This window comes from Pseudomonas sp. AF32 (genome assembly GCF_022342325.2).
GTDB lineage: Bacteria > Pseudomonadota > Gammaproteobacteria > Pseudomonadales > Pseudomonadaceae > Aquipseudomonas > Aquipseudomonas uvaldensis.
Window position 1 is genome coordinate 1 of sequence record NZ_RQJK02000024.1, and the last position, 100,731, is coordinate 100,731.

81 protein-coding genes are annotated in these 100,731 nt (G+C 62.2%); 37 read left to right on the plus strand and 44 right to left on the minus strand.

All coding sequences use genetic code 11. The features are described from left to right. Positions 1-299: 299 nt before the first annotated feature. On the plus strand, positions 300-1,397 hold the full coding sequence (gene nspC, locus EGM97_RS20865) for a carboxynorspermidine decarboxylase (RefSeq protein ID WP_238963054.1): 1,098 nt from the start codon (positions 300-302) through the stop codon (positions 1,395-1,397). A gap of 25 nt (positions 1,398-1,422) precedes the next feature. Continuing rightward, positions 1,423-2,658 carry a saccharopine dehydrogenase family protein gene (locus tag EGM97_RS20870; RefSeq protein WP_053153919.1) on the plus strand — a complete coding sequence of 412 codons (1,236 nt, stop codon included), beginning with the start codon at positions 1,423-1,425 and terminating at the stop codon, positions 2,656-2,658. A gap of 104 nt (positions 2,659-2,762) precedes the next feature. On the opposite strand, the gene EGM97_RS20875 is transcribed toward EGM97_RS20870, so the two are convergent. Continuing rightward, on the minus strand, positions 2,763-3,665 hold the full coding sequence (locus tag EGM97_RS20875) for a LysR substrate-binding domain-containing protein (RefSeq protein WP_238963055.1): 903 nt from the start codon (positions 3,663-3,665) through the stop codon (positions 2,763-2,765). A gap of 157 nt (positions 3,666-3,822) precedes the next feature. Between EGM97_RS20875 and ydiJ the strand changes: the two genes are divergently transcribed. The 3 genes from ydiJ (at position 3,823) to EGM97_RS20890 (ending at position 8,729) form a co-directional block, all read left to right on the plus strand. Then, on the plus strand, positions 3,823-6,876 hold the full coding sequence (ydiJ, locus tag EGM97_RS20880; protein WP_238963056.1) for a D-2-hydroxyglutarate dehydrogenase YdiJ: 3,054 nt from the start codon (positions 3,823-3,825) through the stop codon (positions 6,874-6,876). 261 nt (positions 6,877-7,137) lie between these two features. Beyond that, positions 7,138-8,208 carry an alpha/beta fold hydrolase gene (locus tag EGM97_RS20885; protein WP_238963057.1) on the plus strand — a complete coding sequence of 357 codons (1,071 nt, stop codon included), beginning with the start codon at positions 7,138-7,140 and terminating at the stop codon, positions 8,206-8,208. A gap of 23 nt (positions 8,209-8,231) precedes the next feature. After that, entirely contained in the window at positions 8,232-8,729 is a 498-nt protein-coding gene (locus EGM97_RS20890; protein WP_238963058.1) for a cytochrome P460 family protein, read from the plus strand. A 16-nt stretch (positions 8,730-8,745) separates the two neighbouring features. Here EGM97_RS20890 and EGM97_RS20895 read toward each other — a convergent pair whose 3' ends face one another. The 20 genes from EGM97_RS20895 to gloB all read right to left on the minus strand — a co-directional run bounded on the left by EGM97_RS20895 (position 8,746) and on the right by gloB (position 35,651). Continuing rightward, positions 8,746-9,795 carry a hypothetical protein gene (locus EGM97_RS20895; protein ID WP_238963059.1) on the minus strand — a complete coding sequence of 350 codons (1,050 nt, stop codon included), beginning with the start codon at positions 9,793-9,795 and terminating at the stop codon, positions 8,746-8,748. Positions 9,796-9,829: 34 nt separating this feature from the next. Further along, complete coding sequence (locus EGM97_RS20900) at positions 9,830-11,641, minus strand: hypothetical protein (RefSeq protein WP_238963060.1); 1,812 nt, start codon at positions 11,639-11,641, stop codon at positions 9,830-9,832. Positions 11,642-11,644: 3 nt separating this feature from the next. Next, a complete protein-coding gene (locus EGM97_RS20905; RefSeq protein ID WP_238963061.1) occupies positions 11,645-12,943 on the minus strand; it encodes a hypothetical protein in 1,299 nt (432 codons plus the stop codon). 19 nt (positions 12,944-12,962) lie between these two features. After that, positions 12,963-13,883: a hypothetical protein gene (locus tag EGM97_RS20910; RefSeq protein WP_238963062.1), complete on the minus strand. Its 921-nt coding sequence runs from the start codon at positions 13,881-13,883 to the stop codon at positions 12,963-12,965. 60 nt (positions 13,884-13,943) lie between these two features. Further along, entirely contained in the window at positions 13,944-16,322 is a 2,379-nt protein-coding gene (locus EGM97_RS20915) for a hypothetical protein (protein ID WP_238963063.1), read from the minus strand. 12 nt (positions 16,323-16,334) lie between these two features. Then, a complete protein-coding gene (locus EGM97_RS20920; RefSeq protein ID WP_238963064.1) occupies positions 16,335-17,471 on the minus strand; it encodes a hypothetical protein in 1,137 nt (378 codons plus the stop codon). Beyond that, entirely contained in the window at positions 17,450-18,895 is a 1,446-nt protein-coding gene (locus EGM97_RS20925) for an alkaline phosphatase family protein (protein WP_238963065.1), read from the minus strand. Before EGM97_RS20925 ends, EGM97_RS20920 begins: the two co-directional genes overlap by 22 nt. After that, complete coding sequence (gene eboE, locus EGM97_RS20930) at positions 18,885-20,114, minus strand: metabolite traffic protein EboE (protein ID WP_238963066.1); 1,230 nt, start codon at positions 20,112-20,114, stop codon at positions 18,885-18,887. The genes EGM97_RS20925 and eboE overlap by 11 nt, the downstream gene beginning before the upstream one ends. Further along, a complete protein-coding gene (locus EGM97_RS20935; protein ID WP_238963067.1) occupies positions 20,111-20,995 on the minus strand; it encodes a TatD family hydrolase in 885 nt (294 codons plus the stop codon). Before EGM97_RS20935 ends, eboE begins: the two co-directional genes overlap by 4 nt. A 39-nt stretch (positions 20,996-21,034) precedes the next feature. Then, positions 21,035-21,799, minus strand: coding sequence for an EboA domain-containing protein (locus EGM97_RS20940; RefSeq protein ID WP_238963068.1), 765 nt, complete (start codon positions 21,797-21,799; stop codon positions 21,035-21,037). Beyond that, positions 21,796-22,686 carry a UbiA family prenyltransferase gene (locus EGM97_RS20945; RefSeq protein ID WP_238963069.1) on the minus strand — a complete coding sequence of 297 codons (891 nt, stop codon included), beginning with the start codon at positions 22,684-22,686 and terminating at the stop codon, positions 21,796-21,798. The genes EGM97_RS20940 and EGM97_RS20945 overlap by 4 nt, the downstream gene beginning before the upstream one ends. Then, positions 22,683-24,557: a 3-dehydroquinate synthase gene (locus EGM97_RS20950; RefSeq protein WP_238963070.1), complete on the minus strand. Its 1,875-nt coding sequence runs from the start codon at positions 24,555-24,557 to the stop codon at positions 22,683-22,685. The genes EGM97_RS20945 and EGM97_RS20950 overlap by 4 nt, the downstream gene beginning before the upstream one ends. 300 nt (positions 24,558-24,857) lie before the next feature. Then, positions 24,858-25,652 (minus strand): enoyl-ACP reductase FabI, encoded by a 795-nt coding sequence (gene fabI / locus EGM97_RS20955; RefSeq protein WP_053153864.1) that lies wholly within the window; start codon positions 25,650-25,652, stop codon positions 24,858-24,860. A gap of 19 nt (positions 25,653-25,671) precedes the next feature. Next, complete coding sequence (locus EGM97_RS20960) at positions 25,672-27,282, minus strand: ABC transporter ATP-binding protein (RefSeq protein ID WP_238963071.1); 1,611 nt, start codon at positions 27,280-27,282, stop codon at positions 25,672-25,674. Between the two features lies 1 nt (position 27,283). Next, complete coding sequence (locus EGM97_RS20965; RefSeq protein ID WP_053153858.1) at positions 27,284-28,303, minus strand: ABC transporter permease; 1,020 nt, start codon at positions 28,301-28,303, stop codon at positions 27,284-27,286. 1 nt (position 28,304) lies between these two features. Beyond that, entirely contained in the window at positions 28,305-29,378 is a 1,074-nt protein-coding gene (locus EGM97_RS20970; protein ID WP_238963072.1) for a microcin C ABC transporter permease YejB, read from the minus strand. Positions 29,379-29,382: 4 nt separating this feature from the next. After that, positions 29,383-31,236, minus strand: a complete 1,854-nt coding sequence (locus EGM97_RS20975) for an extracellular solute-binding protein (RefSeq protein ID WP_238963073.1) — start codon at positions 31,234-31,236, stop codon at positions 29,383-29,385. Beyond that, complete coding sequence (locus EGM97_RS20980; protein WP_275300666.1) at positions 31,233-33,065, minus strand: extracellular solute-binding protein; 1,833 nt, start codon at positions 33,063-33,065, stop codon at positions 31,233-31,235. Before EGM97_RS20980 ends, EGM97_RS20975 begins: the two co-directional genes overlap by 4 nt. Before the next feature lie 258 nt (positions 33,066-33,323). Further along, positions 33,324-34,784 carry a transglycosylase SLT domain-containing protein gene (locus EGM97_RS20985; protein WP_238963074.1) on the minus strand — a complete coding sequence of 487 codons (1,461 nt, stop codon included), beginning with the start codon at positions 34,782-34,784 and terminating at the stop codon, positions 33,324-33,326. Positions 34,785-34,883: 99 nt separating this feature from the next. Continuing rightward, on the minus strand, positions 34,884-35,651 hold the full coding sequence (gene gloB, locus EGM97_RS20990; RefSeq protein ID WP_238963075.1) for a hydroxyacylglutathione hydrolase: 768 nt from the start codon (positions 35,649-35,651) through the stop codon (positions 34,884-34,886). Between the two features lie 66 nt (positions 35,652-35,717). Between gloB and EGM97_RS20995 the strand changes: the two genes are divergently transcribed. The 4 genes from EGM97_RS20995 (at position 35,718) to EGM97_RS21010 (ending at position 38,756) form a co-directional block, all read left to right on the plus strand. Then, the gene (locus EGM97_RS20995; RefSeq protein ID WP_238963076.1) at positions 35,718-36,476 is read left to right on the plus strand and encodes a class I SAM-dependent methyltransferase; all 759 of its coding nucleotides are present in this window, start codon (positions 35,718-35,720) and stop codon (positions 36,474-36,476) included. A gap of 64 nt (positions 36,477-36,540) precedes the next feature. Continuing rightward, positions 36,541-36,993 (plus strand): ribonuclease HI, encoded by a 453-nt coding sequence (rnhA, locus tag EGM97_RS21000; RefSeq protein WP_053153835.1) that lies wholly within the window; start codon positions 36,541-36,543, stop codon positions 36,991-36,993. 115 nt (positions 36,994-37,108) lie between these two features. After that, entirely contained in the window at positions 37,109-37,861 is a 753-nt protein-coding gene (gene dnaQ / locus EGM97_RS21005; RefSeq protein WP_238963077.1) for a DNA polymerase III subunit epsilon, read from the plus strand. A gap of 280 nt (positions 37,862-38,141) precedes the next feature. Further along, a complete protein-coding gene (locus EGM97_RS21010) occupies positions 38,142-38,756 on the plus strand; it encodes a GNAT family N-acetyltransferase (RefSeq protein WP_238963078.1) in 615 nt (204 codons plus the stop codon). Here EGM97_RS21010 and EGM97_RS21015 read toward each other — a convergent pair. Together EGM97_RS21015 and EGM97_RS21020 are read right to left on the minus strand one after the other, a co-directional pair. Beyond that, positions 38,722-39,615: a LysR family transcriptional regulator gene (locus tag EGM97_RS21015; RefSeq protein ID WP_238963079.1), complete on the minus strand. Its 894-nt coding sequence runs from the start codon at positions 39,613-39,615 to the stop codon at positions 38,722-38,724. The two genes, EGM97_RS21010 and EGM97_RS21015, sit on opposite strands and share 35 nt — an antisense overlap. Before the next feature lie 78 nt (positions 39,616-39,693). Beyond that, positions 39,694-39,927 (minus strand): hypothetical protein, encoded by a 234-nt coding sequence (locus EGM97_RS21020; RefSeq protein ID WP_238963080.1) that lies wholly within the window; start codon positions 39,925-39,927, stop codon positions 39,694-39,696. A 178-nt stretch (positions 39,928-40,105) separates the two neighbouring features. Here EGM97_RS21020 and EGM97_RS21025 point away from each other — a divergent pair, with 178 nt between their 5' ends. The 4 genes from EGM97_RS21025 to EGM97_RS21040 all read left to right on the plus strand — a co-directional run bounded on the left by EGM97_RS21025 (position 40,106) and on the right by EGM97_RS21040 (position 43,393). Next, positions 40,106-40,663, plus strand: a complete 558-nt coding sequence (locus tag EGM97_RS21025) for an NADPH-dependent FMN reductase (protein ID WP_238963081.1) — start codon at positions 40,106-40,108, stop codon at positions 40,661-40,663. 512 nt (positions 40,664-41,175) lie between these two features. Further along, complete coding sequence (locus EGM97_RS21030; RefSeq protein WP_238963082.1) at positions 41,176-41,505, plus strand: DUF6124 family protein; 330 nt, start codon at positions 41,176-41,178, stop codon at positions 41,503-41,505. Between the two features lie 223 nt (positions 41,506-41,728). Next, a complete protein-coding gene (locus EGM97_RS21035; protein ID WP_238963083.1) occupies positions 41,729-42,076 on the plus strand; it encodes a metalloregulator ArsR/SmtB family transcription factor in 348 nt (115 codons plus the stop codon). A 33-nt stretch (positions 42,077-42,109) separates the two neighbouring features. Further along, complete coding sequence (locus EGM97_RS21040; RefSeq protein ID WP_238963084.1) at positions 42,110-43,393, plus strand: arsenic transporter; 1,284 nt, start codon at positions 42,110-42,112, stop codon at positions 43,391-43,393. Between the two features lie 215 nt (positions 43,394-43,608). On the opposite strand, the gene EGM97_RS21045 is transcribed toward EGM97_RS21040, so the two are convergent. Beyond that, a complete protein-coding gene (locus EGM97_RS21045; protein ID WP_238963085.1) occupies positions 43,609-44,574 on the minus strand; it encodes a DUF1853 family protein in 966 nt (321 codons plus the stop codon). 103 nt (positions 44,575-44,677) lie between these two features. Here EGM97_RS21045 and EGM97_RS21050 point away from each other — a divergent pair, with 103 nt between their 5' ends. The 8 genes from EGM97_RS21050 (at position 44,678) to EGM97_RS21085 (ending at position 55,055) form a co-directional block, all read left to right on the plus strand. Beyond that, complete coding sequence (locus EGM97_RS21050) at positions 44,678-45,568, plus strand: NAD(+) kinase (protein ID WP_024776985.1); 891 nt, start codon at positions 44,678-44,680, stop codon at positions 45,566-45,568. Next, positions 45,565-46,539, plus strand: coding sequence for a metallophosphoesterase (locus tag EGM97_RS21055; RefSeq protein WP_477788844.1), 975 nt, complete (start codon positions 45,565-45,567; stop codon positions 46,537-46,539). Before EGM97_RS21050 ends, EGM97_RS21055 begins: the two co-directional genes overlap by 4 nt. Then, the gene (locus EGM97_RS21060; protein WP_238963087.1) at positions 46,536-47,408 is read left to right on the plus strand and encodes a rhomboid family intramembrane serine protease; all 873 of its coding nucleotides are present in this window, start codon (positions 46,536-46,538) and stop codon (positions 47,406-47,408) included. Before EGM97_RS21055 ends, EGM97_RS21060 begins: the two co-directional genes overlap by 4 nt. Positions 47,409-47,452: 44 nt before the next feature. Then, a complete protein-coding gene (locus tag EGM97_RS21065) occupies positions 47,453-47,713 on the plus strand; it encodes a YeaC family protein (protein ID WP_053153794.1) in 261 nt (86 codons plus the stop codon). Further along, positions 47,710-48,540 carry a DUF2797 domain-containing protein gene (locus EGM97_RS21070; protein WP_238963088.1) on the plus strand — a complete coding sequence of 277 codons (831 nt, stop codon included), beginning with the start codon at positions 47,710-47,712 and terminating at the stop codon, positions 48,538-48,540. Before EGM97_RS21065 ends, EGM97_RS21070 begins: the two co-directional genes overlap by 4 nt. A gap of 13 nt (positions 48,541-48,553) precedes the next feature. Beyond that, complete coding sequence (gene pepN, locus EGM97_RS21075; RefSeq protein ID WP_238963089.1) at positions 48,554-51,211, plus strand: aminopeptidase N; 2,658 nt, start codon at positions 48,554-48,556, stop codon at positions 51,209-51,211. Positions 51,212-51,583: 372 nt separating this feature from the next. Beyond that, entirely contained in the window at positions 51,584-52,636 is a 1,053-nt protein-coding gene (locus EGM97_RS21080; RefSeq protein ID WP_238963090.1) for a WD40/YVTN/BNR-like repeat-containing protein, read from the plus strand. Between the two features lie 43 nt (positions 52,637-52,679). Beyond that, the gene (locus EGM97_RS21085) at positions 52,680-55,055 is read left to right on the plus strand and encodes an efflux RND transporter permease subunit (protein ID WP_238963091.1); all 2,376 of its coding nucleotides are present in this window, start codon (positions 52,680-52,682) and stop codon (positions 55,053-55,055) included. Between the two features lie 180 nt (positions 55,056-55,235). Here the strand turns inward: EGM97_RS21085 and EGM97_RS21090 are convergent, their stop codons facing one another. The 3 genes from EGM97_RS21090 to EGM97_RS21100 all read right to left on the minus strand — a co-directional run bounded on the left by EGM97_RS21090 (position 55,236) and on the right by EGM97_RS21100 (position 62,783). Beyond that, positions 55,236-59,948 (minus strand): dermonecrotic toxin domain-containing protein, encoded by a 4,713-nt coding sequence (locus EGM97_RS21090; protein ID WP_238963092.1) that lies wholly within the window; start codon positions 59,946-59,948, stop codon positions 55,236-55,238. Between the two features lie 107 nt (positions 59,949-60,055). Then, a complete protein-coding gene (locus EGM97_RS21095; RefSeq protein ID WP_053153778.1) occupies positions 60,056-60,775 on the minus strand; it encodes a FadR/GntR family transcriptional regulator in 720 nt (239 codons plus the stop codon). Between the two features lie 271 nt (positions 60,776-61,046). Next, positions 61,047-62,783, minus strand: coding sequence for an IlvD/Edd family dehydratase (locus EGM97_RS21100; protein WP_238963093.1), 1,737 nt, complete (start codon positions 62,781-62,783; stop codon positions 61,047-61,049). A gap of 190 nt (positions 62,784-62,973) precedes the next feature. Here EGM97_RS21100 and EGM97_RS21105 point away from each other — a divergent pair, with 190 nt between their 5' ends. From EGM97_RS21105 to EGM97_RS21135, 7 genes are all read left to right on the plus strand, one after another. Next, positions 62,974-64,296 carry an MFS transporter gene (locus EGM97_RS21105; protein ID WP_238963094.1) on the plus strand — a complete coding sequence of 441 codons (1,323 nt, stop codon included), beginning with the start codon at positions 62,974-62,976 and terminating at the stop codon, positions 64,294-64,296. A 159-nt stretch (positions 64,297-64,455) separates the two neighbouring features. Beyond that, positions 64,456-65,448 carry an AraD1 family protein gene (gene araD1 / locus EGM97_RS21110; protein ID WP_238963095.1) on the plus strand — a complete coding sequence of 331 codons (993 nt, stop codon included), beginning with the start codon at positions 64,456-64,458 and terminating at the stop codon, positions 65,446-65,448. A 13-nt stretch (positions 65,449-65,461) separates the two neighbouring features. Further along, positions 65,462-67,042, plus strand: coding sequence for an aldehyde dehydrogenase (NADP(+)) (locus EGM97_RS21115; protein ID WP_238963096.1), 1,581 nt, complete (start codon positions 65,462-65,464; stop codon positions 67,040-67,042). A 236-nt stretch (positions 67,043-67,278) separates the two neighbouring features. After that, positions 67,279-67,575: a DUF5629 family protein gene (locus tag EGM97_RS21120; RefSeq protein ID WP_238963097.1), complete on the plus strand. Its 297-nt coding sequence runs from the start codon at positions 67,279-67,281 to the stop codon at positions 67,573-67,575. Beyond that, a complete protein-coding gene (locus EGM97_RS21125) occupies positions 67,562-68,737 on the plus strand; it encodes a lactonase family protein (RefSeq protein WP_238963098.1) in 1,176 nt (391 codons plus the stop codon). Before EGM97_RS21120 ends, EGM97_RS21125 begins: the two co-directional genes overlap by 14 nt. 155 nt (positions 68,738-68,892) lie before the next feature. After that, entirely contained in the window at positions 68,893-69,072 is a 180-nt protein-coding gene (locus EGM97_RS21130; protein WP_053153761.1) for a hypothetical protein, read from the plus strand. 178 nt (positions 69,073-69,250) lie between these two features. Continuing rightward, complete coding sequence (locus EGM97_RS21135) at positions 69,251-69,376, plus strand: hypothetical protein (protein WP_275300667.1); 126 nt, start codon at positions 69,251-69,253, stop codon at positions 69,374-69,376. Between the two features lie 154 nt (positions 69,377-69,530). On the opposite strand, the gene EGM97_RS21140 is transcribed toward EGM97_RS21135, so the two are convergent. The 9 genes from EGM97_RS21140 to EGM97_RS21180 all read right to left on the minus strand — a co-directional run bounded on the left by EGM97_RS21140 (position 69,531) and on the right by EGM97_RS21180 (position 81,996). Further along, positions 69,531-73,172, minus strand: coding sequence for an AAA family ATPase (locus EGM97_RS21140; protein ID WP_238963099.1), 3,642 nt, complete (start codon positions 73,170-73,172; stop codon positions 69,531-69,533). Beyond that, positions 73,169-74,413 carry an exonuclease SbcCD subunit D C-terminal domain-containing protein gene (locus tag EGM97_RS21145; protein WP_238963100.1) on the minus strand — a complete coding sequence of 415 codons (1,245 nt, stop codon included), beginning with the start codon at positions 74,411-74,413 and terminating at the stop codon, positions 73,169-73,171. The genes EGM97_RS21140 and EGM97_RS21145 overlap by 4 nt, the downstream gene beginning before the upstream one ends. A gap of 135 nt (positions 74,414-74,548) precedes the next feature. Continuing rightward, positions 74,549-76,186, minus strand: a complete 1,638-nt coding sequence (locus tag EGM97_RS21150; RefSeq protein ID WP_238963101.1) for a BatD family protein — start codon at positions 76,184-76,186, stop codon at positions 74,549-74,551. Continuing rightward, on the minus strand, positions 76,183-77,913 hold the full coding sequence (locus tag EGM97_RS21155; RefSeq protein WP_238963102.1) for a tetratricopeptide repeat protein: 1,731 nt from the start codon (positions 77,911-77,913) through the stop codon (positions 76,183-76,185). The genes EGM97_RS21150 and EGM97_RS21155 overlap by 4 nt, the downstream gene beginning before the upstream one ends. Continuing rightward, positions 77,910-78,989, minus strand: a complete 1,080-nt coding sequence (locus EGM97_RS21160) for a vWA domain-containing protein (RefSeq protein WP_238963103.1) — start codon at positions 78,987-78,989, stop codon at positions 77,910-77,912. Before EGM97_RS21160 ends, EGM97_RS21155 begins: the two co-directional genes overlap by 4 nt. Further along, positions 78,982-79,476: a DUF4381 domain-containing protein gene (locus EGM97_RS21165; protein ID WP_238963104.1), complete on the minus strand. Its 495-nt coding sequence runs from the start codon at positions 79,474-79,476 to the stop codon at positions 78,982-78,984. The genes EGM97_RS21160 and EGM97_RS21165 overlap by 8 nt, the downstream gene beginning before the upstream one ends. Then, positions 79,473-80,417, minus strand: a complete 945-nt coding sequence (locus EGM97_RS21170) for a DUF58 domain-containing protein (RefSeq protein ID WP_053153740.1) — start codon at positions 80,415-80,417, stop codon at positions 79,473-79,475. Before EGM97_RS21170 ends, EGM97_RS21165 begins: the two co-directional genes overlap by 4 nt. Positions 80,418-80,426: 9 nt before the next feature. Then, positions 80,427-81,386, minus strand: coding sequence for an AAA family ATPase (locus EGM97_RS21175; protein ID WP_238963105.1), 960 nt, complete (start codon positions 81,384-81,386; stop codon positions 80,427-80,429). Between the two features lie 256 nt (positions 81,387-81,642). Beyond that, the gene (locus EGM97_RS21180; RefSeq protein WP_238963106.1) at positions 81,643-81,996 is read right to left on the minus strand and encodes a hypothetical protein; all 354 of its coding nucleotides are present in this window, start codon (positions 81,994-81,996) and stop codon (positions 81,643-81,645) included. A 450-nt stretch (positions 81,997-82,446) separates the two neighbouring features. On the opposite strand from EGM97_RS21180, the gene EGM97_RS21185 reads away from it, so the two are divergent. Further along, positions 82,447-87,315, plus strand: coding sequence for an NAD-glutamate dehydrogenase (locus tag EGM97_RS21185; protein ID WP_238963107.1), 4,869 nt, complete (start codon positions 82,447-82,449; stop codon positions 87,313-87,315). Between the two features lie 194 nt (positions 87,316-87,509). Here EGM97_RS21185 and EGM97_RS21190 read toward each other — a convergent pair whose 3' ends face one another. The 3 genes from EGM97_RS21190 to pdxR form a co-directional block, all read right to left on the minus strand. Next, positions 87,510-87,911, minus strand: a complete 402-nt coding sequence (locus EGM97_RS21190) for a cupin domain-containing protein (protein ID WP_238963108.1) — start codon at positions 87,909-87,911, stop codon at positions 87,510-87,512. Between the two features lie 140 nt (positions 87,912-88,051). Continuing rightward, positions 88,052-88,345 carry a putative quinol monooxygenase gene (locus tag EGM97_RS21195; RefSeq protein ID WP_053153725.1) on the minus strand — a complete coding sequence of 98 codons (294 nt, stop codon included), beginning with the start codon at positions 88,343-88,345 and terminating at the stop codon, positions 88,052-88,054. Between the two features lie 123 nt (positions 88,346-88,468). After that, entirely contained in the window at positions 88,469-89,902 is a 1,434-nt protein-coding gene (gene pdxR, locus EGM97_RS21200) for a MocR-like pyridoxine biosynthesis transcription factor PdxR (protein ID WP_238963109.1), read from the minus strand. A gap of 166 nt (positions 89,903-90,068) precedes the next feature. Between pdxR and EGM97_RS21205 the strand changes: the two genes are divergently transcribed. Continuing rightward, positions 90,069-90,509 carry a carboxymuconolactone decarboxylase family protein gene (locus EGM97_RS21205; protein WP_238963110.1) on the plus strand — a complete coding sequence of 147 codons (441 nt, stop codon included), beginning with the start codon at positions 90,069-90,071 and terminating at the stop codon, positions 90,507-90,509. A 136-nt stretch (positions 90,510-90,645) separates the two neighbouring features. Here the strand turns inward: EGM97_RS21205 and EGM97_RS21210 are convergent, their stop codons facing one another. After that, positions 90,646-90,978 carry a hypothetical protein gene (locus tag EGM97_RS21210; protein ID WP_238963111.1) on the minus strand — a complete coding sequence of 111 codons (333 nt, stop codon included), beginning with the start codon at positions 90,976-90,978 and terminating at the stop codon, positions 90,646-90,648. A gap of 203 nt (positions 90,979-91,181) precedes the next feature. Between EGM97_RS21210 and EGM97_RS21215 the strand changes: the two genes are divergently transcribed. The 3 genes from EGM97_RS21215 to EGM97_RS21225 are packed head-to-tail and all read left to right on the plus strand — an operon-like array spanning position 91,182 to position 93,335. Further along, positions 91,182-91,814, plus strand: coding sequence for a secretin and TonB N-terminal domain-containing protein (locus EGM97_RS21215; protein WP_238963121.1), 633 nt, complete (start codon positions 91,182-91,184; stop codon positions 91,812-91,814). After that, positions 91,811-92,356 carry a sigma-70 family RNA polymerase sigma factor gene (locus tag EGM97_RS21220; RefSeq protein WP_238963112.1) on the plus strand — a complete coding sequence of 182 codons (546 nt, stop codon included), beginning with the start codon at positions 91,811-91,813 and terminating at the stop codon, positions 92,354-92,356. Before EGM97_RS21215 ends, EGM97_RS21220 begins: the two co-directional genes overlap by 4 nt. A 37-nt stretch (positions 92,357-92,393) precedes the next feature. Beyond that, entirely contained in the window at positions 92,394-93,335 is a 942-nt protein-coding gene (locus EGM97_RS21225; protein ID WP_238963122.1) for a FecR family protein, read from the plus strand. Positions 93,336-93,423: 88 nt separating this feature from the next. Here the strand turns inward: EGM97_RS21225 and EGM97_RS21230 are convergent, their stop codons facing one another. Next, positions 93,424-93,693 carry a phage infection protein gene (locus EGM97_RS21230; protein ID WP_238963113.1) on the minus strand — a complete coding sequence of 90 codons (270 nt, stop codon included), beginning with the start codon at positions 93,691-93,693 and terminating at the stop codon, positions 93,424-93,426. A gap of 502 nt (positions 93,694-94,195) precedes the next feature. Between EGM97_RS21230 and EGM97_RS21235 the strand changes: the two genes are divergently transcribed. The 3 genes from EGM97_RS21235 to EGM97_RS21245 are packed head-to-tail and all read left to right on the plus strand — an operon-like array spanning position 94,196 to position 97,096. Further along, positions 94,196-94,744: a TRAP transporter small permease gene (locus EGM97_RS21235; protein ID WP_238963114.1), complete on the plus strand. Its 549-nt coding sequence runs from the start codon at positions 94,196-94,198 to the stop codon at positions 94,742-94,744. Further along, the gene (locus EGM97_RS21240; protein ID WP_238963115.1) at positions 94,741-96,021 is read left to right on the plus strand and encodes a TRAP transporter large permease subunit; all 1,281 of its coding nucleotides are present in this window, start codon (positions 94,741-94,743) and stop codon (positions 96,019-96,021) included. Before EGM97_RS21235 ends, EGM97_RS21240 begins: the two co-directional genes overlap by 4 nt. Positions 96,022-96,076: 55 nt before the next feature. Continuing rightward, positions 96,077-97,096 carry a TRAP transporter substrate-binding protein gene (locus EGM97_RS21245; protein WP_238963116.1) on the plus strand — a complete coding sequence of 340 codons (1,020 nt, stop codon included), beginning with the start codon at positions 96,077-96,079 and terminating at the stop codon, positions 97,094-97,096. 158 nt (positions 97,097-97,254) lie between these two features. Here EGM97_RS21245 and EGM97_RS21250 read toward each other — a convergent pair whose 3' ends face one another. The 3 genes from EGM97_RS21250 to EGM97_RS21260 all read right to left on the minus strand — a co-directional run bounded on the left by EGM97_RS21250 (position 97,255) and on the right by EGM97_RS21260 (position 100,171). Continuing rightward, positions 97,255-98,046: a transporter substrate-binding domain-containing protein gene (locus EGM97_RS21250; RefSeq protein WP_238963117.1), complete on the minus strand. Its 792-nt coding sequence runs from the start codon at positions 98,044-98,046 to the stop codon at positions 97,255-97,257. Between the two features lie 105 nt (positions 98,047-98,151). Next, complete coding sequence (locus EGM97_RS21255; RefSeq protein ID WP_238963118.1) at positions 98,152-98,778, minus strand: response regulator; 627 nt, start codon at positions 98,776-98,778, stop codon at positions 98,152-98,154. Positions 98,779-98,809: 31 nt separating this feature from the next. After that, complete coding sequence (locus EGM97_RS21260; RefSeq protein ID WP_238963119.1) at positions 98,810-100,171, minus strand: cache domain-containing protein; 1,362 nt, start codon at positions 100,169-100,171, stop codon at positions 98,810-98,812. 355 nt (positions 100,172-100,526) lie between these two features. Between EGM97_RS21260 and EGM97_RS21265 the strand changes: the two genes are divergently transcribed. Then, positions 100,527-100,731, plus strand: a 205-nt coding sequence (locus EGM97_RS21265) for a carbon starvation CstA family protein (RefSeq protein WP_186651917.1), incomplete at its 3' end; no start/stop codon positions are given.

Sequence of the window (100,731 nt, forward strand, 5' to 3'; positions counted from 1 at the left end):
TGCTGTTCATAACAAAACGCCCCAGACCGGCGAGGCCCAGGGCGGTGAAGATGTCAAAAACCCGGTATCCCGTGGATCGCAATGCTGCTCCGCTTAAGTGAACAGCATTGCACTCGATGAGTGGCATTTTTTTTCGCCAAAACCGCCTGCAGGACGGCTGGACAGCGCTTTGGCGAACGAGGGTGCCAGGGGCGCCTGGCGGGTGTTTCGCATCGATCCGGCAAGCTGCACTTTCGATCTGTGGCCAGTGAAGGCACAATGCGCATCCTTTTTTGGCTGGCCTTGCCGGGGGCCTCGAAATGATCAAGACACCGTACTACCTCATCGACAAGCAAAAACTGCTGGCGAACATGCAGAAGATCGCCTACGTGCGCGAGCAGTCCGGGGCCAAGGCCTTGCTGGCGCTCAAATGTTTCGCCACCTGGTCGGTGTTCGACCTGATGCAGCAGTACATGGACGGCACCACGTCCTCGTCGCTGTACGAGCTCAAACTCGGTCGCCAGAAATTCGTTGGCGAGACCCATGCCTACAGCGTGGCCTGGGCCGACGATGAAATCGAGGAAATGATCGAAAACTGCGACAAGATCATTTTCAACTCCATCAGCCAGTTGCAGCGTCACGCGGATGCTTGCGCAGACAAAGTGCGCGGCCTGCGGGTCAACCCGCAAGTGAGCAGCTCCGATTACCTGCTGGCCGACCCGGCACGTCCTTTCAGTCGCCTGGGCGAGTGGGACCCGGTCAAGGTCGAGGCGGTGATCGAGCAAATCTCCGGCTTCATGTTCCACAACAACTGCGAGAACGGCGATTTCGGCCTGTTCGACCAGATGCTGGGCACTATCGAGGAACGCTTCGGTCATCTGTTGCATAAGGTCGAGTGGGTCAGCCTGGGCGGCGGCATCCATTTCACCGGCGAGGGTTATGCCCTGGACGCATTCTGCGCGCGCCTCAAGGCGTTCTCCGAAAAGTACGGCGTGCAGGTCTACCTGGAACCGGGCGAGGCGGCGATCACCCAGAGCGCTTCGCTGGAAGTCACCGTGCTCGATACCCTTTACAACGGCAAGCACCTGGCCGTCGTGGACAGCTCCATTGAGGCGCACATGCTCGATCTGCTGATCTACCGCCTGAACGCCAAGCTGGCGCCCAGCGAAGGCGAGCACACGTACATGGTTTGCGGCAAGTCGTGCCTGGCCGGAGACATTTTCGGCGAATACCAATTCGATCGTCCGCTGGCCATCGGCGATCGGCTGTCGTTCATTGACGCGGCGGGTTACACCATGGTCAAGAAAAACTGGTTCAACGGTTTGAAAATGCCATCCATCGTAGTGAAACAACTCGACGGTAGCGTCGAAGTGGTTCGTGAATTTGGGTTCGAAGATTATCTGTCCAGCCTCTCGTAACTGGCGCAAAGGAGAATTGAAAAAATTGAAGAAGAACGTCCTTATCATTGGTGCAGGAGGTGTCGCCAAGGTGGTGGCCCACAAGTGCGCGCAGCACAACGACGAACTCGGTCGTATTGCTATCGCGTCGCGCAACATCTCCAAATGCCAGGCCATCATCGACAGCGTCAAGGCCAAGGGTAGCCTCAAACAACCCGCTGAAATCAAGGCTTTCGCACTGAACGCCCTGGACATCGAGGCGACCAAGGCGCTGATCCGCGAGACCGAATCGCAGATCGTCATCAACGTCGGCTCCGCTTTTCTCAACATGTCGGTGCTGCGTGCCTGCATCGATACCGGCGCGGCCTATCTGGACACCGCCATTCACGAAGAACCGGGCAAGATCTGCGAGACGCCGCCCTGGTATGGCAACTACGAGTGGAAGCACCTCGAAGAATGCCAACAGAAGAACATTACGGCCATTCTCGGCGCGGGTTTCGATCCGGGTGTGGTCAACGCCTACGCGGCGCTGGCGCAACAACAGTATTTCGACCAGATCGATTCGATCGACATCCTGGACGTCAACGCCGGTTCCCATGGTAAGTATTTCGCCACCAATTTCGACCCGGAAATCAATTTCCGTGAGTTCACCGGACAAGTATGGAGCTGGCAGAACAGCCAGTGGACCAGCAATACGATGTTCGAGGTCAAGCGTACCGATGACCTGCCGGTCGTGGGATCGCAGAATCTCTACCTGACCGGCCACGATGAAGTGCACTCGCTGTCGAAGAACCTCGGCGTGCCCAACGTGCGTTTCTGGATGAGCTTCGGCGAGCACTACATCAATGTCTTCACCGTGCTCAAGAACCTCGGCCTGCTTTCCGAGCAGCCGGTCAAGACAGCCGAAGGGCTGGAAGTCGTACCGCTGAAAGTGGTCAAGGCCGTGCTGCCTGACCCAAGCTCTCTCGCCCCCGGCTATACCGGCAAGACCTGCATCGGTGATCTGGTCAAGGGCACCAAGGATGGCAAGCCGCGCGAAGTGTTCATCTACAACGTGGCCGACCACGAAGAAGCCTACGCGGAAACCGACAGTCAGGGCATTTCCTATACCGCAGGCGTACCGCCGGTGGCCGCCGCCTTGCTGGTTGCCCGTGGCGAGTGGGACGTGCAACGCATGGTCAACGTCGAGGAGCTGCCCGCCGAAGCTTTCCTCAAGGCGCTGGACGTCATGGGCCTGCCGACCCGCATCAAGGATGAGCACGGAGATCGCCCCTGGAACTGAGACGCTTGAGATTCCCTGACCAGGCGAATCTCGTTTCTCGTTCCTGGCCGTGAAAAAATGGACCTCTGAAAAGAGGTCCATTTTTTTTTGCGCGGCCGCAGGGGTCATTGATCCGGAAACGGCAGCGACAGCAGCCATTGACTGAAGGCTTTCAGTGAAGGCAGGTGCTGGTAGCGGGTCGGGTAGGCGAGGAAGTAGCTGCGTCCACTTTCCATCGGTTCGGACACCGTGACCAGCTCACCACTTTTCAATTCGTCCTGCACCAGAATGTGCGGGATCAGTCCGATGCCGATGCCCGCGGACACGGCCTGGATCAAGTGAGCCGTGAGCTCGAAGCCGGGACCGGATCTCATGTGCCGGTGGTCGAGGCCATGGGCCTCGAACCAGTCCGGCCAGACGCTGGGCCTTGAGACGACATTGAGCAGCACCTGCCCGGCAATATCCTCGGGTGACAGCGTGCGGTATCCGGGCAGCGCCGAGGGGCTGGCAATAACCACCAGTTTTTCCGTGAACAGCCTGTGCGAGATGTAGCCGGGCCATTCGCCGGAGCCTGCGCAGATAATCGCGTTCATGTCCTGGGTGGACGCCTGGACGTCTTCGCGGATGATTCTGGAATGGATGTGAACCAGCAGGCCGGGATGCCTGGCGTAGAACTCATGCATCCTGGGCAACAGCCATTTCGAACCCAGTGTCGGCAGCACTGCCAGGTTCAAGGGGCCCCCGTCGTTCCGGTATGAAATGGCTTGCAATGTTGCGCTTCGAATGCGCCCCAGCGCTGCCGTCAATTCGTGCTGATAGAGCGCCCCGGCCGCTGTCAGTTCGATCTTGCGGCCCTCACGCCTGAAGAGTTCGATGTCGAGCTGTGCCTCCAGGGTTTGAACCTGGCGGCTGACGGCGCTCTGGGTCAATGCCAGTTCTTCGGCGGCCTTGGTGAAACTGCCATGGCGAGCGGCGGCCTCAAAGGCAACCAACAGCGACATCGAAGGCGTCAATCTTCTTGGATTCATTCATAAAGCTCATGCAAAAACGGCAGGAATTACGTTTGTTCCAAGGACGTATAGACGCAAGAATTGGCAAAACCAAATGCGTCCGTTAAACGTACCGTGTCCCGAGCATGCGTAACGAGAATGCATAGATTAGCTTTTAGCCTGCAGGAATCCCATCATGATTGCCCGGTTAGCGCCTTCTTCCCCCCAGGAAGCGACCTATGACGCTTTTTTAAACGCCCTCGAAAAGGCGGGGTTCCGCGGCGAGATTGCCCGCCACCTTGGCGACCGGACGGTATTGGCAACCGACAACTCCATTTACCAGCGCCTGCCCCAGGCGGCGGTGTTTCCGCTCGATGTAGAAGACGTGCAGTGCCTGTCGCGCCTGGCTGATCAGCCCGAGTACCGCCAGGTGGTGCTCACGCCTCGAGGTGGCGGAACGGGCACCAACGGGCAGTCCCTCACCGACGGTGTGGTGGTCGACCTTTCCCGTCATTTGAACAACATTCTGGACATCAACGTCGAAGAGCGCTGGGTCAGGGTGCAGAGCGGCGTGGTCAAGGACCAATTGAACGCGGCGCTCAAACCCCATGGGCTGTTCTTCGCGCCAGAACTGTCGACGTCGAATCGCGCCACCATCGGCGGGATGATCAATACCGATGCCAGTGGTCAGGGAAGCTGTACCTACGGCAAGACGCGCGATCACGTCCTTGAGTTGTCGACGGTGCTGCTGGGCGGCGCCTGCTTCACCAGCTCGCCTGTCGATGCGCAGCAATTGTCCGAACTGGCCAGTCGCGGTGATCGGGTCGCGCAGGTCTACCAATGCGCTCTGGACATCGCCGACACCCAGGCTGAGCTGATCGAGAGCACCTTCCCGAAACTCAATCGCTGCCTGACGGGCTATGACCTGGCCCACCTGCGTGAACCGGACGGGCGCTTCAACCTCAATAGCGTGCTCTGCGGTTCCGAAGGGTCACTCGGCTTTATCGTCGAGGCAAAACTGAACGTCCTGCCCATCCCCAAATATTCCATCCTGGTGAACGTGCGCTACGCGGGGTTCATGGATGCCTTGCGAGACGCGAAGGCGCTGATGGAGATGAAGCCGCTGTCGATCGAGACCGTGGACTCCAAGGTACTGATGCTGGCGATGAACGATATCGTCTGGCATGGCGTCGCGGAGTACTTCCCTGAAGACCCCGCCAGGCCGACGCTGGGAATCAACCTCATTGAATTCAGCGCCGACGATGAAGAGATTCTCCAGCAGCGTGTCCATGAGTTCGTGCAACATTTGCAGCGCGATACCTCCGTGGTGCGCCTGGGCCACACGCTGGCCATCGGAGCCGATGCGCTGAAGCGCGTCTACGCGATGCGCAAGCGCGCAGTGGGCTTGTTGGGCAACGTCAAGGGAGAGGCCAGGCCACAGCCGTTCGTCGAAGACACCGCTGTACCTCCCGAAAACCTGGCGGATTTCATCCTTGAATTTCGAGCGCTCCTGGACAGCCATGGCTTGCAATACGGCATGTTCGGTCACGTCGACGCCGGTGTCTTGCACGTGCGCCCGATCCTGGACATGAAGGATCCTGCCCAGGCAGCACTGATTCAACCTGTTTCCGATGCGGTCGCGGCCCTGACTCAAAAATACGGTGGGCTGTTGTGGGGGGAACATGGCAAGGGCTTGCGGTCGCAGTATGTGCCGGACTATTTCGGCGACCTGTATCCGTCCTTGCAGACGTTGAAGGCGGCGTTCGACCCCGGCAATCAACTGAACCCGGGCAAGATCGCCACGCCCGCAACGGTCCCCGATGCTCGACTGACACGGGTCGACGAAGTGCAGCTGCGCGGCGACCTGGACCGTACGATCGACGAGCGCGTCTGGAAAAGCTATGACGCGGCAGTGCATTGCAACGGCAACGGCGCCTGCTACAACTTTGATCCCGATGACGCCATGTGCCCGTCATGGAAGGCCACGCGCAATCGGGTCCACTCGCCGAAAGGCCGGGCGTCGTTGATACGTGAATGGCTGAGGCGACAGGGGCTTGAGGGCGTCGATGTCCTCGCTGCGAGCGATCGGCTGCGGGCCGCCGCGCCCTGGAATATTGCCCGCCGCGCGATCAACAGCCTGTCGCATAAGTTGGGCCAGCAGGATTTCTCCCACGAAGTCTATGAGGCGATGGCGGGGTGCCTGGCCTGTAAATCCTGCGCGGGTCAATGCCCGGTCAAGGTGAACGTGCCGGAGTTTCGTTCGCGTTTCCTGGAGCTGTATCACAGCCGGTACCTGCGTCCCTTGAAGGACTACCTGATCGGCTCCCTGGAATATACGGTTCCCTACCTCGCCAGGACGCCGCGCCTCTACAATTTCGTCATGAGTGCGCGGCCGGTTCGCTGGTTGCTCGAACGGGCGGCTGGGATGGTCGACAGCCCGCTGCTCAGCCTGGTGGATTTCACGGCCGCTTGCCGGACATGGGGCGTGGAGGCCGCAACGCCTGAACGTCTGGCCGCGCTGTCAGACGAGCAGCGAGAGAAAAGCGTCATCCTCGTCCAGGATGCCTTCACGCGCTTCTTTGAAACCCCGTTGCTGGTTGACTGGCTGGAATTGATTGCTCGGCTTGGCTACAAGGTCTACCTGGCCCCGTACGCACCCAACGGCAAGCCGCTTCAGGTACAGGGTTTCCTCAAGGCGTTCGAAAAGGCCGCCCACTTCAACGGGCAGACGTTGTCGAGCCTGCAGCACTACCGGATTCCATTGGTGGGACTCGATCCGGCGATGACCCTGGTCTATCGACAGGAATACACCAAGGCCGCGGGTGACGTGGCGCCTCGGGTCCTGCTCGCGCAAGAGTGGCTGGCCAGTGCAATGCCGCACACGCAGGCCGCGCAGACGGATGAGCCTTACCAGTTCCTTCCCCATTGCACGGAAAAGACCAACGAGCCAGGCAGTGTCGCGTTGTGGCAGAAGATATTCGAGCGCATGGGACTGGCCCTTCAGGTCCCGGCCAGTGGCTGCTGCGGCATGTCGGGGACCTACGGTCACGAAGCACGCAATGCCACGACTTCGGACACGATCTACGGGCAGTCCTGGAAACCGCTCATCCAGCGGCTCAACCGGACGGGACGAGTCGTTGCCGATGGGTATTCCTGCCGTAGCCAGGTCAAGCGCCAGGAGGGCGCAACGGTGCTGCATCCCCTGCAGGTCGTGTTGGCACGTGTGAAGGCGCTGTCGGACCTCACCTGACAGGGCATCCGATCTCCCGGGGCTGCAATGGCCCCGGGAAACTCCTCGATCACTTTGTATCTCTGTGTATCAGAACCCCACGTCGATACGGACTGTTTCCAAAACAGGCCGCCGTGACACATCCGCGATACCTCCCCGGCATTAAATGACCCCATCGAGACAGCGCAGGGCCGTCTCGCCTCGGGCAAATCCGTTGGCAAACCGCTTCCAACCGATCTCACATTTCGAACCGCTACCTGCCGTACCCAAGGGAGATTCACCATGGCCACGACTCTGTTGAACCCAACCTCTTCACCGCGCCTTCGGCTGCTCGCGCCCTCTGTCCTGGCGGTTGCCTTGTTGCAACTGGGCGCCCTGGGGGCTGCTTCGTCGCAAGCAAACGCTGCTGAAGTGCCGGCAAGTGCCGTCGGCGCCATTACGCCGGGCAGTCACACTTCGTTCGGACCGTTGAAGCATGTCAAGGCGGGGCTGCTGGAGGTTTCCTATGCCGAGGTCGGCCCTGTCGACGGGCCGGTGGTGATCCTGCTGCACGGCTGGCCTTACGACATTCACAGTTACACCGACGTGGCGCCGGCACTGGCGGAAAAAGGCTACCGAGTGCTGATTCCGTACGCCCGCGGTTATGGCGATACGCGCTTTCTGTCGGCCAAGACCGTTCGCAACGGACAGCCCGCCGCGCTCGCCAAGGATCTGATCGACTTCATGGACGCGCTGAACATCAAACAGGCCGTGCTGGGCGGTTATGACTGGGGCGCGCGCACGGCCGACATTGTCGCCGCATTGTGGCCTGAGCGTGTGAAGGCGCTGGTTGCCGTCAGTGGTTATCTGATCGGCAGCCAGGAAGCGGGCAAGGCGCCTTTGCCACCGGCCGCCGAGCTGCAGTGGTGGTATCAGTTCTACTTCGCGACAGAGCGTGGCCGTCTGGGCTATGAGAAAAACACCCATGACTTCGCCAAGTTGATCTGGAAACTCGCCTCGCCCAAGTGGAACTTCGATGACGCCACTTACGACCGAAGCGCTGCCGCGTTGCAGAACCCCGATCACGCCGCCATCACCCTTTTCAACTATCGCTGGCGCCTGGACCTGGTCAAGGGGGAAGCCCGTTACGAGGCCCTGGAGAAAAAACTGGCGACATTCCCGTCCATCGGCGTGCCGACCATCACCCTTGAAGGCGATGCCAACGGGGCGCCGCACCCGCCTGCCGAGGCCTATGCCAAGCGCTTTACCGGCAAGTACGAGTATCGCCTGATCACCGGAGGCATCGGCCACAACCTGCCGCAGGAAGCCCCGCAGGCTTTCGCTCAGGCGGTGATCGACGCCGATCACCTGTGAGTGACCGTGAAGGGAGAGCAGCGATGAAAAACCGATACCTGACCTTGCTGGCCGCCACCCTGGCGGCCTTTGCCGGAGTTGCCCTGGGCGACTCGGGCGGCAACGATGCCTCACCGATCTATGGTGTGAAGCTGCCCGAAGGCTATCGCCAATGGGCGTTGATCGCACCGGCGCAGGAGGCGGCGCCCCTGAACGAGCTCCGGGCCGTGTTGGGCAATGATCGGGCGGTCAAGGCTTATCAGGCGTCTACGCAGCCGTTCCCGGAGGGCACGGTACTGGTAAAGCTGGCCTGGAAACATGTCCAGTCGCCGGAATTCGAGCCGGCCTCCATTCCCGGCGCGGCCACCACCGTCCAGGTGATGGTCAAGGATTCGAGCAAATACGCATCAACCGGTGGCTGGGGCTTCGGTCGCTTCATCGACGGCAAACCCGCCGACGAGGCCCAGCACCAGACCTGCTTTGCCTGCCATCAGGCACGCGTGCAGAACCACGATTATGTCTTCACGCGGTGGGCGCCATGATTCGATCGACTGTCGATCAGAGCGATACCCGGCGCAGCCTGCCGCTCAGTGGGACGATTTGATTGTCTGGCGTGGGCAACGGCCTTCCGGTCAGGCCCATGCCTTCGCTCACCAGCACGGCGCCCGGCACTACACACAGGTTGGACGGGGTATCGAGGTTCCGGGCGAGCACGTTGACTTGGGCTGTCTGCAGGTTGCAGCTCAGCAACCGGCCCGAGAACCGGGTGAAGCCGCCATGCCGGACCTCGCCGTTCCAGTCGGGCAGCAGGGGTTGTTGCAGGTGGTCGCAGAGTTCCAGCACCAGCACGTTTCCTGTCGGACAGAGCGCCACGCCCGTGGGCAGTTGCAAGCCGCTGATCAGCCGCTCGATCTGCCCAGTGTCGGGGTAGACCCGAATGACCTGGCCGGCCCGGTCGGCAAAGTCGATGCCCTTGCGGCTCGGGTCGCCGTGCAGTTCGCCGGAGAACAGGCTGATCAGTACCGCGTCTGTCGCCGGTTCGTACACCAGGGTCACGGGCACGGCTTCCTGACCCTGAGCCAATTCAGGCAACTGGGCCAACATGCGTTCGTCCTGGCCGGCAATGAACTCCACCAACTGGTTGGTATCGGGTTTGACGGCCAGCCAACTGCGGCGAGTGGGGTGATAACACAGCGCGTTCAGATTGCCCCGGCTGCGAAATACCGGCTCGGGGGGTGTGTATTGCAGGTCCAGCAATTTCGATCCCTCGACGTAGTCGGTCAGGCTGGCGAGGCAACGCCCGTCACCGCAGGCGATGTCCGACAGCCCCATGATTTCATCGCGCAGCATGCGAACTTGCATGTTCATGGCGCGAAAACCGTCTGCCAGGGTTTCGCGGGGCAGGTAGGTGCCGGGCTGGTGGGGGGCTGGACGCAGTCGACTGATGCGGCCGCTGAAGGTCTGTTCCGGCAGGCCGGTACCGGCTTCCGCCAGCAGCAGGCTGCCATCGGCCTGTACGCAGACACCGCGAGGGTTCAACAGGCCTTCGGCGATGATCGTGCTCGGGCGCAGGTTTTCGCTGGGCTGCGCAGGGATCTGGATGGGCATGAGGCTTCTCTCCGTCGTGAAAAAGGGCGCTCGATTACTGCGGCGGTTGCCACGGTTCACCGGTGAGATAGGCCCTCAGCAGCGCCCGCTGGCAAGGCGACATCGAGCGCACCACGGGCATGAACAGGGTGGTGCCTTTGTAGGCATCGGAGGTTCGGGCCAGGATGGGGTTCTTGGCGCCCATGATTGCGTCGGGCTGGTTCAGCGGGATATAGCGCGACATGGCGGGGAAGGCCAGGTAGTGAAAGCGCAGGACATTGGGGTACATCAGCGGCCAGGTGATGGTGGTGCCCTTGGGGATGCCGAAATCGGTCTGGGCGTACTTGCGAAAGTTGGTGAAGCAGGCACCGCTCGCAAGGCCGTTGGCCGTGCAGGTCAGGGCGACGAAACCGGCCTGGGCGGCGCTGCCCGGTTTCAGGGTGACGGGGAAGCTGACCGATAGCTGGCCGCTGTCGACCGTGAGCGAGTCGGGGAAGTCGAGGAAGTCCCAATATTGCGGATCCGTATACACCGCAGAGGGTGCCGCTTGCAGACCGATTTCGGTGGTGCTGGTCACGGGGCCGCCCAGGTAGCGGACCTGCAGGGTGATCGACAGGCCGTTGGGGTAGTCGTCCAGATAGACGTTGCGCTGGTCGGCATAGACCCGGTAGGTCGATTCGGTGGCTTGCAGCGTGGTCTTGGCAACCGTGTCGGGCGCGTTGATTGCCAGAGCGTTGGTGCGCACGGCCTGCTGCTGATTGGCGGTCATGGGCAGGTCGACGATGCCGCCGTACACGTAGTAGTTCAACAACGAACTGCTGGTCGGTGCCAGGGTCGCCAGGGTGGTGGTGCCGGCGCTGATGGTGACCGCGCCGTAATTCGCATTGGGCCCGATGGGGCTGGTGATGTCGTCCCGTACCGCCCTGAACGTCTCCTTCGGAATGACGTTGACCATGTCGATGCTCAGGTAGCCGTTGCTGCTGCCCAGTTCGGCATAGCCAGTACCGCCCGTGCTTTGGTTGACCAGTTGCCGGCCGGGCTGGCAGTTCAGCGGTTCGTCGGCGAACGCCGGGGCCAGTGTGCCGATGACCCGGCCGATACTCGGGTTGGGCGTGTACTTGCCGGCGGCATAGTCGGCGTCCAGTTGTTCGGTGGTCATCGTCGGGCACATCTCGAACATGACGAAACGCAGGACGATGCCCGTCGCCCCCGGTGCCTGGATGATCGCGCGCAGGCCCGCGCTGTTCTGGTTCCAGCTGACGATGCTGCTCAGGGGAAAGGTGAGCTGGAACGTGCCGCTGGCGTGGAACGAGCCTGGCGCATCCATTTTCGCCGGCAGCAGTACACGCCCGGCCACGTCGAAACTGCTGCACACGGTATTGCTGTGGATCAGCAACTGGATATCGCTGTTGCCGCCTATCTGCAGGCCGCCGACGAAGATCTGCGTGGTCGTCGTGCCGGTGGGGTCCAGGTCCACCATCATCGGGCCGGACACCGGCGCCTGGCCGGTGACCGGGTCCACCGAACCGAGCAGGTACACCGGCTGGCCCACCAGGTCGCCGGTGGTGCTGATGCTGCCCGGTATGCCCTGGGAACTGATCAGGGCGTTTTGCATGTCGACGACGTGTTGCCCGTAGTGATTCCAGCCGCCGGCAGTGTAGTAGTCACCGTTGGGAGCGTTGATCATGTCGTTCAACTGGTCGTCGGTGTAGGACTGGGCACCCGGCGCCAGGGTCGAGGTGGTCAGATCGAACAGCGGCCACTCGTCGTTGCCGTCGTAGGGAATGGTGGGGGAGTTGTTCGGCAGGCTGACGTCCGTGCGGATGCCACCCCAGAAATTCAGTCGGGGTCCGTTCAGGATGCTCATGATCTATTCCTCGTCCTTGATGGATTTGATGGCAGGCGAATTGGCGAATTTGAACAGATAGGAAAAGTCGGACTTGTAGGGACTCTTGACCGGTGTCGCCATGGAATGGCAATTCATGCAGCTGCTGTTGGGCTGGATATAGCTCTCCATGGTCACGTTGGCCGAGAGTGCCGGTGTCGGCTGGCCCAAGGGGTTGCTGGGGTTGTCGGGCATCAGCGGACGCTGGGTGGTGATGAGCTGGTAGTACTTGAGCACGCTTTTTTGCAGGCCAGGATCGGACTGGTAGTTGGCATTGACGCCGTTGGTCACGTCGGCAATCGGGGTGACCCGGTTCAACGGGTTCGGGGTCTGAAACGTGGTGCCGGCCTTGGGCACGCAGACCAGATGCGCCCCCTGGGTCTGCCAGTCGCAGGGAGACTGGTTGAGGCTGTCGGCGGGTGCGGTGGCATTGAAGTAGGAATAGGCCGTGCCCGAGGCCGGCTGATCGACCCACTTACCGCCCGACAGCGCCTTGGGCGGCACGTTGTCGACCTGCTCGAAGGTCGACCAGATCCACTGCGGGTACCCGTTGACCTTGGTGATGATGTGCAGCCCTACCAGGCCCAGGTACGCCTCGGTGACACCGTTGCGCTTGCCCTGGTCATCGAATGTTGCCACCTGGGCAATCTGGGTCAGGTAGTGGCTGGCGTTGTCGTTGGAGGTAAGGATGCGCCAGCTCGACTTGACCTCGATGACGCCGTTGGGAAAGTTGATGTTACTGGCCTTGGAGACCACATCGGCGTTGTAGTACTGGTTGTCGACGATGTAGTCGTAGGAGGTTTCGTTGGCCGAGATGTCGTAGTAGGTCGGGTTGCCCGCCTGGTCGATCAGCCAACCGCCGACGGCCTGGTCGACGGCGTTCACCTGGGTGCTGTTCTTCAGGGCGGCGATGTTGATGATGCCCAGACGCTTGGCTTTTTGCGGGCTATTCCAGGGGCCTGGATTGGCGCCCTGGGGCAGAAAGATTTCTTCCACGGTCTTGTAGGTCTGCCAGACCGTGTAACCGGGATCCCCGGGTTGCTTGTTGCAATCGGGGTCGCCGCGCTGGCCGTCCTGCGCCGGCCAGTTCAAGGCGATGAACATCTGCCAGCTGTATTGATCGAACAGGTCCTGGCTGGCATTGGCGGCAGGCGCCGTGGTGGGGGGCTGGCAATTGAGTGTCGTGGTCGTCTTCGGCATGGCCTGCTCAGACGGTGCCAGGGCGAACGCCGGCAGGCTGACGACACCGAGTAGCATCGCGGTGAAACCAAGAGAAGTGTTCATGATGAGGCTTCGTCCTTGATCAGGGTTTGCGCTGCATGAGCTTGTTCCATTGGGCTTTCTGGCCGTTGCTCTGGGACGCCGGTGGCTCGAACAACTGGCAGGGCGGCGGGTTCGCCGGGCACATGGCGGCCACCTGGGCCCAGGTCTGGGCCGGGTCCGGCCGGGCGATGCGGAAGTTGGTGTAGTTCTGGCTGACGATGGGCGCATTGGCGACGCTGGCATCACCGGAGAAATAGAACGATTGCGGATGCCGATAAGGCGGTTGCCCGGTCATTTTCTTGTAGAAGGCGTAGCCGAACAGGATCGGGCCTTGAGGGGAGTCAACGTCCAGGGCGTAGGCCTGCACGCTGCCATCGAGATGCTTGCTGCGCTCGGCGCTGTAGGGCAGGTGCTGGATGAAGTCTTGCCGGGGCGGGTGGTTCATCGGCGAAAACATGCAGCAGGCCGGCATGTCCTTGGGTCGGTCCTGCGGGTAGGTCAGGAAGTACGCCTTATTGCCCAACGACACGAACGAACAGGTGTAGTTGTTGTTCTTGATCGGGAAGATCGGCAGGCAGTACTTCTCGTAGTGTTCCATCATGGCGCCGAAGCCGTCGCCATCGGCCGGGATGTAAGTCGTGTCGTAGTAGCTGGTGCCGCGCGACACGGTGTAGTCCGCCGGGACGAGGGTACTGGGCGGATTGCTGTAGGGCGGCGGGTTCTTCTCGTAGTTGTGCATCACCCGGTACATGGTCCAGTCGCTGATCCAGAACGCGGGGAAGAATGGATCGGAAGGATCACCCGGTGCGCGCTTGGCGATGCAATTGCCGTTCTGTTCGTTACAACCCAGGGTGTTGTGTACCCCCATGGTGAAGTACACGGCGCCGCTGTCCTGTTGTGCGAACAGCGGCGGGCTCAGCAGCAGGATCAACAGCAACAGCCGGTTCAAGATGGTTTTCATAGGACACCTCCTGTGAAGTGCCGGGTGGCGGACGCGCCACCCGGAATCCTGCGTGAAACGTCAAAGGTTGTTGTAGTCGCTCATCGAGAGCGTCTTGGGCGGAAAGTTGAGCTTCACCAGACGCTTGGCCCACAGCTCCAGTATGGCGCGGCGGCTTTGCGACAGGTCACGGGTGATGGGCATTGCGAGGGTGCTTTCTTCCTGGTTCGGCTTGCTGATCAAGATGATCAACTGATCGACGGCGCCTTCCACGCGCGTGCGGGAGTCGAGCGGCATGTACTTGTTCATGATTGGGTAGAGGTAATAGAAGGTCTGCAGGACTTTCGGAAAGATGAACGTGCTCCATATCTTTTCCGGAGCGTCCGTGGCGGTGCACATGCCGTTCCAAGTGTTGATGAAATCCTGTTGCAACTGCATGTCCACGGGCAGCACCCGTATCGGCGCGAGGAAGTCCACAAAGGCCTGGGAGAGTGGGAAGCTGAAGGGAATGACCGGTTTTTTGTCATTCTCCTGCACGAAGAAGCGCAAGGTAGGGAAACCCGGCGCCACGGCCCGGCAGGTTATCTGGGCGATACCTTGGGCGTTGGTGGTGATGACGGCGTAGGAGTAATGGATGCTGGCCTTGTTGTCCTGCAGTGTACCGGTGCCATTGATGCCCTTGTCGAAGACCAGGCAGGGGCGCAGGTTGACGGCGATCGGCGTACCGGAGACTTTGAGAAAATCCTGATAACCGACCGGGTTGCCCACGGGTTGGGGCACGTCCTGGATGTCGGTCAGCCGGCGACCGCTGCCGGTGCTGCGATAGAGGGGAACCGCAGGCGCGTCGGTGAATTGCGGAAGCCAGGCCGTGTTCTGGTTGCGGTCCGGCGGGTTGTCGTAGAACAGCGTGAAGTCGGCGGCATTACTGAACGCCAGGTAATAATCGCTGCTGGTTACCATGTAGGGGTTGCCGTACTCCGCCACATACAACGTCGTGTTGGCGGCCGGCTGACCGTTTTTCTGCACCATGATGCTCAGCGTCTTGCGGTCACCGACGTCGATGAAACTGCCGCTCTCGATCACTTCGGCGGTCCACAATTGCTGTCCGGCGGCCATTATCGAAGGGGTCGGGGCCGGGTTGCGCTGCTGCAGGAGCAGAGGTCCGGACTGCAATATGTTCTTGGCTTCGGCGCTGAGCGTGAGGTCGAGGATGCCCGAACGTTTGTCGAAGGCCGATTGCTGGTATTGCTCGAAGCCGAAGCCGGCCGCCGCGACGAATTGCCCGTTCTTGCGGACCCCCAGCAAGTAGCCGCCGGAGTTGAATTTCTCGGGAACGAGAATGTCGGCCTGGTCATTCACCGGATAGCACGGAAACGTATTGCCCAGGTCCAGCGACAGGATGTTGCCGGTGAACTGCGCCGAGATCACGCCCAATTGCGCGCTTTGCGAATCCTGCCCTGGTTGAACCATCGATACGGGCTGGTTGGGCACCAGGCGCAGCCCGGCGGGGGCGGTGGGGTACTCGTTGGCGAACCACAGCCCCAGGACTGCCGAGGTGCGGCTGTAGGCGGGGTTGAAGAAAATCTGGTTGACGTTGTTCAGGCCCTCTCTGTAAAGCTTCCCTACCGCATCGATGTCCTGAACGTTATGGGAGCGGGTGTTGAGGCGTTGCGGGTAGTCGTTGAACACCCCGTTCCTGTCGTAGCAGGTCAGGTAGACGGAAAACCGGAACATCAGGCCCTGCGCCCCTTGTCTCTCCATCTGCTGCTTGAGGTTGGTCAGCAGGGCCGAGTTGCCGCTCGCCCATTCCAGGTTCTCCTTGGGAAAGCAGCTCTGCCAGGTGGTGCTGACATTCACCAGGCCACCCAGGGCTCCCCAACTGAAGTTCAGGAAGCGGTCCATCATCCGGTACTTGCGATTGAGGATCAGGCCACAGGATGAGTCGCCCAACACCAGTTTGTCGAAATACAACGCGGTGAACGTGTTCTGCCACGGGCTGATATCCACGAAGCGTGCCGCGGTCGGGGCGGAGCTCCCCAGGGGGCTGCCGAGCAACTGATAGTTCTTGCCGACCAGTGCATCGTGCTCGATGTAGGTATTGGCCTGCAATTCGCCGCCGATGACAGTCGAGCGGGTCTGGCCATAGTTCACCAGGCCGCAGCCATTGTCGCCGAACAGATCCCATTCGGCCGGCATGTAGGGGTAGTGTTTCTTGTTGGCATTGCCCGGTACCTGCAGCACGTAGCTGGGCAGGTCGGCCATGTGCACGGGCGAGATAGCCCACGGCATCAGTTTGTGCGGGGCGTTGTGGCGGGTGATGTCGAAGTGGCCGACAAACGGCCAATTGATGTCCATGTTGACCGCGTCGTACAGCGGGAACTGGTCGTTGTTATTGGCCGTCGGCGGGTTCCAGAACATCTCGCCGTTGAGGTAGATGCGAGGAAAATTCAATACGCTCATGTCGTGCTCTCCTTAGCGTTGCCACTGGGCGCGTTTGAGCGACCAGACAAAATCCAGTTTGTTGTAGCCGGCGAAGTCCTTCTCCGGCAGTGGCGTGGTGGGGTAGGTGAGACCGCCTTGGGTCGGGATGGCGAAATTGAAGTAACCGTCGTTCTTCGAATAGGCGGCGGTGCCGTGGCAGGCCAGGCAGGACGATGTGTCCTGGAATGCCGATTCCAACTGCGAGTTCGCCAGGACCTGGGTAATGGGTTGGAATTCCACGCCGATCAGTTCGTACTTCGACAGCGCCGGGTTATTGGTCTGGAACTGGGCGTTGACCGGTATGGCAGCCGATGTCGGCCCGGTGCTGTTTTTCATTGGCTTGGACGGCTGGCCTTTGGTCACGGTGTACTTGGGGTTGTTGACGTTTTCGAAGGTGGTCCAGACCCAGTTGGCGTTCAGCTTGTTGACCACGTGCAAGCCGCTCAACGCCGCGTAGCCGACCTTGTACCCGGTGCCCACCGGGTAGTAGGCCTGGGCGACGTAGTAGCCGTCGCTTTCCAGTCTCTTCTTGTAGTCCATGTCCGCGCCGATCCACAGCCAGGCGGCTTTCAGCTCCCAGGCGGTAGCCGGAAAGTTCAGGTTGCTCGACAGGGCGTCCTGGCCATTCATGTTGTAGACATTGTTCTTGACGATGTAGTCGTAGGTGTCCTGGCCCATCAGCAGTTGAAAGCGCACAACGTGGCCTTGTTGCGCCTCAGGTACGGCGCCGCCCATTTCCAGGCTCAGGCCGTCGACTTGCTGGGTGGCATTGAGGTTGTGCAGGAGACGGTTCGGGTCCAGTCCCAGGGCTTTGGCTTGCCTGAGCACCTCGCCCGGTGGCCTCATGCGGCTGTCATACGTACCGGGGTTGACGCCGTTGGCCAGATAGACCTGGTCGGAAGGCTTGAACAACTCCCACTGGCGGTTGTAGCCCCTGGTGCCGGCCTGGTTCAGGCAGACGAACCAGTTCCAGGCCATGGTCTCGGGGCTTTGGTTGAACGCTTTACGCGTCGCCTCAACGTCTGGCCCGAAGGTGAGGAAGTTGCTGCAATCAAAGCTATTGGTGTCCTGTGCCTGAGCCAAACCGGCCAGGGCACTGAGAACGGTTATGGAAATGGCTCGCCGCATGGAAGCTCCTTGGCATTGGCCGTGTCGGTAGGAGAGCGCCCCAGGAAGTGTTCCAGGAGCAGTTGCTTCACCGCCGTGGTCGCAAGTTGCTGGGGCAACGGCAGATCACAATTGGTAATGAGCAGCGGGCCGGTTTGCGCGCTGGTTGGCAGGCGGCCATGACTGCCGCGGATCAATCCGGTGTCCAGCGGAATCAGGTCCATGTAGTAGCGAAAGCCGAGTTTTTTCTGCAACAGGCGGCGCGCCACTTTCAGTTTCGGGAAGCGAATGGCGGGGTCGATGAACAGTTCCAGCGGGTCGTAGCCAGGCTTGCGATGGATGTCCACGGTGCGGGCGAAATCCGGCGCCTTGCGGTCGTCGAGCCAGTAGTAGTAATCGAACCAGTAGCCCGGCGCCGCGACAGCCACCAGTTCACCGCTGCGCGGGTGATCCAGTTGCCAGGCGCGCTGCTCGGTTTTATCGAGCACTTGCTCGACGCCGGGTTGTCGCTGTAACAGTGCCTTGACCTGCGCAATGTCCTGCGCCTGTCGCACGTAAACGTGGGCGATCTGGTGGTCGGCCACGGCAAAAGCCGCGCTGGCGCCTGGGTCCAGCAGTTCCCAGCTCAGGGATTGGCGAACCTGTAGCCAGCCCTCCGAGCGCAACAGGCGGTTGATGGACACCGACTGATGGACTGCTTCGATGCCGTATTCGGAGAGCAGCATCACCGCGGCGCCTTGTGCCTGGGCAAAGTCCAGCAGGCGACCCACTTCGCTGTCGATGGCCCGGACTTCATCGACGATGGACGGATCGTCGGGGCCGAGGCGTTGCAGGCTGTAGTCCAGGTGCGGCAGGTAGATCAATTGCAGGTCGGGTCGGTTGATCCCGAATTCGGCAATGGCGCAATCGACGATCCAGCGGCTCGAGGCGATGCCGGCCGCCGGGCCCCAGAAGCTCGGGAACGGGAATTCGCCGATCTGCTGCTCGATACGCTCGTGCAAGGTCGCCGGCGCCGAATACAGGCCGAACATTTTTCGACCATCGGCCGGGTAGTGCGGACGTGGGGTGATGGCGGCGTCCACGTCCGCGTACATGTTGTACCACCAGAACAATTGGCTGCAGCGAAACCCCGGAAGCTGGCGCTTGAGTGCATGCCAGACTTTTTCGCCTTGGATCAGGGTGTTGGGTTGCAGCCAGAAACGCACCTCGGCCTGGTCGCGAAAGTACCAGCCATTGCCGACGATGCCGTGCGCCGACGGTGCCAGGCCGGTGAGGATCGAGGCCTGCACCGTGGACGTGACGGCCGGGAATACCGGTTGCAGGTAGGCCATCCTGGCCGTCTGCAACAGGGCATTGATATGCGGCGTCGCCGCACCGAGCAGCGCCGGCGTCAGCCCCACCACATTGATCAGCAGCAGCGGTTGACGAGGGCGCTCAGCGTGCATTGGCGTACACCTCCCATGCCTGGGGATGCAGGAGTTGCCGGTGGCGCAATTGCTCTTCGACCCAGTGCAGTTCCCTGGCGATCCCCTGGAGCTGGGCCTGGACGGTGCCAGGGCGCAAGGAAGCAGGCAGCACGCCCCAACTGTAAGTCTCCACCTCAAGGACCGGGCGAAAATCCCCATGGTCGGCAATAAAGTCGAAGGTTCGTGACAGGGCGTCCTGGCTGCCGCTGAGCTCGGGCAGCAGCAAATGTTCGCTGAACAGCGGAATGTGGAAATGGATTCTCAGTTCGGCGTGTTGCTGCGGATGGTCTGCGTAATCGCCGAGGGCAATGGGCAGGTCGGCCCAGGCTCGTAAGCGCGCCTGCTCATCCTGGGCTTTCACTTGGTGCAGATAGGTGGTTTCAGCGAAGTCCGCCAGGGTGTCGAGCACCTGTTCGCGCCGGTCGAGGGCTTGGGGCAGGCGGCAGATCAGGGCGTTGGACAGTTGGATCTTGCCAACGGGCACCCCGGTCTGACGCAGCCGGTCCAATGACTGATAGCAATCCTCGAAGACCACGGCCTGGTGGCAGACGTCGAAACACAGCGCCAGATGGCCGTAGTGCGGGTCCCTGGCCTGCAGGCGATGGAAGAAGGCGATGGCCTGCTCGGTGTTTTCCAGCACACAGTCTGGTTCCATTTCCAGGCAGAACACGATTTTCTTGCCCGTCTCCAGGTGGAGTCGGGCGAGGGAGGCTGTGAGCTGGCGCAACTGATGCTCGGCACGCTGCTGCAAGTTGCCGTTCCAGTGGGCGGCATAGCCCAGGGGCACGGTGGAAATCACCCCTTGGGCACAATCCGATGGCAACGCCTGGGCGAGGATCCGGGCCAGATTCAAGCTGTACTCCAGTCGTCGCGGATCGGCCCAGTGGGGCAAATAGACCCCGGCTTTCACCGCGCCCTGATGAAACTGGCCGTAGGGAAAACCGTTAAGGGATGTCAGGCGCAACCCGTTGCATTGCAGCAGGTGGAGAAAGTCCGTACGCGCCGACGCCTGTTGCAGCTCCCGCGCCGCGAGGGCGCTGATCCACAGGCCGCTGTCCTGTTCGTCGAGCCCGCGCAGCTTGCGAACGGCCTGGAAATGCTCCGCGATGGACGCGCGTAGCGTGGCCAGGTCCGGTGTGGGGTGCACGTTGCTGCAATAACCGAGCTGTGCGGCGTGCCAACCGGTCGCGACCGTCATTTGATCACCGGTTCCTGGCCTCGCAGGGCTGAGTTGTCTTGCCACTGTTTGCGCTGATCGATGGGCAGCGGTGTACCGACCAGGGCCTTGTCCAGTTGGCCGCTCTGAGCAAAGAAATCCACCGGGTTATGGAACAGTACCTGTTCCACCTGGGCCTCGCTGAAGCCGGCCGCGCGCATGGCTTCGCCGGTCTTGGGCACCTTGAGCGGGTCGCTGATGCCCCAGTCGGCGGCGCTGTTGACCACCATCTTTTGCGTGCCGTATTGCTGGAGCAACGCAACCATGCGCTGCTCCGACATCTTGGTGTTGGGGTAGATGGAGTGGCCGCGCCAACAGTCGGTTTCCATCACCAGCGGCAAGGTCAGTTCGTTGAGATGATCGATGATCACCAAGTGTTCGGCGATGCCGACCTCGCGAATCACCGCCAGGGTGCGCCTGGTGCCGCCGATCTTGTCCCGGTGCGGCGTATGGACCAGTACCGGCAGGGCGAACTGCTTGGCCAGTTCCAACTGGGCGGCCAGGAAGCGATCTTCTTCCGGGGTAATGTCGTCATAACCGATCTCGCCCACCGCCACCACGCCGTCCTTCACGAGGTAGCGTGGCAGAATCTCCAGCACCTCATTGGCCACCGAGAGGTCGTTGGCCTCCTTGGGGTTCAGGCCGATGGTGCAGAAGTGGTGGATGCCGAACATGCTGGCGCGAAAGCGTTCCCAACCCAATAGCATGTCGAAATAGTCGATGAAGCTGCCGACGCTGGTCCTGGCCTGGCCTTGCCAGAACGCTGGCTCGATGACGCCGGTGATGCCGGCGGCCGCCATGTTCTGGTAGTCGTCCGTAGTGCGGCTGACCATATGGATATGCGGGTCGAAGTACTTGGGCATGATGCATCCTCGTCAGTGGAGCAGGGAATCGTCGGACGGCTAGAGGGCGGTCAAGTGTTCACGCCATTGCGGCGGCAAGCGCTGTTGTCGGCTCAGGCCAACCAGGCGCTGGCGCTGCGCCGGGCTGAGCAAGTCGAAGGCAATCGCCAGGGGCAGCCCGGCCGACACCGTTCGCCCGGCTGCGAGCTGTTCGGCCAGCAGGTCGAGGGCCAATTGGTTGAGGGCGACACTCTGGCGCTGCTCCAGGCCGAGCAGACGGCGTATATCGAGCCCCATGCCCAGCGCCTTGAGCACCAGTTGATGAAAGGCCCGGTCGTCGTAGTGGCGCGACGGGTAGAGAGTGTCCAGGGCAAGGGCGGCGAACACTTGGCTGTTGCTGGTGCGCCCGGCTTGCAGCGCTAGCTGCACGCACAGCCCCTGGCTGTCGAGCCAGTCGAGGGCTTTGAGCAGAGCGATCTTTTCCTGATCGTCGCCCCACAGAAACAACTGGCGCAGCAAGGGCACCTGGCCGGCGGCGGGTCGCCGCTCCAGCACCTCGGCCAGCAACAGCGCTCGCGCCAACTGCACATTGCTCCAGCCGGTTCCGTGGGGCCACAAGTCTTGCTTGAGGCCTCGCTTGCACTGGCTGCTCAACAGCGCCGCGCTCGTGGCGTCCGGGCGTTGGGCAAGCTGTTCCAGTGCCTGGCGCCACCACCGCAGGCCGGCCTCGTCGAGGTGCTGGAGGAAGGCCTGGCGCTGTTGCTCCAGGCAGTCCCGGCGCATTTCAAGAGCCGTCGATGACGACCCGGCAACGTCCTTGTTCATGTCGGTTTGATCCAGCGCTGGAAGTGGGGAAGCAGGAAAAACACCAGGACACATGACAGGCTGCCCAAGGGCTGGTCGGCTACCGCCAGCACCAGGGCATCGAACAGCGGCAGGGCCGCCAGGCCAGCGCCGATAAACGCGCGGACCTGCCGTTGCCGGGGGTTGGCCAGATGACGCCAGTAGTGCCAGCCAAGCCAGCCAAGCCAGAGCAGCAGCACTGGCCAGAACCAGGGGTTATCGTTATGAATTGCCAGGGTCATCGGGCTCAGCATCAGGACCAGCGGCAGGCGGTTGAGCAATTGATTGCGGTGTTCCTGGCGGGCCAGGTAAGTCAGGCCGCTGATATAGACCCCCAGCAGCATGGCGCAGAGCCAGATCGGTGCCGGTGGAACCGCCAGGCTGGTGGCTGCCGTGAGGTAGAGGGCCGAGCGACAGGCCCCCATCAGCCAGACACTGTGGACGTACTTCTTATGCAACAGGTTGTAGCCCAGGATGCAGGCCAATAGCAGGAGGGTGCTGCCCAGCAGCCAGTATGGCTGATCGATCAGCCGGCTCAGACCCACCACGGCAACAGCGGCCAGCCCCAGCAAGAGGGCGCAGGCGAGCCCGACCTGCTGTCGGCTGACCAGACCGAGGGTGATGGGACGGGGGTTGTGGTGTCGCTGGTCCCAGTCGGCGTCCAGCAGGTCATTCAGCAGCATCCCGGCCAGGTACAGCATCGACAAGGCCACCAGCAGCAGTATCCACACGGCCGAAGACGGTGGCGCCAGGGCCCCGGCACTGCTCGCCAGCAGGGCGGCGGCGAGGGTGTTGGTCCACACCGTGGGCAGATTGGAAACCCGGCCCAGGGTCATCCAGGTTTTCAGGTCCGGCGATGCCTGGCTCATTGCACACAACCCTCGCTCAACGCAGGGGCCGGTTCGGCGAGACCGGACAGCCGCCGTAGCGCCTGCTCCATCCGCGTGGCGTCGACCTCATGCACGTCCAGCGATTCGCCGATCCGGCTGAGCATGGGAATGGACAGCTCGCCGCCCAGGTGCTGACGGAACTCTTCCAGGCCCAGCAACAGCAGCGAGCGGCCTTGTGGATCCTTCAGGCTCAGTTCCGGTGGGTTCAGGCTGAAGCCGAGCCTGAGCAGCAGGCCCACGATACGCTCGGCGTCGGCATCGCTCAGCAGGCCCAGAATATTGGCGTAGAGACCATCCAGGGCGATGCCCACCGCCACGGCTTCACCATGGCGCAATCGGTGTTGGCTGAGATTTTCCAGCTTGTGGGCGGCCCAATGCCCATAGTCCAAGGGGCGGCCGTTACCGCGTTCGAAGGGATCGCCAGCACCGGTGATGTGGGCCAAGTGCAGCTCGGCACAGCGGCGGATGGCATGACGGCTGGCCTGGTGATCGAAGCGGGCCAGGGCGTCGGCCTGTTGCTCCATCCATTGGAAAAACGCCGCGTCTTTGATCAGCGCCACCTTGACCGCCTCGGCCAACCCGGCGATCTGGTCGCGTCGGCCCAGGCTGGTCAACAACTGAAAATCGTTGATGACGGCGGTGGCGGGGTAGAACGCCCCCAACAGGTTCTTCTGGCCGAAGGCATTGATGCCGTTTTTCACGCCGATGCCGGCGTCGTTCTGGGCGAGAACGGTGCTGGGGACGCGGATCAGGCGGATGCCCCGGTGGAAGGTCGCGCAGGCATAACCTACCGCATCCAGTACCGCCCCGCCTCCCAGTGCCAGCACATGGCAATGCCGATCCAGTCCGTGGTGCAGCATGTCGGCGTAGAGCCGCTGCAAGACGTGTGCATCCTTGCTCGACTCACCGGCTGGAACCGCAATGGGCGCTGCCCGCAGGCGCAGATCCGCTGGATGGCTTGCGAAGTAGGCATTGATCTGTTCCAGCAGTGGGGGATTGCTGCGCAGCAACTGTTCATCGGCGAATACCAGCACCGTCACCGGCTTATTTTGATGGACGGTGAGCTGGCGATGCAGGCAAGGATTGGACGGATCGAACACGTGATCGGTGAACACCACCGGATAGTCGTAGCTGACCTCGAAACGCCCGTGCAGGGGCTGCTGTGCGTCGCGCTTGCGAAAAGCCTTGAGCAGGCTGTAGCCGGCGATGAACAAGCCGGGCAGAACCATGCTGGCCAGGATCGTCACCAGCAGGACGTTCTGTTCGAGGAGTAACGTACCGATGGTGGCGTAGGCCAGGGCCAGGCCAGCGTTGGCCAGGACGATCACCGGTACGAAGGCGCGCAGCGGGTAGCGCTGCATGCCCGCTGCCACCACCGAGGTTTCCGCCAGCACCGGCACCCCCCGCAGGCAGACCAACGATAGTGTGCCCAACCGGTACCCCAGCTGTCCCGGCTGACGCTGGTGCAGGCCCAGTCGCCCGGATAGCAGCTGGAAATAGCCGGCTCCCAGGGCATATCCCAAGCCGGCCCCCAGGCACAAGCCGACGAAAATCACCAGGTACCCGCCAACGCTGCCCAGGGTCGCCACAGCCAGCAGCGCCACCAGGCTTGAAGGCACCGGCAGCACCACGTCCAGGGCCAGCAGGGCGATCAGCAACAGGGCCAGGTTGAGTTGTTGCGAGGGCGTCGAGGGCAGGTACAGGTGGAGATGGGTCAGGAATGCCTGAATCTGTTGTTCGAATAACAGGAAGCTGGCAATGACCAGGCCACAGAAGCAGAACAAGGAAAGCCAGAAAGGCTTGGCGGGTCCTTTTTGTGAGAGCGCACGATACCACCGGCTGTGCTTCATCAAGCATCCCTCTTGTTTGTTTTGACTCATTCCGTGTCAATGACTAAAAGCGATGTCGGCTGGTTTTCGGGTCGATAGGCGGTCTCGTTTTTGGTGGGACCCGCTGCGGCGGGTTGCGCTTGGGAAGACAATTCTGAATTTAGTCGGCCATTGTCGTTTTGCAAGGCCATCTGATGGCAATGTGATTTTTCAGTGGAAGAATGATGGCCATCGTGAGCCGGGCTCGCTCTTGCAGCGGGGGCCGGAACGAAAACGCCGCTCGCCCTTTGCAGGACGGGCGGCGTTTTTATGCGGTGAAGATTACTCTTCGATGTTGCCCATGGCGGTGGTGTTGAAGCCGCCGTCCACGTACATGATTTCACCGCTGATGCCCGACGCCAGGTCGGAGCAGAGGAAGGCGCCGGCGTTGCCGACTTCTTCGATGGTAACGTTGCGACGCAGCGGGGTCTGCGCTTCGTTGGCGGCCAGCATCTTGCGGAAGTTCTTGATGCCGGAGGCGGCGAGGGTGCGGATCGGGCCAGCCGATACGGCGTTGACACGGGTGCCTTCCGGGCCCAGGGAGCCGGCCAGGTAGCGAACGCCGGCTTCCAGGGAGGCCTTGGCCATGCCCATGACGTTGTAGTTCGGCATGGTGCGCTCGGCGCCCAGGTACGACAGGGTCAGCAGGCTGCCGTTGCGGCCTTTCATCATCTCGCGGCCAGCCTTGGCCAGGGCCACGAAGCTGTAGGCGCTGATGTCGTGGGCGATGCGGAAACCTTCGCGGGTGGTGGCTTCGGTGAAGTCGCCGTCCAGTTGGTCGCCCGGGGCGAAGCCCACGGAGTGCACGATGCAGTCCAGGCCGTCCCACTTCTTGCTCAGTTCTTCGAAGACCTTGGCGATTTCTTCATCGCTGGCCACGTCGCAGGGGAAGCACAGTTCAGGGCTCGAACCCCAGCCTTGCGCGAACTCTTCGACACGACCCTTGAGTTTGTCGTTCTGATAAGTGAAGGCAAGCTCAGCGCCCTCGCGATGCATGGCGGCGGCGATGCCGGATGCGATGGACAGCTTGCTGGCGACACCGACGATCAGTACGCGCTTACCGGCGAGAAAACCCATGTGTTGCTCCTCTTTCAGGTTATTCGGCAGCTGTTGGGGCCAGGAAGGCGGCCTCCAGCAACTGCTGTGTATAGGGGTGTTGCGGCGCGGCGAATATGCTGCGGGCATCACCTTGTTCGACCACTTGGCCATGCTTGACCACCATCAATTGGTGGCTCAGCGCTTTGACGACAGCCAGGTCATGGCTGATAAACAGATACGTCAGGTTGTACTTGCTTTGCAGCGACCGCAACAGCTCCACCACCTGGCGTTGCACGGTACGGTCCAGGGCCGACGTCGGTTCGTCCAGCAGAATCAACGCCGGCTTGAGCACCAGGGCCCGGGCAATGGCGATACGCTGCCGTTGCCCTCCGGAAAACTCATGGGGGTAGCGGTTCCGGGTTTCCGGGTCCAGGCCTACCTCCTTCAGTGCCGCGATTATCGCCTGTTCCTGCTCCGCTTCGGTACCCATCTTGTGGATCCGCAGGCCTTCGCCGACGATCTGGCCCACACACATCCGCGGGCTCAGGCTGCCGAACGGGTCCTGGAACACCACCTGCATCTCCCGTCGCAGCGGCCGGACCTGTTGCTGGGACAAGCTGTCGAGCTGCTTGCCTTCGAACCGAATCCCGCCCTGGCTGCCGATCAGCCGCAGGATCGCCAGCCCCAGGGTGGATTTGCCGGAACCGCTTTCGCCCACGATGCCCAGGGTCTGACCCTGGGGCAGGCTGAAGCGGATCCCGTCCACCGCCTTGATGTAATCCACGGTACGTTTGAACAGGCCTTTCTTGATCGGGAACCAGACTCTCAGGTCCTCGACCTCCAGCAGCGGCGGGCCGACAACGTTGGCCGCCGGGTTGCCGCTGGGCTCGGCGGCCAACAGTTCCCGGGTGTACGGATGCTGTGGCGCGCGGAACAATTGCTCGCACGATGCCTGTTCGACGATGCAACCGCGCTGCATGACACATACGCGATGCGCAATTCTTCGCACCAGGTTCAAATCGTGGCTGATGAGCAGCAGCGACATGCCCAATCGGGCCTGCAATTGCTTGAGCAGATCGAGGATTTTCAGCTGGACCGTGACGTCCAGGGCGGTGGTCGGTTCGTCGGCGATCAACAGTTCCGGCTCGTTGGCCAGGGCCATGGCGATCATCACCCGCTGGCGCTGCCCGCCGGACAGTTCATGGGGCAGGGCCTTGAGGCGCTTGTGGGGCTCGGGGATGCCCACCAGCTCCAGCAGCTCCAGGGTCCGGCGGGTCGCGACCTTGCCGACCAGGCCCTTGTGGATGCCAAGCACCTCGTTGATCTGCTTGCCGATGGAGTGCAGCGGATTGAGGGAGGTCATCGGCTCCTGGAATATCATCGCGATCCGGTTGCCACGGATGTGGCGGATGGTCTTTTCCTTCAGGCTCAGCAGATCCTGGCCGGCATATTGGATGACGCCGGTGGGATGGTGAGCCAGCGGGTAGGGCAGCAGCCGCAGGATCGAGTGGGCGGTCACCGACTTGCCCGAGCCGCTTTCACCCACCAGGGCCAGGGTTTCGCCACGCTTGATGTCGAAACTGACGCCCTCGACCACCCGCTGGTGGCGTTGGCCGGCGATGAATTCCACCGACAGGTCGCGTACTTCGATCAGATTGTCCTGGTTCATGTCACTTCCTCGGATCGAAGGCATCGCGAGCGGACTCGCCGATGAACACCAGCAGGCTCAGCATGATCGCCAGCACGGCGAACGCGCTGATGCCCAGCCAGGGTGCCTGGAGGTTGGATTTGCCCTGGGCCACCAGTTCGCCCAGGGACGGTGCGCCGGCCGGCAGGCCGAAGCCGAGGAAATCCAGGGCGGTGAGGGTGCCGATGGCGCCCGTGAGGATGAACGGCATGAAGGTCATGGTCGAGACCATGGCGTTGGGCAGGATGTGGCGGAACATGATCGCGCCGTTCTGCATGCCCAAGGCTCGGGCGGCGCGCACGTATTCCAGGTTGCGCCCGCGCAGGAACTCGGCGCGCACCACGTCCACCAGGCTCATCCAGGAAAACAGCAGCATGATCCCCAGCAACCACCAGAAATTGGGTTGCACGAAGCTGGCCAGGATGATCAGCAGATAAAGCACCGGCAGCCCCGACCAGATCTCCAGGAACCGCTGGCCGGCCAAGTCGACCCAACCACCGTAGAACCCCTGCAGGGCCCCGGCGATCACGCCGACGATGGAACTGAGCAGGGTCAAGGTCAGGGCGAACAGCACCGAAATGCGGAACCCATAGATGACCCGCGCCAAGACATCGCGGCCCTGGTCGTCGGTGCCCAGCCAGTTCACCGAGGAGGGCGGCGCAGGGGCTGGCACCTTCAAGTCGTAGTTGATGCTCTGATAGCTGAACGGAATCGGCGCCCATACCACCCAGGCATTCTTGGTCGCCAGCAGTTCACGGATGTACGGGCTCTTGTAGTTGGCTTCCAGCGGGAACTCGCCGCCGAAAGTCGTCTCCGGGTAGCGCTTGAGGGCCGGGAAATACCAGCCGCCGTCGTAATGCACCACCAGGGGCTTGTCATTGGCGATCAGTTCGGCGCCCAGGCTCAGTACGAACAGGATCAGGAACAGCCACAGCGACCACCAGCCGCGCTTGTTGGCCTTGAACAACTCGAAGCGACGGCGATTGAGGGGGGACAGGTTCATCTCAATGCTCCCGGCTTTCGAAGTCGATGCGCGGATCGACGAAGGTGTAGGTCAGGTCACCGATCAGTTTCACCACCAGACCCAGCAGGGTGAAAATGAACAAGGTGCCGAACACCACCGGGTAGTCACGGTTGATCGCCGCTTCGAAACTCATCAGCCCCAGGCCATCGAGGGAAAAGATCACTTCCACCAGCAAGGAGCCGGTGAAGAAGATGCCGATGAACGCCGAAGGGAAGCCGGCAATCACCAACAGCATCGCGTTACGGAATACGTGGCCGTAAAGCACGCGATTGCGGGTCAGGCCCTTGGCTTTGGCGGTGACCACGTATTGTTTGTTGATCTCGTCCAGAAAGCTGTTTTTGGTCAGCAGGGTCATGGTGGCGAAGTTACCGATCACCAGCGCCGTTACCGGTAACGCCAGGTGCCAGAAGTAGTCGAGGATCTTGCCGCCCAGGGTCAGTTCATCGAAGTTGTTGGAGGTCAGTCCCCGCAACGGGAACCAGTCGAAATAACTGCCGCCGGCGAACACCACGATCAGCAGGATGGCAAACAGAAACGAGGGGATTGCATAACCGATGATGATCGCCGAACTGGTCCACACGTCGAAGTGACTGCCGTGGCGCGTGGCCTTGGCGATCCCCAGGGGGATCGACACCAGGTACATGATCAGCGTGCTCCATAGCCCGAGGGAAATGGACACCGGCATCTTTTCCTTGATCAGGTCGATGACCTTGGCGTCGCGGAAGAAGCTGTCACCGAAATCCAGGTGGGCGTAGTTCTTGATCATGATCCACAGGCGTTCCGGCGCCGACTTGTCGAAGCCGTACATGCGCTCGATTTCCTTGACCAGTGCCGGGTCCAGGCCCTGGGCACCGCGATAGGCGGAACCGGCCACCGACACTTCCGCGCCGCCGCCGGCGATGCGGCTGGTGGCGCCTTCGAATCCTTCGAGCTTGGCGATCATCTGTTCCACCGGCCCGCCGGGCGCGGCCTGGATGATGACGAAGTTGATCAGCAGAATGCCGAACAGCGTCGGGACAATCAGTAGCAGCCGCCTGAAAATATAAGCCAGCATCGGGTTACTCCACGCTTTCCGGGGCAGCGTTGTTCTGTTGTTCGATCACTTGCTTGACTTCATCGGCAGGCTTGGCGTCTGGCTTGACCCACCAGGTGGTGGTACCGATGTCATACGTCGGCGTGACTTTGGGATGGCCGATGTGATTCCAGTAGGCTACGCGCCAGGTCTTGATGTGCCAGTTGGGAATTACGTAGTAGCCCCATTGCAGCACGCGGTCCAGCGCCCGGGCATGGGCCACCAGGCTCTTGCGCGAATCGGCGTTGATCAGTTGTTCCACCAACTGGTCGACGGCAGGATCCTTCAGGCCCATGGTGTTGCGGCTGCCGGGTCTGTCGGCGGCCGCCGACATCCAGAACTCGCGCTGTTCGTTACCCGGCGAGCTGGACTGTGGGAAGCTGCCCACCACCAGGTCGAAATCCCGGGAGCGCACGCGGTTGATGTACTGGGACACGTCCACCCGACGGATCACCAGTTCGATACCCAGGTCGCTAAGGTTGCGCTTGAATGGCAATAGCACCCGTTCGAATTCGGTCTGGGCCAGCAGAAATTCAAGCACCACCGGTTTGCTCTGGGCATCGACCATCTTGTCGTCGACGATGCGCCAGCCGGCCTCCTGCAGCAGTTGGTACGCCTTGCGCTGCTGGTCGCGGATCATGCCGCTGCCATCGCACAGCGATGGCTGGAAGGCTTCGGTGAAGACTTGCTCGGGAATCTTGCCACGCAGGGGCTCGAGGATCTTCAGTTCGTCTTCGCCGGGCAGACCGGTGGCGGCCATCTCCGAATTCTCGAAATAGCTGCGGGTGCGGGTATAGGCGCCGCTGAACAATTGCTTGTTGGTCCACTCGAAGTCCAGCAGCAGGCTCAGGGCTTTGCGTACTCGCACGTCCTGGAACACCGGGCGGCGCAGGTTGAAGACAAAGCCCTGCATGCCGGTGGGGTTGCCGTTGGGGATCTGTTCCTTGATCAGCCGCCCTTCGGTCACGGCGGGGATGTTGTAGGCGCTGGCCCAGTTCTTGGCACTCATCTCCAGCCAGTAATCGAACTGCCCGGCTTTCAGCGCTTCGACGGCGACGGTGTTGTCGCGGTAGTAATCGGTGGTCAGCACGTCGAAGTTGTAGAAGCCACGGTTGACCGGCAGGTCCTTGCCCCAGTAGTCCTTCACCCGCTCATAGCGGATCGAACGCCCGGCCTTCACCTCGGTGACGCGGTAGGGGCCGCTGCCCAGCGGGATTTCCAGGTTGCCCTTGTTGAAGTCCCGGTTGGCCCACCAATGCTTGGGCAGGACCGGCAACTGGCCGAGGATCAGCGGTAATTCCCGGTTATTCGTGTGCTTGAACTTGAACAGCACCTTGAGCGGGTCTTCGGCGATGACGTCGGCGACGTCGTTGTAATAACCCCGGTACAACGGCGCGCCATCCCTGGTCAGGGTCTGGAAGCTGAAGACCACGTCTTCGGCGCGCACCGGATGGCCGTCGTTGAAACGCGCTTCGGGGCGCAGGTAGAAGCGCACCCAGGCGTTGTCCGGGGCCTTCTCGATTTTTTCGGCGATCAGGCCGTATTCGGTAATGGGTTCGTCCAGGCCCTGCTTGGCCAGGGTGTCGTAGATCAGGCTGATGTCATCGGCCGGCACGCCCTTGCTGATGAATGGATTGAGGCTGTCGAAACCGCCAAACCCGCCCTGGCGAAAGATACCGCCCTTGGGCGCATCGGGGTTCACGTAGTCGAAATGCTTGAAATTGGCCGGATACTTTGGCGGCTCATTGTACAAGGTCACGGCGTGCTGCGGGGCGGCGCAGGCCAGCCCGGCGAACAGCAGGCCACCGGCCTGCACGAGCAGGGCACGAAAAGGCTTCATTGATCTTTCTCCGAAGATTTCAACCACCACGCGCTCAGACCCAGGGTGTAGGGCGGCGTAGTGACGAAGGCGAACCGATTGCGGTACGCCAGGCGATGATAGTTGAGATACCAGTTGGGAATGCAGTAGTGCTGCCACAACAGTACGCGGTCCAGGGCCTTGCCGGCCGCCACCTGTTCGTCGCGGGTCTGGGCGGCCAGGAGCTTTTCCAGCAGATGATCGATCACGGGATTGGCGATCCCGGCGTAGTTCTTGCTGCCCTTGACCCCGACCTGGCTGGAGTGGAAATACTGCCATTGCTCAAGACCCGGGCTGAGGGTCTGGCTCAGGGTCAGCAGGATCATGTCGAAATCGAACTGGTCCAGGCGCTGCTTGTATTGGGCACGATCTACCGTGCGCAGCCGGGCCTGGATCCCGATGCTGGCGAGGTTCTCGACATAGGGCTGGAGGATGCGTTCCAGGTTCGGGTTCACCAACAGGATCTCGAAGCGCAGGGGCTGGCTGTCGGCATTCACCAGGCGCTGGCCGTTGAGCGTCCAGCCGGCTTCCTTCAGAAGTCCCAGGGCTTTGCGCAGGGTTTCCCGCGGGATGCCACGACCATCGGTCTGGGGCAGGCTGAAGGGTTCGCTGAACAACCGCGCCGGCAATTGCTCGCGGTAAGGTTTGAGCAACAGCCATTCGTGGCCCACCGGCAGGCCGCTGGCAGAGAACTCGCTGTTGGGGTAGTAGCTGAGGGTGCGTTTGTAGGCGCTGCTGAACAGCGTGCGGTTGGTCCACTCGAAATCGAACATCAGCCCCAGCGCTTCACGTACTTTGACCTCGGCAAAGGTGCTGCGCCGGGTGTTCATGAACAAGCCCTGGGTCTGGGTCGGGATCTGGTGGGGAATCTGCGCCTTAATCACCTCGCCGCGGTCGACGGCCGGAAAATCATAGCCATTGGCCCAGTTCTTGGCCTGGTGCTCGATGTAGATATCGAACTCACCGGCCTTGAAGGCTTCGAACGCGACGTCGCTGTCGCGATAGAACTCTACCTCCATTCGGTCGAAGTTATATTTGCCCCGGTTGACCGGCAGGTCCTTGCCCCAGTAATCCTTGACTCTTTCGAACACCAGCTGGCGTCCAGGCTGCACCTTTGTGATGCGATAGGGGCCGCTGCCCAGGGGCGGTTCGAAGGTGGTGGCCTTGAAGTCGCGGTCTTTCCAGTAATGCTGGGGCAGCACCGGCAATTCGCCCAGGCGCAGGATCAGCAACGGATTGCCCGCACGCTTGAACACAAAGCGGATTTTCAGCGGATTGAGGATATCGACCCGCAGCACTTCCTGAAGGTTGGTGCGGTATTGCGGATGGCCGTCCTTGAGCAGCGTCCGGTAGGAAAACGCGACGTCATAGGCGGTGATCGGTACGCCATCGTGGAACCGCGCTTCGGGTCGCAGGTTGAACACCACCCAGCTGCGATCTTCGCTGTACTCCACCGACTGGGCGATCAGGCCATAGCTGGAGGTCGGTTCATCACCGGACGGCGCATACTGGCCGGTGCCGACCATCAGCGGTTCGTTCAGCTCGTTGATGCCGTATTGCAGGAAGTTCGCCGTGGAAACCGGGCTGCTGCCCTTGAACGTGTAGGGATTGAGCGTATCGAAGGTGCCAAATGCCATGACCCGCAAGGTACCGCCCTTGGGCGCTTGCGGGTTGACCCAGTCGAAGTGGGTAAATCTGGCCGGGTACTTGAGCGTGCCGAACTGCGCATAGCCATGGCTTTCGCTGATGGCTGCGCTGGCGGGAGAGCTCAAGGCCAGGCTGATCAGGAGCAGGAGGAGGGGACGTATCAAGTCTGAGATCCGATCCAGGCGGCTTGGGCTTTTATGGCCCGTACAGTAACAGCTTGTATCGGCAGGAAAAAGGCGGGCTAAGGGGAAGAACTGCCGGTTTAGCGGATACCTGCCAGGCAGGGCGCTCTTGTGGTGAGGGGATTTATCCCCGCTGGGCTGCGAAGCGGCCCCAACTGACGATTGTGGTGTCTCAAAAAGAGCGAGGGGGCCGCTTCGCGCCCCGGCGGGGATAAATCCCCTCGCCACAGGAGCCGGGTGTCAATGTGGAGAGTAGACCGTCAGCATCTGCCCAGGCTTGAGGGCTTTACCCATGCGCGGATTCCAGCGCTTGAGGTGTTGCATCTCGACGTTGAAGCGCTTGGCCACCACGTACAGCGAGTCCCCTTGCTGGACTTTGTACTGGGTCTGCTTCTTCTGGTTCTTGCTGTTGGCCGCGACCACGGTGTTGATCCGCTTGCCAGTGCTCTTGGTTGCCTTGGTGGCCTTGACGTCCTGCATCACCAGGGTCTGGCCGACCTTGAGCCTGTTGCCGCTGAGTTTGTTCCAGCGTTGCAGGTCTTTGGTCTGGACGTTGTTGGCCTTGGCGATCTGCGCCAGGTTGTCACCGCGCTTGACCCGGTAGGTGCGCCGGGCGCCTGCAACTTCCTCGCTGTCATCGGTGCTTTCAAAGACCGGTTTGAGGGAGCGTTGGCTGATCAGCTCTTCGGGGCGCATGGTCGACAGGCTGGCTGTCAGCAACTGGGCCTTGGAGGTGGGTACCAGCAGGTGTTGCGGGCCGTCGATGGTGGTGCGTTGCTTGAAGGCGGGGTTGAGCTGGAACAGCTCGTCTTCGTCGATGTTCGCCACTGCCGCGACCTTGGACAGGTCCATGCGCTGGTTGATCTCGACGACCTGGAAATAGGGCTCGTTGGCGATCGGGTTGAGGTTCACGCCATAGGCATCGGGGGACAGCACCACCTGCGATAGCGCCAGCAGCTTGGGCACGTAGGCCTGGGTTTCGGCCGGCAGCGGCAGGTTCCAGTAGTCGGTGGGCAGGCCCAGTTTTTCGTTACGCTCGATGGCGCGGCTGACGGTGCCTTCACCGGCGTTGTAGGCGGCCAGCGCCAGCAGCCAGTCGCCGTTGAACATGTCGTGCAGGCGCGTCAGGTAATCCATGGCGGCCGTGGTGGACGCCGTGATATCGCGTCGCCCGTCGTAAAAACGGGTCTGGCGCAGGTTGAAGTAGCGCCCGGTGGACGGGATGAACTGCCACAACCCGACGGCATTGGCCCGGGAATAGGCCATGGGGTTGTAGGCGCTTTCGATGACCGGCAGCAGCGCCAGTTCCAACGGCATGTTGCGTTCTTCGAGGCGCTCGACGATGTAGTGCATGTACAGGCTGCCACGTTCGCCGGCGCCTTCGAGAAAGGACGGGTTGCTGGCGAACCACAGGCGTTGCTGCTCGATACGCGGGTTCACGCCGGCGGTTTCCTGCAACTGGAAACCCTGGCGCATGCGCTCCCAGATATCCTGGGGCACCTGGGGGCTGGGCTTCTCGCTGAGCCATACAGGCTTCTGCTTGGCGCGGGCAGCCATGTTCTTCGGCGTGGCCGCGTCGGTCTGAGGCACCTGGCCCGTGCTCTGGCAGCCCGCCAGGGTGGCGGACACGGCCACCGCAATGGCTTGAGCCAAGCGGGTCAATGTGTCTGACTGAACGGACCTGCGTATGGATGACGACATTGGCTGGAAGTAAGTTCCGGGCAAAAATGTCGGCCGATTCTAGAAAGCGCACCCCAACAGGTCAACCATTCAGAATTTTTGTATCGCCGGGCGACGGGCTTAGAACTTATCTTTCCAAGCCCTCAAGGCCGCAAAAACCTCACTCGGCGTCCCGTTTCGCTGGCCGTTCCGTTCGTCTGCTTTTTGTTTAACTAATGTTTCAGCGGTTCGCAGGAAGGGGTTGGTGAGTTTTTCCAGGGCCAGGGTCGAGGGCAGGGTCATGACACCGTCGTTGCGCTGGCGGGCGACCTTTTCCAGACGGGCGGCAATGTCCGGATTGTCGGGTTCCACCGCGGCGGCGAACTTCAAGTTGCTCAGGGTATATTCATGGGTGCAGTACACCAGCGTATCCTCGGGCAGGGCGGCGAGTCGGCTGAGCGAGCGATGCATCTGGTCGGGCGTCCCCTCGAAGAGACGCCCGCAGCCGGCGGCGAACAGGGTGTCGCCACAGAACAACAGGCCATGATGGTAATAAGCGATATGGCCCAGTGTGTGGCCGGGCACGGCGAAGACATCGAAGTCCAGCCCGAGCACGTTGATGCGGTCGTCGTCCCCGAGCGCCACATCCCGCGCCGGGATGTTTTCGCTGGCCGGGCCATAGACCTTGGCCCCGGTGGTTTTTTTCAACGCCTCGACACCGCCGACATGGTCATGGTGGTGATGGGTGACCAATATGTCGTGCAGGGCCCAGCCTGGATGGGCTTCGAGCCAGGCTTGCACCGGCGCGGCGTCGCCCGGATCGACCACGGCGCAGCGCAGGGTGGCGTGATCCTGTAACAACCAGATGTAGTTATCGGTGAACGCGGGCAGTGCACTGATCTGTATCATCGCGGAATTCGCCAAGCGGAAAACAAAGGCGCATCTTAGAACTTCCTGGCGCGTTGGAGAATGTAAATGACCGATGAAGCGTTCGCTCAGGCCGATCCTGAGTGGCTGGCGCTGATCAGCGCGGCCCGTGAATGGCTGTCCGGCCCCGTCGGGCAATTGCTGCTGGAAGAAGAGCGGCGCATGCTCGAGGATGAGCTGGGCCGTTTCTTTGGCGGTTACCTGGTGCATTACGGTCCGTCGGCACAGACGCCACCGTCGGCGCCGCAGGTCCAGCGCAACGTTCGCCTGGGTGCGCCGTTGCCAGGGGTCGAGATCGTCTGTGAAGAACAGGCGTGGCCCTTGAGTGAGCACGCCGCCGACGTGGTGGTGATGCAGCATGGCCTGGATTTCTGCCTGTCGCCCCACGGCTTGTTGCGTGAGGCCGCCAGCAGCGTGCGTCCCGGCGGGCATCTGGTGATCATAGGCATCAACCCCTGGAGCAGTTGGGGTCTGCGCCATGTATTCGCCCACGACGGCTTGCGCCAGGCCCGTTGCATCTCGGCGTCGAGGGTGGGCGACTGGCTCAACCTGCTGGGCTTCGCGCTGGAGAAACGCCGCTTCGGGTGCTATCGTCCGCCGCTCGCGTCGCCCAAGTGGCAGGCGCGCCTGGCTGGCTGGGAACGCCGGGCCGGCGACTGGCAACTGTCCGGCGGCGGCTTCTATCTTCTGGTGGCGCGCAAGATCGCCGTCGGGCTGCGCCCGGTGCGCCAGGTGCGGCGCGAGCCGATGGGCAAGCTGATTCCCTTGCCGATGGCCAAGGTCAATCGTCGCCATATCGAACCATAACCTTTTTTCCATGGCCTGACCGGTATCATCGCCGGCGGGCCTGTGGTTTTTCTGGACAGACCGCATGAGCGATAGCGTAGAACTTTTCACTGACGGCGCCTGCAAGGGCAATCCCGGTCCGGGTGGCTGGGGGGCGCTGTTGATCTACAAGGGTGTTGAAAAGGAACTCTGGGGCGGCGAAGCCAACACCACCAACAATCGCATGGAGCTGATGGGCGCCATTCGTGGCCTCGAAGAACTCAAGCGGCCTTGTGACGTATTGCTGGTGACCGATTCGCAGTACGTGATGAAAGGCATCAATGAGTGGATGGCGAACTGGAAAAAGCGCGGCTGGAAGACGGCTGCGAAGGAACCGGTCAAGAACGCCGATCTGTGGATGCTGCTGGATGAGCAGGTCAACCGCCACAAGGTCACCTGGAAATGGGTGCGCGGCCACATCGGCCACCCCGGTAACGAACGGGCCGACCAGTTGGCCAATCGTGGGGTGGATGAGGTTCGGGGATACAAACAGGCTTGATATAGCCCTGTTCCGGCGGGGCATGCACCTCGCCACAAAAGCTGCGGCCAGCCATTTCCTTGAGCATGTTAACATTCCCGCTTTTGCAAGTTTGCCCGTTGAGAACTGAACACTGATGGCCAACAGATCTGTAGTACTGGATACCGAAACCACCGGCATGCCGGTGACCGATGGTCACCGGATTATCGAAATCGGTTGTGTCGAGCTGATCGGCCGGCGCCTGACCGGCCGCCATTTCCACGTGTACCTGCAACCGGACCGCGAAAGTGACGAGGGCGCCATCGGCGTTCACGGCATCACCAACGAATTCCTGGTGGGCAAGCCGCGTTTCGCCGAAGTGGCCGACGAGTTCTTCGAGTTCATCCAGGGCGCGCAGCTGATCATCCATAACGCGGCGTTCGACGTGGGCTTCATCAACAACGAATTCGCGTTGATGGGCCAGCACGACCGGGCCGACATCAGCCAGCATTGCACCATTCTCGACACCCTGGTCATGGCTCGCGAACGGCATCCGGGGCAGCGCAACAGCCTCGATGCGTTGTGCAAGCGCTATGGCGTCGACAACTCCGGCCGTGAACTGCACGGCGCGTTGCTCGACTCCGAGATCCTGGCCGACGTCTACCTGACCATGACCGGTGGCCAGACCAGCCTGTCCCTGGCGGGCAACGCCTCGGATGGCAATGGCAGCGGAGAAGGCTCGGGCAACAGGGCTTCGGAAATCCGTCGTTTGCCTGCTGATCGCCGGCCTGCCCGGATCATCCGCGCCAGTGAAAGCGACCTCGCCGAACATGCCGCGCGTCTGGAAGCCATCGCCAAGTCGGCCGGCGCTCCGGCACTGTGGACGCAGTTGGCCGAGGCCGGTCAGTGACAGCCAGTAATGGATTGATAAATTGAGCCCCTGTGGGAGCGAGCCTGCTCGCGATGACGGCGGCACATTCAACATCAATGCAAACTGACCCAACGCTATCGTGAGCAGGCTCGCTCCCACAAGGGTGACCCATCATTCATTCGCAACAATCGCCAGTACCTTCTACCCTGAGGTCATGAGCAGGCTACGGATTTCGCTTGATGTTCGACGTTTCGATAGGCGAGGGCAATGGATGGCGCCGTGCCGTTGATTGCCTCATGGAATGAGGAGCTTTCCCAGTATGCAACCGGTCGTGAATCCCAAACATCCCGGCCTGTCGGTACGGGTCGTCGATGACGGCTTCGCTGCCTATATCTGGGGCAGCGATTTCAGTTTTGAAGTCAGCGCCTACGGCACGGCACAGATCGGTCGTCCGGTGAGCCAATGGGCAATCACCCCCATCATCCCGTACAGCAAGTGTTATGGCATCGACCCTGAGGAGTTCAGCAGCTTCCACGGTGCCCCGGGCAGTGAAATTTTCATGGCCTACCTGGACGACCGGCCGGTGGGCCATTTAGTGATCAGCACCAACTGGAACGGTTTCGCCCACATCGACGAACTGGCGGTGCATGCCCCGGCCCGTCGCCATGGCGTGGCCAAGGCGTTGCTCGATGTGGCTCAGTTCTGGAGCCGCAAGAAAAAGCTCCCGGGAATCATGCTCGAAACCCAGAACAACAACCTGGGGGCCTGCCGGCTTTATGAGCGTTGTGGCTACGTGCTGGGCGGCATCGATCACCTGCGCTATCGCGGCATCGACCGGCATACCGCCGAGGTGGCGCTGTTCTGGTACCGGCTGTTCGATGACCCGCTGGGCATGTCGGTCAGTGGCTCAGCAACGCCTCGGCTTGTTCCCTGATCAGTTCCAGCAGCGACTGGAGGGTGGGCGAGGGCGCCGCACCGTTCAGATGCAGGGCATAGAGGCTGATGGGAACGGCGGGCGACACCGGGCACACATCCAGTCCGCCATCCTTGGCGCCCGAGGCCGTGAAGGGGTCGACGATGGCCAGCCCTTCGCCGGCCTCGACCATGGCACGCATCATCTGATGGGTTTGTACGCGAATCTGGACCAGCGGCGCCGGGCGCAACGCCCCCAGCTTGTTGTCGAACGCGGGGCTCAACGGATCGTGACCCTCCAACCCCACCAGCGACTGGCCCGCCAGATCCTGTAGGGAGATGTACTTCTGTCGCGGTTGCAACCAGCCATGGGGCGCCAGCAATTGCAGTTTGCCCTGGGCGATCACCTGGCAATGAATGTCCGGGTGTTCGGGATCGTGCAGGCTCAGACCCAGGTCGCTGTCGCGCAACAGCAGGCTGCGGACAATGTCGCGGGTCGGTTGGCTGAGCAGCGTGCAGGGGGCATCCGGATAACGACGACGCAGGGCGGCCATGCTGCGGGGCAACAACTGCTGGGCCAGCGGCGGGGTGCAGATGATCCGCAGCGGTGGCGCTTGATAGTGCTTCAGGCTGGCGGCCAGACGCTGCACCGGTTCGACGGCGTCATACACCCCCGTGATGCCTTCGCGCAACTCAAGGGCTTCCCGAGTGGCTTGCAGTCGCCCGCGTACACTGGCGAACAGCATGAAGCCCAACTGGGCCTCGGCGTCGCGCAGGATCGCCTCGACCTCCGCCGTCGGCAGTTGCAACCATTCGGCGGCCGTGCCGAGGTGGCCGGTCTGCAACAGCGCCTGGATCACTTCGATGTGGCGTAAACGCATGCAGCAAGTCCATGTTGGGCGGGTAGGCCGTTGAGTGGCTGAATCCTAACCCAAGTCCAGGTACGACTTCTGCTCAACTTATAACGCTATGGAGGTTTCGGGTTCGCGAATCAGCTCGATGCCCGACTGCACCAGCAGGAACCGGTCTTCGTCGAGTTTATTGACCCGATCCCCGATCGCCAGCTTATAGGTAGTGACAGGCTCCTTGCCATTGCCGTCCGGTGACGGTGTCGATTCCTGGAATTCATGCACTGAATAGACGCGACCTTCGGCGTCCCGCGCATGAAATTGTCCGACAAGTACTGCTGCCATGGCTTAGAACCTCTGGAAATAGATCACTCGATTTGCGGTTCTGTAGACCTTGCCCAAGCGCGGGAAGTTTTCCTACAAGAAAAAAATAGTCCAGACGGCAGGTTTTGGTTTTCCGCTGGTCCAATAGTCCGTCCGATCATCTATAAATAGGGCTCCCTAATCCCGAGTCGAGAAAACAATGAGTAATGTCTACACAGTGGCTGTTTTAGTGGGTAGCCTGCGCAAGGCGTCGATCAATCGCAAAGTGGCGCTGGCCCTGGCGGATCTCGCGCCGGCCAACCTGAAGCTGGAAATTGTCGAGATCGGCGAGCTGCCTCTTTATAACGAAGACCTTGATGTCACGCCGCCGGCGGCCTATAGCAACTTCCGCCAGAAGGTCGGTGCAGCGGACGCTTTATTGTTCGTTACGCCTGAATACAACCGCTCGGTGCCGGCACCGTTGAAAAACGCCATCGACGTCGGCTCCCGTCCTTACGGCCAGAGCTGCCTGAGCGGCAAGCCGGGGGCGGTGATCAGTGCGTCGCCGGGCGCCATTGGCGGCTTTGGCGCCAACCATCATTTGCGCCAGTCCCTGGTGTTCCTCGACGTGCCGTGCATGCAGCAGCCGGAAGCCTACCTGAGCGGCGCCGGCACGGCGTTCGACGAGGCGGGCAAGTTGTCGGAGTCGGTGAGGCCGTTCTTGCAAACGTTCATCAATGCCTATGGCAAGTGGGTGGAGCAGCATAAAAAGCTCTAGTCGATACAGGCCATAAATCTGTGGGAGCAAAGCTGGCTCGCGAAACAAGCGCCTCGGTATCGGGTAGATCGCATGGCCTTCATAGCGGGCAAGCCTGGCTCCCACAGGGACTTGCGGTGGGGCTGCACCTCGCGATCGCCTCGAAACGTCACCCAAGTGGCCCGGTATGTTTACTTCGCTGTAGGACACTGCAGGGGCGAGCTACACCGCCTTGCGCCATTGCCTACAACTGCGCCAGAATCCGCCGGCTTGTGCGCCTGGGGGGCGGGTTCTATCGTTTGCGGGTCGCTGACGAATCAGCGATCGGGTTTAGCAGCTCGCACCATCAAGGCACGCCAGTGTCGTCATTGACCAGTCGGCTCTTTTCGGCTGGTCAGCATCATGGCGGCTATGCGTGGGGCACTTCGGTGCGCCGGGTTCCTTGATGCCTGGTCTGCTAACCCGCGTACAGCCGCCACCTATATTCGTTTAGCAGCGATGGATGACGGCTCCACTCATCAAGGAGTTTCACCTTGGTCAAACCAACACCCAACCCACCAGACACCGACCCAACCCCAACCGTCCTCGACAAAGCCGCCAAACGCGCCCTCGATTTCTACCTCAAGCCCGACCCCGGAACCGAACCACCCCCAGGCCGGCTCTTCACCGTGGTGAACGGCGTCGACACCGAATGCCTGCTCGCCAACCTCAGCGAAACCCTGGCTTCGGCCGATGCCATGATCAGTGATCTGGCGTTCGAGCTGGAAGGCTCGCGCCGGCATGTGGCGTTGGGGATTCAGCAGTTGATCGAGCTGGGTGGATTGCTGGCGAATCGGGCGCTGGATAACGTCGATCCGCGCTAGCTGGCCCAACACAATCCTGTGGCGAGGGGATTTATCCCCGCTGGGCTGCGAAGCAGCCCCCGATTCTGTCTGGCATACCGAGTTGCCAGATTTTAGGGCCGCTTTGCGCCCCAGCGGGGATAAATCCCCTCGCCACAAGGGGACCTGTGACACCAATCCCCGCTTTACTGAATATTCGGATCTCCATATATTCGTCCTTCGCCCACTCAAGACTTTTTTTGTCATGCCCAATCTCGACAATCCCGTCGATGTCTTCAAGGCATTGGCCGACGACACCCGGACCCGCATTGCGCTGCTGGTGGCTCGGGAAGGCGAGTTGTGTGTCTGTGAGCTCACTGCTGCCCTGGACCTGAGCCAGCCGAAAATATCCCGGCACCTGGCGCAGTTGCGTCACGCTGGCCTGCTCAGTGATCGGCGGCAAGGGCAGTGGGTATATTACCGTTTGCACCCGCAATTGCCGTCCTGGGTCGGCACACTGGTGGAGCAGGCGTTGGCGGCCAGCGGGGAATGGCTGGCGGCGGATGTCCAGCGCTTGACTGCGATGGCCGACCGCCCGGTGCGTTGCTGCTGATCTTTTCTACATATTTGCTCAAGGCTGTCGTACATGCTTGTCGCGTCATTGATTTTCCTGCTGACCATTACCCTCGTGATCTGGCAACCCAAGGGGCTGGGCGTCGGGTGGAGCGCGACGCTCGGCGCGCTGCTGGCCCTGCTGAGCGGAGTGGTGTCGGTCGGTGACATTGCCCTGGTGTGGCACATCATCTGGAACGCCACCGGCACGTTCGTCGCGCTGATCATCATCAGCCTGTTGCTGGACGAGGCGGGGTTCTTCGCCTGGGCGGCGCTGCACGTGGCTCGCTGGGGGCGGGGCAACGGGCGCAAGCTGTTTGCCTTCATGGTGCTGCTCGGTGCGCTGGTGTCGGCGCTGTTTGCCAATGACGGCGCGGCGCTGATCCTCACGCCCATCGTGATTTCCATGCTGCTGGCCCTGCGCTTTTCGCCGGCGGCGACCCTGGCCTTCGTGATGGGCGCGGGCTTCATTGCCGACACGGCGAGCCTGCCGCTGGTGGTGTCGAACCTGGTCAACATCGTGTCGGCGGATTTCTTCGGCATCGGCTTCAACCGCTACGCCTCGGTGATGGTGCCGGTGAACCTGGTGGCGGTGGCGGCGAGCCTGGGGATTCTGCTGTGGTTCTTCCGGCGCGATATCCCCCGTGATTACGACCCGGATCAACTGGACGACCCGGCGAGTGCGATCCACGACACGGCCACGTTCTACGCCGGCTGGGTGGTGCTGGCGATCCTGTTGCTGGGCTGTTTCGCCCTGGAGCCGCTGGGCATTCCCATCAGCGCGATTTCGGCGGTCTGCGCCGCGTTGCTGCTGGCCGTTGCCGCTCACGGTCACAAGATCTCCACGCGTAAGGCGATGAAGGAAGCGCCGTGGCAGATCGTGATTTTTTCCCTGGGCATGTACCTGGTGGTCTATGGGCTGCGCAATGCCGGCCTGACCGATTACCTGGCTCGCTGGCTCGACGTGTTCGCCGGTTATGGGGTGTGGGGCGCGGCGATGGGCACGGGGGTGCTGACGGCGTTGCTTTCGTCGGTGATGAATAACCTGCCGACGGTGTTGGTCGGGGCCCTGTCCATCGACGCCAGCCACGCCACCGGGGTGGTGAAGGAGGCGATGGTCTATGCCAATGTGATCGGCAGCGACCTGGGGCCGAAGATCACCCCCATTGGCAGCCTCGCCACCTTGCTCTGGCTGCATGTGCTGGCGCGCAAGGACATCCGGATTGGCTGGGGGTATTACTTCAAGGTCGGGATAGTGTTGACGGTGCCGGTGTTGCTGGTGACGTTGGCGGCGTTGGCTTTGCGGTTGTCGTTTTAGACCGCGTTGGCTTCATCGCGAGCAGGCTCGCTCCCACAGGGTATTGTGGTTGTCGGCAGGATTGTGGCGCTGCGGTCATTGTGTAGACCGAGGGGGCCTCTTCGCGAGCAAGCCCGCTCCCACAGGGTTTGTGGTTGTCGGCGGGATTGCGGGCGCCGCGGTCATTGTGGGAGCGAGCCTGCTCGCGATGAGGCCGGTCCAGGCACAGCAGAAACTCAGCTATTGCCCGGCACATCCGGCCAAAGATCCGCCACCAGGAACACCCGCTCGGCTTCTTCCCAGTCGCCGCCGGCGTTTTCGGTCAGGCGCACCATCAACTGGGCCGGGGCCATAGGGTCAAGCGCCCCAAGCCACGTCCGCAGTTGGCCGGCGTTCCAGGTTTGCTCCGCTGGATAATGCGCTGGCGCCAGCCAGGCGGCGCGGGGCAGGGGTTGCCAGCGACCCGGTGGGCGTTGGGCGATGAAGGCCGGCCAGTCGCGCTGGTGCAGCCAGCTACCGCGTAAATGCCTGGGGTGGGCGCCGGCTGGCGGTTCGGCATGGCCGGGCCAGGGGTAGAGCAGGTAGCCGCCTAGCCAGAGTTCGGAGCGGAACGACTCGATGCCGGAAGGCTCGATGCCCAGCGCCGACAGGGCGTCGCGGCTTTCCGGGCGCGCCGAGATCGGCAACTGGTGTTCGCGCAGATGAGTCAGTTTGCGGTCGAGCCGGTCGTGACAGCCCGGACCGAGCCATTGCGCGCTGTCCTGCCCGTTGCCGTCCTGAGGGCCCAAGTACAACTTGATCGCCAGTTCCAGATGATGGACGCCATCGCCGTCGCGTAGCAGCAGGTCCAGTTCGCCCAGGGTCTGGCCTTGATGGCGGATCGGCAGGTTCGCGGCGATCAGCTTGATGCCCGGTGCGTGCTGCACGGCGAACTGCCACAACCTTTCGTAATACAGGCCCAGGCGCCGGGTCCGGGCCAGGGACAGGCAGTGCAGCAGGGGATAGCTGTCGCGGTCCAGTTGCCGCAGCCAATGCGCCAGGCGATCAGGCTCGCGCACCCAGTCACTGCCGGTCAGCGGATGGCGTTGGGGCCAGGGCGCGTCGATGAGCATCGGTGGGGCGAGGATCACCCACGCCAGATCGCGCACCTCGGGGTGGCGCAAGCGGCGGGGCAGGTCCAGCAGTTCGGGAAAGAGGATCATTTTGCGAGCATAGCCTGCCGCGAAGGCTTAAAGCATTTTGTCTATGGGCCGCTTTCGCCCATAATCGGGTTTTTCGCCCGTCGCAGACCCTCGCAGGAGCCCCATGGAGCAATTTCGCAATATCGGCATCATCGGTCGCCTGGGCAGTTCGCAGGTGCTGGACACCGTTCGCCGCCTCAAACGTTTCCTCCTGGAGCGGCACCTGCATGTGATCCTCGAAGACACCATCGCCGAAGTGCTGCCGGGCCACGGCTTGCAGACGTCGTCGCGCAAGATGCTGGGCGAAGTCTGCGACATGGTGATCGTGGTCGGCGGTGACGGCAGTCTGTTGGGCGCCGCACGAGCCCTGGCGCGGCACAATATTCCGGTGCTGGGGATCAACCGGGGCAGCCTGGGCTTCCTGACCGACATCCGCCCGGACGAGCTGGAAACCAAGGTCGCCGAGGTGCTGGACGGTCACTACCTGGTGGAAAACCGTTTCCTGCTGCAAGCCGAGGTGCGCCGTCACGCCGAGGCCATCGGCCAGGGCGATGCCCTCAACGACGTGGTGCTGCACCCCGGCAAATCCACGCGCATGATCGAATTCGAGCTGTACATCGACGGCCAGTTCGTCTGCAGCCAGAAGGCCGACGGCCTGATCGTCGCCACGCCCACCGGCTCCACGGCCTATGCGTTGTCCGCCGGCGGGCCGATCATGCACCCCAAGCTCGACGCTATTGTGATTGTGCCCATGTATCCCCATACCTTGTCTGGGCGACCCATCGTGGTCGATGGCAACAGTGAGCTGAAAATCGTCGTGTCCAAGGATATGCAGATCTACCCGCAAGTGTCCTGTGACGGCCAGAACCATTTCACCTGCGCGCCGGGTGACACCATCACCGTCAGCAAAAAGGCGCAGAAGCTGCGCCTGATTCATCCGCTTGACCACAATTACTACGAAGTCTGCCGGACCAAGCTCGGCTGGGGCAGTCGGTTGGGAGGAAGGGGCGACTGATGCTCGATCCTGCGCGAAGTTACGACCTGATCGGTGACGTGCACGGATGCGCCCTGACCCTGGAACACCTGCTGGACCGTCTCGGTTACCAGAAACAGGGCGGGGTCTGGCGGCATCGGTCGCGCATGGCCGTGTTCCTGGGCGACATCATCGACCGTGGCCCGCGGATCCGCGAGGCGCTGCACATCGTCCACGACATGGTGGTGGCCGGCCAGGCGCTGTGCATCATGGGCAACCATGAGTTCAACGCCCTGGGCTGGAGCACCCCGGCGTTGCCCGGCAGTGGCCAGCGCTACGTGCGCGAACACACGCCGCGCCATGCCCGACTGCTCAACGAAACCCTGACTCAGTTCGAACACCACCCCGGCGACTGGCACGATTTCCTTGCCTGGTTCTACGAACTGCCACTGTTCGTCGACGCCGGTCGGTTCCGAGTGGTGCATGCCTGTTGGGACGCAGGCCTGATCGAGCCACTGCGGGGCCTGTTCCCGGATGGCTGCGTCGACGAGCATTTTCTCCAGGCTTCGGCGCAATCGGGCAGCTTTGCCTGCACGGTGTTCGACCGCCTGCTGCGCGGCACCGACATGCGTCTGCCCCATGGCATGACCCTGACCGGCGGCGACGGCCTGACCCGCTCGTTCTTCCGCACCAAGTTCTGGGAAGAGGATCCGAAGACCTATGGCGACATCGTGTTCCAGCCCGATGCGCTGCCCGAACCGGTGGCGCGTACGCCGCTGACGCCGGATGAAAAGAACAACCTGCTGCGCTACGGCATCGATGAACCGATGCTGTTCGTCGGCCACTATTGGCGCAGCGGCAAACCCGCGCCGATCCGTCCGAACCTGGCGTGCCTGGACTACAGCGCCGTGCTTTACGGCAAGCTGGCCGCCTATCGCCTGGACCAGGAAACCCACCTGGACCCGCACAAGTTCTTCTGGGTCGATGTGGAACGACCGGAGGTGGTGAAGTGACCGCTGTCGCTGTGTTGCGTTTACCCCTGGCCCAGGACCTGAGCGGTTTCGTCAAGTTGCTGCAACGCATGCAGGTGCCTCACCGCGTCAGCGAAGAGGCGGGCGAGCAGGTGCTGTGGGTGCCTGACGAAATCAGCGAAGACGTGCGCTCCCTGTACGAACGCTTTCCGGCGGGCGACCCCGAGCAACAGTTGGAGCTGCCTGCCAGCGGCACCACCCCGCGGCGGGCGGGTTTCGTCGAGCAACTGACCCGCAGTCCGATCACCGCCCTGGTGTTGCTGCTGAGCCTGATCGTCGGGGCGCTGACCCTGCTGGGGGATAATCTCGAAACGCTGCGCTGGCTGACGTTCCTGGAGTTTCGCGTTGTCGGTGACTACATCCATTTCACCCCCCTGGCCGACAGCCTGGCGGCGGGGCAGTGGTGGCGCCTGGTGACGCCGATGCTGATCCACTTCGGTTTCCTGCACATCGCCATGAACGGCATGTGGTACTGGGAGCTCGGACGGCGGATTGAAGCGCGCCAGGGCGGCATCCATTTGTTGGGGCTGACGCTGTTGTTCAGCCTCGTGTCCAACTTCGCCCAGTATTACTTCAGTGGCCCGACCCTGTTCGGCGGCTTGTCCGGCGTGCTGTACGGCCTGCTGGGGCATTGCTGGATCTATCAACTGCTGGCGCCGAACCCGGCCTATCACTTGCCCCGTGGGGTGTTGGTGATGATGCTGGTGTGGTTGCTGCTGTGTCTGTCCGGGCTGGTCTCGCTGATCGGCTTCGGTGAAATCGCCAATGCGGCCCACGTCGGCGGGCTGCTCGTCGGCTGCTTCACAGGGCTGTTGGGTGGGCTGTTCGCTCGCCGTAAAATGGTCCCCTGACTGGCGTCTGTACCTCTAGATATGCGCGATTGCGCGGAGAACCCATGTCCTCGTTCAACGAAATGATCAAAAACATCACCCCCGACATCTATCGCAGCCTGAAACTGGCGGTGGAAATCGGCAAATGGGCCGATGGCAACAAGCTCACCGCCGAGCAGCGCGAGCTGTCGTTGCAGGCCATGATCGCCTGGGAAATCCAGAACCTGCCCGAGGAAGAGCGCACCGGCTACATGGGCCCGCAGGAGTGCCAGTCGAAGGCGCACGAAGTGCCGAACATCCTGTTCAAGTCGGATGCCATCCATTGATCGAGATTGGCCGCGGTGCAATCAGCAAGATGTCGGCGCGCCTCGATGGGCCGACCGTTCAATATGCCTTCCGCCTGGGCGATGTCGAGGTGCCGGTCAACCCGCTGATCGGCAGCACGCTGCGCCTGGAGTTTCTCGGTGCGATCCATTGCACCCACTGCGGGCGCAGGACCAAGACCAGTTTCAGTCAGGGTTATTGCTACCCGTGCATGACCAAGCTGGCGCAGTGCGATGTGTGCATCATGAGCCCCGAGCGTTGCCATTTCGAGGCGGGCACCTGCCGCGAACCGGCCTGGGGCGAGCAGTTCTGCATGACCGATCATGTGGTCTACCTGGCGAATTCGTCGGGCGTGAAGGTGGGCATCACCCGCGCCACGCAACTGCCGACCCGCTGGCTCGACCAGGGCGCCAGCCAGGCGCTGCCGATCCTGCGAGTCGCCACGCGCCAGCAGTCGGGGTTCGTCGAAGACCTGTTCCGCAGCCAGGTGGCGGACAAGACCAATTGGCGCGCCTTGCTCAAGGGCGACGCGGTGGCGGTGGATCTGCCGAAGATCCGTGATTCGCTGTTCCAAAGCTGTGCCGAGGGATTGCAGGGCTTGCAGGAACGATTCGGCCTGCAGGCGATCCAGACCATAGCGGACGTCGAACCGATCGAGATCCGTTATCCGGTGGAGCAGTACCCGGCCAAGATCGTCAGTTTCAACCTGGACAAGGACCCGATTGCCGAAGGCACGCTGTTGGGGATCAAGGGCCAGTACCTGATTTTCGACACCGGCGTGATCAACATTCGTAAGTACACGGCCTATCAGCTCGCCGTGCATCAGTAGAAGGATTCGACCCATGCGCACCGAACAACCGAAGATGATTTACCTGAAGGACTATCAGGCGCCCGAGTACCTGATCGACGAGACGCACCTGACCTTTGAGTTGTTCGAGGACCACAGCCTGGTCCATGCGCAACTGGTGATGCGCCGCAACCCCGAGCGCGGTGCCGGGCTGCCGCCGCTGGTGCTGGACGGCCAGCATTTGGAACTGCTGTCGGTCAAGCTGGACGATGACGATCTGAGCCCCAGTGATTACCACCTGGACGACAATCACCTGACCCTGCATCCAAAGACGCAGGCGTTCACGGTCGACACCAGCGTGCGGATCCACCCGGAAACCAACACCGCCCTGGAAGGCCTGTACAAATCCGGCAGCATGTTCTGCACCCAGTGCGAGGCCGAGGGTTTCCGCAAGATCACCTATTACCTCGACCGCCCGGATGTGATGAGCAAATTCACCACCACCGTGGTCGCCGAGCAGCACAGCTATCCGGTGCTGCTGTCCAACGGTAACCCGATTGCCAGCGGCCCCGGCGAAGACGGCCGGCACTGGGCGACCTGGGAAGATCCGTTCAAGAAGCCTGCCTACTTGTTCGCCCTGGTGGCCGGTGACCTGTGGTGCGTCGAAGACACCTTCACCACCATGACCGAACGCACGGTGGCGCTGCGCATCTACGTCGAGCCGGAAAACATCGACAAATGCCAGCACGCCATGACCAGCCTGAAGAAGTCCATGCGCTGGGACGAGGAGGTCTACGGGCGCGAGTATGACCTGGACATCTTCATGATCGTCGCGGTCAACGACTTCAACATGGGCGCCATGGAGAACAAGGGCCTCAACATTTTCAACTCCAGTGCCGTGCTGGCCCGCGCCGAGACCGCCACTGACGCCGCGCACCAGCGGGTCGAGGCCATCGTCGCTCACGAGTACTTCCATAACTGGTCGGGTAACCGCGTGACCTGCCGCGACTGGTTCCAGCTGTCGCTCAAGGAAGGCTTCACGGTGTTCCGCGACGCCGGCTTCTCGGCGGACATGAACTCGGCCACCGTCAAGCGCATCCAGGACGTGGCCTACCTGCGTACCCACCAGTTTGCAGAAGATGCCGGCCCCATGGCCCACCCGGTGCGCCCGGACAGCTTCATCGAGATTTCCAACTTCTACACCCTGACCGTGTACGAAAAGGGCTCGGAAGTGGTCGGCATGATCCACACCCTGTTGGGCCCGGAAGGTTTCCGCAAGGGCAGCGATCTGTACTTCCAGCGCCACGACGGCCAGGCCGTGACCTGCGACGATTTCGTCAAAGCCATGGAAGACGCCAACGGCGTCGATCTGAGCCAGTTCAAGCGCTGGTACAGCCAGGCCGGCACGCCACGGCTGGCGGTGAGCGAATCCTACGATGCGGCGGCGCAGACCTACAGCCTGACCTTCCGCCAGAGCTGCCCGCCGACGCCGGACAAGGCGGAGAAACTGCCGTTCGTGATTCCCGTGGAGCTGGGCTTGCTAGGCAGCGACGGTGCGGAAATTCCGCTGCGCCTGAGCGGTGAAGCCGCAGCGAACGGCACGTCCCGGGTGATCTCGGTGACCGAAGCCGAGCAGACCTTCACCTTTGTCGACATTGCCGAAAAACCGCTGCCTTCGTTGTTGCGCGGCTTCTCGGCACCGGTGAAGCTGAGCTTCCCGTACGACCGCGACCAGTTGATGTTCCTGATGCAGCATGACAGCGATGGTTTCAACCGCTGGGATGCCGGTCAGCAGTTGTCGGTGCAGGTGTTGCAGGAGCTGATCGCCCAGCATCAGAAGGGCGAGAGCCTGGTGCTGGATCCACGCCTGGTCACTGCGTTGCGCACCGTGCTGTCGGACGACTCCCTGGATCAGGCCATGGTTGCGGAAATGCTCTCGCTGCCAAGCGAAGCCTATCTGACGGAGATCAGCGAAGTCGCCGACGTGGAAGCGATTCACGCGGCTCGCGAATTCGCGCGCCAGCAATTGGCCGACAACCTGTTCGAAGCCCTGTGGCTGCGCTACGAGGCCAACCGCGACCTGTCGAAACGCACGCCGTACGTGGCCGAGGCCGAGCATTTCGCCCGGCGTGCCTTGCAGAACATTGCGCTGTCGTACCTGATGCTGACCGACAAGCCTGAAGTGCTGAGTGCGACCCTGGAGCAGTTCGACACCGCCGACAACATGACCGAACGCCTCACGGCGCTGGCAGTGTTGGTCAACTCGCCCTTCGAAACCGAGAAGGCCAGGGCGCTGGAAGTATTTGCGGAAAACTTCAAGGGCAACCCGTTGGTCATGGACCAGTGGTTCAGCGTCCAGGCCGGCAGCCCGCTGCCCGGTGGGCTGGCGCGGGTCAAGGCGTTGATGGAGCACCCGGCCTTCAACATCAAGAACCCGAACAAGGTGAGGGCGCTGATCGGTGCATTCGCCGGGCAGAACCTGATCAACTTCCACGCCGCCGACGGCTCGGGCTACCGCTTCCTGGCGGACCTGGTGATCCAGCTCAACGGCTTCAACCCGCAGATCGCCTCGCGGCAACTGGCGCCTTTGACCCGCTGGCGCAAGTACGACAGCGCCCGTCAGGCGCTGATGAAGGCCGAGCTGGAGCGCATCCTGGCCTCTGGCGGGCTGTCCAGCGATGTGTTCGAGGTGGTGAGCAAGAGTTTGGCTTGAGCTTGAAGGCACCGCGGTCTGCCTGGTGGACCGCGGTGTTCCCAATCGCGAGCAGGCTCGCTCCCACAAGGGGGCTTCAGTGAATAAATACTTTGTGTTCACCTGAACTCCCTGTGGGAGCGAGCTGCTCGCGATGACGTCAGACCAGCCATCCCCAGATCCAGCCATCACCCCACCGAATACCCCGCCATTCACCCCCTGCGCCAGCCCTTGCGGTTAACAAAAGATAACGTGCCGTCGATTGTCAGCTCTTCCGAAAGCCCGATAGGATAGGTCAGCTTCCGAAGGGGCTCTAGATTGCAGGTTTCAGGGCTATGCCCGGCGACCGGCGAAGAGAAGGGCCCGCTAACAATAATAATGGGGGAAAGGTCTATGAGTGAGCCTGTCATGGCTGTGGGCCGCTGCCGCCCGCCGGTACTGCGCCGCGTCGCGTTGCTGGCCTCGGCGCTCTCGCTGCTGGGCTCTGCGCTGTTGTCTGCGCCGGCGCTGGCCGTTGCGGCGTCGACAACCGATGTCATCTATTCCGTCGAATCGGCCAAGGCCAGCAAGACCCTGATGCTGGATGTGGTGCATGCCGGCCAACGCCTGGTGGCGGTCGGTGACCGTGGGCACATTGTCTATTCGGACGACCAGGGCACCTCGTGGACCCAGGCCAAGGTGCCGACCCGCCAATTGCTCACCGCTGTGTTTTTTGTCGACGACAAGCGCGGATGGGCCGTCGGCCATGACGCTCAGATCCTCGCCAGCGAAGATGGCGGCAGTACCTGGACCAAACAATACGAGGACCTCACCCGTGAGGCGCCGTTGCTGGACGTCTGGTTCAAGAACCCCGACAACGGCTTCGCCGTGGGTGCCTACGGCGCGCTGCTGGAAACCACCGATGGCGGCAAGCACTGGGAAGACGCCAGTGATCGCCTGGAGAACGAAGATCAGTTCCACCTCAATGCCATCGCCGCCGTGAAAGACGCCGGCCTGTTCATCGTTGGCGAGGCCGGCAGCATGTTCCGCTCCGCCGACTGGGGCCAGACCTGGGAAAAGGTCGAAGGCCCGTACGAAGGTTCGTTGTTCGGCGTCATCGGCACCGCCCAGCCTTCGACACTGTTGGCCTATGGCCTGCGCGGCAATCTCTTTCGCTCCACCGATTTCGGCGGCACCTGGGAGCAGGTCGAACTCAAGGCCGCCCGGGGGGCGTTGGAGTTCGGTCTGTCGGGCGCGACGCTGCTGCCGGATGGTTCCATCGTGATCGTTGGTAACGGCGGCAGCGTGGCGCGCAGCACCGACGATGGAGAAAGCTTCAGCGTGTTCAACCGTCCGGACCGTATTTCCGTAGCGGCCGTCACGGCGGCAGGCAACGGCAACCTGATCCTGGCAGGACAAGGGGGCGTGCGCATCACCACCCCTACCGGCGCTGAACTGAGCAAATGAGCCGCGCATATGAGTCGGGCACAATAACAACAAGGCGGACCCCATGAGCAGTCATCACCAAGACAAGGCGACATTCCTCGAGCGCCTGATTTTCAACAACCGCCCGGCAGTGATCGTCATTTGTCTGCTGGTCAGCCTTTTCCTGTTCTGGCAGGCCACGCTGATCCGGCCCTCCACCAGCTTCGAAAAAATGATCCCCCTTGAGCATCCCTTCATCGAGAAGATGCTCGAGCATCGCAATGACCTGGCGAACCTGGGCAACACGGTGCGGATCTCCGTGGAAGCCACCAATGGCGACATTTTCTCCAGGGACTACATGGAGACCCTGCGTCAGATCCACGACGAAGTCTTCTACATCTCCGGTGTCGACCGTTCCGGCCTCAAATCACTGTGGAGCCCGAGCGTGCGTTGGACCGAGGTGACGGAGGAGGGCTTCGCCGGTGGCGAGGTGATCCCCCAGAGTTACAACGGCTCGGCCGACAGCCTGGACCTGCTGCGCAACAACGTGCTCAAGTCCGGCCAGGTCGGGCGGCTGGTGGCCAACGATTTCAAGTCGAGCATCATCGACATCCCGTTGCTGGAGTCCTATCCGGACCCGCAGGACCAGGGCAAGCTGCTGGCGCTGGACTACCAGAAGTTCTCCCATGAGCTTGAAGACAAGATCCGCAACAAGTTCGAAGCCCAGAACCCCAACGTGCAGATCCACATCGTCGGCTTCGCCAAGAAGGTCGGTGACCTGATCGACGGCCTGATCATGGTGGTGATGTTCTTCGGCGTGGCCTTCGTCATTACGCTGATCCTGCTGTACTGGTTCACGAACTGCATGCGCAGCACCATTGCGGTGTTGAGTACCACTTTGGTAGCGGTGGTCTGGCAACTGGGGCTGATGCATGCGGCGGGCTTTGGCCTGGATCCGTACTCGATGCTGGTGCCATTCCTGATCTTCGCCATCGGCATTTCCCACGGCGTGCAGAAAATCAACGGCATCGCCTTGCAGTCCAGCGAGGCGGACAATGCCCTGACCGCGGCGCGGCGAACCTTCCGGCAACTGTTCCTGCCGGGGATGATCGCGATTCTGGCGGACGCCGTCGGCTTCATTACCTTGCTGATCATCGACATCGGCGTGATCCGCGAACTGGCCATCGGTGCCTCCATCGGCGTGGCGGTGATCGTGTTCACCAACCTGATCCTGCTGCCGGTGGCGATCTCCTACGTGGGCATCAGCAAGCGCGCCATCGAGCGCAGCAAGAAAGACGCGAACCGTGAGCATCCGTTCTGGCGTGCGCTGTCCAATTTCGCCAGCGCCAGGGTCGCGCCGGTTTCCATTGCCTTGGCCGTGTTGGCCTTTGGCGGCGGCCTCTGGTACAGCCAGAACCTGAAGATCGGCGACCTGGACCAGGGCGCGCCGGAATTGCGTCCGGATTCGCGGTACAACCAGGACAACAACTTCATCATCAGCAACTATTCCACCAGCTCCGATGTATTGGTGGTGATGGTCAAGACCAAGGCCGAAGGCTGCTCGCGCTACGAAGCCATGGCGCCCATCGATGAGCTGATGTGGAAGATGCAGAACACCGAGGGCGTGCAATCGGCGATTTCTCTGGTGACCGTGTCCAAGCAAATGATCAAGGGCATGAACGAGGGCAACCTGAAATGGGAAACCCTGTCGCGCAACCCTGACGTGCTCAACAACTCCATCGCCCGGGCTGACGGCCTGTACAACAACAACTGCTCCCTGGCCCCGGTGCTGATCTTCCTCAACGACCACAAGGCCGAGACCCTGGACCGTGCAGTGAAGGCCGTGCAGGCGTTTGCCCAGGAAAACAACCGGGATGGCCTGGAATTCATCCTCGCCGCCGGCAACGCCGGCATCGAAGCGGCGACCAACGAGGTGATCAAGTCGTCGGAGCTGACGATCCTGATCCTGGTGTACATCTGCGTCGCCACCATGTGCATGATCACCTTCCGCTCCTGGGCAGCGACCTTGTGCATTGTGCTGCCGCTGGTGCTGACGTCGGTGTTGGGCAACGCGCTGATGGCGTTCATGGGCATCGGCGTGAAAGTCGCGACCCTGCCGGTGGTAGCGCTGGGTGTGGGGATTGGCGTGGACTACGGCATCTACATCTACAGTCGCCTGGAGAGTTTCCTGCGGGCTGGATTGCCGCTGCAGGAGGCGTACTACCAGACGCTGAAATCCACCGGCAAGGCCGTACTGTTCACCGGCCTGTGCCTGGCGATCGGCGTCTGCACCTGGATCTTCTCGGCCATCAAGTTCCAGGCGGACATGGGGCTGATGCTGACGTTCATGCTGTTGTGGAACATGTTCGGCGCACTGTGGCTGTTGCCGGCGCTGGCGCGGTTCCTGATCAAGCCTGAGAAACTGGCGGGGCAGAAGGGCAATTCGTTGTTTGCCCACTGATCACCTGCCAAGGCACACACACACTTGTGGCGAGGGGGGTTATCCCCGCTGGGCTGCGTAGCAGCCCAAAAAGCCTGAAGACAACCAGCCAGATACACTGGTGATTGGTTGGGGCTGCTTTGCAGCCCAGCGGGGATAAATCCCCTCGCCACAATAATTCCCTCAGCCTTTGGTCGGCGATCACGGCGCCAACGGCAGGAACTTGCTCAGCGCCAGGGGCCTGCCGATCTGTCCGCGATACACATCCACGACCGCGTAAGGACTCCTGGCCTTGGCCAGCAGGGAGTAATAATGCTCCCGACGCTGCTCCTTGGTCTTGAGGTGCGCAACGCTGAAGTCGGCTTTCGGTGTGTCGGCCGTTTCGTAGTGAAAATGCGCATACCAAAGCGGCCAGCCGTCGCGGTCATTGACGGCGTATTCCTGGAGAAAATCCTTGCGCTCGCCTTTCAAAGCCTTGCGCTCGCCGAGCCGGGCGACCTGTATCAGGCCTTTGTCGAACAGGTAGCGCAGGTTGCTGTCGGTGGGCGGCAATTTGAAACTCAGTTCGGTGCGCAGAGCACTGCCCTGCTCGGCCAGGCGGGTGGCGGCGTCCGATAGCTGGGTCATCAAGGCCTGTTCGGCTGGCGTGGCCGGCTTCTGGGACGCACGCAACGCCCTGTCGAGTTCTTCGTCGAGTCGACGGAAGCGGTTCGCCTCGTTGTTCAGGATTTCCTCGATTTCCTGCGGAAAACGACACCGGGCCTTGTAGCCTTCGGCGCTGAGCAGACTGTGCTCCAGTTGCCCGAGCAACTTGCGCGCATCGCCCTTGATCGCCTTGAGCGAGCGGGTCCGGGGTTGCGGCGCCGGTCGTTGGACTTCCACCAGGTCCCAGATATCGTCGTGCTGGGAGTAGGTGGCGAGCAATTTGTCGTCGACTTCGGAGCGCAGCTCGACCACATCGATCGGCAGCGATGTGCCGGCCGGTTTCAGGTCGCCGATCAACACGCCGCTCTTGCGTGTCTTGATGACCTTTTTTTGTGGACGTCCAGCTGATGTTCTGCTGCGTTTTGGCGGGCGTCTGCGAGGTTGCGGCTCGGGCTTGATCTCGGCGGCCAGTTTTGCGGACGCGTCCTCATACAGACCTTCGACCAGCTTGTACAGCCTGCCGAAATAGGACGTGTCCATCTCGTCGGCATTGAGGGCTTTCATGCCCTGCATGGCATCGAGGGCCGCGCCGTAGTGTTCGGTCAGGCTTTGCAGCACGTCGAGCTGATCCGATGGTGTCAGGTCGTAGGTGCTCAGGTCGGATTGGGAGCGCGCTTGCTCCATCAACAGCCGGGTGATGTTGTGCAGGTTTTCGGGAAGGTCGGAGTCGGGATCCTTGAATATCAGCGCCGCCAGGGTCGGTAATTGCAAGGCCTTGGTGGACAAGGCCGTTCGCTCATCCAGTGGGCGGTCCCGGGTCAGCCGCTCGAATGCCTGCGCGCCGGCGGCATCGAGGTTCAATAGCGCATCCAGGTAGCGGTCCCGGAGTTCCAGCCAATGGATCGAGCGATCGTTGATATCGCTCAAGGCATCGAGGTAATTGAAATAGTCGAGCAGGTTGCCGGCAACATTCGTTTGCAGGGTCGAATAATTCTGCGTGAATTGGCCGTAGGCGGCATCGAGGGCGGTCAGATCGAACTCGGTGATCAGGAAGGCCTTGCGTGCGTTGTTGACCACATTCTCCATGAGGGCGCGGATGATATTGGGGGGAAGTTTCATGTCGAGGCTGGCGTATTCGGTGATGTTGTCCAGCAACTTCAAATAGCCGTCAGTCTGCGCCTGGAGCAGTTTATAGAAGCGAGCCCGCTTGTCCGCACGTTGGGCCTCGCTGAAATTGCCTTCCTGGGTTCGAGTCATGACTTCCTGGGCAGTGTCCAGGGCTCGCTGCTGGTCAGCTTCCCCTTTGTAGTAATTCGCAAGGTCCTCGCTCAATTCCCTGGCGCGTTGGGCCTTGATGCGACGCAGCTCGGCCAGCCGCTTGGGCGGCATTCCTCCGCGCAGGCGCAGACGCAGGTCGATGGACCAGTTGCCCCGGGCATCCGGTTGCAGCACCGGACCGTTCTGGGCCGGGTCCCGTGGGGCGTGGGGGTTGACGATGATCGCGCTGCCGTCCGATTCCGGGGTCACCTGATACATTTTTCCATCCACCAGGGCGTGCCAGGTGTTCCTGAACACGTACAGGCCCGTATAGGGGCCGTATTTAATCGGCTCGGGCAGGGGCGCCGGACGGCTCACCTGGAAGCGCTGCAGACGGGCGAGCTGCTCCGGTGTCAGGCGACGGCGCGCGCTGGCGAAACTGAGGTCAAGGTTCGTGCCGCTGTTCCCGAAGCGTTCCCCCGGCAAGGCCACGGGCCCTTCATGGATGCTCGGCGGCGCGGGCACGGGCCACTGCTCCGGGACGATGCGCGGCGCCGGAGGACGCATCGCCTGTTCCTTGAGCGCCTCGGGCAAGGGGGGCCGAGGGGGCGCGCTGATGGAGGGGAACTGGACCAGCAGCATGCCGAGGTTGAGCAGCAAGTCGACGGCGGCGAGTTCCCGTGTCACTGAATCTTCGCTGCCCAGCGCCGGAATGTCCTGATTGGCGCTGGCCATCAGATTCCACAGCCATGCGGTGGCCATGGCCGGACCACGCAACAGAGGCAACAGCAGCGTGTTGAACAGCAGGCTACCGCCATGCAGCAGGACGGCCCAGCGGCTTTCGCTGTTGGAGACCGAGCTCCGGTCTGCCTGGGTGACCAGGGCCCGCGCATTGCTTCCGTAGAGATACTGCATCAGCTCGCCGTTGCGCAGGAACTGCCGCAGCTCGTCGTTGACACCGTCGACCGCGAGGGTCGCCGGGGCGGGCTTTTCGGGAAGACTGAACTCATCGCCCTGGTAGAAGCGCACGACATGGGGTTCCTGGAAACCGCCGTTGGCGTAGATCAGGCGAGCGGCGTCGGACATCCAGGTCAGTACGCTCTGTTGCAGCTCCCCGGGGGCGACGATAGCTTGCAGCAAGGCCTGGCGCGTCGGGTATTGCTGCAGTGAAGGCGTATGGAGCGGGCGATACAGCACATGCGGGCCAACCGTCGCATCCTCCGGCTCGATGATAAACATGTTCGTCACGGTATCGGGATGGGCTTCAGGCTTGCGCAGGAAGGCCAGATGACGGATGACCACGGGAGTGCCCGCGACCCGTTGTTCATCGGTCGCGGGGTTGAGCAGGGCCTCGATCAGGGCCAGGCCTTGGCGGGTCATGCCGTTTTCGTGGTTGAGGATCTGCTTGAGGGCATCCAGGGGGAGTTGGGCGGGGATTTCCTCGGCGAACATCCGTTGGCGTTCGTGGGCTTGGGACCTATCGTCCAACAGCTTCTGTTGCAGGTAGCGCGGGTAGGTCGTGCCGATGTCCACCTGTTCGATCAGCCCGCCCTTGCGGGTGATGAAATCCGCCGTCAGCCATACCGGCAGCGTCAGGCCCTGGCGATGGCTGAGCACCGGGTCTACGCCGGGCCGGGCGACGAGATTGGCGATCGCCAGTTCGGTCAGGGTTATCGTTTTTTTTTCGACGATACCAATGGTGCCGGGATAGCCCGCCGCCGCGCTGAAAGTCAGTTGCACATCGTCGGGCTGATACTGACGGGGCTGGGCCTTGGCCTGACTGCCGTCGTTGACGTGTTGCAGCACCTTGAGCAAGGCGTCGGCGGCGAAAGCCTTGATGTCCTGGATGTCGCTGAGAAAGGTGCGCCCCTGGTTGCGTTTTTTGGCACTGGCCAAGGCCAGGCTGTATTGCTGGATTTTCGTCCTGTCGAGGATGGACGCCTGTATCAGCCAGTCGGGGAGCAGGGAGGTGATCCGTGCCGACGTTTCAGGCACTGGACGCGGAGCGTCGAGCAGGTAGCGGGCGGGGTCGCTCAGCTCGGCATAGAGTGCCGTGAGGTTGGGCAGGCCGATACGCGAGGGCAACTGCACCGCTTTAAGGTCAGCCAACTGTTGCTCCAGGATCATGGCCGCCTGGGTTTCGAAAACATTGCCAGCGATCTCGTTGCGCTGGCAGGTCACCGTGTCCACCACGTACCGGCTGGCAGTCACGGTGCCCCAATACTGGGTGAATGCCTCCAGGGAATCGAAGGCCCGGACAGCGCCGGCAGGCGTGCACAGCAGTAATACCGTGGTATTTTTCTGGCGGTGCATCAGCAGGATTTCGCTGCTGGTCAGCACGCTGCTGGATACGTTCCGAGTGAGTCGGGTGTCCAGGCTGTAGGCGTAAACGGAAGATTGCCCGTGGCGTCGCAAGCGTTGCTCGCGGTCGGGCCATTGGACTATCTGGTCGAGGGCTTCCCGGGCCTGTTCGGAAAGGTCCTGCTGCTGCAGGCCGCGGATATGCAAGAGGTTGCTCAGTACGTCGCTCAGCCATTGCCAGCGGCTGGTGCCGCCCTGCTTGTCGGCCTGCGGGCCGCTGTCGATATTGGCGTTCCAATAGCGGGTCAGTGCGTCCTCCAGCCCGAGCGGAACGGTCCAGGGCAGTTCGAGGAGCAGTTTTTCGACGACCTTCATATCCAGCGTGCCGTTATCGGGCGAAAGCAGCCGCGGAGGCCTGTCGGACAGGAAGCTCCGCCGCCCGTTGTGTTCGTTGAATGCCACGGGCGTGCCGCCTGCCAGGTAGTCGAGGACACGAAGCATGAAGGGTTCCATGAGATAGCCGCGAGAGGCCGTATCAGGCGTCGCCAAGCGGGTCCTGGACAGGTCGAAGACCAGCGTGGGGTATTTGTCCTTGATGGCTTGCTCGAGCATGCGTTGTGCGAACTGCTCGAATGTCGGGCGACTGGCAAATTGCAGACTGACGCTTTGCGCCGTTGTAGAAGGGCTGTCAATCGGGGAGGGCGAGGTCATATGAAATCCTTTCCATGGGGCGTCGAAAAATGACGCCTGGAAAAGTATCGACCTCTGGGTTCAGTGCGGGCGGTAGATAGATACCGCCACGCAGAATGAAGCGCGTGTCAGGCGGGATCGGTGCCCAGCACCACGTTCAGCGCGCTGCGGGCGTCGTCCAGTTGCACCAGCGTGGCATGACGGGCGCCGAGGGCGTCGCGGTTTTCGATGGCGGTGAGAATCGCCTTGTGCCGTGGCATCGCCAGTTCATGCAGGTTGGGGCGCTGGTTGGAATGTTTGAGCGCTTCGGCGATGGCGACCGACAACATGTTGCACAGGTTGGCGAGCAGGTCGTTGTGGGTGGCATCGGCGATGAGGCTGTGGAAGTCCAGGTCCGGTTGCAGCATGGCTTCCGGCGTCGGTGCCGCTTCCATGCGTTGGTACGCTTCACGGATGGCGGCGATGTCGGTCTCGGTGGCGAACTGCGCGGCGAGGGCGGCGGCGGCTGGCTCGATGATGCTGCGCACGCTGGTCAGCAGGTTGAAGAACTCGTTTTGCGGACTGCTTTTCATCAGCCAGTGCAGTACGTCGGGGTCAAGCATGTGCCATTCCCGGCGCGGCTTGACCACCGTGCCGACCCGCGGCCGCGAGTACACCAGGCCCTTGGCGACCAGCACTCGGGTGGCCTCGCGCAAGACTGGGCGGCTGACGGCATATTCTTCGCAAAGCAGGGCTTCGGCGGGCAGTTTGTCGTCGGGCTTGAAGCGCCCCGAGACGATCTGCATGCCCAGTTCCTGGACGATGCGGGCGTGCATGCTTTTGCGGTCGGAAGGTTTACGGTAATCCATGGGACGCGGCGCGTTCCTGTGCGAGGAGTTGCTGCGCATGATAGCAGGCGCGGCGAGGGCAGTGGGTCAGCTTGCATTGATGTCGAACTGGCGAATGCTATCGCGGGCAAGCCTTGCTCCCACAGAGTGCGCTGCGGGATACAAAATATTTGTGTCCGGCACCGTCCCCTGTGGGAGCGGGCTTGCTCGCGAAGGCGGACGGTCAGCGACATCTTCGTCAACTGACACACCGCCTTCGCGAGCAAGCCCGCTCCCACAAGGGATTGTGGTGTCAGTGGGAGTGTCGTGGCACCTCGGCGCCGCGGCAACCCACCAGGAAGTCGAAGTCGCAGCCCTGGTCCGCTTGCAGCACATGGTCGATGTACAGCTGGCGGTAGCCGCCGACGAGCAGTTGCTGCGGTGGTGCCAGGTCGGCCAGGCGGGCGGCGAGTTCGGCATCGGAAATGTCCAGGTGCAGACGCCCGTTGGCACAGTCCAGTTCGATCCAGTCACCTTCCTTCACCGCCGCCAAAGGGCCGCCGGCTGCCGCTTCCGGCGCCACGTGCAGCACCACGGTGCCGTAGGCCGTGCCGCTCATGCGTGCATCGGAAATGCGCACCATGTCGGTCACGCCCTGGGCCAGCAGCTTGGCCGGCAAGCCCATGTTGCCCACCTCGGCCATGCCCGGATAACCCTTGGGTCCGCAGTTCTTCATCACCAGGATCGAGTTGGCATCCACGTCCAGCTCCGGGTCATTGATCCGTGCCTTGTACTCGTCGAAGTTTTCGAACACCACCGCGCGACCGCGATGCTGCATCAGCTCAGGGGTGGCGGCGGACGGCTTGAGCACCGCACCCAGCGGCGCCAGGTTGCCGCGCAGCACGCAGATGCCGCCGTCGGCGCGGATCGGGTTGTCCAGCGTGCGGATGACTTCGTCCTGGCCGTAGATCGGTACGTCCCTGGTGTTCTCGCCGATGCTCTTGCCATTGACCGTCAGGGCATCGGGATTGGGGATCAGGTTCGCTTCACCCAAGCGACGCAGCACCGCCGGCAGGCCGCCGGCATAGTAGAACTCTTCCATCAGGAAGCGCCCGGACGGTTGCAGGTCGACGATGGTCGGCATGCCGCGACCGATGCGAGTCCAGTCGTCGAGGTCCAGTTGTACGCCGATGCGCCCGGCGATGGCCTTGAGGTGGATCACGGCGTTGGTCGAGCCGCCAATGGCAGCGTTGACGCGGATGGCGTTTTCGAAGGCTTCCTTGGTCAGGATCTTCGACAGCTTCAAGTCTTCACGCACCATTTCCACGGCGCGCATGCCGGACATGTGGGCCAGCACGTAGCGCCGTGCGTCCACCGCCGGAATGGCCGCGTTGTGCGGCAGGGAGGTGCCGAGGGCTTCGGCCATGCAGGCCATGGTCGATGCGGTGCCCATGGTGTTGCAGGTACCGGCCGAGCGGGACATGCCGCCCTCGGCCGCAAGGAAATCATCGATGGTGATGGTGCCGGCCTTGACCTGTTCGCTCAACTGCCAGACCACCGTGCCCGAGCCGATGTCCTGGCCCTTGTGCTTGCCGTTGAGCATCGGCCCGCCGGTGACGACGATGGCCGGTACGTCGCAACTGGCGGCGCCCATCAGCAGTGCAGGGGTGGTCTTGTCGCAACCGGTGAGCAACACCACGCCGTCAATCGGGTTGCCACGAATCGCCTCTTCCACGTCCATGCTCGCGAGGTTGCGGGTCAGCATGGCGGTGGGGCGCAGGTTCGATTCGCCATTGGAGAACACCGGGAATTCCACCGGAAAGCCCCCGGCCTCGATCACGCCGCGCTTGACGTGGTCGGCGATCTGCCTGAAATGCGCGTTGCACGGCGTCAGCTCCGACCAGGTATTGCAGATGCCGATGATCGGCTTGCCATGGAACTGATGGTCGGCAATGCCCTGATTTTTCATCCAGCTGCGGTACATGAAGCCGTTCTTGTCGGCGGTGCCAAACCATTGGGCCGAGCGCAGGGAGGGTTTCTTATCAGACATGATCGATTCTCTTATTGTATGACTATATTGTTCCAGCGTGAGCGTAACATAAGCGCAATTTGCACGGTTTGGAAGTGTTGTTGGTTAAATAGTATTACTATATAGTCGATTCAACGGAGGGGTTGTCCTGGCGTGCGTTCGCGAGAGAAATCCCCCGGTTCTATAACAACAACAATTGGAGACCGGACCCATGAGCCAGGAACTGCGGCTTATCCGTCGTATTACGCTGAAACTGATTCCCTTCCTGATCCTGCTGTACCTGATTGCCTACGTGGATCGCTCTGCGGTGGGCTTCGCCAAGTTGCACATGGGTGCCGACGTCGGCATTGGCGACGCGGCCTATGGCTTGGGGGCAGGGCTGTTTTTCATTGGCTATTTCCTGCTTGAGATCCCCAGCAACCTGATGCTCGAACGCTTCGGTGCCCGGCGCTGGTTCGCCCGGATCATGGTCACCTGGGGCGCAATCACCATCGGCATGGCGTTCATCCAGGGCCCCTACAGCTTCTATGTGATGCGCTTCTTGCTGGGTGCCGCCGAAGCCGGCTTCTTCCCGGGCGTGCTGTACTACATCACCCAATGGTTCCCGGTGCGCCATCGCGGCAAGATCCTGGGTTTGTTCATTTTGTCCCAGCCGATCGCGATGATGATCACCGGTCCGGTGTCCGGTGGCTTGCTGGGCATGGACGGCATCCTGGGCCTGCACGGCTGGCAATGGCTGTTCATCGTTATCGGTCTGCCAGCGGTGCTGCTGACCTGGCCAGTGCTGCGTTACCTGCCCGACGGTCCGCAGCAGGTGAAATGGATGGATCAAGCCGAGAAGGACTGGCTGACCGGCGAACTGAACAAAGACCTCCAGGCATACGGCCAGACCCGCCACGGTAACCCGCTGCATGCGTTGAAGGACAAGCGTGTCCTGCTGCTGGCGCTGTTCTACCTGCCGGTGACGTTGAGCATCTATGGCTTGGGCCTGTGGTTGCCGACGTTGATCAAGCAATTCGGCGGCAGTGACCTGGTGACCGGTTTCGTGTCATCGGTGCCGTATATCTTCGGCATTGTCGGCTTGCTGATTATTCCCCGCAGTTCAGACCGCTTGAACGACCGCTATGGTCATCTGGCGGTGCTCTACGTGCTGGGCGCCATTGGTCTGTTCCTCAGCGCCTGGCTGTCGGTGCCGGTGTTGCAACTGGCAGCGTTGTGCCTGGTGGCGTTTGCGCTGTTTTCCTGCACGGCAGTGTTCTGGACTCTGCCGGGGCGTTTCTTCGCCGGTGCCAGTGCGGCGGCCGGGATTGCTCTGATCAACTCGGTGGGCAACCTGGGCGGTTACATCGGGCCGTTCGTGATCGGTGCGCTGAAGGAGTACACCGGTAGTCTGGCGTCCGGGTTGTATTTCCTGTCGTGCGTGATGGTGTTTGGGCTGGTGTTGACCGGTGTGGTTTATCGACTGCTGGAGCGCAGGCACGTGCTGCCGGCGGATCAATTCGCGGCCAGCGCCCGGGGGGCGACGCGTACTTGAGACTCGAAGGCTGAGACGATCAGTGTGTGGGAGCGGGCTTGCTCGCGAAAGCGGTGGGTCAGCTTGCATAAATATTGACTGTGCCACCGTCTTCGCGGGCAAGCCCGCTCCCACAGTGGATTGGCGGTGTGTTCTAGGTTTGTTTACAAGGAGAGATCCATGCGTTTAGTTCAATTCGAATTGCCCGGCGGCGAGCGCCGCGTCGGTGTGGTCGAGGGCGATCAAGTGCGCGAAGTGTTGGGCGCGCAAACGGTGCGGGAGCTGGCGCTGGCCGCTATCGAGGCGGGCGTGAAGCTTGAGCGGCAGGTCAATGGCTTGGGCCTGGGCGCTAGCCATGACTACACAAAGCTGCTTGCCGAGCTGCGCATCCTGCCGCCGCTGGATCATCCGGACCCGGCGCACTTGCTGGTCAGCGGCACCGGCCTGACCCACCTGGGCAGCGCCTCGGCGCGGGACAAGATGCACCAGCAGGCCGGCGACGAAAGTGCCATGACCGACACCATGCGCATCTTCAAATGGGGCGTAGAGGGCGGTAAACCCGCGGCGGGGCAGGCCGGCGTGCAACCGGAATGGTTCTACAAGGGTGACGGCAGCATCGTGGTCCGTCCGGGGCATCCGTTCCCGCTGCCGCCCTTTGCCGAAGATGCCGGGGAAGAGCCGGAAATCAGCGGATTGTATGTCATCGGCTTCGACGGCAAACCCTATCGCCTGGGCTTTGCGGTGGGCAACGAATTCTCCGACCACGTGATGGAACGCAAGAATTACCTGTACCTGGCCCATTCGAAATTGCGCAGTTGCAGTTTCGGCCCGGAACTTCGCGTGGGTGAACTGCCTCAACATCTGTCCGGGACCAGTCGAATCCTGCGCAACGGCGAAGTGCTGTGGCAGAACGAATTCCTCAGCGGCGAGGCGAATATGTGCCACAGCCTCGAAAACCTGGAATTTCACCATTTCAAGTACAGTCAGTTCCTGCGCCCGGGGGACGTCCACGTTCACTTCTTCGGCACCGCGACCCTGTCGTTCGCCGACGGCATCCGCACCCAGCCGGGGGATGTGTTCGAGATCAGCCAGGCCGAGTTCGGCGCACCGTTGGTCAATGGCATTGCCCCGGTGGACGCGGTGTTCAACCCGGGTACTATCGGCACACTTTAAGAGGAGACTTGCGATGAACCAGATCCTTGGCCACAACTACATCGGTGGGGCGCGAAGCGCGGCCGGCCAGACCCGTCTGCAGAGCTTCGATGCGAGCACCGGCGAAGCCTTGCCCGGCGAATTCATCCAGGCCACGGCAGAAGAAGTCGACGCCGCCGCCAAGGCCGCCGCTGCCGCTTATCCGACTTATCGCAGCTTGAGCGCGGTGCGTCGGGCCGAGTTCCTCGATGCCATTGCCGATGAGCTGGACGCCTTGGGTGATGAGTTCGTCGCCGTGGTGTGCCGTGAAACCGCCTTGCCGGCGGCGCGCATCCAGGGCGAGCGCGGTCGTACCAGCGGCCAGATGCGCCTGTTCGCCAAAGTCCTGCGCCGGGGTGATTTTTATGGCGCACGCATCGACCGAGCGTTGCCTGAGCGTACGCCACTGCCACGCCCCGATCTGCGCCAGTACCGCATCGGCCTGGGCCCGGTGGCGGTGTTCGGTGCGAGTAACTTTCCGTTGGCGTTCTCCACCGCCGGTGGCGATACCGCGTCGGCCCTGGCCGCCGGCTGCCCGGTGGTGTTCAAGGCTCACAGCGGCCACATGGCGACGGCCGAATGGGTGGCTGACGCGATCATCCGCGCCGCCGAGAAAACCGCGATGCCGGCCGGTGTGTTCAACATGATCTATGGCGGTGGCGTCGGCGAGTGGCTGGTCAAGCACCCGGCGATCCAGGCCGTGGGCTTCACCGGTTCCCTGCGCGGTGGTCGTGCCCTGTGCGACATGGCGGCGGCACGTCCACAGCCGATCCCGGTGTTTGCCGAGATGTCGAGCATCAACCCGGTGATCGTATTGCCCAAGGCCTTGGACACCCGCGCCGAAACCGTCGCCCGCGACCTGACCGCGTCGGTGGTGCAGGGGTGCGGCCAGTTCTGCACCAACCCGGGCCTGGTGATCGGCATCCGCTCGCCGCAGTTCACCGCATTCACCCAACAAGTGGCCGCGCTAATCGGCGATCAGGCGCCGCAGACCATGCTCAATGCCGGCACGCTGCAAAGCTATGGCAAAGGCCTGCAAAAGCTGCTGGCTCATCCCGGCATCGAGCATCTGGCCGGGCGCGAGCAGCAGGGCAACCAGGCCCGGCCGCAGTTGTTCAAGGCTGACGCCAGCCTGCTGATCAACGGCGACGAGGCACTGCAGGAAGAAGTGTTTGGTCCGACCACCGTATTCGTCGAAGTGGCCGATCAGGCGCAACTCACTGCTGCGCTCAATGGTCTGCACGGCCAACTGACCGCGACGATCATTGGCGAACCGGCGGATTTCGAACAGTTCGGCGAATTGACGCCGTTGTTGGAGCAGAAAGTCGGTCGCATCCTGCTCAACGGTTATCCGACCGGCGTCGAAGTGTGTGATTCGATGGTCCATGGCGGGCCGTATCCGGCCACGTCCGATGCCCGTGGCACGTCGGTGGGTACGTTGGCGATCGACCGTTTCCTGCGGCCGGTGTGCTTCCAGAACTACCCCGACAGCCTGCTGCCGGAACCGCTGAAGAATGCCAACCCGCTGGGGATCCTGCGGTTGGTGGACGGGGTGATGGGGCGCGAGGGACTTTGAGGGGTCTGATGGTCGGTACATTGTGGTTGGATGTGCCGGCCTCTTCGCGAGCAAGCCCGCTCCCACAGTTGGAAACTACGGTGAATACAGATTTTGTATCCGCAGCAAATCCAGTGTGGGAGCGGGCTTGCTCGCGAAGACGATGGCCCAGGCAACATCGCATCTGGATCATGGCCCAAGCCCCACCCCAACATTGGGTTATCATGCCGGCTTTCCCCAAAAAACGACTGATCGCCATGACTGCCCAGACCGACACCTTGCTGCAAGCCCTCGAATCCTGCGACATGCTGATCATCGACGGGTTGCATGCATTCAATTTTGCCCTCGACGAGCAGGACCAGCTGCACGTTGAGTGCATGAACGGGCGCACCCTGGAACGTTGGCGCTTCACCCCGGCGCAAATGCAGGCTGCGACGTTCGACAAGGCTGCGAATCACTGGATCATCTCCAGCGATTCGGGCGATCACCAATTGGAGTGCGTGGAAGCGACCAGCGGCCACGACGATGAGGATGACGAACATGAAGATGCGTAGTCTCTGGCCGCTGTTGATGGCCGGGAGCGTGGGCGCCATGGGCGTTCAGGCGGGTACCGAAGAGCGCCATCAACTGCTGGTGGGTTCCTACACCGCCGGCCAGAGCCAGGGTATCTATCGTCTTCAGTTCGACAGCCGCACCGGCCAGCTCGATGCCAAACCGTTGCAGGTGATCAAGACTGACAACCCGTCGTGGCTGACCCTTTCGACGGACATGAGCCGGCTGTTCGTGGTCAACGAGAACGGGCCGGGTCAGAAGGATCCGGTGGGCAAGGTCAGCAGCTATGCCATCGACCCCAAGACCCACGAACTGAGCCTGATCAACCAGGTGCAATCCCTGGGCAACGAGCCGACCCATTCCAGCCTCAGCGGCGACGGCCGGCATTTGTTGGTGAGCAACTATTCGGTGGTGGAAGATCCGGGCGGCACCCTGGCGGTGTTGCCGGTGGGCGCCGACGGCAGGCTTTCGCCCCCGGTGCAGTTGAGCAGCCATCAGCCGAGCCGGGTCAATCCCGAGCGGCAGATGTCGGCCCATGTGCATTCGGCGGTGTCCTCGCCCGATGGCCAATATGTGTTCGCCAACGACCTGGGGGCGGACAAGGTGTTCGTCTACCGCTATGACCCCAAGGCCAACCCCGAGCTGCCGCTGACCGCCGCCGCCCCGGCCTTCGTCCAATTGCCGCCCGGCAGCGGGCCGCGCCATCTGTTGTTCAGCGCCGATGGCAAGCACGCCTGGCTGACCCTGGAGATGAGCGCACAGGTCGCGGTGTTCGATTACCGCGAGGGCCAACTGACTCAGCGCCAATTGGTCGACCTGGCGCCGGGCAAGCCTCAGGCGGGCAGGGCGGCGGCTGCGCTGCACGCCTCGAAGGACGGCAAGTTCCTGTACGTGAGCAATCGGGGGACCACGAATGAAGTGCTGGTGTTTGCCATCGACCCGGCCGCCGGTACGCTCAAAGAGCTTCAGCGCCGCTCCGTGGAGGGGGATCATCCGCGAGAGTTCAGCCTGGACCCGAGTGAAAAATTCATGCTGATCGGCAACCAGAAGAGCAATCAGATCGTAGTGGTCGAGCGCGATCTCAGGACCGGTCTGCTGGGTAAAACCGTGCAGAAGCTGGCGATGGATGCACCGAGCGATCTGAAATTCATGCTGCGTCAATAGACCGCAGGCCCCGTTTTTCGGGGCCTGCGCCGTTGTATCAATGAGGCTGATATTCGCTAGCAGTGCAAAGCATTTCAAGACGAGACGCCTCGGCGCGTAAGTTTGCTTCACGGCCCAACCGGGCAAGACAGCCAACTGAATCCGAGGATACCGCCATGAACCTGAACCTTTTTTCCGTGATCGCCGCTTCCGCTATCTCCGCCACCGTGGCATTGCCAGCCAGTGCCAGCATCGAGATCAGCGACAAGAAAAATCGGACCCAGACCTACACCGAGAAATACCTGCAACAAAGCGCCAACTTCTACGCCGCCCTGGATCACAAGTCCCAACACTGAGCGACGCGCTGTCTCTGAAGCCTGCGATCTTTTCGTCTTTCAAAAAGAGAAAAGATCGCAGGCTTCGTCGTTTCATGAGGCGCTTCAGGGTGTTCTGAAAATCCCGCTGTAATATCACATCGCCATGTGTTTAAATTTGACGCTGAAAAATTGACTCCTCCCCATAAGGATCAACACCATGGCGATGCGTCTGGCAATGATGCTGCTGTTTCTCTATTCCACCCCGATTGTTTCGGCTGCACAGCCGGTTCCCGGCGAGCCGGAAGCGGCTCGTGAGCGATTACTCAGCCTGCTTGAAGACTGACCGGGTAGAAAAAAGGGTGCTGTTGTGGCGAGGGGATTTATCCCCGCTGGAGCGCGAAGCGGTCCTCTTTGCGGTCGCTGCGCAACCGAGCGGGGATAAATCCCCTCGCCACAGGAGAACGCAGTGACTGGGGTCACGATCGCCACGGCGCGGCTCATTTCACTTCCACCGTACTCAACCCATTCCCTTGACGATGCACCCGAATCTGCACCGGGATCCGTTCGTGCATCTCCTGCACATGGGAAATGACCGCGACCTTGCGTCCCTGGGCCTGTAAGCCGTCGAGGGCGTCCATGGCCAACTGCAGCGATTCCGGATCGAGGCTGCCGAAGCCTTCGTCGATGAACAGCGATTCGATTCTCAGCGTACTGGACGCCATCGAGGCCAGGCCCAGGGCCAGGGCGAGGGACACCAGGAAGGTTTCGCCGCCGGACAATGAATGCACCGAGCGCAGCTCATCACCCATTTCCGTGTCCAGCACCAACAGGCCGAGCATGCTGCCGCCGCGCTTGAGCCGGTAGCGTCGCACCAGTTGTCGCAGTTGGACGTTGGCGTGGTGTACCAGCAAGTCGAGGTTGTAGGCCTGGGCCAGTTTGCGGAAACGATCGCCGGTGGCTGAGCCGATCAGTGCATCCAGTCGCGCCCAGCGCTGGTATTCGGCGTAAGCCTGTTCGATCTGCAAGGCCAGGGCCTGGTTGGCGTTCTGCCGGCGTTGGTCTTCGGCTTGCTGTGCGCGCAGTTCGGCGCACTGGTGTTCGCTGGCGTCACATTGCGTCTGTAGTTCGTTGAGGGCATCGGTCAATTGTTCCGGCGACAGATTGCCGTTGTGTTGGGCCTGATGGTTCTGCAAGCGCTGCTCACGTTCGGTCAGCAGTACACGGGCCTGTTCGATGGCCTTCTCGGCATTGAGCAGTCGTTGGCGCAATTGCCCGACGTGTTGCTCGTCCAGGCCGAGCAGCGCTTCAAGGGCGGCGTCGTCCAGCTCCGGATGGGAGGTGCGCCATTGGGCAATGCCGGCGGCCAGTGCCTGACATTCCGTCTCCAGGGCCTGCGTCTGTTCCTGGCGGGCCTTGAGTTCAGTCGCCAGTTGCACGAGGCTGTTGCGCAGCTCGTGCAGTTGCTGGTTGGCCGTCGCTTCGGCGGTGCGTGCCTGCTCCAGGGCCTGGTCGAGCTGTTGCTGCCACTGTTCGGCGCTGGCGTGATCGCCCAGCAATTGTGTGAGTTTTTGTTGGCAAGCCTGCCGTTGCTCGGTCAGGGCCTGGAGTTGCTGGCGCGCCAATTCCAGTTGCTGGGCCCGGGTCTGCTGGCGGTCCTGTTCTTTCTCCAGGGTTTGCTGGCGCTGGAGCTGTTCGCTGAGTTCCTCGCGCTGCTGTTCCAGCTGCTCCAGGCGCTGGGCGATCTGCCGGTCTAGCTGCAGGAAGGTGTCGGCGGGTTCGGTGCGTAGGGCTTGCAGGGTGTCGGCGGGCAACAAAGTGCTGAAATGGCTCAGTTCCTCGTCCAGGCGCTGACGGTCATGGGTCAGTTCCTGGCGCTGCTTATCCAGGTGTTGGGTCGCCTGCTGGCTTGCCGTTTCAGCGCTGCGCAGGCGTTGAGTCAGGCGCGAGGCGTCCTGTTGCAGGGTCAGGAGGGCGGCTTGCCGTTGTTCATCCTGGGTGATGCGTTGGTGGAGCTGACTGTTCTGCTGGGTCAGCCAGGCTTCGCGTCGGATCCCGTCCTGCGCCAGCAGTTGCGCGGACAGCGGATGGGCTTCAAGGCTGGGCGTCAGACCCTGTTGCTGGGCGGCGAGCTGTTCCTGTTGCTGGCGGAGCTCTTTGAGCTGGGCGATGACACCGCTGTATCGGGCGCGCAGGTCGATGACCTTTTCATTGAGCAGGTCGACGGCGTTGCGGGCGTTGGCCTCTTCATGCTCATCATGACGACCGAGGCTTTGCAGCAGCGCCTCGGGTTGATGATAGGGATGCTCGACGCTGCCGCACACCGGGCAGGGCTGGTCGTCCTGGAGTTGGGCACGCAGTTGCTCGACGCTTTCGCTACGGGCCAGGCGTTGGCGTTCCAACAGTTCACGGGTGACCGTCAGGGTCTGTTCGGCAAGCGCCAGCTCGGCCTTGGCTTCACTGCCCTCGCGCACCAGCCGGTCGCGCTCCTGCAACGCCTGCTGCTGGCGTTGTTCCAGCTCGGCACTGCGCTTGTCCAGGTCTTGCTGCTGGGCCCACAGCCGCGTCAGCTCCTCGAACGCACGCTGTTGTTTGCGGTTGTCCTGTAGCAGGTTGCCAAGCAACTGGATCTGTTCGGCCACCGCTTCAGGCTCGGCGCCGGCTTCCTTGTAGAGCACTTCCAGTTCTTGCCTACGGGCCGTCAGCTCCTCGCTGGCGCTGGCGGCGCTTTGCTCCAGGGCGGCGAGTTCGGCCTGGCCCTTGTTCAGGCGATTGCCGATCAGCATCAGTTGCTGGAGACGATCGCGATAGGCATTCCAGGCCTCACTCAACGGGGCGAGGGGCAGGCTCTGTTCAAGCTCATCGGCGATGCGCTGCAAGCGCCCGGCCACCTGCCGTTGCTGTTCCTGCAAGGTTTCGAGGGTGTGCTGGCCCTCGGTGCAGGCGTGTTGGGCTTGCTGCTGGCGCTCGGCGCCCTGGTCGGCGTCCCTGGACAGGCGGGCGAGGGTACTCTGCTCTTCGAAAGCCTGGCGCAGCAACGGCGCGGTGTCGGTGCTTTGCTGGCGGGCCGCAACCAACGCCAGTTGCGCTGCACCCAGGGCCTTTTCCAGTTGCGTCTGTCGTTCGGTCAGGTCGATTTGTTGCTGGCTGAGTTGCTGAATCTGTGCCGCCAGGGGCGTCAGCTGCCGGGTCAGTTCCGTCTGGCGGATGAACTGATGCCGCTGGGGCGCCAGTTGCTCAAGGCGTGTCAGCTTCAGGCGGTCGTCCGCCAGGGCGTTCCATTCGGCCTGGGCCTGTTGCAGTTGCTCGGTGGCGCTGGCGTGTTCGTCCTGCAGTTGGCGCAGGTCCTTGAGCCAGGTGTGCTGCTGCTCCAGTTGCTTGAGTTGTGCCTGCTGGGTCTTGAGCCGTTGCTGGGCTTCGTTGAAACGCTGGTCCAACTCCGCGCGTGCTTCAGGTGCCAATGGCGTGACGCCGGTGGCCTGCTCCTGCAATTGCCGGTGGTTTTCCTTGGCTTGCTTGGCCTTGTCGAAGGCCCGCCGGCCGAGGCGGGTGTACAGGGCGGTGTCGGTGAGCTTTTCCAGCAGCTCGCTGCGTTCGTTGTCATCGGCCTTGAGAAAGGCACTGAACTCACTCTGCGCCAACAGCACGGCGCGGGTGAACTGCTCGAAGTTCAGGCCCAGGACCGCTTCGAGCTGAGTCTTGTATTCGCTTTTCTGGCTTGCCAGCAGTTGATCGTTGTCCAGGTCCCGCAGGCTCTGGCGGCTGGCTTGCAGTTTGCCGCCAGCCTTTTCCCGGGCGCGATTGGCTTCCCAGCGGGCGCGATAGCGGCGTCCGTCGATGCCCCGGAAATCCACTTCGGCGTAGCCCTCGCCGGTGCCGCGGCGCAACAGCGTACGTGGGTCGCCCGTGGCGATCTCGCCGTCGGCATCCGGGACCTTCGCGTCGCGCCCGGTGTTATTAAGGCGCGGCACGGCCCCGAACAACGCCAGGCACAGTGCGTCGAGCAACGTGCTCTTGCCTGCGCCCGTCGGGCCGGTGATGGCGAACAGGCCGGCGCTGGCCAGGGGTTCGGCGGTGAAATCGATGTCGAACGGGCCAGCCAGGGAGGCGAGGTTCTTGAGGCGGATCGCAAGGATCTTCATGGCTGCTCGTCCTCCATCTGTACGTCCTGCAACAGCGCGGCAAAATCCTGGAGGGTCTGTTCGTCCACTTCGTTGCCATAGGTGTCCTGCCAGGCGCGGCTGAACAGTTCGTGCGGGCTCAGTTGATCCAGCTCGATCAGCGCCGCGTCGTCATCGGCACGCCCGGCATCGCCGGTGCCGGCGTACTCGGCGGCGATCCGCACCAGGCGCACGGCTTTGCCTTGCAGGGCGGTTTCCACCTGGTGGCGCAGGTCTGGCTGCGGTTCGTCGAGGCGTACCCGCACTTCCAGCCAGGGTTGGCGTTGGACATCGGCCAGCAGGTCGATGTCGGGCAACTCCTTGAGTTGCACCAGGATCTCGGCCAGCGGCGCCGGGCCCAGGCGTTGCAGATTGACGGCACGGGGAATCAACCGTGGCTCGACCTTCACCAGGGTTTCGCCGTCCAGGGTGATGTCCAGGATCTGATGTTGATAGCCGATCTCCGAGAACGATAGAGGAATGGGCGAGCCGCTGTAGCGGATGCGTTCCTCGCCGTTGACCTTCTGTGGCTTGTGCAAATGACCGAGGGCAACGTAGCTGATGCTCGGGCCGAACAGGCTGGCGGGCAGGGCCTCGGCGTTGCCGATGATCAGGCTGCGCTCCGAGTCTTCGGACACGGAGCCGCCGGCCATGTGGGCATGACTGACGGCAATGAGGGCCTGGCCTTTCTTGCGCTTGGCGTTGGCGGCGGCGATCAGCCACTCGTGGACCTGGCCGATGCCCCGCAGGTAATCATCTCCCAATTGCGCGCCGGTCACTTCGGCGGGGCGCAGGAACGGCAGGGCCAGGCACCACGCCTTGACCTTGCCCTTGGCGTCGGGCAGTGGCAGCAACAGGCGCTCGACGTCCAGTTGTCCGTCGTCCAACCACAACACCCGGCCCAGGGCATGGGTACGCAACCGCCGCATCAGGGGGGCGGGCAGTTCGATCCGAGAGCCGGAGTCATGGTTACCGGCAATCATCACGATGGTCAGGTTGGGGTTTTGTTCATGGGCGCCGACGATGAAGTCGTACAGCCGCTCCTGGGCTTTGACCGGTGGGTTCACGGTGTCGAAGATATCCCCGGCGATCAGCAGTACGTCGGGTTTTTCACTGGCCAACTGGCGCAGCAGCCACTGGAGGAAACACGCGTGCTCGAAATCGCGCTCCTGGCCGTGCAGGTTTTGCCCCAGGTGCCAGTCGGAGGTGTGGAACAGACGCAAGGTGAACTCCATAAAACAGATAATGGCCGCAGGAACGGGGAGGCGGCTAAAAGAAACAGAGTTTACTGGGAAACAGGGGAGAGGACTTGTTCAACTTCTTCAGATGAGCCAACCCCTCGCCACAGGCGCCTGTCGTTATTTCGGATAAAGCGGTGGCAGCCCGCTGTCGCCCAGCGGATCCCGGGTGTGTTCGGCTGCGGGAATGGCGCGAATGGCCCGCCACAGGTCTTCACCTTGCCAGTGCTGGCCGGTTTCGCTGTAGAGGGCACCATTGAGGCCATCGAGGGCGTCGGACAGCGGCACGAAGCGCGCCGCCATGTCGGCCAGTGTTTCCGGTTGCTGTCGCGCCCAGGCATCCAATGCCTGGCGGGTGGCGTGGGGGTCGTTGGCCAGGCAGGTCCGTTTGAGGTCGTCCAGCAGGGTCCGTGGGCTCGGCCCGGCCTGGGCCGCACGCAGGACCGCCGGTTGCGAGCGGGCCCGCCACCACAGGCCGAAGCCCAGTAATGTGGTACAGGCCAGCAGCAACGAAGTCAGTTGCCAATACCACAGCGCGTCGCTGTCGACCGTCGTCACGACCTGGGGCGTACCCGCCGGTGTGTCCACCATCAGGCTCGGATTGTTCGCCACCTGCAGGGTTCGCGCCGGGAGGCTGGTTCGGTCCAGGTGATTCTCCAGGGTGTTCCACCAGATCACTTCCACCGGCGGCAGTTCGATGGTCCCGCTGCGGTTGGGCACCAGCGCCTCGCGGTCTTCGCGACTGCCCACCAGCCCGCGTTCACTGCTGCGGCTGCTGAGGACCGGTTGGTCGGGATAACGACGCAAGCCATTGATCTCCGTGGCGGGCAGTGGGGGTAGCTGGGAGCTGGCCAGGCCTTCGGCTTCAAGGGTCAGGCTGCGGGTCAGGGAATCGCCCACCTGGCTGTGGGTCGGCTCGGGGCTCCAGCTTTCGCTCAGGGAAAGGCTGCGGGCCGGCAGCCACGGCACATCGGGCGGATAACTGGCCGGCTTGGGCTCGACGGTCAGCCGCAATTGCTCGGAGCTGACGCGCATCAGCTGGCCGGGCTTGGGCCCCGATGGCGCGACGCCCTGGGCTACCGGCTCGACCAGGGTCGCGCTGAACGTCTGGGCCGGTATCGTCAGTTCGCCGCTGCGCTGGGGGTAGATGCCATAGCGCAGCTCGATCACGCCATGACGTACGTCGTTGATGACTTTTTCATAGGTGCGCGATTCGCCCAGCTGTTCGGTACGCGCGTCGGGAATGTGCAGCGGCGTCAGGCTGCTGTCGTCGTACAGCGACACCGAATGGTAGATGCGCAGGGTCAGGATCGCCTGGGCCTGCACGTACACGCGGCTCTGGTCGAGGCTGGCTTCGATGAACACCGGTGCCAGGGTGCCAGAGGCATTGCGGGTCTCGCTTTCGATCACTTGGAGGGTGATCGGTTGGCTGCTCACTTCCCCCAGTTGCAGCGCAGGGATGATCACGGTGCCGCTCTGGCGTGGCAGCAGGGTCACGATCCAGCGAGTGGTTGCGCGGTTTTCGCCGTCCAGGGTCGTCAGTTGGTTGACCTGGCGGGTGCCGCGCACATCGAACAGCGCCTGGAGCGGCCCCAGGTCAGGCTTGCCGAACAGCGTGGCGTCGTTGGATTCCAGGGTCAGCTCCACCGTTTCCCCGGAGTTCACGCGGCTGCGATCGACACTGGCGGTCAACTGCGCCGCCTGGGCTGCGCAGATCCAGAGCAGCAAGACAAGGAACTGGACGGTGACGCGGATCATTGGGTTTTTCCCTGGGCCTGGTGGCTTTGTTGTTCATACCAGAATTTACGCCTGAGCAGTTCGCCCGGATTGTCCGGAATCTGGCGCAGCCATTGTTCCAGGGCCTGGCGTTGTTCTTCTTCGTTGCGTTGGCCGGGGGCGGGGCGCAGCGGCGGAGTGGTGGTCTGTTCGTCGGGCAATTCGCTGCCCGGTACGTCCTGGGCGCTGTCGGGTGTCGTGTGCGATGCCTGGGCTTCATCCGGCGGCGGCGTTGCCTCGTCCGATGGCGATTGGGCTTGCGAGGACTGGGACGGCGTTTCGGCGCTCGGCGATTGTACCGCGGAGTCCGGCGATTCGTTATCGGCAGGCTTGGGCTCGTCCGGGGAGGCCTGTTCTTTCAACAGGCTCTGCACCAAGGCCTTGTTGGTCTGGGCGGGGCGCAGGTCCGGTTGCAGCTCCAGGGCTTGTTCATAAGCATCCAGCGCGGCTTCCAGCTCGCCGCTCCTGGCCAGCGCGTTGCCGCGATTGTAATGGGCGCGGGCGTCGGAGCCCTCGGCAAAGCGTCGGGCGGCTTCGCTGTACTCACCGGCTTCGTAGAGGGCAACGCCTTGCCATTGACTGTCCTGGAAATGGGCGGCGGCCTCGGCCGGACGTTTTTGCTTGAGCAGATGCTGGCCTTGTTGGTCGGGGCGCAGCCACAGGTCTTCGAATTCGAAGGCGTGCCCGGTCTGCGGCAGCACGAACAGCAGCGGCAGGCAGAACAGCCAGCCCCGGCGCCCGGCACAGGCCGCCAGCAGCAACAGCGGCAGGAGCAACCAGTACCCCTGGTCGGCCCAGGTGTCCAGGCGCAGCGTCTGGCCGTCGTGGCGCAGATGGCGAGGGCCATCCATCAGCCCGAGGCCTCGCAGGTCGCTGTCGTCCAGACGTGCAGGACGGTAACGGCCGTCCAGCTCATTGATGAAGGACTTGAGGCTGGGGTTGTCCAGGCGCGGTATCAGAATCGCGCCTTGCGCATCCTTGAGGTAACTGCCATCGCTCTGAGCCACCGGCGCGCCCTCTCGCGTACCGATGCCCAGCATCAGCAAACGGGTGGCCGAGCCGTCCAGCGCCTGGCGGATGCCCTGGCGTTCCTGCTCGTTCAAGGACGAGCCGATCAGCAGGATCCGGCCGTGACCCAGGCCGCCCTGGTCCAGCAGGGCCATGGCCTTGTTGATCGCCAGGTCGGCGCGATGCCCCGCTTGGGGCATGATCGAAGGGGTCAGGGCTTCGAGCAGGTTGGCGCTGGTGGACAGATCGTCGGACAGCGGCACCAGCGTATGAGCACTGCCAGCGTAGACGACGATTGCGGTCTGGGCATCGCTGCGGTTATGCAGCAGGTCCAGCAGCTTGCGCCGTGCCTGTTCCAAACGAGTGGGCGGTACGTCGGTGGCGAGCATTTCCGGGGTCAATTCGAAAACCACCACCAGTGGATCGGCGGGCTTCTGGCTGGCCTGTTCGACCCGTGCCCAGCTGGGTCCGAGCAACGCCAGCACCATCAACAGCCAGCCCAGGCCAAGGGCAATCCAGGGCAAGCGGCTTTCCCGGCCGCTGCCGCCACTGAGCAGTACGGCATGGAACGCCGGCGGCAGGATCATCTGCCAGCGGCCGACCCGTTTCTGCCGATGCCACAGTTGCCAGAGCAGCCACCCCAGCAAAGGCAGCACCAATAAGAAAGCGGGGCGCAACCAGTGCGGCCACAGACTGATCATCGCCGCCTCCGCAAGCGCAGGCGCTTGAGCCGTTGGCGCCATTCGACAGGTTGGGCCGGCTGGAACAGCGGCTGACTGAACAGGCGCTGCAAGGGGTTGTCCGGCCAGCGTTCGCGGGCCGCGAGCAATACGCTCAGCAGCAGGGCGGCGCTCAGTGGCCACTGATACAGCGCCCGGCTGGGACGTGCCTGGGTCGGTTGCTGGACCACCGGCTCGAGTTGGTCGAGCGTGCCCTTGATCTCAAGCAGCTGTCCGCCGTCCTGGGCCCGGAAATATCGACCGCCTGTCACCTGTGCGATTTCCCTGAGCGTGGGTTCGTCCAGATCCAGGCTCGGGTTGACGCCGAGGAAACCTGCCGTGCCGCTTTGCTCTGGATCGGCGCCAATGCCGATCGGGTAGATTTTCACGCCCTCGTCGGCGGCCAGCCGGGCGGCGGTCAACGGATCGATTTCGCCACCGTTATTGGCGCCGTCGGTGACCAGGATCAGCACGCGGCTGTTGGCCGGGCGCTGGCGCAGGCGCTTGAGGGCCAGGCCAATGGCGTCGCCAATGGCGGTATTTTTGCCGGCGATGCCGATGCGCGCCTCGTCGAGCCAGCGTCGAACGGTACGGCGATCGAAGGTCAACGGTGCTTGCAGATAAGCCTGGCTGCCGAACAGGATCAGGCCGACCCGGTCGCCTTCGCGGTTTTCGAGAAAGTCCCCCAGCATCTGTTGGACCAGCGTCAGGCGACTGACCTCTTCGTCCTGCCAGTGCATGTCGGGAAAATCCATGGACCCGGAGACGTCCACCGCCACCAGCAGGTCGCGGCCGCTGGCAGCAATCGGCAGCGGCTCGCCCAGCCATTGGGGGCGGGCGGCAGCGATCAGCAGGAGCAGCCAGAGCAGGATGAAAGGGGCCTGCTGGCGCCAGCTCGGCAGGCTGGCCCGGGCGCGACGGCCGACGAGGCCTTCGAGGTCTTCCAGGAAGCTGACTTTGAGCACCGATTCGCCGCTGTCGGCCGGGGGCAGCACCAGGCGCATCAGCCAGGGTAGCGGCAGCAGGGCGAAGATCCACGGCCAGGCGAACTCAAACATGCTTGCGAATCCAGATTTCGATGGCCTGGGTCAGGCCGGCGATGGCTTTGTCGTCCAGCTTGCACTCCGGTTTGTAAGCGCCTTCGACCAGCACCATCCAACGGGTCAGACCGGCCGCCGGGCAGCGGTTATCCAGGAAGGCCAGCCATTTTCGCCCGTTGAGGGTATGGCTCTGGCTGTAGGGATAGTGGTTGCGGCACACGCGCTTGAGGAGTCCGTTGAGCTGTTGCAGCCAGGCGCCGGCCGGCGCGCCGTCGTAGGGTTTGGGCAGTTGGGCGAGTTCGGCCAGGGCGGCCAGGCGCACGGGGTCCAAGGGTTGCTCGGCACTGGCGGTGGTGCGTTTTGCCGGGATGAACCGGCGTAATTGCCACAGGCCCAGGCCCAGCAGCGGCAACAGCACCAGCAGCAGCCACCAGCCTGGCGCGGGAGGCCAGAAGCCGATAGGGGGCGGCGCCATCAGCGGCTGTAATTGATCGAGACTGCTCATCGGCTTTTCCCCGGTCGTCCGGGATTCAAGTATTCGCGCAGTTGTTCGACCATGTCACCCTGGGTGCTCAGTGGCATCAGCAGGATCCGCAGTTTCTGCGCAAGCATTTCCCAGCGACCCAACCGTGCTTCGGCCTGGGCGCGATAGGCTTGGCGCAGTTCGACATTCAGCGTATCGAGCTCCAACTGCGCGCCGCGCTGGGCAAAACGCAGCAGGCCAGCCGCGGGCAGGGCGTGATCCAGCGGATCCGACAGCGGCAGCAGCAACAGGTCGCAGTGTCGCGACAGCAGGCTCAGTTGCTGCTCGGCACTGTCGGACAGCGCACGCTCATCGCAGATCACGATCACCAGGCTGCCGGGTCGCAGCACTTCCCGGGCCCGGCGCAACGCAATGCCGAACGAATCGCGATCCGGCTCGCCTTCGGTATGCAGCGACTGATTGACCCGCACCAAGCGGTTGAGCAGTTGCAGCAGGCTCTGCTTGCTGCGTCGGGGCTTGACCTCGTAATGGGTGTTGTTGCCGAACACCAGGCCGCCGACCCGGTCGTTGTGCCCCAGCGCGGCCCAGCCGAACAGACTGGCGGCCTGGGCGGCGAGTACCGACTTGAAGGTCAGCCCCGAGCCGAAGAACAGTCGATGGCTTTGCTCGATCATGATGAAAATTGGCCGTTCCCGTTCTTCGTGGAACAGCTTGGTGTGGGGTTCCTGGGTGCGAGCGGTCACGCGCCAGTCGATGGTGCGCACGTCATCGCCGGCCTGATAGACCCGCACCTGGTCGAAGTCCACACCGCGCCCACGCAGCTTGGAGTGGTGCAGGCCGATGAGCGGGCTGCGCTGGCCGGGCGTGGAGAACAGCTGCACTTCGCGCACGCGATGACGCATCTCGATCAGCTCCGACAGGCTGACGCGGATGCCCGGTGCGGGCGCCAGTGGGTTATTCATGAGTCATGCTCAAGCGACAGCGACGACGTCGAGAATCCGCTGAACGACTCGATCCTGATCGATGCCCGCGGCTTCGGCTTCGAACGAGAGGATGATGCGATGGCGCAGCACGTCGAACAACACCGCCTGGATGTCCTCGGGGCTGACGAAGTCGCGGCCGGCCAACCAGGCGTGGGCGCGGGCGCAGCGGTCCAGGGCGATGGAGCCCCGTGGGCTGGCGCCGTAAGCGATCCACTCGGCGAGCTCCGGGTCGAACTTGGCCGGGTTGCGGGTCGCCATCACCAGTTGCACCAGGTACTCCTCCACGGCGTCGGCCATGTACAACCCGAGGATCTCCTTGCGGGCGACAAATATCGCTTGCTGGCTCACGCGGCGCTCGGGCGTGGCTTCGCCGTGCAGCGCTTCGCCCCGGGCCTGCTGGAGAATACGGCGTTCCACGGCAGCGTCCGGGAAACCGATCTTGACGTGCATCAGGAACCGGTCGAGCTGGGCTTCGGGCAGCGGGTAGGTGCCTTCCTGCTCGATCGGGTTTTGCGTAGCCATGACCAGGAACAGCGGCGACAGCTCATAGGTGCTGCGCCCGACGCTGACCTGCCGCTCGGCCATCGCTTCGAGCAGCGCCGACTGGACCTTGGCCGGGGCACGGTTGATTTCGTCCGCCAGCACCAGGTTATGGAAGATCGGCCCTTGCTGGAACACGAAGCTGCCGGTTTCCGGACGATAGATCTCCGTGCCGGTGATGTCGGCGGGCAGCAGGTCAGGGGTGAACTGGATGCGATGGAACTGCGCTTCGATGCCTTCGGCCAACTCCTTGATGGCTTTGGTCTTGGCCAGCCCCGGCGCGCCTTCCACCAGCATATGACCGTCGGCGAGCAGGGCGATGAGCAGGCGCTCGATGAGTTTTTCCTGGCCGAGGATCTGCGTTGAAAGAAAGGTTCGCAGCGCCAGCAGCGCTTCACGATGTTCCATCGGTGACTGTTCCTGGAAAGGGTGGCCCCAAGGCGTTCGGATAACGTCGGGGCTGGGGGCGTTACTTTAATGCATGGCGGGGGGTGGCGACTAACGGGATTTTGATCGGGGGCGCACAATTGTGATCGGCTTGGAAACATTGTGGGAGCGAGCTCGCTCCCACAATGGATTTGTGCGGGGTAAGCAGAACCTGTAGTCACCGCAAATCCCTGTGGGAGCGAGCCTGCTCGCGATGGCGCCCGTAAGCGCAATGAAATCAGAGGTGGCTTGTATAAGTCCCAGTCCCTCGAAGAATGTTCTGCAATGTCAACTCTACCTCCGCCAGGTCCGCCGCGTCGGTATCGTGGCTGATCTCCAGCACATCGTCGCCGCCGAGGGCGTCGGCGTCCGCTGCGGCGACTTCGATCTTCAGCAAGGTCGGTGACAGGGTGACCTTGACTCCGTCCAATGTCGAAGGCTCGCCATCGAGCGCAATCTCCAGCTCGTCCTCATCCGGGTAGCGGGTCATGAGGAACATCTCGCCCTGGTTGCTATGGCAGCAGAGCATGGCCATGTTGTCTTCTTCGTCGTCGCAGGGGTTGGCGATCAGAAGGGCGGTGGTCATTTTCATCGGGATGGTTCCTGGCTCGATGAGCCCTGGGAGGCAAAAAAGGCGATTTTGCCAGCCTGGAGAAAATTCTGCAGGTTTACCCGCTGGCCAGTGATTCGAGATGGCAGGGTGCCGTTTCGCCCCTGGGCTGCTAGGGTTGTTCCAGACGACTTTTCACGCAGAGCCTAGCCGATGACCGAATATGTCGCAGCGTTGCAAGCAGGCTCGTTGTCGCACTCGTTAAGCTGCGCAACGGATGTGCATCTGCAAAGGCCACCCGCCCGGTGTTTTTTGCAGGTGTTCATTACATGGAATTTAGATGGAAAAGGAATGTGACCTGCGGGTCTCGTCCAGCTTCACCCACCTGTCGTCCTGTTTCCTCTGCCCGAGAATCAGGAACAGGATGGCCGGCAGCCCGAAAGGGGTTGCATGACGCTTTCATCAATAACAAGCCCAAGCGGAGTACCACAGATGGCGTTCTTCACCGCAGCCAGCAAAGCCGACTTCCAGCATCAACTGCAAGCGGTACTGGCGCAGCACATCAGTGAACAGGCACTGCCACAAGTGGCGCTGTTCGCTGAACAATTCTTCGGCATCATTTCCCTCGATGAACTTACCCAACGCCGGTTGTCCGACCTCGCTGGTTGCACCCTGTCCGCCTGGCGCCTGCTTGAGCGCTTCGATCACGCGCAATCGCAGGTGCGTGTCTACAACCCCGATTACGAACGTCATGGCTGGCAATCGACCCACACCGCCGTGGAAGTGCTGCATCACGACCTGCCATTCCTGGTGGATTCGGTGCGTACCGAGCTGAACCGTCGCGGCTACAGCATCCATACCCTGCAGACCACCGTGCTGAGCGTGCGCCGTGGCGCCAAGGGCGAGTTGCTGGAGATCCTGCCCAAGGGGACCCAGGGCGAGGGCGTTCTGCAAGAGTCGCTGATGTACCTGGAAATCGACCGCTGCGCCAACGCCGCCGAACTCAATGTCCTGAGCAAGGAACTTGAGCAGGTGCTGGGCGAAGTCCGCGTGGCCGTGGCCGATTTCGAGCCGATGAAAGCCAAGGTCCAGGACATCCTCGTCGGCCTGGACAACAGCGCCTACGCCATCGATGCCGATGAAAAGAGCGAAATCAAGACGTTCCTGGAATGGCTGGTGGGCAACCACTTCACCTTCCTGGGCTACGAAGAGTTCGTGGTCCGCGATGATGCCGAAGGCGGCCACATCGAATACAACCCCGATTCGTTCCTTGGCCTGACCAAGCTGCTGCGTGCCGGCCTGACTGCCGACGACCTGCGCATCGAGGACTACGCCGTCAACTACCTGCGCGAACCGACGCCGCTGTCGTTCGCCAAGGCCGCGCACCCGAGCCGCGTGCACCGTCCGGCCTACCCGGACTACGTGTCGATCCGTGAAATCGACGCCGACGGCAAGGTCATCAAGGAATGCCGCTTCATGGGCCTGTACACCTCCTCGGTGTATGGCGAAAGCGTGCGGGTCATCCCGTATATCCGTCGCAAGGTCGAGGAAATCGAACGTCGTTCGGGCTTCCAGGCCAAGGCGCACCTGGGCAAGGAGCTGGCCCAGGTACTCGAGGTTCTGCCTCGTGACGACCTGTTCCAGACGCCGGTGGACGAGCTGTTCAGCACCGTGATGTCGATCGTGCAGATCCAGGAACGCAACAAGATCCGCGTGTTCCTGCGCAAAGACCCGTACGGTCGTTTCTGCTACTGCCTGGCCTATGTTCCGCGCGACATCTATTCCACCGAAGTGCGCCAGAAGATCCAGCAAGTACTGATGGATCGCCTCAAGGCCACTGACTGCGAGTTCTGGACATTCTTCTCCGAATCCGTGCTGGCCCGCGTGCAGTTGATCCTGCGAGTGGACCCGAAAAACCGTATCGACATCGACCCGCTGCTGCTGGAAAAGGAAGTGGTGCAGGCCTGCCGCAGCTGGAAGGACGACTACGCCAGCCTGGTCATCGAGAGCTTCGGCGAAGCCCAGGGCACCAACGTGCTGGCCGACTTCCCGAAAGGCTTCCCGGCCGGTTACCGCGAGCGCTTTGCCGCGCATTCGGCGGTGGTGGACATGCAACACCTGCTGAGCCTGAGCGAATCCAATCCACTGGTGATGAGCTTCTATCAGCCACTTGGCCAGGTGTCCGGCCAGCGTGAACTGCATTGCAAGCTGTACCACGCCGATGCGCCGCTGGCGCTGTCCGACGTCTTGCCGATCCTGGAAAACCTCGGCCTGCGCGTGCTGGGTGAGTTCCCATACCGCCTGCGCCACACCAACGGCCGCGAGTTCTGGATCCATGACTTCGCCTTCACCGCCGCCGAAGGCCTGGACCTGGACATCCAGCAGCTCAACGACACCCTGCAGGACGCCTTTGTCCACATCGTGCGCGGCGATGCCGAGAACGATGCGTTCAACCGCCTGGTGCTGACCGCCGGCCTGCCATGGCGCGACGTGGCACTGCTGCGTGCCTACGCCCGTTACCTCAAGCAGATCCGCCTGGGCTTCGACCTGGGCTACATCGCCAGCACCCTGAACAACCACACCGACATCGCTCGTGAGCTGACCCGGCTGTTCAAGACCCGCTTCTACCTGGCGCGCAAGCTCAGCAGCGATGACCTGGAAGACAAGCAACTGCGTCTGGAACAGGCGATCCTCACGGCGCTGGACGACGTCCAGGTGCTCAACGAAGACCGCATCCTGCGTCGCTACCTGGACCTGATCAAGGCCACCCTGCGGACCAACTTCTACCAGACCGACGCCCACGGCCAGAACAAGTCCTACTTCAGCTTCAAGTTCAACCCGCACCTGATTCCCGAACTGCCGAAGCCGGTGCCCAAGTTCGAGATCTTCGTGTACTCGCCACGGGTCGAGGGCGTGCACCTGCGCTTCGGCAACGTTGCTCGCGGCGGCCTGCGCTGGTCGGACCGTGAGGAAGATTACCGCACCGAAGTGCTGGGCCTGGTAAAAGCCCAGCAGGTGAAGAACTCGGTGATCGTGCCGGTGGGCGCCAAGGGCGGTTTCCTGCCACGTCGCTTGCCGTTGGGCGGCAGCCGGGACGAGATCGCGGCCGAGGGCGTTGCCTGCTACCGCATCTTCATCTCGGGCCTGTTGGACATCACCGACAACCTGAAGGATGGCGCCCTGGTACCGCCGGCCAACGTCGTGCGGCATGACCATGATGACCCGTACCTGGTGGTGGCGGCGGACAAAGGCACCGCGACCTTCTCCGACATCGCCAACAGTATCGCCATCGAGTACGGTTTCTGGCTGGGCGATGCGTTCGCGTCCGGCGGCTCGGCCGGCTACGACCACAAGAAGATGGGCATTACCGCCAAGGGCGCGTGGGTGGGCGTACAACGCCACTTCCGCGAGCGTGGCATCAATGTCCAGGAAGACAGCATCACTGTGGTGGGCATCGGCGACATGGCCGGTGACGTGTTCGGCAACGGCTTGTTGATGTCCGACAAGCTACAACTGGTCGCGGCGTTCAACCACCTGCACATCTTCGTTGACCCGAATCCGGATCCGGCCAGCAGCTTCGCCGAGCGCAAGCGTCTGTTCGACCTGCCGCGTTCGGCCTGGACCGACTACGACACCAGCATCATGTCCGAAGGCGGCGGTATCTTCTCGCGCAGCGCGAAGAGCATCACCATCACGCCGCAGATGCAGGAACGCTTCGACATCAAGGCCGACAAGCTGACCCCGACCGAACTGCTGAACGCCTTGCTCAAGGCGCCGGTGGACCTGTTGTGGAATGGCGGTATCGGTACTTACGTCAAGGCCAGCAGCGAAAGCCACGCCGATGTGGGCGACAAGGCCAACGATGCATTGCGCGTCAATGGCAACGAGCTGCGCTGCAAAGTCGTGGGCGAGGGCGGTAACCTGGGCATGACCCAGCTGGGTCGCGTCGAATTCGGCCTGCATGGTGGCGCCACCAACACCGACTTCATCGACAACGCCGGCGGCGTGGACTGCTCCGACCACGAAGTGAACATCAAGATCCTGCTCAACGAAGTGGTGCAGGCTGGCGACATGACCGACAAGCAACGCAACCAGTTGCTGGCGAGCATGACCGACGAAGTCGGTGGCCTGGTGTTGGGCAACAACTACAAGCAGACCCAGGCCCTGTCCCTGGCGGCCCGTCGCGCGTTCGTGCGGATCGCTGAGTACAAGCGTCTGATGAACGACCTGGAAGCCCGTGGCAAGCTGGACCGTGCCATCGAGTTCCTGCCGACCGAAGAGCAACTGGCCGAGCGTGTCGCGGCGGGCCACGGCCTGACCCGTGCCGAACTGTCGGTACTGATCTCCTACAGCAAGATCGACCTCAAGGAGGCGCTGCTCAACTCCCTGGTGCCGGATGACGATTACCTGACCCGTGACATGGAGACGGCATTCCCACCGACCCTGGTGAGCAAGTTCTCCGAGGCCATGCGTCGCCACCGCTTGAAGCGCGAGATCGTCAGCACCCAGATCGCCAACGACCTGGTCAACCACATGGGCATTACGTTCGTTCAACGGCTCAAGGAGTCTACGGGCATGAGCCCGGCGAACGTGGCGGGTGCCTATGTGATCGTTCGGGACATCTTCCATCTCCCGCACTGGTTCCGTCAGATAGAAGCCCTGGACCACCAGGTTTCGGCCGACGTGCAACTGGAGCTGATGGACGAGCTGATGCGCCTAGGGCGTCGTGCAACGCGCTGGTTCCTGCGCAGCCGTCGCAACGAGCAGAACGCTGCTCGCGACGTCGCCCACTTCGGTCCGCACCTGGCGGCGCTGGGCCTCAAGCTCGACGAACTGCTGGAAGGCCCGACCCGCGAAGGCTGGCAGACCCGCTATCAGGCCTACGTGGCCGCCGGCGTGCCGGAGCTGTTGGCCCGCATGGTGGCAGGCACTACGCACCTGTACACCTTGCTGCCAATCATCGAGGCGTCCGACGTGACCGGCCAGAACGCCGCCGATGTGGCCAAGGCGTACTTCGCGGTGGGCAGTGCCCTGGACATCACCTGGTACCTGCAACAGATCAGCGCACTGCCGGTGGAAAACAACTGGCAGGCCCTGGCCCGCGAAGCATTCCGCGATGACGTCGACTGGCAGCAGCGGGCGATCACCATCTCGGTCCTGCAAGAGGGCGACGGTTCCCAGGACGTGGAAACCCGCCTGGCGCTGTGGCTGGAGCAGCATCACGGCATGGTCGAACGCTGGCGCGCAATGCTGGTGGACATCCGTGCCGCCAGCGGTACCGACTACGCCATGTACGCAGTCGCCAACCGCGAGTTGCTGGACCTGGCGTTGAGTGGTCAGGCGGTCGTGACGGCCAACTGATCCGGCGTTGAATGAAAAGCCCCGCATTGAGAAATGCGGGGCTTTTTTATTGAACCTGGCGCAGATTCAAATGCGAACAGGCCCTTGTGGGAGCGGGCTTGCTCGCGAAGGCGGTGGATCAGCTTGCATCGATATCGAATGTACCGACGCCTTCGCGAGCAAGCCCGCTCCCACAGGGGATTGTGTTGTGCCTGTCAGTTTTTCAGCGGGATCAACACCGCCTCTTTCTCGCCCATCACCATGAACACCAGCAGTTTCGCCGGCTCGGTCGTGCTGGCGTTCTTCGAGACGAGGTGTTCGGAGCCTGCCGCTTCATACCAGAACTCGCCTGCCTTGTAGGTTATCGCCGGTTCGCCTTTGACCTGGGAGGTGATAGCGCCCTCAAGTACGTAGGCCATGGCCGTGCCTTCGTGTTTGTGGGCGATGGACGACTGGCCTGGGGCATAGTCGACGGTCAGCATCATGGTTTTCTTGCCCGGCACGTTCTTCAGCATCTTTTCCTGGAGCACCTTGACGTTCTCGGGGGCGGCTTCGTGGGCGTAGACCTGGGCGAGGGGGAACAGGCCGAGGGCGGCGATCAGGCAGAGTGTTTTCATGGGGGTGTGTCCTTCATGGTTTAGGGTGAATTCAGATGAACCCACCCTAAGCCCCATACCCCATCAAACAAACGTCCAATCTTTCGGAAGGTGGGTAGACCAATACGCTGTTGCCGTGACTCTGTGACAGGGAACGGCATTCACACGATGGGGAAGCTGTTGAAGTCCACGCTGCGGGCCAGGCGGTTATCGATCAAGCCGATGAAGCCTTGCACTTCGGGGCAGTTGAAGTGGGCTTGCATGGCCGCTTCCGATTGCCAGCGGGCGCTGACGGTCCAGCGGTCGCCGTCGACCGGGCAGCGGTCGACCATGTAGGCGTCGCAGCCCGGTTGGGCCCGCAGGGTTTCGACGATCTGCTGCAACTGCCGGCCCAGCTCCTCCGAGCGGCCGGGGGCAGCCTGCACCTGCACGGTATTGATCACTTGACGGGACATGGCTCTGGCTCCTGAATCAAGTCGAACGGGGATCATGGAACACTCAACGACACCGCAGCAGGATAGGCCCGCAGGGGCGTGGCTCAAACAGCCAATGGGCGGATAAATGCCCAGTCCAATTCTTCAGGCCACCTGCTGCAGGATGTCTCGCAGACGGTCCAGGGCGATGTCGATGTCGAGGGTTTCGATTGCGCCAAAGCCAAAGAACAGGCCCGGTCGCACAGGGGCTTCGTGGAAGAACCCCGCGATGCTGTAGAGCCCGATCTCGGCTTTTTTCGCCAGTTCGATCACCAGTGCCAGGTCGATGGGCACCTTGCACAGCACCGCCAGGTGAAAACCCGCCGTGGTGGGCACGGCCTCGAACCAGGGCGACAGGTCCCCGGCCATGCGCGCGAGGATTCGCTCACGCCGACCGGCATACAGGGTGTGACAGCGCCGGATATGCTTGAGCAGACAGCCTTCGGCGATGAACTTGGCCAGCGCCCATTGGGGCAGGGTGGAAGTGTGCTGGTCGGTGAGGCGCTTGGCCAGGATCACCGCTTCGAGAATCGCCGGAGGCAAGATGGCGTAGCCGAGCCGCAATTCGGGTAAGAGGGTCTTGGAGAAGGTGCCGACGTACGCCACGATCCCGCGTTCGTCCATGCTCTGCAAGGAATCGGCGGGCCGGCCCTCGTAGCGGAACTCACTGTCGTAGTCATCCTCGATGATGATCGCGCCCAGCTCATAGGCCCGGGCCAGAAGCGCCTCGCGCCGGGCCTGGCTCATTGGCATGCCCAAGGGAAACTGGTGGGACGGGGTCACGTAGATCAGCCGTGTCCCCTCGGGAATCAGGTCCACGCGCATGCCCTTGTCATCCACCGGCACGCCGACCACCGTGGCGCCATGGGAGCCGAACAGCAAGCGCGCCGGCGGATAGCCCGGATCCTCCATGGCCACCAGGCTACCGGGACGGGTCAGCACCCGTGAAATCAGATCCAGGGCTTGTTGCGCGCCGTTGCACACCACCACGTCATCGTCCTGGCAATTCACCCCACGGGAAAATGCGATGTGTCGGGCAACGGCGTTGCGCAGCGCCGGCAGGCCTTCGGGCTGGCTATAGAAACCCTTGGCATTGGCGATCTGGCGCAAGGCATGAGCCGTGCAGCGGCGCCAGTCGTCCAGCGGGAACTGGCCCTTGCCGATGGCGCCGCCGATGAAGTCGTAACGCAACGCACTTTCGACGGTCGGGTGGCGCAGCAGGTCCGGCATGCTGCGCCAGGCCTCGACGACCTCGGCTCCGGCCAGCTCGCGGTGGCTTTGCTTGCGCACGATCCTGGCTGGCCGGGCATTGACGTAGGTGCCCTTGCCGATGATGCCGGTGAGGAAGTTCTCGTAGGTCAATTGAGCGTAGGTGTCGGAGACCGTCTTGCGGGAAATGCCCAGTTGCTCGGCGAGCAGGCGACTGGGTGGCAATTGCGCGCCAGCCGCCAGGCGGCCGCTTTCAATGGCACTGCGCAATTGCTGGTACAACTGGCCTGCCAGGTCCTTGCGGCCGTTGATGACGACGTGAAGTTCCATACCCGTGGGCTCCTGGGCAAATGCCTGGCGGCAAGCGTCAAAGGCGCAAGATTAACCGCATTGCGCGACGGCATTGAAGTTGCGCGTAAAAATTCCCGCGAATTGGATCTGTCGCTGGCCGCCTTCAGGTTTTACTTTGGATCCGTCACCCGCCCCGGAGTCCGTCATGAGCCAGCGTCTGGATTACTACACTGCTTCCCCAAACGCCATGAAAGCCATGATCGGCCTGGAGGCATTGACCAGTCGCCTGAGCATCGAACCGTCACTGCTGCACCTGATCAAGATCCGTGCCTCGCAACTCAATGGCTGCGCCTTTTGCACCGACATGCACTCAGTGGATGCCCGACGCCAGGGTGAGACCGAACGGCGTCTGTTCGCCGTGGCGGTCTGGCGTGACAGCGGATTTTTCACCCCTCGTGAGCGCGCCGCCCTGGCCTGGACCGAAGCGGTGACACTGTTGGCCGAAAGCCAGGTCCCGGACGACATCTACGCCTCGGCTCGTGCGCTGTTCAGCGAAGAAGAACTGGTGGACCTGACGCTCGCGATCAGCACCATCAACAGCTGGAACCGCCTGGCGGTGAGCTTCCGCCAGAGCCCCAATGCCTGACGTTGCTGGCTTGTAGCGCTTGTGGGAGCAGGGCTTGAATGATTGGCAGTGGTGTCTGTATCGCGAGCAAGCTTTGCTCCTACAGTGTGGACTGCTGTGGGAGCAAGGCTTGCCCGCGATGAACGATAACGCAATGTCATTGACCGCTCGGCGGCCTCTGCGGCTTGACCGACGTGCCGAAGGTATTGCCCATGCGCACCCCCGTGGCTGCCGGAGTCGCCAGGCCGATGCTGTTCGGCGCACGTTTATCGACGGGCACGTTCAACGCATCCCGCGTTTGTTGCGCGGCTTCGGCGGCCTGCGGATCGTTGCCCATCTGCCGGCTCAGGCAGTTGTAATCCGGGCTCTTGTAGCCGCCGACGGTGACCTCGATACAGGCGGGGGGCTCTTCGCCGTGGGCCCACGGCAGGGTCATGGACAAGGCCATGAACAGTCCCGGCCCAACCGTCATTTTCATCCACCGATTCATCACTGGCCTCCTGGCCCGTCATAGGGACGGTGCGTCGTCTGGCAACAGTCTAGTGCGCTGCGCAGGATTTGTATCAGTTGTCATACGACATTCATAAACTCCCCTCAGGATGACGTTTTTCAACGGATACGTCAGTCGTGCAGCAAGGCAGCGTCAGGGGGAGATTCAGGCGTGGATTGACCAGGCCCTCCTTGGGTTGGCTGGTGGCGTTGCTGTGTCTGCTGGCCACGCCGGTCCAGGCGGTTGGCCTGGTGGACCTGGACATCGCACCCCAGGAACTGACCACGGCGCTGGAGCGATTCAGTCGGGCGACCGGCATGGCGGTGCTGGTGGATCACGCGTTATCGAACCGACGCCAGACGCTGGGTGTCCAGGGGCGGTTTACCCCTTCCGAAGGGTTGAATGTGCTGCTGCGTGGTACCGGGCTCGCGGCGCATTACGCCCGGGAGGATGCTTTCACGCTACAACCGGTGCGGGTTCGCGAAGTGCCGCTGCCCCGCGGTGCTGCGTCGGGGTTGAGTGACGGTAATTATGCGGCGGCCATCCAGACGGCCATCCAGCGCAACCTGTGTGCGTCGCCGCTGACCCGCCCGGGCAGCTTCCGGGCGCTGTTGCAGGTGTGGATCGGCCGTGACGGGGTGATTCAACACAGCCGGCTGGTGAGTTCCACCGGGGATCCGATGCGCGACAAGGCCTTGGTCAACAGTATGCAGAACCTCAGGATCGACCGTCCGGCGCCAACGTCGTTGCGCCAGCCGGTGACCCTGCTCTTGTTACCCGATTCATCAGGAAAACGCATGGAATGCACAGCAGGGGAAGGGGTGTTCGGGCAATGAAAGACAGCGGCCGCAGCCCGATGGTCAGGTTGTTCCTTTCCTCCTACGAGGATTTCAAGGTTCGCCTGCGCCGACGCCTGGGCTCCGAGGAACTGGCCAACGATGTGTTGCACGAGACCTACCTGCGGGTCGATCGCATGGCCGAGGCGCCGAATATCGCCCAGCCCAACGCCTATCTCTACCGCATGGCCCTGAACATTGCCGCCGACCGTCGGCAATCCGATGCGCGCCTGCTGACCGGTGACGAGATCGAGGAGCTGTTGCAAGTCTCGGACGAGGCGCTGGACCCGGCCCGGGTGGTGGGAGGTCAAAGGGAGTTGCAGATCCTGCTCAAGGCCCTGTACGAGCTGCCGGCGCGCCGCCGCAGGATTTTCATCGCGGCGCGTCTGGAGGAAGCGCCGCACCTGGAGATTTCCCAGCGCTTCGGCATTTCCACCCGGATGGTGGAGAAAGAGATCAAGGCCGCCCTGGGGCATTGCGCCCAACGCCTGGAAAGAAAAGTCATTCAGCGGTTCGGTCCCGGGGCGGGAAAACCGTCTTGAAAGTAGAGACCGGAACAATTCGTGAGTATGTGTGCGCTTGAACATCTTCAGTATCGCTTCCCCTGACGCCACGCCAGAGGCCCGACTGGCCAGCGAGGCACGCGACTGGCTGATCCTGCTGACCTCGGGGCGCGCCACCGTGGCCGATGCCCGGGCCTTGCGCCAATGGTGCGGGCAGAGCGCCGAACATGCCCGGGCTTTCGAACAGGCCAAGGTGCTTTGGCACGGCTTGCAACCGGCTGCCCAGGCATTACAGGTCCCGCGTCGTTTGGGTCGCCGGGCGTTTCTGGGCGGGGCGATGGCGGCATCGGCCGCTTTCCTGTTGATCCGGGCGACAGTGCCCGGCGGGGTTTCCGGACTGGGGGCCGATTACATCACCGAGGTTGGCGAACAGCGTCGGGTGGAGCTGGGCGAGGGCATCAGTCTGGAGCTCAACACCCAGACCCGCCTCAGCCGTCGCCCATTGACCGAAGGTGGACAGGCACTCGAGTTGCTGGGTGGGGAGATCGAGGTATCGGGCCGCAGCGCCTCGACGATCAACATCCAGGCCGGTACTGGCTGGATCAGCGCCGCACGGGCACGGTTCAACCTCCGTTACGTCGACCGGAGCGTCTGCGCCACCTGCCTGGAGGGTGTCGTTCAGGTGCGGGTGCAAGGCCGCAGCTTCCGGCTGGAGCCGGGAATGCAAATGACTTACGACAATGTCCGCGTGGGCCATCCGCATAACGCCGACGTGTCGGCTGCCATTGCCTGGCGCGAGCAAGTGTTGGTGTTCAACGATGCCACGCTGTCCAGCGTCATCGATGAGATCAACCGTTACCGCCCCGGCATGTTGCTTTTGCTCAATCACCAATTGGGCAGGCGCAAGGTCCAGGCTCGCTTCCGTCTCGATCAACTGGCCGGCGTGGCGCTGTTGATCCGCGATGCCTATGGGGCCAAATGCATCGAACTACCGGGTGGGGTGGTGGTGCTCAGCTGAGTCCGCTTTCGCTTCGCCGGCGGTCTCGATGCTTGCGTGGCGACGCTGACTGCCTCGCCACGCAACTCGGCGTGCATTCAACGGCCTATCAGGCGACGGTCGCAGCGCTGCGTTCGCGCAGCTCATTCAAGCGGTCGGCGCCACCTTCCGCGACACGGTTCTGCTGCAGTCGGTCGGAACCGCCTTCGGCCACACGCCGCTCCAGCAAATGATCGGAACCGCCTTCGGCCAATTGTTGTGCGGCCTGGCCGTGGGTCGATGGGCTTGCTGCCGGGGCCGAGGCCGCGTTCGCCAGGCTGACGCCGCCAACCAGGGTCATGGCAATTGCCAGGGACGACATCTTTGAAAAACTGAACATGGTGATTCTCCTTGCGTTTAATGAGTGAGGCCGTGGCAGCGAAGCGGTGTGTCGCTGCCCGGTGATCACAGTTAAACGCCCGGATGTATCGGCGCTGTGTGACAGGAGAGGGCGAAACCCTCGGTTTCGTATCAACCGAAGGTTCTTATACAGAAGGATACAAATCCATCTGAAACCGGGCGGAAGGCCTGGCCGTTTCAAGTGACTTCATTAACCGATAATCGCACGTTTTATGCGAGGCACTTGCCTGGGTTATTGACCGAACTAACTGGTTGGTACATTTTAGACGCAAGTCGTCTTGCTCGACTCGGCCAAGACCCATAATAAAAATAGAGGACCACCTTATGCGCAGCTTGCTGCGGGCACTCGACGCCCTCCCTCCGCCCCTCCGTTTCAGCTCTGATGCCTTTTCCCTCTCCGGTTCGATCCTGTAGCGGTCCACGTAGCGGCGGTCCTGTTGCGTCGCTATGCCGGCGCTCGACACACCCCAGAGGTTTTGAAGATGACCCAAGTCGTCGATCTGTATTTCAAGTTGCTCAAGCTGCTGATTGTGCTGTGCATGGTCGCGATGATCGTATTGGTGTTCGGCAACGTGGTGTTGCGCTATGCCTTCAACTCCGGCATCAGCGTTTCCGAGGAGCTGTCACGCTGGTTCTTCGTCTGGATGATTTTTCTCGGCGCCCTGGTGGCCCTCAAGGATAGGGCGCATCTGGGCATGGACAGCCTGGTCAGGCGCCTGCCAGCGGCGGGCAGGCGCGCCTGCCTGGTCATCGGACACTTGTTGATGCTGTACATCTGCTGGTTGATTTTGCAGGGCAGTTGGCAGCAGGCGGTGATCAACCTGCAGGTGGCCGCACCGGCGTCCGGTCTGTCGATGGCGCTGTTCTATGCCGCCGGCCTGGTGTTCGGCATCAGCGCAGTGCCGATCCTGCTCCATGAGTTCTACCTGGCCCTGTTCGGCAAGCTCGGCGACGACGAGCTGGTGATGGTCAAGGAAAACGACGGCGCTGCAACGGTGGCGCATCACCCCCTCAAGGGGGACCGCCCATGACCCTGGCCATTTTTCTCGGGTCCCTGATGGGCAGCATGGCGCTGGGCATGCCCATTGCGTTTGCCTTGCTGATGGTCAGCGTGGCGTTGATGGTTTACCTGGACCTGTTCGACGCCCAGATCATTGCCCAGAACCTGCTCAACGGCGCGGACAGTTTCCCACTGATGGCGGTGCCGTTCTTCATGCTGGCCGGCGAGGTGATGAATGTCGGCGGCTTGTCCAAACGTATCGTCAACATCGCCATGGCGCTGGTCGGGCACAAGCGCGGTGGCCTGGGTTATGTGGCGATCATCGCGTCTTGCCTGTTGGCCTCGCTTTCCGGCTCCGCCGTGGCTGATGCCGCGGCATTGGCGGCGTTGCTGGTGCCGATGATGGTGCAGGCCGGGCATGACCGGGGGCGCTCGGCCGGTCTGATTGCGGCCGGCAGCATCATTGCCCCGGTCATTCCGCCGAGCATCGGGTTCATTGTGTTTGGCGTGGCGTCCGGTGTTTCGATCTCCAAGCTGTTCCTGGCCGGTATCGTGCCGGGGCTACTGCTGGGCGCTTCGCTGGCGGTGGCCTGGTGGTACATCTCGCGCAGCGAGAACGTCGAAACGCCGCCCAAGCGCTCCCTCGCCGAGGTCTCGCGTGCCTTGCTCGATGGCAGTTGGGCGATGGGCCTGCCCCTGATCATCATCCTGGGCCTCAAGTTCGGCATCTTCACCCCCACCGAGGCCGCCGTCGTCGCGGCGGTCTATTCGCTGTTCGTGTCCCTGGTGTTCTACCGGGAAATGAAAGTCAGCCAGCTGTACGAGGTCATCCTGTCCTCGGCCAGGACCACTTCGGTGGTGATGCTGCTGGTGGCGGCAGCCATGGTTTCGTCCTGGCTGGTGACCATTGCCGATCTGCCGGGCCAACTGGCGGACCTGCTGGCGCCGTTCATGGACAACCAGACCCTCCTGCTGCTGGTGATGATGGTGTTGATCATTCTGGTGGGAACGGTCATGGACATGACCCCGACGATCCTCATTCTCACGCCGGTGCTCATGCCTGCGGTCATTCAGGCGGGGATCGACCCGGTGTATTTCGGCGTGCTGTTCCTGATCAACACGGCCATCGGCCTGATTACGCCGCCCGTGGGCACGGTGCTCAATGTGGTGTGTGGCGTGTCGAAGCTGGATTTCGAGGAAATCGTCCGTGGGGTCTGGCCGTTCATGCTCGCGCAATTTCTGGTGCTGTTCCTGCTGGTGCTGTTCCCGCAACTGGTCATGGGGCCGTTGAAGTTCTTCACCGGGTGACGCCAGCACGAGCCAAGTAACTCGACCTTAACAACAATAACGATTGGAGAGCGACATGCGAAAACTGATGAAGACCCTGTTGGCCGGGGCGTGTGCAACGGGGTTGCTGCTGGGCAGTGTGGCCGGCCACGCGGACGAGATACGCGAGCGTACCTTGCGATTCGCGTTCCAGAACGTCAAGGAGCATCCGCAGGGCCAGGGCGCGCAGAAATTCGCCGATCTGCTCAGCGAAAAGAGCGGCGGCAAGGTCAAGGTCCGCCTGTTCCCCGGCGGTACCCTGGGCGGTGACGTGCAGACGGTGTCAGCCTTGCAGGGCGGCACGCTGGACATCACCGTGCTCAATTCCGGCATCCTGGCGGCCCAGGCACCGGATTTCGCCATGCTCGATTTTCCATTCCTGTTCAACAACGCCGAAGAGGCCCATGCGGTCATCGATGGTCCGGTCGGCCAGAAACTCGCGGCGCAACTAGACAGCAAAGGGCTGGTAGGCCTGGGCTATTGGGACCTGGGGTTTCGTAACCTGACCAACAGCAAACATCCGGTGACCCGTCTGGAGGACATGCAGGGCCTGAAGCTCCGTGTCATCCAGTCGCCGATCTACCTGGAAACCTTCTCCGCGCTGGGGGCCAACCCTGTGCCGATGGCGTTCCCCGAGGTCTACACCGGCCTGGAGCAACACACCATCGACGGCCAGGAAAACCCGTTCACCGTGATTGAAGGCAACAAGTTCTACGAAGTGCAGAAGTACCTGTCGGTGACGGGCCACATCTTCAACCCGCAATCGCTGATCATCAGCCAGAAAACCTGGAGTCGCCTCAACGACAGCGAAAAAACGATGATTCGCGAGGCCGCCGCCGAGGCGCAGACGTTCCAGCGGGAGGTCACCGCTGCGAGCATGGACAAGGCAAAGGCGACGCTGGCCGGCGCGATGACCGTCAACGAAATCACCCCAGCCGAGAAAGATCGCTTTCGCGAGCGGGTGCAGCCGGTGATCGACAAGTTCGCCAAGTCGCTGGATGGCGACCTGGTGAAAATGATGCACGACGAGATTGCCAAGGTGCGGACAGCTCAGTGAGCTTGGCCCGACATCAAGGACGATTAAACCTGTGGGAGTAAGGCTCTGTGGGAGCAAGGCTTGCCCGCGATGGCATCGCCTCGGTATCCAGATAAACCGAGGTGCCTGCATCGCGGGCAAGCCTCGCTCCCACAGGGATTTGCATTCTCATCAAACGGTTATTGAGCCCCTGGCACCGCCAGCCATTGGCCGATGACTTTCTGGTAGCTGCCGTTGGCCTTGCTCAGGTGCAACCACTGGTCGACATACATTTTCCAGGTGGTGTCGTCACGCGGCAGCAGGTAGGCCTTCTCGCCGTATTGCAGGTAGCGGGTCGGGTTGACGGCGCACAGGCCGGGTTTGAGTTTCTGCTGGTAGAGGGCTTCCGAGGCATCGGTGATCATCACGTCGGCCCGCTTGTCCAGCAGCTCCTGGAAGATCGTCACGTTGTCGTGGAAGGCGAGCTGACCCTTGGGCAGGAATGCCCGCACGAACGCTTCGTTGGTGCCGCCGGCGGGCTCCACCAGGCGTACCGAAGGCTGGTTGATCTGCTCGATGGTCTGGTAACGCGACTGGTCTTCGCAACGCACCAGCGGGATCTTGCCGTCCACGTCCAGAGTGTCGCTGAAGTACGCCTTCTTCTGGCGTTCCAGGGTCACCGAAATCCCGCCCATGCCGATGTCGCATTTGCCGGCAATTATGTCCGGCATCAGGGTTTTCCAGGTGGTCTGGACCCATTGCACCTTGACGCCCAGGCTGGTAGCCAGCGAACGGGCCATGTCGATGTCGATCCCTTCGTATTCACCGTTTTCGGCTTTGTAGGTATAGGGCTTGTAGTCGCCGGTGGTGCAGACCTTCAGTTCACCGCGTTGCAGGACCTCGTCCAGATGGGAAGGGGCAGTCTGCGCCAAAGCGCTGCCGCTCAGTGCCAGCAGGCCGAGGATCGTCAGGGTGTTTGTTGTTTTTTTCATTGTATTGGACGGCTCGCGAGGGAAGGGGATAGGCAGCGCAGTGTAGTAAAAGTGTTTGCGGGCTGTCTTCCTGTGATATCTCGCTGTAGCAGGTTTCAGTCAGCGTTAAATGATCCCGTGATCGATGGCGTATTTCACCAGTGCCGCCGGTTTGTCGATGTTGAGCTTGCGGCGGATGCTCAGGCGGTGGGTTTCGACGGTGCGCACGCTGATGTCCAGTTCGCGGGCCATTTCCTTGTTGTTCAACCCCTGGACCATCTTGCGCAGGACCTCGCTCTCGCGAGGTGTCAGCTCTTTATCGGCGTTCGGGTCAGTGGCGAGTCGTTGGGCAATTTCGGCGCTGTAGAAGGTGCCGCCGCCGATGATCGCTTCGATGGCGGCGATGATTTCCCGCGAAGGAGCGTTCTTGATGACATAGCCGCTGGCGCCGGACCGTACGGACTCGCTCACGTATTCATAATTGTCGTACATGCTGAGGATCAGGATCTTGAGACTCGGGTACTGCTTGCCCAGCAACCGGGTCAGTTCGAGTCCGTTCATGTCCTTGAGGCCGATGTCCATCAGCAGCAGATCCGGTTGGCAGCGGCCGACCATCTCCAGCGCTTGCTCGCCATTCTCCGCTTCGCCGACCACGTCCAGGTGCGGCATGACGGACAGCAAGGCCCTGATGCCATCGCGGACCAAGGAGTGGTCATCGACCAGCGCGACGCGGATCACGGAGGGCAGGTTCATTGGCAGGTGCTCTTGTTGTAGTGGCGGCGCATCAGCTTTGCGTGGCCGACAGGTTCATGGGCAGCAGGACATCCAGTTCGCTCCTGCCCGGTGTCGAGGTCAGTTCCAACCGTCCGCCGAAATGCTCGACCCGTTCGCGGATATTACGCAGGCCGATGCCGGCATGGCCACGTTCGACCTGCGGCACGTTGAACCCCATGCCGTCGTCAACCACCGTCAGGCGCAAGGACTGGCTCGAACCGAACAGGGTGATCGCGACCCGCTTGGCCCCGGCGTGACGTTCGATATTGGTCAAGGCTTCCTGGGCGATGCGGAACAGCGAGACGGGCGCGCCATTTTCCAGCCGACAATCGAATTCGTTGCTTCGGTAGGACACCTCGAGCCCGCTGCGCTGTTCGAATTCGGCGGCGAGCTGGCCGATGGCAGCGGGCAGGCCCAGGGTGTCGAGCAGGGAAGAGCGCAGATCATGGGAGATGCTGCGGATCTCGCCGATGGCTTCGCCCAGCCGATCCGTGGCGTTTTTCAGGATACCCAGGCCGTTGTCCTGGCCATTTTCGAGCACATGGCTGGCGAGTTCGAACTGGAATTTGATCGACACCAGCAACTGGCTGATCCCGTCGTGAAGCTCGCGAGACACCCGCGAGCGTTCTTCCTCCTGCAGGCTGACGATGCGCTGGTTCAGTCGTTGCAGCTTCTTGTCGGCCAGGCGATGTTCGCTCACGTTGAGCGTCATGCCACCGGCGAACACCAGCAGCACCGCCACCAGGGCGACGGCGGCAATGGCGAGCATGGTGGAGTGGATGCCCTGGGCCACTTCGTCGCGCGCCTGCTGGGTGGCGCGCTCGACGTCTTCCAGGTAGATGCCGGTGCCGAGCATCCAGCCCCAACGGTCCAGCATCACCACATAGGCCAGTTTGTCGGTTACCTGGCCGGAGGAGGGCTTGTTCCAGGCATAGCGCTGGAAGCCCTCGCCGGACTCGGCACTTCTGATCAGCGCCTGGATGACCGGCAGGCCGTGGGGATCCTTCATGTCCCAGAGGTATTGCCCCACCAGTTCCGACTGGCGGGCATGCATCAGGCTGCGGCCCTGACGGTCGTAGACGAAGAAATAGCCGTTGATGCCGAAACTGAGCTTGCGCAGTTCTTCAAGTACCTGTTGCTGTGCGCGTTCGTCGCCCTTGCCGTCGTTGTAGAGCGGCGCGATCAGGCTCTGCGCCATCTCCACATAGTTCTTCAACTCGGCGCGCTTGCTCGCCAGGATGCTGTCTTCGATCAGTTGCGCCTGTTGATCACCCAACTGGCGATTGAGGGAAACCACCAGCCCGCAGATCACCGCGATCGCCAGGACCAGCGGCAGGATCCCGAGGGCGACGATTTTGTGTTTGAGCAGCATGGGTACTCCTGTCCGGACGAGCGGGGGAGAGGTTGGTGGTTGGCATCATATGTCAAACCCACCGCCGGATAGGAGAGGTAAACCTGTGGGGGGCGAATACCGAATCCGTAGGCGACCGGGAACCCCTGTGGGAGCGAGCCTGCTCGCGATGCGGTGTATCAGTCGACGATGATGTTGCTGATAGTCCTCATCGCGAGCAGGCTCGCTCCCACAGGAGAGTACGCACCAGGCGTCTACGTAGTACTACGGATTTATTTATTGACGCCTTGCAGGGATATTGGGCCGGCTCCGAATTGCCGGGGCACACTATAAAAACAATCGCCGCAGTCCACTGGACCTCGGCAGGAGACACGCAATGACAACCCGTCTGGTTAAACACCTCGCCTGGTTTGCCGTGGCTGTTCTGGGAGCCTGTGCGTTGAGTGTCGTGGCCTTGCGCCGCGGCGAACCGATCAACGCCCTCTGGATCGTCGTCGCAGCCGTCGCGATCTACCTGGTCGCTTACCGCTACTACAGCCTTTTCATCGCCAACAACGTGATGCAACTCGATGCGCGCCGGG

Bases quoted from the DNA above. Each gene is read 5' to 3' on its own strand.
- nspC (WP_238963054.1), top strand. From the start codon at position 300: ATGATCAAGACACCGTACTACCTCATCGACAAGCAAAAACTGCTGGCG.
- EGM97_RS20875 (WP_238963055.1), bottom strand. From the start codon at position 3,665: ATGAATCCAAGAAGATTGACGCCTTCGATGTCGCTGTTGGTTGCCTTT.
- ydiJ (WP_238963056.1), top strand. From the start codon at position 3,823: ATGATTGCCCGGTTAGCGCCTTCTTCCCCCCAGGAAGCGACCTATGAC.
- EGM97_RS20885 (WP_238963057.1), top strand. From the start codon at position 7,138: ATGGCCACGACTCTGTTGAACCCAACCTCTTCACCGCGCCTTCGGCTG.
- EGM97_RS20890 (WP_238963058.1), top strand. From the start codon at position 8,232: ATGAAAAACCGATACCTGACCTTGCTGGCCGCCACCCTGGCGGCCTTT.
- EGM97_RS20895 (WP_238963059.1), bottom strand. From the start codon at position 9,795: ATGCCCATCCAGATCCCTGCGCAGCCCAGCGAAAACCTGCGCCCGAGC.
- EGM97_RS20900 (WP_238963060.1), bottom strand. From the start codon at position 11,641: ATGAGCATCCTGAACGGACCCCGACTGAATTTCTGGGGTGGCATCCGC.
- EGM97_RS20905 (WP_238963061.1), bottom strand. From the start codon at position 12,943: ATGAACACTTCTCTTGGTTTCACCGCGATGCTACTCGGTGTCGTCAGC.
- EGM97_RS20910 (WP_238963062.1), bottom strand. From the start codon at position 13,883: ATGAAAACCATCTTGAACCGGCTGTTGCTGTTGATCCTGCTGCTGAGC.
- EGM97_RS20915 (WP_238963063.1), bottom strand. From the start codon at position 16,322: ATGAGCGTATTGAATTTTCCTCGCATCTACCTCAACGGCGAGATGTTC.
- EGM97_RS20920 (WP_238963064.1), bottom strand. From the start codon at position 17,471: ATGCGGCGAGCCATTTCCATAACCGTTCTCAGTGCCCTGGCCGGTTTG.
- EGM97_RS20925 (WP_238963065.1), bottom strand. From the start codon at position 18,895: ATGCACGCTGAGCGCCCTCGTCAACCGCTGCTGCTGATCAATGTGGTG.
- eboE (WP_238963066.1), bottom strand. From the start codon at position 20,114: ATGACGGTCGCGACCGGTTGGCACGCCGCACAGCTCGGTTATTGCAGC.
- EGM97_RS20935 (WP_238963067.1), bottom strand. From the start codon at position 20,995: ATGCCCAAGTACTTCGACCCGCATATCCATATGGTCAGCCGCACTACG.
- EGM97_RS20940 (WP_238963068.1), bottom strand. From the start codon at position 21,799: ATGAACAAGGACGTTGCCGGGTCGTCATCGACGGCTCTTGAAATGCGC.
- EGM97_RS20945 (WP_238963069.1), bottom strand. From the start codon at position 22,686: ATGAGCCAGGCATCGCCGGACCTGAAAACCTGGATGACCCTGGGCCGG.
- EGM97_RS20950 (WP_238963070.1), bottom strand. From the start codon at position 24,557: ATGAAGCACAGCCGGTGGTATCGTGCGCTCTCACAAAAAGGACCCGCC.
- fabI (WP_053153864.1), bottom strand. From the start codon at position 25,652: ATGGGTTTTCTCGCCGGTAAGCGCGTACTGATCGTCGGTGTCGCCAGC.
- EGM97_RS20960 (WP_238963071.1), bottom strand. From the start codon at position 27,282: ATGAACCAGGACAATCTGATCGAAGTACGCGACCTGTCGGTGGAATTC.
- EGM97_RS20965 (WP_053153858.1), bottom strand. From the start codon at position 28,303: ATGAACCTGTCCCCCCTCAATCGCCGTCGCTTCGAGTTGTTCAAGGCC.
- EGM97_RS20970 (WP_238963072.1), bottom strand. From the start codon at position 29,378: ATGCTGGCTTATATTTTCAGGCGGCTGCTACTGATTGTCCCGACGCTG.
- EGM97_RS20975 (WP_238963073.1), bottom strand. From the start codon at position 31,236: ATGAAGCCTTTTCGTGCCCTGCTCGTGCAGGCCGGTGGCCTGCTGTTC.
- EGM97_RS20985 (WP_238963074.1), bottom strand. From the start codon at position 34,784: ATGTCGTCATCCATACGCAGGTCCGTTCAGTCAGACACATTGACCCGC.
- gloB (WP_238963075.1), bottom strand. From the start codon at position 35,651: ATGATACAGATCAGTGCACTGCCCGCGTTCACCGATAACTACATCTGG.
- EGM97_RS20995 (WP_238963076.1), top strand. From the start codon at position 35,718: ATGACCGATGAAGCGTTCGCTCAGGCCGATCCTGAGTGGCTGGCGCTG.
- rnhA (WP_053153835.1), top strand. From the start codon at position 36,541: ATGAGCGATAGCGTAGAACTTTTCACTGACGGCGCCTGCAAGGGCAAT.
- dnaQ (WP_238963077.1), top strand. From the start codon at position 37,109: ATGGCCAACAGATCTGTAGTACTGGATACCGAAACCACCGGCATGCCG.
- EGM97_RS21010 (WP_238963078.1), top strand. From the start codon at position 38,142: ATGCAACCGGTCGTGAATCCCAAACATCCCGGCCTGTCGGTACGGGTC.
- EGM97_RS21015 (WP_238963079.1), bottom strand. From the start codon at position 39,615: ATGCGTTTACGCCACATCGAAGTGATCCAGGCGCTGTTGCAGACCGGC.
- EGM97_RS21020 (WP_238963080.1), bottom strand. From the start codon at position 39,927: ATGGCAGCAGTACTTGTCGGACAATTTCATGCGCGGGACGCCGAAGGT.
- EGM97_RS21025 (WP_238963081.1), top strand. From the start codon at position 40,106: ATGAGTAATGTCTACACAGTGGCTGTTTTAGTGGGTAGCCTGCGCAAG.
- EGM97_RS21035 (WP_238963083.1), top strand. From the start codon at position 41,729: ATGCCCAATCTCGACAATCCCGTCGATGTCTTCAAGGCATTGGCCGAC.
- EGM97_RS21040 (WP_238963084.1), top strand. From the start codon at position 42,110: ATGCTTGTCGCGTCATTGATTTTCCTGCTGACCATTACCCTCGTGATC.
- EGM97_RS21045 (WP_238963085.1), bottom strand. From the start codon at position 44,574: ATGATCCTCTTTCCCGAACTGCTGGACCTGCCCCGCCGCTTGCGCCAC.
- EGM97_RS21050 (WP_024776985.1), top strand. From the start codon at position 44,678: ATGGAGCAATTTCGCAATATCGGCATCATCGGTCGCCTGGGCAGTTCG.
- EGM97_RS21065 (WP_053153794.1), top strand. From the start codon at position 47,453: ATGTCCTCGTTCAACGAAATGATCAAAAACATCACCCCCGACATCTAT.
- pepN (WP_238963089.1), top strand. From the start codon at position 48,554: ATGCGCACCGAACAACCGAAGATGATTTACCTGAAGGACTATCAGGCG.
- EGM97_RS21080 (WP_238963090.1), top strand. From the start codon at position 51,584: ATGAGTGAGCCTGTCATGGCTGTGGGCCGCTGCCGCCCGCCGGTACTG.
- EGM97_RS21085 (WP_238963091.1), top strand. From the start codon at position 52,680: ATGAGCAGTCATCACCAAGACAAGGCGACATTCCTCGAGCGCCTGATT.
- EGM97_RS21090 (WP_238963092.1), bottom strand. From the start codon at position 59,948: ATGACCTCGCCCTCCCCGATTGACAGCCCTTCTACAACGGCGCAAAGC.
- EGM97_RS21095 (WP_053153778.1), bottom strand. From the start codon at position 60,775: ATGGATTACCGTAAACCTTCCGACCGCAAAAGCATGCACGCCCGCATC.
- EGM97_RS21100 (WP_238963093.1), bottom strand. From the start codon at position 62,783: ATGTCTGATAAGAAACCCTCCCTGCGCTCGGCCCAATGGTTTGGCACC.
- EGM97_RS21105 (WP_238963094.1), top strand. From the start codon at position 62,974: ATGAGCCAGGAACTGCGGCTTATCCGTCGTATTACGCTGAAACTGATT.
- araD1 (WP_238963095.1), top strand. From the start codon at position 64,456: ATGCGTTTAGTTCAATTCGAATTGCCCGGCGGCGAGCGCCGCGTCGGT.
- EGM97_RS21115 (WP_238963096.1), top strand. From the start codon at position 65,462: ATGAACCAGATCCTTGGCCACAACTACATCGGTGGGGCGCGAAGCGCG.
- EGM97_RS21120 (WP_238963097.1), top strand. From the start codon at position 67,279: ATGACTGCCCAGACCGACACCTTGCTGCAAGCCCTCGAATCCTGCGAC.
- EGM97_RS21125 (WP_238963098.1), top strand. From the start codon at position 67,562: ATGAAGATGCGTAGTCTCTGGCCGCTGTTGATGGCCGGGAGCGTGGGC.
- EGM97_RS21130 (WP_053153761.1), top strand. From the start codon at position 68,893: ATGAACCTGAACCTTTTTTCCGTGATCGCCGCTTCCGCTATCTCCGCC.
- EGM97_RS21135 (WP_275300667.1), top strand. From the start codon at position 69,251: ATGGCGATGCGTCTGGCAATGATGCTGCTGTTTCTCTATTCCACCCCG.
- EGM97_RS21140 (WP_238963099.1), bottom strand. From the start codon at position 73,172: ATGAAGATCCTTGCGATCCGCCTCAAGAACCTCGCCTCCCTGGCTGGC.
- EGM97_RS21150 (WP_238963101.1), bottom strand. From the start codon at position 76,186: ATGATCCGCGTCACCGTCCAGTTCCTTGTCTTGCTGCTCTGGATCTGC.
- EGM97_RS21155 (WP_238963102.1), bottom strand. From the start codon at position 77,913: ATGATCAGTCTGTGGCCGCACTGGTTGCGCCCCGCTTTCTTATTGGTG.
- EGM97_RS21160 (WP_238963103.1), bottom strand. From the start codon at position 78,989: ATGTTTGAGTTCGCCTGGCCGTGGATCTTCGCCCTGCTGCCGCTACCC.
- EGM97_RS21165 (WP_238963104.1), bottom strand. From the start codon at position 79,476: ATGAGCAGTCTCGATCAATTACAGCCGCTGATGGCGCCGCCCCCTATC.
- EGM97_RS21170 (WP_053153740.1), bottom strand. From the start codon at position 80,417: ATGAATAACCCACTGGCGCCCGCACCGGGCATCCGCGTCAGCCTGTCG.
- EGM97_RS21175 (WP_238963105.1), bottom strand. From the start codon at position 81,386: ATGGAACATCGTGAAGCGCTGCTGGCGCTGCGAACCTTTCTTTCAACG.
- EGM97_RS21180 (WP_238963106.1), bottom strand. From the start codon at position 81,996: ATGAAAATGACCACCGCCCTTCTGATCGCCAACCCCTGCGACGACGAA.
- EGM97_RS21185 (WP_238963107.1), top strand. From the start codon at position 82,447: ATGGCGTTCTTCACCGCAGCCAGCAAAGCCGACTTCCAGCATCAACTG.
- EGM97_RS21190 (WP_238963108.1), bottom strand. From the start codon at position 87,911: ATGAAAACACTCTGCCTGATCGCCGCCCTCGGCCTGTTCCCCCTCGCC.
- EGM97_RS21195 (WP_053153725.1), bottom strand. From the start codon at position 88,345: ATGTCCCGTCAAGTGATCAATACCGTGCAGGTGCAGGCTGCCCCCGGC.
- pdxR (WP_238963109.1), bottom strand. From the start codon at position 89,902: ATGGAACTTCACGTCGTCATCAACGGCCGCAAGGACCTGGCAGGCCAG.
- EGM97_RS21205 (WP_238963110.1), top strand. From the start codon at position 90,069: ATGAGCCAGCGTCTGGATTACTACACTGCTTCCCCAAACGCCATGAAA.
- EGM97_RS21210 (WP_238963111.1), bottom strand. From the start codon at position 90,978: ATGAATCGGTGGATGAAAATGACGGTTGGGCCGGGACTGTTCATGGCC.
- EGM97_RS21220 (WP_238963112.1), top strand. From the start codon at position 91,811: ATGAAAGACAGCGGCCGCAGCCCGATGGTCAGGTTGTTCCTTTCCTCC.
- EGM97_RS21230 (WP_238963113.1), bottom strand. From the start codon at position 93,693: ATGTTCAGTTTTTCAAAGATGTCGTCCCTGGCAATTGCCATGACCCTG.
- EGM97_RS21235 (WP_238963114.1), top strand. From the start codon at position 94,196: ATGACCCAAGTCGTCGATCTGTATTTCAAGTTGCTCAAGCTGCTGATT.
- EGM97_RS21240 (WP_238963115.1), top strand. From the start codon at position 94,741: ATGACCCTGGCCATTTTTCTCGGGTCCCTGATGGGCAGCATGGCGCTG.
- EGM97_RS21245 (WP_238963116.1), top strand. From the start codon at position 96,077: ATGCGAAAACTGATGAAGACCCTGTTGGCCGGGGCGTGTGCAACGGGG.
- EGM97_RS21250 (WP_238963117.1), bottom strand. From the start codon at position 98,046: ATGAAAAAAACAACAAACACCCTGACGATCCTCGGCCTGCTGGCACTG.
- EGM97_RS21255 (WP_238963118.1), bottom strand. From the start codon at position 98,778: ATGAACCTGCCCTCCGTGATCCGCGTCGCGCTGGTCGATGACCACTCC.
- EGM97_RS21260 (WP_238963119.1), bottom strand. From the start codon at position 100,171: ATGCTGCTCAAACACAAAATCGTCGCCCTCGGGATCCTGCCGCTGGTC.